Origin of the sequence: Shewanella sp. BF02_Schw, from assembly GCF_014596695.2 — a bacterium.
GTDB lineage: Bacteria > Pseudomonadota > Gammaproteobacteria > Enterobacterales > Shewanellaceae > Shewanella.
Genome location: NZ_JABKAW020000003.1, coordinates 115,344 through 230,686, shown reverse-complemented (window position 1 = coordinate 230,686; position 115,343 = coordinate 115,344). Strand labels below are relative to the sequence as shown.

Here is a 115,343-nt window from a genome sequence, read left to right as displayed (position 1 = left end):
CAGGGTTTAATCCGTTTGCGTCCTCACCAGTATTACTCATCCGTTTAGATGATGTGGCGGCGACAGGTATTATTCAACCTGGTAGCCGGGTGACGTATTTATACCAATTTACTGGCGATGCAGAGCAGCTAACGGCCTTTGAACTGCAAGCTAAACCTTTGCTCAATAACAGCCAGCGTTGGGTAGATGTGCAATCGGGAGATTCCCCGATCGCTTCAGCTGTGCAACGTGCGGAGCGCTTTTTGCTGCTAGCCAGTTTACTCGGTATTGCATTAGCGTGCGCCGCGATTGGTATTGCAGCGCAGCGTTACTGTCAACGCCACTATGATGTTGTGGCCATGCTGAAAACCTTTGGCGCTTCAGGCAAGCAAATTCGGGTGTTATTCGGACTGCATTTGTCGTTAGTGACCTTATTGGGTATTGCACTGGGTTTGCTGGGCGGGTTATTGCTCGACATTGGCATTACGGCATTTTTACCACCAGAGATAGCCGCTTATTCTCCACCGTATTTACGGCCTATTTTATTAGGTGTAAGCACGGGGCTAATCAGTGCATTTATGTTTTCTGCTTATCCGTTAATGCGGCTGTTAGCCATTCCGCCGTTAAGAGTATTGCAGCGCCAATTAGAAGGCCTGCAGCTGGGCATGTGGCTCCATTTACTATTAAGCTTGGCCGCGATGGCCTTGTTGGGGTATTTGTATTCAAGAAGTTTAGCATTGACGATGACAGTGGTACTTGCGGTGCTGTTGTTAGGTTTTTTACTCAGTGTGCTGGGCTTTGTGATGATCCGTTTCGGTCATGGCATTGGCATGAAAACCACCAATCCTTTCCAACTAGCATTAGCTGGGCTTCGCCGTCGTGCTCGTCAAAATGCTGTGCAATTGGTTGGATTTAGCAGTGCATTGGTATTATTGCTCACCATCTTGGCCTTGCGTCAAGATTTACTTAATGAATGGCAAAAGCAGTTACCTGAAAATGCACCTAACTACTTTCTAGTGAATATAGCCCCTGAGGATGCTAAGCCATTAAATGACTTTTTAAGCCTAAATCATATTAACGCTACCGATATTTATCCTGTGGTGCGTGGTCGACTCACTCATATTAACGACGAGGAGTTGATTTCGGGCAAACAAGCTGAAAACGGAGCTGAAGGGCGAGTGGGGATTTCTCGCGAATTAAACTTAACCTATCGAGATACTTTACCGCCAAATAATAAGCTGCTTGAGGGCAAGTTTAATCAAGCTGCGGATGATGTTTCGGTTGAGTCCGGTGTCGCAGATAGACTAGGCGTTATACTTGGCGACAAGCTCACTTATAGCATCGATAATCAATCCTTTTCGGTGAAGGTTGCCAGTATTAGACAGGTTCAGTGGGAAACCCTACAACCTAACTTTTTCATGATTTTTACCCCTGAAGCGTTGGCGCCATTTGCCTATACCTCGATGGCCAGTTTTCACCTTAATGATGCGCAATTAGCGGCGGATGGTAGCTTGCTGAGCGCCAATCAAGTGGTATTGCAACTGATCCAACAATTTCCAACGATATCGATTATTGATGTTGGGGCGATGGTTGAGCAGCTACGGCAAATAATCGATCAAGTGTCATTATCACTATCACTAGTGTTGGCATTAGTGTTGTTGGCCAGTGCCTTGGTGTTGATTGCGCAAACTGAGGCTGGCATGGCGACTCGACAACGAGAACTCGCAGTGTTGCGAACTTTTGGCGCATCCGGTTGGTTACTTCGTGCTTCTACTGGAATTGAGTTTGCTTTGCTTGGTGCAATTGCTGGTTTATTAGCGGTGATTGTGGCTGAGTTTGCTTTATATATGCTAAAAACCCAAGTGTTTGAGCTAGTGGTATACATGCATTGGCCATGGTGGGGCATCACTCCAATCGCAGGCGCGTTAATTGTGGCAATCTTAGGGGTTTGGCGTTGTCGTCAGTTACTCAATAAGTCGTGCAGTGACATGTTAAAAGAGGGCTAAAATACTTACAAATATTAAGGGAGATGCATTGTCATCTCCCTTTTTTATGTTGCCTTTTTACCTTAGTTGATCACTGATGTGATTACTTTTGACGCATTTTATATTGGGTTGGACAATACGCTCTATCAATACCTTCAGGTCGCAATTTAAGGTGCTTGGTTTTACGGCCACTAACACGGGCTCGCCAAGACTTAAAGCTATTGGGTTTGAGTGATGAGCGCATGAGTTTAATCACATTTGATTCGTTTAAGCCATAAAGGTGTTCAATAGCTTCAAATGGCGTGCGGTCTTCCCATGCCATTTCAATGATCCTTGAGGTATCGTGCGGTGATAGCATTGAGTTTGATAATGTTTATTGGGTTTGCGCTCTAATACGTTAGTTATCAGCGTTTAGATTAGTGTATTAAGGATTTGTGTTTAAGGCAGATGAATACGTTAAAATATAGAGACAAGCTTTATTGGCCTATATTTTTTTCATTAGTGGATGTTGAACAATTATCTGATCATCCTATTGGCGGACGGTTAAATGCTGGCACCACAGGGTGAGTGCTCATTACCGATGATGAGTGCGGTACATTTAATATTATTTCCCCCTGCCAAGTCGTGCTATAAAATTTATCAAGCCACCTTAGCTGTCGATTACGAGATTGGACAAGCATTTGTCTACTCTCTAAATCGTTTTAAGTTGGCTTGCTGTATAATTAAGCTATATTAAAAAGTGCTCGGTGCCGATCACGATAAATGTAGTGGTTAATGTTGTGATGAAAAGTGTTAGTTCTGAATAATTTATGATTTAGTCCACCAGGATACATAGTTATAGAGGCAAATATTGTCGATGGAGCATAAAACACCACTCTCATATCATTTTAAAGACAAACATATATGGTTTGACATGACCATGCTTGCAGCATTGTTTGTTGTTGCAGCCTACGTTCCTCTATTAAAAATTGTGCCTTTAGTTGCCTGTCTAGAGTTATTCAGCTTTTTTAGTTTTCACTTACTAGCAAAACGCAGTCGATTCCAGTTACAGGGCTTTCTGGGAGGATTTATTTCCAGTACGGCAGTTTTTTTACAAATATTAAATGATAAAAAATTTGCATCAACAAGTGAACGTGACTTGCTACTGACATTGTTGTTTGCTTTATGTTCTATGTTACTGGAATGTCTATTTATTATCTTTTTTTTGGCAGACCAATTAGCCTTTATTTTTTATATCCCCTTTGTCACGCAATTATTGTTTTTTATTACGGCGATAATATATGTGCAGATGCAATCCAATTTACTTTTTTTAAGTAACCAGTCAGGGCAACCAACAGTTGATATTGAGCTATTAATTGATCACCCGATAAATTGGAAAAATGTTGCTAAGCTATCTATTTTTATCCTCGGACTTGTATATGCCATGCATTTTATCGGCAGTGAACTTGGTTTATCGCGAGGGATCAGTACTTTGCTGGTATCATTTTTTGAAGCTCATGCCATTCTTGTATCGGTGATGAGCGAATGGTCTATGAATCCACAGGATATTGATTTAATAAATTTATTGTTGTTAATTTTACTCGGTAACACCATCAGTAAATCGTACTTGATGTTTAAAGGAAGCAATTTTTCTCACAAATGGATTTTTATTGCGATGATGTTTGTGGGGTTTGCATTAAGTGTCGGTGCTACGTTTTTTTGCTCTTTTTTGCTTGAGTAATGTGTTTGCTATTCTCTCTAATAATACAAACTGCACTTTACGTCTGTGGCATAATATCCCCCACCATTGACTGCATATCTGACGAGACAAAGCATAATATCCGCTTAAGTAGCCAATAATAAATGATTATCGCAAGTTAAGGTTATTTATGCGTCTTGATCGATTTGTTTGTAAAAGTACTGAATTATTAAAGTATGAGGTTATTCAACATATCCATAACGGGGCTGTGCTCGTTAATGGTGTAGTTGTCAGGGATGAAGCTGTTCAAGTTCATGAAAATAATGACATCAGCTTAAACGGTCAAAATCTTGCTGCTCGAGCGTTTCGTTATATGTTAATCAATAAACCTGCCAATACCCTTTGTTCGAATGTCGATGGTGTCTATCCGTCGCTATTCTCATTAATTGACGCCGAACGACCATCTGAGTTGCATATTGCCGGACGATTAGATGCCGACACAACCGGATTAGTGCTTATTACCGATGATGGTCGTTGGACATTTGCTATCACGTCCCCGTCTGGACAATGCCATAAAGTTTACCGGGTTAAATTAGCTAAGCCGATAGCAGCAGATGCCGGAGAGTCTTTTTTACAAGGCATTGCTTTGCAAGGGGAGCAAGAGCTGACATTACCGGCACAGTTGCAAATTATCACACCACAAGAAGTATTACTGACCTTAACTGAAGGTAAGTTCCATCAAGTTAAACGCATGTTTGCTGCCGTAGGTAATAAAGTGGTGTCGCTGCATCGAGAAAGTATTGGTGCGGTTAAACTGGATGTAGCAATAGGTGAATGGCGTTATTTAACCGATGTAGAAATTGGTTCATTTAGTCATATACTTTTAAATAAGCTTTAAATTCAGCGCCCCTTAGTATTTGTGTAAAAAGCGCTTTATTGATTATTTTATCATGACCTCACGCATGCGATATTCACCCGTTAATGTCCTTACTTCAGGGTATTTGGCTGAAATTTCATTAGACATTTTTTTATCAGCCTCGCTCCACTTTTTCATGAACGCTTCATACTTCTTTTTGTTAGGCTCCATGTCTGCGCCATTAGCCATAGTAACGACTAATAACATGTTAAAATCACCACTCACTGGTAAATCACTTGCATAGATTTTCCAGTCTTTGATATAACCAAGTTCCTTTTCAATTTTAACCGCTTTAACCCAGCTATTACTCAAACCTGCCAAATATATATCCGCCATATTAGGATCTACTTTAACGGTAGTCATTACCATTATTTCAGTACCGAGATCGTAATCTTGGTAAATCTCCAATCTATCTTTGGCAAATAATGCGGAGCTAAATACAACGCAAGCTAATGTAATTAATAATTTTTTCATTTTATTATCCTTTTTAATAATTAATTATTTTGTTCGTTTTTTGTACAATTTAATCATGGTAAGGAATCAGGTAGAGTCAAGTCACTCTACAATGCGGCATGTTAACCTGGCCGTTCTACGGGAGTGTATGAGGATGGCAAAAAGTAAATCGTATTAACCACGGGTTTGAGCTGGAATCACACCTTTCTGGTTATATTGTCCTTTTAGCTAACGTTAGTGGGTAAGGTTATTAAAAACACATAAAACAATAACTTTTTGTTATCATTGTGCCATTATCGGCGGTGACGTTAGTATCCCCATAATCGATGTCGTATAAGAGATGTTCATTGTCGATGCAATGAAGTGTTCAGTGCATAATAGAGGCGCAGCATGTTAAATCAACAATGGTTAACCACATTTATTAAACTTGTCGAAGTAGGGCATTTTACTCACACGGCAGAGCAGCTTTTTATGACGCAACCTGGCGTGAGTCAACACATTAAAAAGCTTGAGCTGCAAGTGGGCGTTGATTTACTGATTCGAATAGGAAAAAGCTTTGAGCTAACTGAAGCTGGAATTGTGTTATATCAACAAGCATTAGTTTGGCAGCAGCAACAGCAACAAGTTTTGTCGCAATTAGCGGTTGATGATGAGCATGTAGGCGTTTGTCGTTTAGCGTGTTCGGGATCGATGGCGTTGCTTTTATATCCTCACCTTATTGACTATCAGTTGCCATATAGTCAATTACAAATCCATCTGGAAGCGGCGCCTAATAAACGCATTATTGATAGTGTTATGGCCAATACCGTTGATGTGGGCATCATTACGCAGCCGATTAACATGGATGAGCTGGTGGTGACCCCATTAGCTGCACAGTCTCTGTGTCTGGTGTTACCGCAGTCGTACCCACATCAATCGGTTACATTTGAACAACTCATGGAACTTGGAATGGTGAGCCATCCAGATGCGATGCATTATTGGTCGCAAATAGTCGGCCAGTATTTTATTGAAAAACAGGTGTTAGCGTTGCAGGTGCCTATTCGCAGTTACGTTAACCAATTGAACCAAATTCTTGTTCCCGTGGCTAAAGGGCTGGCATTTGCTGTGCTACCACAATTTGCAGTTGATAATTTTGCCCAACAACAGCATATCCGCATAGCATCTTTTGCCACCGAGCAAGCCAACAATGTGGTGGTCAGTGAGCCCTTGTTTATCATTTACAAAAAACATCGGCCACTTGCACGTCGTTATGGACCGATAATCAATAAAATTAAACAGTTGGTGAAGTGATGCCCGTTAGCCCGGTGAATTTTCTCGGTGGTTTAGTGCTCTGAGTTAGCTCGCTGAGTTAGCTCTTAGAATTAATAATGTGTTGTAATGCACTGTTGATATCAGTGTATTGAAACTCAAAGCCAGCCGCTAAAGTCCTTGTGGGTAGTACAAATTGGCCGGTAGTGAGCAACTCTGACATTTCACCCATTGCCAGTCTTAGCGCTAATGGTGGCGTGGTTATTTTGGCCGGACGATTTAACGCACTGCCTAATGCTTTAGCAAATGTTGCATTGCTAACAGGCTGAGGTGCAGTAGCATTGTAAATACCTTGTAAGTTGGTGTTGTTCAGCAAATAGTTAATCAGTCCAATTAAATCATCAACATGGATCCAACTCATACCTTGCTCGCCACTGCCTATTGGGCCGCCTAAACCAAGTTTGAATGGAGGTAGCATTTTTGCTAATGCGCCGCCATTCTTCCCGAGCACAATACCTATTCGAGTAATACACACTCGGGTCTGTTGTGACTGGGCTTGAAGTGCGAGGTCTTCCCATTTCTGGCATATATCATGGCTAAATTCAGTATGAAATCCACTTGTCTCATCGACTGGACTCTGGTCTTGTCGACCATAGTAACCCACCGCTGAGGCGCTAATAAACGTATGTGGCGGCGTAGTACTTTTACTAATAAGCTGAGTTAATTCCGTGGTGATGTCCCAACGGCTGTCGCATATTAGTTTTTTTTGTTTGTTGCTCCAACGTTTACTGACTATCGGTTCGCCTGCAAGGTTAATTACGGCATCTATGTCGTTAAGGTGTGGTTTATCAGTAAGGGTTTGCCAGTATTGATGGTGACTGCCAAGATTATTTTTTGCGTTATTAATATTTCGCGTCAATATGATCAGTTGGTGTTCGCTAAGCGATTTAACTAAGCGTTTGCCAACAAACCCCGTTGCACCAGTGATTAATATTCTCATCTAAACTCCCTTCTACTCAGTAGAACAATATACGATGGTAACCTTAAGAAATGATCACAAATTCTGCACGCAACATACTTGTTATTACGGCTTTTGATAGCATAATTCCATCGACACAGAGTCTGCAAAGCGAAGTGCATGGGGTTTATCAATTTCGACACTGGCAAATTCAACCCAATCATGTTCACTGGCAATGGCGAGAGTTTGATTGGTTAGGTTTTCGAGTAATGAAAAACGATTATTTTCAATCAAAGCAATGATATTTTTAGTAATGGTGCGATAATTCAACGCATCAGTGACATTGTTGCTGTTTCGCGCTTTGTCGGCACAATAATGGATCACCACATTGACGATGACATCTTGTTGGTTATTGATTTCATCTTCTTTAATGCCGATATAGGTGCGTAAACGTAAGTTTTTAATGCGTATAATAGCGGTTTCTGGTTTCATATTGAGTGAGTGGATCCCTAAAAGTTGTTGTAAGCCAATATTGTCATCAACTTATATGTGAATCGACAAAAATATTTAACTTAGTTTGCAATATGTTACTGAGTTTAGCTTAGCATACAGAATCATTTTAATAAGCAATAATAAGGATTTTTAGTTCTATGAAAGGATTACAACAATCGCCTATGGCTGTCCGTAGTTTTGTGGTGATGGCCTGTGTGGTGATCATTCTAGCGGGAATCAAAACGGCCAGCCCAATTGTGGTGCCTTTTGTATTATCTGCATTTTTAGCGGTAATTTGCAATCCAGCCATTGTATTGATGACGCGCTATCGTATTCCTAAATGGTTATCGATCATCTTATTGATGGGATTTATTGTGTTAATGGGCTTGTGGCTGGCCAGTTTAGTGGGTAGTTCGGTAACTGAGTTTTCCAAAGAAATGCCCAAGTATCGGGAGCAATTGATTGAACAATTTGCGTGGATCCTTGAAAAACTGCAAGATTTTAATATCCAGATTTCTCAACAAAAAGTACTCGATTATTTTGACCCCGGCATGGCGTTATCCATGACCACCAATATGTTGTCTGGTGTTGGCAATGTGATGGCTAATTTATTCCTGATTATTTTGACTATCGTATTTATGTTATTTGAGGCGCAATCAATGCCTAGAAAGTTTCATTTAGCCCTCGATGCTCCAGATAAGCGTTTACAGCAAATCGATAAATTCTTGCAGTCGGTTAATCAATATATGGTGATTAAAACCCTTGTCAGTTTAGCGACAGCAGTGGTTGTTGGTATCGGTTTGACAATCATTGGCGTTGACTATGCTTTGTTATGGGCAGTCATCGCTTTTCTGTTTAATTATATTCCTAATATTGGTTCTATTATTGCCGCTATTCCGGCTGTGTTATTGGCTTTTATCCAAATGGGCCCAGGGGCTGCAGGTATTACCGGTTTATTGTATGTGGGTACCAATATGGTGATGGGTAATATGGTTGAACCGCGTTTTATGGGCCGAGGTTTAGGCTTGTCTACCTTAGTGGTTTTTTTATCATTGATTTTTTGGGGTTGGCTGCTTGGCTCTGTCGGCATGTTGCTGTCGGTACCCTTAACCATGATTGTTAAAATTGGTCTTGAATCGAGCGACTCGGGCAATTGGCTGGCAATTTTATTGTCGGATGATAATGATGACTCACCCAATGAATCTGCCAATAATGTTAAAGCAGATGCCGAAATTGCAGCTGAAGATTGCCACAGAGACGACGATGACGAACAGGTTAATAATGACGTTAATAGTGGAGTCAGTAGCGACGTAGATAATGATCATAGCGTGGGCAGTGACACTAAAGCTAAGTCATCAACCACAAATGCATAACCCTATTGATTGTATTTAGTTTATTGAGTTAAGAGAGTGTATGAAAGGTTTTTTACAAATAGTTCCAAATTTGACGTTCGGTGATGATGTTTGCCGTTTATTTCATGGCCGCGGCGGCTTATTCGCTGGCGATGAACACCTGTGTTTAGATTGGTATAAACCAGTATTATTGCTCACCAGTTTTAAGATGCTTGAAACCGAGCAACTCAATGAATTAGTGATTGCAGTAAAGGTACTTTGGCAGCAACAACGACCAACTGAAACACTTAATTTGGTTTACCAATACCGTCAAGGTGGCCAAACATTCAGTGAGTTATTGCATGGTGAAGTACCAGAACAGCATATTGTGATCGAAAATGGTGCGCGCTTTTTAGTCCATTTATTACGCGGACAAAACCACGGTTTATTTTTAGATATGGCCAACGGCCGAGCATGGGTGAAACAACACGCAAAACATAAAAAGGTACTTAATTTATTTGCTTATACTTGCGGCTTTTCGGTAGTGGCTTTGCAAGGCGGCGCAGATGAAGTGGTCAACATGGACATGAGTAAAGGTGCGTTAAGCATTGGTAAGCAAAACCATGTATTAAATGACTTACCCGCAGGAGCGCGTTATTTAGGCCACGATATTTTTAAATCATGGGGTAAATTAACCAAGCTTGGACCGTATGATTTGATTGTGGCCGATCCACCGAGTAATCAACGTGGCAGTTTTGTGGCCACTAAAGATTATGAGCGCTTATTGAAACGTCTGCCTGACTTACTTGCACCACAAGGTGAAGTGTTGCTGTGCTTAAATGCCCCAGAGCTTGGTTGTGATTTTTTGATGCAACAAGTGGCTAATACTGCGCCACAATTAACTTATGTTGAGCGAATTGCTAATCCGTCCGTTTTTGCCGATATAGATGAACAGAAATCATTAAAAGTATTACGTTACTGCATGAGCTAATTTATTAACGCGTTACAAATAAACCGACAGTCATGTGACTGTCGGTTTTTTTATGCCTGTAAAAAATGCCAAGACATACCTCACGATTAACCCCTTAATGACATCTTCGCCGCGCAAGTTGTTTTTAGTGGCTTATACTTAATGCTAACCAAGGAAATACCTGTTCAAATAATCGTTAAATAATCCTTCTTTTAATCGGTATTTATGACCGATAACCCTGATCTAGCTAATGATTTATTAAAATTGATGATCTAGATCATATTAACCTTGTTTTACCAATTTGTGAGTATATAGATTGTTACTGCATTAACGATAAAATTCACCGAGTCGTAATAAAGAAGCAATAAAGCGATGATGATTTATTGTTTTTATCCCCACTCTTGGAGGGTCCATGAGTAATGAAACCGAAAGCAAAAAGGGTTTAGAGCTAAAGATTTTTATTTTTTTGACCGTCTTTCTAGCCCCAATTTTATCTGTATTACTGGTTAGCGCACTAGGTTTTACTATCTGGTTTAGCCAAATTTTAACTGGGCCTCCAGGCGCGGGCTAATCCTAAAAATAATAAACAATGTGAGAACGATGTATGAGCAATGAACTTCACGTAACCAGCCTAATTGTCCAAGTACACCCTGAGCAAATGGCTGAAGTAAGACAAAAAATTATGGCCATCAAAAATGCTGAGTTGTCAGCTAATAATGACGTTAAGTTAGTTGTTGTCGTTGAAGGTCCGAGCCAACGATCGTTGATGGATGATATATCAACTATTAATGCCATTCCGGGTGTGTTGACTGCCACCATGGTGTATCACCAAAGTGAAGAGCTTGAAGAGGGTGAAGTATGAAAATGAATAGACGCGATTTTATGAAGGCCAATGCCGCTATCGCAGCGGCAAGTGTTGCAGGATTAGCACTACCTACAAGTGCAAGCAACCTGATCACTAGCTCAGAACAAACCAAATTAGAATGGAACAAAGCACCTTGTCGTTTTTGCGGAACAGGTTGTTCAGTGATGGTAGCCACCCGTGACGGTAAAGTTGTTGCGACTCATGGTGATGCCAACAGCGAAGTTAACCGTGGCTTAAACTGTATTAAAGGCTATTTCCTTTCTAAAATTATGTACGGTCGTGATCGTCTGCAAACGCCAATGTTGCGTATGACTGATGGCAAATATGACAAGCATGGCGAATTCACTCCTATTACATGGGAAAAAGCGTTCGACACTATGGCCGAGCGTTGGAAAGCGACCATTAAAGCCAAAGGTCCAACAGCCGTCGGTATGTTTGGTTCTGGTCAGTGGACCGTATGGGAAGGTTATGCAGCGGTTAAGTTAATGAAAGCTGGCTTTGGTTCAAATAATATCGATCCAAACGCTCGTCATTGTATGGCATCTGCGGTAGGTGGCTTTATGCGTACCTTCGGCATTGATGAGCCAATGGGTTGTTATGACGATATGGAAGCGGCTGACGCGTTTGTGCTTTGGGGCTCAAACATGGCAGAAATGCACCCTATTTTATGGACTCGTGTAACCGATCGCCGTTTAAGCGCGCCACACGTTAAAGTCGCCGTGTTGTCTACCTTTGAACATCGTTCATTCGACCTTGCTGATTTGCCCATTGTATTCACGCCACAAACCGATTTAGCAATGCTTAACTTTATTGCCAATTACATTATCCAAAATGGCAAAGTGAATAAAGATTTCATCAAAAAGCATGTTAATTTCCGCAAGGGAACCACAGACATTGGCTATGGTTTACGTCCAACGCATCCATTAGAAATGAAAGCCAAAAACGTTGCCACTGCAGGTGACTCTACCCCGATTGATTTTGACGAATTTGCTAAATTTGTGGCTGACTATGATGTTGAATCTGTCAGTAAGTTGTCTGGTGTACCAGAACATAAGCTTATTGAGTTGGCAGAGCTTTATGCAGATCCAGATCGTAAAGTGACTTCATTCTGGACCATGGGCTTTAACCAACATACTCGTGGTGTGTGGTGTAATAATCTGATTTATAACATTCACTTGTTAGTCGGTAAAATCTCTACTCCAGGTAACAGCCCATTCTCATTAACGGGTCAACCGTCTGCTTGTGGTACAGCACGTGAAGTGGGTACATTCTCACATCGTTTACCTGCGGACATGGTAGTGACTAACCCTGAACACAGAAAGCGCGCCGAAGAGATTTGGCATATTCCGAGTGGTATTATTCCACCAAAACCTGGTTACCATGCAGTAGAGCAAAACCGTCGCTTAAAAGATGGCGATTTAAATTGTTACTGGGTACAAGTGAACAACAATATCCAAGCAGGCGCCAATATTAACGAAGAAGGTTTACCGGGCTACCGTAATCCTGAAAACTTCATCGTAGTGTCTGATGCATATCCAACTGTTACCACCCAAGCAGCCGATTTAATTTTACCAACAGCAATGTGGGTCGAAAAAGAAGGTGCCTACGGTAATGCTGAACGTCGTACTCAATTTTGGCATCAAATGGTTAAAGCACCAGGAGAGTCACAGTCTGATTTATGGCAGTTAATGGAATTCTCTAAGCGTTTCACTACTGACGAAGTTTGGCCTGCAGAAGTGTTAGCTGCTAACCCTTCGTTTAAAGGTAAAACCTTATATGAAGTGCTTTATCTCAATGGCAATGTTGATAAATTTCCATTGGCAGATGCTGATCAAAAATACTTAAATGATGAAGCTAAGCATTTTGGTTTTTACGTTCAAAAAGGTTTATTTGAAGAATATGCCACCTTTGGACGTGGTCATGGTCATGATTTAGCTGACTTTGATGTATACCACAAAGAGCACGGTTTACGTTGGCCGGTGGTTAATGGCAAAGAAACCAAATGGCGTTTCCGTGAAGGGTCAGACCCATACGTTAAAGCGGGTACAGAATTTGAGTTTTACGGTAAGCCAGATGGCCGTGCAGTTATTTTCGCATTGCCTTACGAGCCTGCTGCAGAGTCACCAGATGAAGAGTTCGATATTTGGCTATCAACGGGTCGTGTGCTTGAACATTGGCATTCTGGTTCAATGACACAACGTGTACCTGAACTTTATAAAGCCTTCCCTGATGCAGTGTGTTTTATGCATCCTGAAGATGCTAAAAAGCGCGGTTTACGTCGTGGTGATGAAATTAGAATTGTTTCTCGTCGTGGTGAAATTAAAACCCGTGTTGAAACACGAGGACGTAATAAGCCGCCTGTTGGCTTAGTGTTTGTGCCTTGGTTTGATGCCAGCCAGCTCATTAATAAAGTGACGTTAGATGCGACAGATCCTTTGTCAAAACAAACTGACTATAAAAAATGTGCTGTAAAGATTGTTAAGGCTTAAGGAGACAGACCATGAAAACAGGTAAATTATTATCGATTATCGCGTTATTAGGTTTCTCTGTAAGTGTAATGGCTACCAGCATACCTGAAGACAAAATCGACACATTACGTTTAGCGCCAATTAATGTAGAACCGACACCGCCTGCGATGCAAGCTGTGATCAATACCGATGTTAAGCAGGTACGTAATTACCCAATGCAGCCACCGGTGATCCCGCACAAGATTGATGGTTATCAAATCGATCTTAAAGTGAACAAGTGTATTCAATGTCATGCCCGTACTAGTACTGGTCATTCACAGGCTCCAATGGTGAGCGTGACTCACTATATGGACCGTGATAATAATTTTTTGGCTGATTTATCACCACGTCGTTATTTTTGTACTCAGTGCCATGCACCGCAGTTAGATGCCAAGTTATTAGTTGAAAATGACTTTGTCGATATTGATCACTTAATGAAGGCGAAAGCCCCAGTTAAGCACTAGGAGTCACTATGATTGCAAAATTGTTTGAGCAACTAAAAATAGTGTGGAAAGTGCTGTGTCGTCCGAGTGTCCATTACAGTCTTGGCTTCTTAACCATTGGTGGATTTATCGCTGGGGTGATTTTCTGGGGCGGATTTAACACCGCCTTGGAACTGACTAACCGCGAGCAATTCTGTATTGGTTGCCATGAAATGGAAAACAATGTTTATCAGGAACTGCAAACGACTATTCACTTCACTAACCGAAGTGGTGTGCGTGCAACCTGTCCTGATTGTCATGTGCCACATAACTGGACCGATAAAATTGCTCGTAAAATGCAAGCTTCTAAGGAAGTGTGGGGCAAAATATTCGGTACTATTAGCACGCGAGAAAAGTTTGAAGGTAAACGTCGCGAGCTGGCGGAACATGAATGGGAACGCCTCAAAGCTAACGATTCGTTAGAGTGCCGTAACTGTCATAACTTCGACTATATGGATTTCACTCGTCAGTCTAAGCGTGCATCACAAATGCATTCAACATCACTGGCTAGCGGCGAAAAAACCTGTATCGATTGTCATAAAGGTATTGCACACCAATTACCTGATATGGCGGGTGTAGAAGGGTTCTAAACCGGTTAATATTGTAAGTGTATAGAAAAGGCCAGCAAATTTGCTGGCCTTTTGTTTTATGCATTTCGAACTAAAGTTGTTTACGTTAAATCAACCTGTTGTCCAATCACATCAATTAAATATTCAGTGAAATCATGGCCATGGTTTTGCAACATTTTCGGAAACATTGAAATAGGCGTTAACCCTGGGAAGGTATTGATTTCATTCAAGAGGATTTGATTATCATCAGTTAAAAAGAAATCAATGCGCGACAAGTGACGTAATTTCATCCCTTTAAAGGCTTTTATTGCGTAATCCCGGATCAGCTGACTGATCTCAGGGCTGAGGTTATCAGCAACAACGTCGGTACGGGCCTTACTATTTTTAGCGTACTTTTCATCAAATGAATAAAAGGTATTGCTGTCGCAAATAATTTCGCCCGGTAAGGTAGCTACCACTTCCCCTTGGTATTGGTATACGGCGACTTCTAATTCACGCGCATGGATGGTTTGCTCAACAACCACATATGGAGCATAACTAAACGCATCTTTAAGTACGTTAGCGATATTGGCTTTAACATCGACTTTATAGCATCCCACAGACGATCCTTGTGATGCCGCTTTTACAAAAACAGATCCCCAATGATCAAATGCCGTTTCAGTTTGCTTGATTGCATCATCATCTAGTTGGTGCAAAAAGATGTAAGGCGTGTTTGGTACGCCTAAAGCTGAAAACCACATTTTAGCGGTGATTTTATTAAAGCAATTGCTTGAGGCTTCAGATTCACAACCAAAGTAGGGCAGTTGGATTAAGTTAAAGTACGATTGAATATCACCGGTTTCACCCGGAAATCCATGAATACACGGGATCACATAATCAACTGACCATGCTGGCGTATTGTTATCTTCAAAACGAATTTCACGGCGATTAGTCAGGTCGCATAATTTACCGTCTTCAGTGTGATAATGACCGTGTTTATCGAGTACTAACTTAAGTACCGAAAATTTATCTGACTTTGCCAGTGATGACTCAAAAAAACGTGCAGACATTAACGAAATATCGTGTTCTGCACCGCCACCGCCGCACAATAACAGCAGATTAATCTTTGGCATGGTTGCTCCTGAAAGACCCAAAAAATGGGCTAGATTTGAATTAGATTAGCCCTAAAAAAGTAATGCTTATGATAAAGACCCACAGCCATACAGTGCAAGTAAGAGTTAATAATATTTCAGCTATTTATGTCTATTTCCGACGTTAATGCGATTAAATAACCTCAACGAGATAATAAACAGCTATCACATCTCCATTACCTCACGAAGCGATTGTATTAATTGGCAATGTCATAAGCGTTAGTGGCATCCGTCTTGGTTAGTCACATCCGTTCTAAGTGGCAATAATATGCTGGGTGGCGTCATACACTGTCGTTTTGTTGTCGACAATCTCAGCGTTATCTTTTCTGCATCAGCCGTAAAAAAGAAAAACCTCTTTTTATTTTCATAAAAAAGAGGTTTTTAATCAATCAATATAATGTCTGCTATCGTGGTCAACTACATTGATTATATTGATGTACTAACAAACGTATGACAGTAGAATACTTAAGCTTATTGCTTCAATCTTAGTCTCTGTGGTGTAATATTTTAATCTTACCTAGAAGCGATAAGTTAAGTTCACCGAACCATTCACAGGCGCGCCGTAATAACCGATAGTGGCCAAGCTGTTAATGTATTTTTCATCGGTGAGGTTATTAATGTTAGCTCTCAGATTTAGGTCTTCAGAAATATTCCAACTTGCGAAAGCGTTAACGACTAAATAGGCATCTTGTTCTACATTAGAATCAACATTTTTGGTTTCAGATTGCCATCTGCCGCCCAATCCAACGCTTACTTCTGGCAATTGTGGCAAGGTATAATCCATCGAAAAGTTAACAACGTTTCGGGCTGCCCATTCATTTGCCTCAGCGCCATCTTCATCTTCTACATCTAGCAGCGTATAAGCTAATACGGCATTGAGATTGTCTGTTATGTGTCCAGTGACTTCGACTTCAAAGCCTTTCGATTCGACATTGGCACCTTTATAATAGTAATTTCCGTTGGCATTAAGGCCGGCGTAGCTAGCGAGGTTATTTTGCTCAGCACTAAATAGTGCAAAGGTAGCCATTAAATCATTATCAAGCCATAGGGTTTTAAGCCCAAGTTCGTAATTGACGCCTTTAGTGGGGTCTAAAAAATACCCATCGTAATCATACTGCTCTTGCGGTTGGTAAATGTCTGAATAACTGAAGTAAGTGTTGATATCCTCTGTGATGCTGTAAACCACACCAGCATAAGGGCTAAACTCGCTTTCGTCGTTGTCGATATCAACGCCGCTATTAATACCTTCGCGGGTATATTTAATCGCATTAAAGCCTGCAACTACGAATAGGCTGTCATTAATATTGAACTTAGTCGAACCATAGGCGCGAAGTAAGCTTACATCAATGTCAGAGTACTCCACTTTATCGCCCCATTCAGGCTCAGGGATCGCATCGAGATCGTAAGGGAAAGCAGGCGTGGGACCATATTCTGGAGTCGCTGCAAAATCAAATGGGTGTTGGTACATGTATTTTTTACTTTGAGAACCGCTTAACCCTAAGGTCAGTTCGTGATCTTGACCAAATAATCCATAATGACCAATAGTGGTGATGTCCAAAATATCGGCTGAAAACTCAGTGTCGTAGCGACCAGGCCAACCATTTAATCCTAAGCCTGTGTCCTTATCAATGGTTCCAGAAGCATAAAATAACTTACTTTCATCTTCTAATCCTTGATGATTATAGGCAACTTTAAGGTCCCAGTCGTTAGGCATTATGTAAGTATACTCAACAAATGCGGTTGTATTGATGGTGTCCCACATAGTCCACTCTTGTGTGGTGCTAGCGCTGGTATCCCATTCAGCTTGGGTGCCGTCAGTATAGTTAAATACTAATCCGCCCCAGGTATTACCGTCTGTGTTGGCATCCTGGTATGAAAACCCTAATGTTAGCGTTGAGTTATCTGTTAATTGGCCATCAACGACAGCGTAAATATAACCACGATCGTTTTCTAGGCCATCTAAGTATGATCCTTTGTCTTCTACTACCGCAACAACTCTACCAGCCCAACTACCGCTTTCTGTTAACAGGGCAGAGTAATCAGCTTGTACGCGCTTAAAGTCATCTGAGCCATATGAGATGCCTACTTCACCTTCATTTTCGTTAGTCGGGCGTTTACGCACATAATTAATGGTACCAGCAGAATTACCTATTCCGGTTAGTAGCCCGTTAGCTCCACGAATAACTTCAATTTTTTCATAACCATAAGCTTCCATTGCACCAGTGACGATCCCCCAGTCATTGGGCAAACCGACGCCATCAATTTGGGTACTTTTAATTTCAAAGCCGCGAGAAGTATATTGTGTGCGGTTTGTTTCCCATTCTTCAACATTAATACCCGTCGCAAGACGAAGTACGTCGTTAAGATTATTGGCCCCAAAATTAGTTATCTGCTCGTTGGTAACCACACTGATTGACTGCGGTGTCTCATCAATCTCCATAGTTAACCCAGTCGCGCCTTGGCTAACGCGTTTATAACGAACACCCAAGATTTGAATTTTTTCTATGTTTTGATCATTGTTGTCAGCATTTTGTTGTTGTTCTGCTGCAAGGGCAATGGGCTGTACTAGAAAGCCCATTGCCAAAACTAATGATGAAAGTGCAAAGGTATGTTTAGGTTTCATGTTGTGCCTTATCTGTGTCTTTTTCTAATGATGAATATTATTAACGGCGAACCATAGCGCTTATCAGACGCTAATCTTATTGCTAATGATTATCATTAGCAACCACGACCGAGGCTAGATTGATTGAAATGTGAGCATTAACGCAAAATTTACAATTGATAATAATTATCACTCAATAGTTGTTGAGATTGGTTATCAATCGTATTAGCATGTGTGGAAAATTAATATCTATAAAGACAGCGGACAAATTTGGACATCAGATGGCAAAACGTAGTAATCGATTTTGGTTTAAGCTTCATGGCTGGTTTTCATTACCCGTATGGATAATTTTTTGTTTTGTGTGCCTAACGGGGACAATTTCAGTGATAAGCCATGAATTAACCTGGCTCACTAATCCTGACGCTCGTGCAAGTAACCCACAAGATCTGGCTGAAAAGCCGATGTCGGAACTTGTTAAAATTGTGCAACAAGCGCACCCAACAGCAAACATCACCACAGTGATGAGCTTTGAGTCTTATCTGGTTAATGCGGTTATTTTTAACGATAGCGATGCGCCTTTTGCCATTGCTTATGTCAATCAATACACCGGCCAAATACAAGCAATTAATCTTGGCATGACCTTCACTAATTTTATGCGCTCCTTACACGGTTGGTTACTGTTTCCATGGCATGTTAATTACAGTGTCGGCTATTACATTGTCTGTTTTATGGCCATCGTTATGTTGGGGGCGTTGATATCTGGACTGGTGATTTATAAAAAGTTTTGGCGTTCATTTATCCAGCCTAAATTACGTATCAATCAAGGTAAAAAAACGTTGCTTGCAGATCTACATCGATTGGCAGGTGTGTGGTCAATGTGGTTTTTAATGCTGATGAGCATTACCGGTTTATGGTATTTAACCCAAGCGATTTTGTGGCACAACCACATAGATTTGGAGCCACATGCACCTTTAATTGAGGCAAGCCAAGTGCCTACATCAGCAAATGATGCTCCTATTAGACCGTATACATTATCTAATGCGCTGCAAGTGGCCGAGCAAAAATTCCCAGGCTTTAAAAGTACCTACATTATGCTTCCTGAGCACCAACGAGATACTTACAAGGTGTATGGCCAGGGAGATCATATTTTCTATGACCAGTACGCTTATGGCGTGACAGTGAATCCATGGAGCGGCACCATTGAAAGTGAAAGATCGCCAGCGGCAATGACCACCTTACAAACGCTTTCGCATATTGCTGATCCACTGCATTACGGCACAATAGGCGGGCTGTGGACAAAAGTGATTTGGTTTATCTTCGGCATTTTTCTAACGGGGATGTCTATCACAGGATTTTTAATGTGGGGAAGTCGAACCGTAAAAGCCGCCAGAACCGACCTAGATGCTCCGTTGGCAACACACAACCCACAACTTGTCGAGCAGGAAGGTAACTAATGGCCCGCATTAAAAACACCATATGGAATCGTTACAAGTATAAAATAAATGGCTTAATGCTAGTGCTAGTTTGTTATTTTCTATATCAGTCTTTATTCCCGCAATTCCCTGATGCATGGGAAACTCAAGCGGTCGGAGCTTTTGAAATAACACCTATGCCGTATAATCTTGATCCGCCATATCTTCACGATGGTACCTACACTAAAGATTTTTTATTATTGTTTAGTCAGGGGCAGGTAAACAAGATCCGTCAAGCATATTTAAATATTGGCACAGAGCCCTTACCATTAGAAACACTGCAAATGGGCGATGCAGGTATCTTGCATGGCAGTCAGCATGGACAAGAAGTTCATGCTATTGCGCCAGAAGTATTAACCGCAGAACACAAGGCTTGGTTAACCATTGAAAATTGGCAGGGGCAACAGCAAGTCATTAGCTGGAAGTTACCTGATGCATTTTATCAGTCATCAAACTAAACGATTGTAGTCTTTGGGGCAGCTTGGTTTTATCGAGCAGTTTGTCGATGTTAAATGTAATTGCATTGCATTTAACATCGTATTCTTAGGCGGTTAAATACCAAAGGCTTCGCGTTCAGAAACACATTCGTATTCAGCCATTTCAAATTCACGGCAAATCAGTGGCCGAACTTCGTAAATCGAACACATCATAGTGTCTCGGTCTAGTGCTGCACACCAACCATCATCAAGTCGGCGCATGACTTCTCCGCCCCAATTATCTTTGGCTATATACACTTTAGGCACACCGGTTTCGGTTATTAACATCACTTCTAAACGGCAACAACAGGCTTGGCAATTTGAACAGGTCACAGCCGGTTGCTCTACAGAGTTTATTGTTGCGGGAGTCGATGATTTATCGGACGACTCAGGGAACATGGTAATGATATTGGTGGGCATTTAAGGGCTGCAGTTGAACATTTGGGCTAAGGATACCGTAATTTAGCGGTGTTGACGTTATCAAAGCACAAATATTCATGAGATTGGAATTTGCCAAGCTAACTCAATGAGCGCTTGGCTATTGAAAATTATAACGTAACCACTTTACCGGTTAGTGCTACGCCTGCAACAATATTGCCAGCACCGCACTGGAAAGTGTCATTGCTACTAGTAAGATTGTTTTTATAATTTGATTTGATTTCAACAACAGCATTACCGCCTTCTTTAATCGCTCGCTCTTTTAGCGCGATCATTGCCGATAGAAATACCCAATGGCAAGCTTCGATATCAGATTTATTAAAAGCATTAGTCTTTTTATTAGCACTGAATTCACCGATAATTTTTACTGGCTCAGAATAAGCTTGATCACCAAAATAAAAGGCTACATTGCTGCCAAGTTTATTTTTTGCGTGTTCTGTACTCAGCGCATCTGCTACCGAATAACTGCCGACATCGTCGCGGGCATAAGAAACAGAAGGGGCAATAGCGAGTGCCAGAGATAATGCGATGATTTTGTTTTTCGTACTATTGTTTTTCATACTAAGAAACATCCTTTTAATTGGTTTGGCTTTTACGGTGAAAATCCTTTGTGCGAAGCAAAATAACATTAACTCACTGATTTTACACCTATCAATGAGAAATATTCAATTTTTCGGCAGGTGATAAAGTTGGGTAGAAACCATAAGGTATTAGCAGATGCAATCAAGTGTGTTGATATATTTGGGGTAAAACAATGTCTATGCAGTGATAAACATTGCACAGACACAGACAGTGATGGGGTCATATTTGCTTGTTCATTAACATCGCAACTGCTAGAAAATGTGGTCAACATGTGAGTGAGTAAGCCTTAACTCATCACTTTGCCATGGAATTACGTTGAATCAGCTGCATTAAGGGTAACGCTTCACTTCCCTGTGATGGCGAGACAAAATAACATGGCTATTGCTTTGTTTATCTTATATAGAAGCGGGGAGAGCGGAGATAAATGAAGCCCATAAGTTCATCAGTACGATGGCCAATGTTAATGCTGATGTGCTGACGATAATGAATTTCCTTCGCTGTCATAAAATCCTGAAGCGCTGTGTTCAATAAAACCTAAGTTGATCATTTTTCTAAAAAACGGGTCAGATTCATTATCGCCAATATCAGCAAAGTCAGTAGATTGGTACTCAGAGAATGTATCTAACTGTTGTTGAATCATTTTGTTGTCGTATGTTACTTCGGCTAATTGCCAATTTACGGCTTTATCTGCAGATTCACCTTTATCTGACAATGCAGTACTAATGCGTTGTACTAGTTTTTTTGCTGGAAACCACCATATATCAACCGTTTTTGTATTTGTTTGTTGTTGATAATGTTCTAGTTTATCGCAACCTTGTCCAGTAGTTTCAATGAGTGTTGACTGCTTTTGAAATAATGGATGGAGTAATTGTGCATGATATTGCCATGCTTGATTAGATATCGTTTTGGTTGCTTCATATTCAATGGCGCGTTTGTCATCGATGAAGTATGAGGTTTTTTTCATGTGATTATGTGGCAGTGTGGTCCATTGTGTTGCGACTTGTTGATTGTTGATGTGAAATACAGAATTTTGGGCTCTTAATAATACCAGTTGGTTTTGTTTGTTTGATGCTGCATCGTGAGTCGTTTGTTCAATGTTATAGGTCGCCATGAAGGCAGTTGATTGGCAAGTGTCACTTGCTGATGCAAATAACGGGAAAGTGATAGCGGTTAGTAACAATAGAGTTTTCATGTGTTTTGTCTTATTGGCTGGTCAAGTATCAAGGCGCAAGCTAAAAGTTAAAGAATAGGGGCAAGCCCCTATTCTTTATTGATGACTTTTTACTTATTTATCTCACGTTCAGGTTATTTAGCTGACTTTACTGGGGGGTACCAGAAAGATTGCCAGCGTAATCCATCACATGGAATATTAAGCTTTGCTCGTTAGTTCCTGTAATTAAGTGAGCGCCAGGTCCTACAGCAAAAACACCAACGTCTTCACCTGCATGCGTTTCACTATCGAGTGGCACTAGCGACTCTTGGTGGAACCCTGCAGTTGATGTATCAATATCGGTTAAGTCAACGCGGCCTGTTACTGCAGCAGCTGCATAACTGGCATCAGCATCGGTTTGTGTGCCTAAATCTCTAAAGCCAAGGCCGTTGGTATAACCTACTGTGGTATAAGGCATGTCGTCTGAGGCTAAACTTGGCTCAGTCGCACCAATACCAACCACTTTACCTAAGATTGGGTTACCGCGTTTAGGGTAGCCTGCAATGGTAAATACATGGCTGTGATCAGCAGTAACAATAATTAAGGTGTCTTCTTGGCTTGTTGCATCAACCGCGACTTGCACAGCCTTAGCAAACTCAATCGCGTCATTTAGCGCGTTATAAGCATTGCCGGCATGGTGAGCATGGTCAATTCGACCAGATTCAACCGTTAAGAAGAAACCTTTGTCGTTATTATCAAGCACCTTAATGGCAGTGGCGGTCATTTCTGACAAGCTAGGTTCACCGGCAATATCATTTTTACGGTCAGCTTCGTATTGCATGTGCGATTCGTTAAATAAACCAAATACCCGCGGTGTTGTTTCAGTGTCTATAGCATTAAATGAAGTCTGGTCAAATACATAAGCACTTGTTGCGTATTGAGCTTGCCATTCGGCGGTCAAGTCACGGCCATCAGTACGGTCACCTTCAATGGTACTGACTGCGTCATTGCTGTTATATGCTACATCTTTAGGTAAAAAATGACGGCGACCACCACCCATAACCACTTCAATACCATCAACATCTACACCGGCATATCGAGCTTCTAAGTTGGCTTCAAAATTGACTAACTGTAATGCAATATCTTCACAATTAGCGCGTTCAGGGTTGTTGGCAATGTCCATATCTGAGATATCTTCCCAGTTACGATCTGCTGACTTTGCATAAGTTGCAGCAGGTGTCGCGTGGGTAATACGTGCGGTAGAGATAACACCCGTTGATTTACCTGCAATCTCAGCTAATTCTAAGGCATTGATCATCTCAATGCCTTTAGTGCTAGCACAATTGCCACGAACCACATCTTCGTCAACACCTAACACGCCAGCATCTGTTTTAACGCCCGACATCATCGCTGTCATTGTTCCTGCAGAATCTGGTGTTTGTGCATCAACGTTGTAGGTTTTTGCTAAACCAGAAAATGGAAACTTATCAAAGCTTAATTGGTTTTCTTCACCCATCATGCCTTTATTCTGACCATCTAAAATACGCGCTGCGGTTACCGTTGAAACACCCATACCGTCACCAACAAATAAAATCACATTTTTAGCTGAGCCTTTAAGTGCGGTTATTTCTGCTGCGGTAGATGCAGTTGCAATCGATACGTTGGCATTGTTTGCTAATTGGCTATCAATTTTATTCCAAACATCGTCTGCCGTTTCTATTTCGGCAGCGCCTTGTTTAAACCATGAGTTATTTAAACTGGTTAATAGTTCGGTATCGTTTACTGTGGTCGCAGCAGGTGAACATACATATTGAGTTGATGTTATTTCAGACGCATCTAAAACGGTATCAGCATTTGCATCGATACCCGAGTCGATTTGCACACCACCATTGAGACAATTTGCATTACCTACCGCTAAGGGGGTTTGGGTAATTAATGCGTTGGTTCCGTTAGTACCATTAGTACCATTAGTACCATTTGAGCCATCAGATCCATTGATGCCGTTAGTTCCATCGGTGCCATTGTCACCGTTATCGCCACAAGCTGATAATGCCAAAACCAAAGAAACTGTTAATGTTGATAATATAAATTTATTCATCATAAAAACCTTATAGGGTCTATTGACCAACTAAACCAAGAGCACGATTGATTAAATGGAATACAACGCTTTGTTCAACTGTACCTTGAACTAAGTGCGCACCTGGACCTGATGTATGAATAGCCACATCTTCTCCCGCGTGAGTTTCGCTATCTAATGGCACCGTCACTTCTTGGTGATAACCAGAGGTTGTTGTATCGATTGCGGTGATGTCTTGACGGCCTGCGACAGCTGCAGCAGCATAAGATGCGTCGCCATCTGTTTCAGCACCTAAGTCTCTGAAACCAAGTCCATTGCTATAACCTAATGTGGTGTAAGGATTACCGGCTGAATCTTCGCTAGGCTCAGTCGCACCAATACCAACCACCTTACCCAAAATAGGGTTACCACGTTTTGGGTAGCCAGCAATCGTAAACACATGGCTGTGATCGGCAGTGACAATGATTAGCGTTTCTTCATCATTTGTTGCATCTATTGCTGCTTGAACGGCATTTGAAAATTCAATGGCATCATTAAGCGCTGTGCTTGCACTGCCAGCATGATGACCATGGTCAATTCGGCCAGACTCAACCGTTAAGAAGTAACCTTTTGGATTGTTATCAAGAATTTTAATGGCTTTTTCTGTCATTTGAGACAGGCTGGGTTCGCCTGCAATATCATTGACTCGGTCGGCTTCGTATTGCATATGCGATTCATTGAATAAAGCAAAAACACGTTCAGTGGATTCTGTATCAATGGCATCAAATCCAGTTTGGTCAATAACGTATTGACCATTTGGATACATAGCACTCCATTCTGCGGTCAAATCGCGGCCATCGGTACGGTCACCTTCAATCGCGCTAACGGCATCGACACTATTAAATGCGGCATCTTTAGGTAAAAAATGACGACGACCACCGCCCATCACAACATCAATGCCGTCTACATCAACTCCGGTGTAACGTTGTTCTAGATTTTTTTCAAAGTTAACCAGTTGTGATGCGATATCTTCGCAATCTGCACGTTCAGCATTATTGTCAATATCCATGTCTGAGATATCTTCCCAGTTACGGTCTGCTGACTTTGCATAAGTGGCGGCTGGCGTAGCATGAGTAATACGTGCGGTCGATAACACACCCGTCGATAAGCCTTTTATTTCGGCTAACTCCAAGGCCGTGACCACTTCATTGCCTTTGACTGAGGCACAAGTACCACGAACGACGTCTTCATCAACACCCAGAACACCAGCGTCTGATTTTAAGCCGCTCATCATGGCTGTCATGGTGCCTGCTGAATCTGGTGTTTGTGCATCTACATTGTAGGTTTTAACTAAAGCTGAATAAGGAAATGTTTCAAAGCTTAAATAACCTTCTTCACCAGAATTACCGGCTAATTGCCCTTTTAAAATCCGAGCTGCGGTAAGTGTAGAAATCCCCATACCATCGCCAACAAACAAGATGACATTTTTTGCTCTTGTTGATCTTGATTGTTGTAATTTTTCAGTGATGGTTGCTTGGCCGTCTTTATACCAAGCATTATTGAGTTGTGTGTCAGTTGTTGTCGCTGCGGTTGCAGAACCTGCGTATGTTGCCGATGACAATATACTAGCGATAACCACTGATAAGCCTTGTTTGAGCATATTCATATTACCCTATGTTGTAGTTAAGTTATTTGAGAACCTGGCCATAACATAGAGGTTTACAATGAAGGTTAAGTAACACTTCGGTTACAATTTGATTACAAGAGCGTTTAGGTTTTATGTACATATAATCAAGCTGCTGATTTTATTGTTATTTAAAGGTGACTATAGTATTGGTGTTTTGCAGAGCAATAAGTTTGCTTGGCCGCTATGTTTCTGAGTGTTTTGTATGCAATTAACCCCCAAAACCATGATTAAATTAACTAATACATTAATAAACGAGCATAAAACCTATCGTAACCTGAGTTGAAAGAGGTTAGATTGACCTGGTCAACTGAATTCGGTCACCCTAGTTAAGTTCGTTAAGCGACTTCTTTTATCTGCTTATCCATACGCTCAAATTCATTAGGACTTTGGTAGTCAAGGTATGAATGCATTCGTTGGCTGTTGTACCACATGGTGATGTAATTCATGACATCTTGCTGGGCAGCATAACGCGTTCGATAGTTTCGCCAGTGAACCCGTTCCTGTTTCAAGCTGCCAAAAAAGCTTTCTGCTACTGCATTATCCCAACAACATCCTTTTTTACTCATACTGCCTACAAATCCATGTGTTCTCAGTATTCGTCTATATTGATGACTCGCATATTGAACACCTTGATCTGAATGTATTATCAAGCCCGCTTTAGGTTTTCTTTGCCAGATGGCCATTGTTAGCGCATCACAAACAAGTTGCGCTTTCATTCTGCTACCCATGCTCCAGCCGACCACTTTACGGGAATAGAGATCGATTACGACGGCTAAATACAGCCATCCCTCTGAAGTCCATATATACGTAATATCTTGCACCCACGCTTGATTGGCGTTCTGAAAATCAAAATTCTGTTTGAGTTCATTATCGTATATTGGCTTATTGTGTTCACTATTCGTCGTTGCTTTATACTTTTTCTTGTAGCGCACCCAAACGTTTGCCTCTTTCATCAATTGTGCTGTTTTCCTGCGCCCGACAGGATAATCAAGCGTATTTAATGCTTTTTGAATTCGCCTTTCGCCATAGGTATTATCGCTAAACTCAGCAATATTCTTTACCCACTGGAGCAACTCTTGATGCTCTGTATCAACAGACTTTTGTGGTTTTCGCTTTTGATAACTGTAGTAGTTATTGTTTTTTACACCCAACACGCGACACATTACTATCACAGGCCAGATCTTCTTATTTTGGGCAATAAAAGTGTATTTTACTTCGTTTCTTTGGCAAAGAAGACCGTCGCTTTTTTTAATATTTCACGCTCCATTTCTAGGCGTTTGACTTGTGCTTTTAGTTGACGAATTTCCTGCTGCTCAGGTGTTAGCTTGCCGTTTCCTCTGAATGCATGACCATCATCATTTTCGGATTCTTTTATCCAGCGACCGAGGAGCTGAGCACTCACTTCTAGATTTCTTGAAGCTTCAGCAATGCTATAATTTTGCTCTCTTACCAGCGCAATGGCATCAAGCTTAAACTCTTTTGAATAGGTTTTACGTTTAGTCATTTCAATCTCCAGTTAAATCAATTATGTCTTAACTGGGTTAGTCGTATCAATTAAACCACGTCAAGTTGATTAGCTAGAAAAGAGGGGATCATAGTTGAACTCCTACCTTGCTTATGTGTTTATTGACACAATCAATCGCAACTCTACCTTATGGCAGAATAGTTAAGTAAGATGTTATTAATTCCAACAATTAGATAAGGACTGTTTGTATGGGGGAAGTTATAAGTAATCAGATGAGGGAAGTTATGAGTGAAGTAAATAGTGACAAAATGAGTGAGTCTGCTTTAAACGCATTGAAAATCGCGTTTACTTACATGCCTAAATCAATTGAAGTGACGAAATATGAGTATGGCGACAGCTACCAAAAAATATTAGATCACATAGAAACCGTTAGGGAAATATTACTGATTAATGATGTTGATCCTGAAGAAGTTTATGGTGAAGTTAACCCTGAGAGTACGCCCAACTCAACCTATTGATTGAGTGCCATTAAATCATCATTATTATCAGTATTTTGTTCATTCAGCCTTAGAACACTAGGCCATAGGTTTAAACACCTAAAGTCGGCAGATAACGACAACGCATTTATTTTTTGACGATGTTTTTCGCTATAAAATGGTGTGCATGGTTGGTTTTTATCCAAAAATTGCTCGCTGGATTCTGCACAAGGTAAGATGCATTTTTTGTGGAATGATAAACTCGCGGATTCGAAATGAAGGCTTATTGACGGTTTTTAGGCGGTGTGGCGACAATAGTATGATGGTAGTTTTAGCTAATAGGTTTTGGTTCTTTACTGCTCCTAGCATTCAGACGTTACGATACAGGTATCTTGTTTGCTTAATCTCAATAAAAAGCTGTTCATTTCTTTGGTTAGTCATCAGAAGATAATGCATCTCCTGATGACTTAATACTGAACGGCTCACGTATCTTTAGTCAAGTTGTTAAGGCGTTTTCCGTCGATGGGCTCAAAAAATATGGCCTATCTGAACAGGTTCCAGATAATGGTATTGTCTGCACCTAGACTCCACAGCAGCACAACGGCGGCCAGTAAAACCTCTAGAACTAATACACCAATGGCTAGCGTTGTGCTTGATATAATAAAACCTTGTTGATTGCTGATGCCTAAAAAGCTTGGTGTACCGCTATAGAGTAAATAGCCGGTATAACAGATGCCCATAATACAGGCGAGTGTGCACAACCAAATCATAGGGTATATAGCAAACAAGCCACTTAAAAACATCGGTGTAGCCATGTAACCAGCAAAGACAATACATTCATTTCTGCTTGGGCAGTTAGGGTATTTACGTGCCAACCAATGGATCAAACTACCGACTATTGTCACTGCCGTTAAAATTAACGCATAAAATAAAATCCCCAGGCCTAAACCACTCTCCATTGAGACCTTGATTGTGTCTTCACCACCAAAAGTCCAACCAAATTGTGTGGTACCAATAAAGGTACTGACCACTGGAATCGCCGCCAACCACAGTACATGATTTTTGTACAAATGACTGACTGTTTCATGTTCATTACTTATGTCGCGCCATTCTTTATCAGGATGATGTACAAGTCCCCAAACGTGATTAATCATGCTTCCTCCTCGCTTATTCAAGCGACAGTTTTTTATAAAACCTAAGGTTACTGGCACACGACCGTGTGTCTTAGATATGAGTATAGGAGGTAAGCGGATATTTGCTTTATGCGGCGGTATTTTGCTATCCGGTAGTGAGTGGCAACTACAGTTAAGAGTGTACAGCTCAACTATCATAAAAATGGCTGGCTTGGTTTCTTTTCTCAACGCGGAGTAATATTTATTACCCGTTATATATTTAATCTAATAATTTAAAGACCAAACCAGTTATTGCGATGATCCCAATTACTGAGTCCTAAATAGTGATCGATTAGCGTTCGACTAACGTATTGACGCTGTTACTTTTTTATTAGAGATCTATTATGTGGTTTAGTTCAAAAATTAGTAGGAAAGCGCTGGCATTACAGCTAGTTACCACGCATCAGTCAGCTGCTGTTGTGGTCGATGCTCAGCAAAATATTATTGCCGTTAATGATGCTTTTAACCAATTAAGCCAGCGCTTAAAACAAGCTGGTCATAATCAAACCTTTAATTTGTTGTTTACTCGTTATGACAGTAGTAGCAAAACTATTCGCTGTGATGAAAACTTACACGTTAGTCAGCAAGTTATCTCACTCACTTATAAAAACTTAGAGTCTTGCTCTCTTTATACGTTTGATGCTGTATTAACACCGTTATTAAATGAAAGTGTGTGGCAAGAGTTATTAGCTTTCAGTGGCAAGGCCTATGTTGTATTTGATAACAATGAAAAGTTAGTAACAGCTAATCTGGATCCCGTAAACACTGATTTTATTTATTTAAATCAAGCAGATATTAATTTACAGAAAACGTTACAAAACGGGCTTAACAGTAAAGATCAACTACTTTGTTTATCTGAGCAAGATAAGGTCTATTTTCGTGTGGCGCGCCACAAAATTGATTCTGGTAATCAAAAACTCATAGTCTATGTATTATCCCATCAAGAGCAAAACCAGCATATAAAGCAATTCGAAATGTTATCAAAGGTGGTAAGTAATACTAGCACTAGTGTATTGATCACTGACAAATATGGTTTAGTCGAATATGTAAACCCGGGTTTTGAAAAACTGTCAGGCTTGACCCTTGCAGAGGTTAAGGGAAAAAAGCCCGGTATACTTTTGCAACGTGAACAAACCGACAAAGAGACGATTAAGCGCATATCTCAAAAGCTCAAAGCAAAACAAGCCTTCTATGAGGAGATATTGAATTTTGATAAACATGGGGTGCCATATTGGATTGTATTGGCAGTAAATCCGATTTTTAATGAAAAAGGTGAGCACACAGGCTTTGTTGGTGTGAGCTCTGATGTGCGTGAAATCAAACGTATTGTGTTAGAACAGATTAATCAAAGAGATGCAATAAGCAGTCATTCGGCTGTGTTAGAGTTTAACCAAAGTGGTCAGTTTATTTCAGCTAATGACTATACTAAAAAGCAGTTAAATTTACACGACGATGTAAAAATGCAAACTGTAGTGGGAAATTTAAAAGACCACTTAGACCATTCTCGTACGCAGATGATCCAACGAGGCGAACCGACAGCAGTCATGATGAAACTGATTCATCAAGGCACTGAAGTGATTTTAGATTGTGTTATTTCTTCAATTACGGATTTGAATGGAAATATTTCTAAGTATATTGTTTTTGGCAGTAATGTTTCTTCTCGTAATAAGTTAGTGACCGAAACGCACAATGCGATGTCTACTGTGTTGAGTAAAATTCAAAATACGGTAACGACTATTAATGCGGTCGCCGATCAAACAAACCTATTAGCCCTCAATGCAGCCATCGAAGCAGCAAGAGCGGGTGAAGCCGGACGTGGATTTGCCGTTGTTGCGGACGAAGTTCGTAATCTTGCGAAAACGTCAAATGACGCCGCGGTTCAAATTGGCCTACTCATCAATGAAACTCAATCTCATGTTGATGAGTTAGCTTCTTTTTTAAGTGAATAAGTTGAGCTCAACTCGCTCTAGTTGCCTATAATTTGTTCAAAAGACTTATAATAGAAGCCCACTTTAATGAGTGGGCTTGGAATGAGTTGGCTTATGCGTTTCTTGAATGAGCCGCTTGCCCCAATGGCCAATAAATAAGATAAGTGCACTGGCAGATTTTACTCGTTCCCGACTAATTTGTGGGAGGGCAGATTTACCTATTCCTTTATAAAAAACCAAGCGTTATTAGATGAAGCGGCAGGGTGGGCTTTATGGCTTATGTCGAGATCTATTCACTAACAGAAAGGCACATCCGGCTCAAGATGACTACCATAGTAGAAATATCTTATTACACCTGTATTTAACGCCGAATTAACTCAGCGATAAAAGGTAAACAACCAGCAGGCTTATTGGCTTGTGTCAGTAATGAACGTCAGGATATGCCTAAAGGATTGGTGCTCAGCGTTAACGATTATATTGTGCAGGTAGATAATACAGGGCGAATTATTCGAGAGGATAAGCGCAGTGCTATTAGCTCAGGTAGCCAAGACATTCTCAATAGACTTAATATTTCCGCTTAAAACGGGCTAAAAATCACCACTGAGTTTGGCTCATTATTTAAAGTTTTTTTCGAGGCATTACCAGCTTTAACAGAATATTTCGAACATCTAGAGCGAAAGCGAGCACAAGGATCATCGAACTGCCAACGCGGGTTGTGTGCTTAAGACTTAACCTTTAAAACTAGAGCTCAGACTGAAACAATAACCTCATTTTGTGCTTGATATCAACCAAGCCGCGAATGCTTTAACTCTACCGAATTGTGCATACTTTTCCATATGCCACTCAGTTTGTTGATGATTTTCGTTCAATTTTTACATTTGAATAGTCAGAAAGCTATCGCAATCAACGCTAAAAGCAGTTATGTTAATTGTCTTAAAAATGAGAGGCATAGTTTCTTGTTCAGCAAATATTGAAGAATCAATTATAAAATTCATCACAATTAAAGGATCAAATAGATGAGTGAAGTAGTAGAAAATGTTCCAACGACTAAGGAACAAGCCAAAATAGTTTACTTACTTTACATGGTAGGTTTACTGTTTGGTATTACAGGCATCATCGGTGTAGTAATGGCTTACATCAATAAAGGTGATGCCCCTGAGTGGTTAAAAACCCATTATCAGTTTCAAATTAGGACTTTTTGGATTGGTGCTATTTATATCTTCTTAGGCTCAATTTTATCCTTAGTTATCATTGGGTGGTTTGTACTCTTATTCTGGGCGGTTTGGCTAATAATTCGCTCACTCAAGGGCATGAAAGCACTTGAACTGGAAAAACCAATTGAGAACCCTACTGGTTGGTTATTTTAAAAGCCTAACAACCTAACAAATAGGGATCGGCTGCGTTAAGCTGCGTCCTTATCCCAAGTGTTGAACCAGCCTTAATACTTGGGATATTACTCTTTATCCACTAAATAACAGATCAAGAATGGAAGCAAAAAAAGCCACCCGATTATTTGCAATAAAAATGGGTGGCTTGATTGATTTTTGTCAAAAAACTGTTGAACTAAGCCGTTGCGCGGAGCCTTCAATTGAGTGTATATACCCATGATCAATGAAGATGCTTGATTTTTTTACCAATGAAGATCACCATACCCCTCATGAAAAACATCAAGTTGACCATCGAGCAAAAAATAGATCTTGAAGCCCTTCACGACGAGAGTCGAGATGGGCGTGTTCGTGATCGAATTAAAGCCGTTTTACTTCGCTCTGAAGGCTGGTCAACACCGATGATAGCTCAGGCCTTACGACTGCATGAAACAAGTATCGTTAGGCATATTGATGATTACGTCAGTAAAAATAAGTTAGCACCTGAAAATGGAGGTTCACGACCTTATTTGAGTGAAACACAAACTGATGAGGTTATGGCTCACCTGATGTTAAACACTTATCGCTGCTCGTATGAAATCATTGAGTACATATGGAGAAACCATGGGCTGCGCTTCTCTATTCCAGGTTTAAATAAATGGCTTCATCAGCATAACTTTAGCTACAAATACCCTAAAGGCGTCCCTCATAAGTTTGATGAAAAAAAGCAAGCCGATTTTATTGAGAAGTACACTAAGTTAAAGTCTGAAGTAGTTGATGAGCCTATATTGTTTATGGATGCTATGCATCCAACTCAAGCGACAAAAGTAAGTTGTGGCTGGATAAAAACAGGGCATGACAAAGCGATAGAAACAACGGGTAGCCGGACTCGATTAAATCTAGTTGGTGCAATTGATTTGAATGACTTAGCTGCCGCTCAAGTGAAGCGTTACGATAAAGTGAATGGTGAAACTATTCAGTATTTTTTCGAGGAGATAAGAGCGTATAACGGCAGTGATAAGCGAATTCATTTAATTTTAGATGGTGCAGGTTATCACCGAGCACAAGTCGTAAAGAATAAAGCAAAAGAGCTTAATATTGAGCTTCATTACCTCCCGCCTTACAGCCCCAATTTAAACCCAATAGAACGTTTGTGGAAGGTAATGAATGAGCATGTGAGAAATAACAAATATTTTGCAACGGCGAAAGAATTCAGGGATAAAATTGATGAATTTTTTAGTCAAACACTTCCCCAGATAGGTGATATTTTAGGAAGTAGAATTAATGACCATTTTCAGGTGTTAAAACATGCACCTTGAAGAATGATGGGTATAACCCTCATTGAACCAGCCAAGCTTAAAGATGTATGAAAATACGATGAAAAGGAATTTCAATGAAAAACTTATCTACTACTCGATATCAATTGACTCGAAACTGCTCTGTAGCCCAGAGTTAGCATCAAAAAAAGCAAATTCCTATAGCATGAAGCATGCCCATTAACTTGGACTAGTCATCGGCCAAGTCCAACAAGCGATTTATGTCTTGCAAACAGCGCAACGCATAAATACTAAAACGTTATATTTTAAGGAGCGTTCAGTGAAAAAAAGTAGAGTTGGATTGGCGACGATATTGATATTGTTAATCAGTGCATGTTCATCTATCAGCGAGCCTGAAGTCTGACGTGGTTTAATTGATACGACTAACCCAGTTAAGACATAATTGATTTAACTGGAGATTGAAATGACTAAACGTAAAACCTATTCAAAAGAGTTTAAGCTTGATGCCATTGCGCTGGTAAGAGAGCAAAATTATAGCATTGCTGAAGCTTCAAGAAATCTAGAAGTGAGTGCTCAGCTCCTCGGTCGCTGGATAAAAGAATCCGAAAATGATGATGGTCATGCATTCAGAGGAAACGGCAAGCTAACACCTGAGCAGCAGGAAATTCGTCAACTAAAAGCACAAGTCAAACGCCTAGAAATGGAGCGTGAAATATTAAAAAAAGCGACGGTCTTCTTTGCCAAAGAAACGAAGTAAAATACACTTTTATTGCCCAAAATAAGAAGATCTGGCCTGTGATAGTAATGTGTCGCGTGTTGGGTGTAAAAAACAATAACTACTACAGTTATCAAAAGCGAAAACCACAAAAGTCTGTTGATACAGAGCATCAAGAGTTGCTCCAGTGGGTAAAGAATATTGCTGAGTTTAGCGATAATACCTATGGCGAAAGGCGAATTCAAAAAGCATTAAATACGCTTGATTATCCTGTCGGGCGCAGGAAAACAGCACAATTGATGAAAGAGGCAAACGTTTGGGTGCGCTACAAGAAAAAGTATAAAGCAACGACGAATAGTGAACACAATAAGCCAATATACGATAATGAACTCAAACAGAATTTTGATTTTCAGAACGCCAATCAAGCGTGGGTGCAAGATATTACGTATATATGGACTTCAGAGGGATGGCTGTATTTAGCCGTCGTAATCGATCTCTATTCCCGTAAAGTGGTCGGCTGGAGCATGGGTAGCAGAATGAAAGCGCAACTTGTTTGTGATGCGCTAACAATGGCCATCTGGCAAAGAAAACCTAAAGCGGGCTTGATAATACATTCAGATCAAGGTGTTCAATATGCGAGTCATCAATATAGACGAATACTGAGAACACATGGATTTGTAGGCAGTATGAGTAAAAAAGGATGTTGTTGGGATAATGCAGTAGCAGAAAGCTTTTTTGGCAGCTTGAAACAGGAACGGGTTCACTGGCGAAACTATCGAACGCGTTATGCTGCCCAGCAAGATGTCATGAATTACATCACCATGTGGTACAACAGCCAACGAATGCATTCATACCTTGACTACCAAAGTCCTAATGAATTTGAGCGTATGGATAAGCAGATAAAAGAAGTCGCTTAACGAACTTAACTAGGGTGACCGAATTCAGTTGACCAGGTCAGTCAAAGAAGTGATGAAAGCTGAGCAAAGTAACCCTTTAAAGGTAAAAGATGCTTTAATTGCCACTTTTGTTAAAGCACCAAAACCTAAGGTTGGGACACAACAAGAAGATGTGAAAAGTTCTTTATTGTCTAATTCAGCTTTAGTTCTTCAACAAAATGAAAAACTTATTGTTGCACGGTTTTATACAAAAAATTCACAGCTGGAATCAATATATGAATATTGTGATTTAGAGTATCATTTTTCATCGTTAAAGTTTGTTCTTGGCCCATATGTTACTGGTGATTGTAGTTCAATCGTTATTAATGCAACTAAAGTAAATTAAAATATAACATATATGAGCCTCCCGCCATTCAATAGGCGAGCTTAGCTTATTTGGCTGCTTTTGCAGTCAAATTTAAATCAATCAACAAATCCATCTACTTCGTATGCTGGTTAGCAATCAATTCGTCGTGTATTTAGACATAAGAGTACTAAAGAATGGCCACTCATAATTGTTGGATCTAGCACTAAAACAATAATATTTTTTCCCGCTTAATATCAATTAAGCACAGTTAGTGCTGCGTTGGGTTTACCTCATTGCTCACCATTTCCCACTATCTCTCAGTTTGTTGATGATTTGCGTTCAATTTGTACATTTGAATAGTCAGAAAGCTATCGCAATCAACGCTAAAAGCAGTTATGTTAATTGTCATTAAAAATGAATGGCATAGATTTGCCTTGTTGCAAAAGGAAGATTCGAAATGAATGATGTTGCATTAGAAGAAAAACAACATTTTGTTAAAAAACTATTTTCCGGGAGTTTTAGATTAGTTGATGTCTTTTGGGCTGGATTCGTTTTAATAAGTGTAATTATTAGTTTAATTGTTTCAAAATTAACAACGGTAGAGTCGCTAATTATCGGAGATTGTTTAAAGTCCGTTTATTTTATCTTGATTAGTATTGCTGTCTGGAAGTCTGCGAGTACATATCAAGGGAAAAAAATATGGTCTGTTTTAGCTAAAATTTGTTCAATACTAACTATTTTTGGCAGTATTTTTGCTCTTGGATCTTGGGCTATGTATGTTTCTTCAAACTAGCAACATAATTTGGTGTTGAACTAAGCTGTTGCGTGGAGCAAAATGATACTTCAATAGATTGAACTACAGTTATTGAATTAACTAGACTTAGAAAAGATGTGTTGGAACACCACAATGGCAAGGGGATTTCAATGAAATAAGTACAAATCAAGCCTTGTAATCAATTCAAAATTGCTCTTCAGCCCAGAGCCGATATCAAAAAAGAAAACTCCTTTAGTATAAAACTTATCAATTAACCTTGACTCGGCATAGGGCAAGTCTACCAAGCTGTTTGCGGCATGCAAAGTGCGCATCGCACAAATGCTAAAACGTTATGTGCCAAAGAGAGGCTCAAGTTTTGCGTAATTATTACATCGTCTTATTCTTTATCGCTTCTTTATTTGGATGTGGACAAAAAGCTGAATTAACTTCGGAACAGGTTGAGAGAAATATTGTTCAAAGCTTGAAAGTTGGAGATGATAGCTAAAGCTATTGAGAATTATCTTAACGCCCAAAATATCCTTTTCACTTATGACAAATACACCAATAGATTTCAGGGCATAATTCGAGATGAAAGCTCAAGCTTACATGCTATTACTATTTCAATTGTATTGGATAATAAGCAGAGGTATATCAACGTTGAAGTTAATGATAGCTACACTAGCTTGTAAGGAGCATAACAAATTACCTAAGTTAGTCACAAAAAGCCAAATCGAAGATAATAAAATGATAGATGCCGATGAGTTAGCGAGTATCCAAAACATGGATGTTTTGGCTAAGCTCACATGGAAGCTGATTTTGAAAATCAACCGCCAGCGTCTCGCTTAATCAACGGCACTATGAGTTTCCCGTTTTCATCAATATTATGTCGTCATTATCTGTTTGTTATTGAGCACTTGCTTACCCTGAAATAGCGCTCATATTACTTCTCTCACAATCAGCCCCACAATCTCCAAGCTAGCCCCGATGCGCGCGATGTTGCTTGTTTGCTGGCTTTTTCAAATATCATGCTCGTGCCTAAACAATAAAAATGGTTTTTAGCGCGGGTGATGGCGGTGTAAAGCAGTTCTTTACTGAGTAATTGCCATTGGGCGGAGCTGGGTTTATGCGGCAATACAAAGCTGACTTTATCAAACTCGCTGCCTTGGCTTTTATGTACTGTCATGGCGTAGCAGGTGTCGTGGCTGGGTAAGCGTGCGGGTAATACTTTAAGCAGGCTGCCATCGGCCATAACAAAGTGGGCCATTAAGCGACCTGGCTTAGTGCTGTCTTGCAAGATTAAACCAATGTCGCCATTAAATAAGCCTAAGTTGTAATCGTTACTTTGAATAATGATTGGTCGACCTAAATAAAACTCATTTTGGGGATTAATCAGTTTGGCGTGTTTAAGGCTGTCGGTGATGGCGATGTTCATTCCCTCAACCCCAAATTCACCTGCTCGCATGGCACACAAGACTCGATATTGGTTGAAGCTGTCGATGATGGTTTGTTCAGAATGAGGCAATGTTATGGCACTGTCCTGTCGATCCGCTTGATCAATAATGGTCTGTTGATTTATCCTTTGCTGATTTTCTTGTACCAAACTCAGATACTCACCATAAGCCTGTACCGATAATGCCAATAACGCTTGTTTGCCAGTGTTATCTCCCTGGGCATTATGCTGATGTTCAAACCAATTCAATTCGGCATGATCATGTTGCCACACTTGACGAATCGCATGCACATTAGATTGATTAACCGCATTGGCTAATAGGCCAATACCGGCATCACCTTTAAAACGATGGCTGTGCATCAACATACACAAACTGTCACCAATTTTAGGCTGTTGATGAATAAACTGACTGACATCTTGTTGGGTTAATTGCTCAATGAGCTTTGCCTGTGCTGCGCTGTAACGCATTGACCATGGCGATGCCTCATGCTGATTAGCTTGTTTTAAGCCAACACAAATATCCGCCAGCACTGCGCCAGCTTCTACTGATGCGAGTTGATCTTGGTCACCTAACAATATCAAACGACCATGAGACGGCAGGGCACTGAGTAATTTGTACATCATGGGTAAGTCGACCATCGATGCTTCATCGACCACCAGTAAATCTAAGCGCAACGGATTATCCTGATGATGCCTGAATTGGTACGAGTTTGGGATAACCCCCAATAGTCGATGCAATGTTGAAGCTTCTTCAGGTATTTGTTTTAGCGAATCTGTTAATACTTTCGCCAATGCAGGGTCGCTCACTTGGGTTAGCTGTTGCAGTAAACGATGTTTAGACGCCTTGATAGACTCACTCAGCCTAGCTGCGGCTTTGCCTGTGGGCGCGACTAAACGGATTGTTAGTGGCGATTGGGTTAATAGTAACAATAATAGTTTAGTTACTGTGGTGGTTTTACCGGTTCCTGGGCCGCCAGTGATCACCGCTAATGCTTTTGCCAACGCTGTTGCCGTGGCTATTTTTTGCCAGTTAAACGGGCTGCTATTGCTGTCTTCTGCGGTAAATAAACATTCAATGAGTTGCGGCAGATTACTGTTAGCTAGGTCGATTTCAATCTGTTGATTGGCTAATTGGGTCAACTTAGCCGCCACTTGAGTTTCAAAGAAGTGGTACTTATTTAAATATAAGCGTCCATGTTCAAAAATCATCGGTTTATTGTCACCAGGCTGGCCGACGGCATCAAATAGCGCGATTTGTTCAATCAATTGTTGATGGTTAAGCTCAATCCGACAATTGATTTCAGCGTTGCCGCGGTTGTCTTCTGCCATGGGATTGGCTAAATCAATTTGCTCGATGACTAAACAACTGTGCTGATTCGACAATTGCTGGCTAAGCATGGCGCAAACAAGCAAGAACAGTTGCGGCTGTTGTTCGCTTATTACGGGATCGTTATTGATGGTTTCAATACTGGCCAGTTCTAAAGCAAAATGACGATCGAGTGCGGTAATGAGCCGCTGTTCTTGCCAAAGGTGCAATAACTCAGTGATTGGATGGGTGAGTATTAGCATGATGACGTCTCCGGCGCACGATTGTCTGTATTACCTGTAAATAAGCGGTCGAGTTGTTCGATTAACGCTTGCGGTGGTTTGTCATAAAACACCCCAGCGCCAGGATGAACAGGATGCATGCCGCGTAAAAACAGGTAATAGCAGCCGCCAATATGTTGCTGATAATTGTAGTTTGGTAATCTAAGCGATAAGTAACGATGCAATGCCAAGGTATACAAGATGTATTGCAAATTATAACGATGAGCATCAATGGCTTTAGCCATGGCTGAGCGAGTGTAGTCGCTATAGTTATCGCCCAAATGGTTAGACTTATAATCGGCAATATAAAATTGGCCCTGGTGCTCAAAGGTTAAATCGATAAAGCCTTTTAACATGCCTTTTAAGGTATCAAAGTCGAGTCCGGCGACATAACCGTGCTGCTGCAAAATATGATTTAATTGCGATGCTTGTAAGGTTGAAATAGGCAAGTAAAACTCCATTTCGACCATTTTTTGCTTCATGCCTAATTGGCTTAATATCAGTGATGTGTCCTCTGACGATGGCTTGATAAACAGCGGCGCGGCCAATATTTGCTGATACCAGTCCATTAACGGCTGCAGCCATAGGGCTTCGTCAAATCCATATTGTTTCATGGCTTTTGTTAGTGCTGGTGTCAGTTCAGTATCTGCTTGGGTAAAATCAAACAGTTCTAACACTAAATGCATAAAACTACCGGCATTGGCACCGCGCTCGAAGGTAAAACGATCAAGTACGGGTTCGCTGGTGAGTTCATCTTGTAACTGTAATTGGATTAACTCATCGGTGAAGTCTTCATCGTCGGCACCGGGTGCGACTCTCTCGTGAGGCAGATGTTTCACCAAGCCAGAATAACTGCCCACGCGCCACGCAAGGCTCTGAACGCGAGTGACTTTTTTGGCCGCTAGCGGGTCATTATTGTCGTGGATATCGGCGAGCACTGAATCGTCAATATCGTTGCCTAAGCATTCCACACTCATCGCTGGCAAGGTGGCAATTGCATTCACTTTGGCTTGAATAAGAGCAAAGTCAGTTTTCTTGTCGGTAATGCCCAACAGATAACCGATGCCTGTTTCATGTAATTGGCTGCTGATCCCTGCTTTTAATTGACGGCTTTGGTTGGCAATATACAAATAACACACGTAAACCGGTCGCGTTAACGCCACATACAATAAGCGTAAATCTTCAGCGAGGGTTTCTTGTTTAAGTTGTTCCCAGCCTTCGTCGGTGGCGTCGATATCCCAAATGAGCTGCTCATTTTTATGGTACATCATCGGCGCAGGGCGTTTTTTATTGCCGCGGGCTAAGCTGACAAACGGCACAAAACATACCGGATATTCTAAGCCCTTACTTTTATGAATAGTGACAATTTGCACCAAGTTCTGTTCGCTTTCTAAGCGCAATTGCTGCTCATCACCGCCATTGTTACCAATCAGTTGTTGTTCGTACCAATTGATAAGGGCGCTGCTACCATCTAGCTCAGTGGCCTTTTGCTGCAGTAATTCGGCTAAATGCCTAAAGTCGGTTAAGCGTCTTTCACCAGAGGCTTTAAGATCTGCTGCGTTGTCGTCATCAGCATCATTAAAGCTGTTGTCACTATTGTCACTATTGCTGCTATAAGTGCTATCACTATTGTTGTCACTATAACTGCTATCACTGTGAGCATTAGCGTTATGTTTATCAACACTATTGATGTCAGCCGTGACAGATTGCGACAGATAACGATGGATCAGTTTAGTTTCGCTGGCAAAGTTAAGCAGCGCAGGCATAACGCCGCGTTGTTGCCACAACTGATGCCAATGAGTGAATTGATCTAATACCTGTTGGCGTTGTTCTTCATCTTGGTTAAATTGATGGATCCGTTGGGCATTAAAACCAACAAGCTCAGTGGCCAGTGCGGCGCGGATAGCGCGTTCATTTTTAGGCGTGGCTAAGGCATACAATAAAATCGCCATTTCACGGGCTTCAATGGTGTTAAATACGCTGTCTCGGCTTAAAAATACCGCACCAATTTTACGTGCTGATAATTCCGCCTTCATTACAGCGGCTTCGTTACGGTCGCGCACCAATATGGCAATGTCTTTGGCAATGAGCGGTTTAGCTTCCTGTTCAAGGCTGTTATTAACTTTACATAATCCCTGTTGCGCCTCGGTGAGTAAGCGCTTTATTTCACTGGCAGCATCAGCGGCTAAGCGTTGTCTTGCAGTAGTTTTATTGAGGCCATTAACATCGTCTTCGGCTAATAAGCGGATCCGCAACGCTGCTGGATTGGTTGTCGCTTCACTCAGGTGTTTATTGGCTGCCGATGATGGGGTTTTAACAATATCATAGGGGATAGCTTGGCTAATAAACGGGTCTTGGTGTTGGCTGAAAAGCTGATTAATGCCATTGACTAATTGAGTTGATGAGCGGTAATTGGTGTCAAGATTATAATGGGCCTGTGTTTGTTGGCGCGCGGCAATATAAGTGTAAATATCGGCACCACGGAAAGCATAAATAGCCTGCTTAGGATCGCCAATCATTAATAAACTTAAGCGACTCTTGTTAGCGTCATCATCGTTGTTGTCATTACTAATGTCGTCATTACTTTTACTGTGATCATTTGGGCTGTGCACAGTGGTATCTGCGGCTAAGTCCAGCTGTGATGCTAACGGCTGTTGATACACCTGATTAAAAATGGTGAATTGTAATGGGTCGGTGTCTTGGAACTCATCAATTAATGCGACCGGAAAACGTTTAGCAATGGCATGGGCTAGGGTGATTGGGTTTTGGCTGAGCGCCATGGCTAAGCTGAGCAATAGGTCATCGGGTGTCATCAAATTGCGTTGCTGTTTTTGGCCAGCAAAGCGTTGGCGAATTCCCTCACGGGCGCGCACTAAAAATGACGGAATAAGCTGATTAATCAACTCCAATAAACGCTCAATATGGTCAAGTAGCGGCGCTTCAGCAGCACTGGGGATAACGCCACCTTTATTGAGTTTAAGCTCGGATAATGCCAATTGCTCCAGCGCTTTTATTGGCGGTAATCCTTGGCCAAATTTTACCCAGTTACTAATGCTATCAAACAGTTGGCTAAGTTTAGGGTAACCGTCGGCGCCTTTGCCAAAACGTTGACCGTTTAATGGTAGCGATTGCAATAATTCAAGGGTGCTGTCGTGCAGGCTTTGCCACAATAAAGTAAAGCGGCTGATACTTTGGCTTAGCTGTTGTTGTAGGGTTTCAAAGGCCAGAGGCTGCTTTGACAATACCGCTTGGCTTGCACCTAATAACGGTCGCAGCTTTTGCGCTAACACGTCAGGTTCGGCAAACACATCACTAATGGCTTGGGCTAAAAAGGGCGGTAATGGATAACACACTTCACGCCAGAAATCGCGCACTGCATGGTGTAAAAACTCACTGTCGTCGAGGGTAAATTCGGACTCAAATAGCAATGACGACTCAAATGCCATGTCTGACAACACGCGTTGGCAAAAGGCGTGAATAGTAAAAATGGCCGCTTCATCTAACGACTTTAACGCTAAGTCTAAGCGTCTTAACGCAATAGGACGTTCATCTTCCGAGGTGTCTTGGTAAAGCAGTTCAATAAACTCATCGTTTACGGCTAAACCTAAAAAGCGTTTAAACGCTAAGTTAATCCGTTTACGAATTCGGTCTCTGAGTTCTTCGGTGGCGGCGTTGGTGAAGGTTACCACCAAAATTTGCTCACAACTTAACGGCGCCTTACCACCGTGGCCTAACAATAAACGTAAATACAAACCGGAAATAGTATAGGTTTTCCCTGTACCAGCACTGGCTTCAATTAAGCTGGAACCGCTAAACGGTAAGGTGAGGGCATTAAGCGGTGTCACGGTAATAGCGTCCATTAATGCGCTCCTAGTTTAGCTGCGTTGGCAATGAGTTGCGCTTGAATATCGACCGCGGTGCCACTGACAAAGGTGTCTAATTCTGCCAGTTTATCTTTGTGATACTGGCTTAACATGGGTTGCAGCAAATGGATGGCTAATGCACCAAACCTAGCTTCGCTAAAGTCTTCTGGGAAATGGAATAAACGCTGGTTATGTGGGTCGTGTCCTTCGCCGAACTGGTTTTGGCCGTCATCCCATTTTTGCTGGGCTTTAAGCAGCTTTTCTTCATGGTCGCCATCGGTTTCAACATAGGCGAAAGCCGTTTTAGGCATAAAGCACAAGGGTTGAGTTTGCCCCTGAATAAAACCACTGATAAAGCGCATGAGTTGTGCCTGCGCTTGTTCAGCAGTGATAGGCGCAAAGGCATGAAAATGGCCGATGTCGAGTAAGTAACTGAATTGATTTTTACCCATGCCTGAGGTGGACGAATTGGCCATGGCGTTGATGCATAAATGACGTAAGTATACTCGAATAAAATCTCGTCCGTGGGCAGTGCCGGGGCGGTAATTGACTAAGCCTTTAGGCAGAATGTCGTCAATACGGCCGACAAGATTGACTCGCACGGTGGACGATTGGGTTGTATCTGCTTGTGCTGGTAAACCCTGCACAGATAGAGCATGCGCTGGAAAATTCTGGGTCGGTAGATCAAAGTTAAGATCCACATTCAGCGTGTGCATGGCTTGTTGGTCTTGTAAAAACTGCACCCGATTAATCAACGGCGATATATCGCGTAAATATTGGTTAATTAGCAAGTCGTCGAACGGCGCCATGGGCAATTCACCGCTGGTTTTGAGCTTACTGAGTAATTCGAGATCTGGGCTGTCGAGTTGATGTTCAATGGCATTGTCGAGCATGCGTGATTGCAATAAATAACGCTCGAGTGCATTTAAGCTAAACGGTTCGTCATTGTCATCGGCTTGAATATCCAGTGATAAATCGACTTTTAAACTGCGGTTGAAAAAGAATTGCGCTGGATTACGATAAAAACGGATTAATGCCGACAATTCGAGTTCGACCACTTTAATGCCTTCGCTATTAATATGAGTATGGGCAAACACTTCATCTGCCTGTTCAGCCGACAAAGGTAATGCTTGCTCAAAAAAGTGATTGTTAATGGTCGCATTGGCTGGTGGCGGGCACCATTGGGCATTAAAGCTATGTTGCAGCTTATTCACACTATGCGCAGATAGTGGCGTTTCTCGGAAAAGTTTAGCGTCAAACGACTGCAAAGGTTGTGCTTGAATAAGCTGTGCCAGTACGGTTTTATCGGCATCATCAAGGTTGATTTCGGCTTGTTGTTCAAGCTGTTGCTGTAAGGATTGCGGTAGGTAGCTGAGTTGGCAATATTCGACCAATTCAGACACTAGCATTGAGGCAATGCGCTCAGCATTATCGCGCTCACTGTGGCCAATATAACTGATGTAAAGTTGCTCTCTGGCCGACAGTAATGCTTCTAAGAATAAGTAGCGGTCGTCTAATCGGCGCGAGCGGTCACCTTTTTTAGGGCCAAAATGCGCCATTAAATCAAACCCGACAGGATGTTGTACTCGCGGATAGACGCCGTCATTCATTCCCAGTAAACACACCACTTTAAAGGGGATTGATCGCATTGGCATTAAGGTACAAAAATTCACGCTACCAGCAAGGTAACGCTGGCCGACCCGAGATTCGGTTAAGCGGTGATTAAACCACTGCTTTAGGACTTCAATATCGACTTGGCCTTGATGACCGGCGCTTTCAAGCTCAGTGTCTAGGGTGACTAATGCATCTCGAATGGCTTGAATTTGTTCACGCTCATCATCTGTGGTGTCGTAGCAATCGGCGAGTAGTTGTTGTAATTGTTCAAGGCGCTCTGCGGTGCTGTAATCATTGGCAAATAAGTTGAAATAGGTGTCGATGGTTTCTAAAAAGTTGAGCAACTTACCTAATGCCTGCGATGACTGACCTTCAATACCTTGCACCATTAAAGTATCGCGATAAATATCGGCATCGTCGTTAAATGCGTAGCCCAGTATTAAACGCTTAATACCAAATGCCCATGAGTTTTGCGTAAAAGGCTGCACGCCTAGTTGGCTGCGAGTTTGTTCACTGCGGCCCCAACGGACATTCGCATCGTCTAGCCAGCGGCGGATTAATGACAATTCGTCATCATCGAGTTGGAAGCGACGCAAAATAGCAGGCACTTCTAAAATACCAATAATATCAGTGAGGCCAAAGCGACTTTGATTGATATTTAACAGGCTTAAAAAGCTATTAATCAGCGGCGACTCTTGCGCTGCGCCCCTGTCTGCAATGGCGTAAGGTATGTAGTAATCGCCTTTTTGCGGATTTTTGTCGGCAAAATACTGACTGTTGGCTGTGCCAAATACCGCATCAATATACGGCGCATACGCTGCGACATCGGGCATCATGATCACGATGTCTTTAGGGCTTAAGTCGCTGTTGTTTGATAACAATTCTAAAAGGTGATCATGTAACGTTTCAACTTCGCGCAGGGCACTGTGGCAACTGCGTAAGGTAATTGAGTCATCACTTGGCAATAAGGTGCGGCGGGCATGAATGTCTTGATACAAACTGGCGTTTGGTCCTAATGGCTGGCCGAGTGTTTCCATTTGTAAGATATCGTATTGCACCCCGTGCAGCAGATTATTCGGCTCAGGCTCAACATAACAGTCGTAACCAAAATCGGTGTGTTCTGGCGGCAGAGACAGTAATAAATCCAGCAGTTCGCGGCCCATTTGACCATTATTGGCCAGTATAGGGTTACCCACTTCGAGCTTGTCTTCCCAGTCTTGGTCGAGTTGTTTTTTATTGGCATATTGCAGTGCCATGCGGGCGCGGGTTTTCGGCTCAATAATATCGCCCCAATAATGCTGGCAAGGGCTGAGAGATAACATAATGACATCAATTCGACTGGCTAAATGGTACAGCACATCGAGGGTTTGTGGCGGCATGGATGAAATACCAAACACGTATAACCGCGCGGGCAACATCGATAAATCGGTATCTGGATTAGCCAGGGTTGCAATTAAATCGGCATGTAAATTGGCGCGATGATAATGGCTGGCGTGCAAATGATGTTGGTTATAATCGATTAATGCTCGCCACAGGATCGGTTGCCATAGCTGGTTTTCATCTAACGCCAAGCGGTTGTCTAGGCTCGATAATGGCTGGTTTTGCTCCCACGCTAAAATCCACTCAGGGCGATAGACTAAGTATTGGTCAAAAATATCGGCAATGCGGCCACACAGTTGAAATAGTTTAATTGCGTCATGTGACTGATTGAGCTGCAATATGGCGTGGGTGTTTGCTGTATTAGTATTAGTATTAGTATCGGTATCAGTTTCAGTATTTGCGTTTACATCTGTATCAAGAACATCGGTATCAGCGATATCAGTTGTGGTATCAACTTGAGGCGATAAGTACTGTTTGAGTGGGCTAAAGTCAGGGTTATCTAACAGACTTGGTAATAAGTCCATTAATTTCCACGTCATCGCCGCTTTGGTAAAGGCGTTATCTTTGGGTACATCGGGCAGTAAATCATGGCATAACTGCCAGGTAAAACTCGAGGGTAACGGGAACGATAATGCGGCGGCGATACCATTGTGTTTAGCGATTTCTAAACGCAGCCAAGTCGACATCCCCGGGCTTTGAACTAACACATGCTCACTGGCTAATAAACTAACGTTATCTAAACGAATAGCCAACAGTTTGGCCAGTTGTTCAGATAACACTTCCATCTGATTAGATTGAATTAAAGTAAGCATGGGCGACCCGCTAATTTGAGATTAATTCATTCTATGGACTCTGCCTTAAATCATCAATCAAAACCGTTAATAATCAGGATGATTGCTGATGTTGTGCGCAAGATCAATTGCGTAACAGCCGTAAGCGTAATCGGCGATATAACTGCCTAAAGCGTTGCTGCTGTTGCTGGATTTGTAATTCCGACAGTGGTTGATATTTAAGTGCTACATAGGCACTGCTTAGGGCAGTAAAGTCCGCTGCCACTTGAGGGGTAAGGGCGCTTAAATGTGCGTTAACCGCTGCGGCGTAATCAGACGCTGCTTGACCTTGTTGACGGGCGATGCCTTTTTTAGCTAAGCGTTGGCAAATGAGTTGATAGCGTTTATTAAGCGGATCTTGGTGGCGATCAACATTGAACAAACCGGCGTAATAGGCAATAACCAGTGCGATAATGATAAAGCTAAAAATCATTAGTAAGGCGATTTTGGTGCTGCTAACATCACCCAATAATTTTGCTAACACTTGCTGTTTACGTTGCTCGTCAAAACCTAATACCCACACACTCCAGTAGTAATCGATACTGGCAAATTGTTGGCGCAATTCATTTAACCATGGGTATTGTTTCATGTGCAGCGTGCTAAAAGGGCTGTCTTGTAAGTAGCTGCTTTGGCTGTCAAAGGTGGCGTCAAATCCATCTAATACCCGCTGCGGTGCAATCATTGCGGTAGGGTCAAAACGCTGCCAACCTTGGCCTTCAAACCACACTTCGGTCCATGCATGGGCCATGTATTGATAAACACTGTAATAACCCGCTTTGGCATTATAATCGCCGCCCTGATAACCGGTCACCATACGAGTCGGAATGCCGCTAGCGCGTGCCATAAACACTAGCGCAGAGGCGTAATGAGCACAAAATCCTGCACGGTTTTCAAACAGGAAATCATCAATTTGTTGCTCGCCAACACTAGGCGGGCTCAAGGTGTAGTAATAGGCTTGTTCAGCAAAGTAATTCATCATCGCATTAATACGCGCTTGTGGATCTGGATAATCTTTGGCGAACTGCAAACCGAGTTTTCGGGTTTTTGGATTGCTATTGGCTGGCAACGCAAGGTTTAGCTGTTGGGTATTTGAGTCGAGTTTGAGACCCATGATCGTCTCAGGATATGAGGTCACTCTATAGCTCATTCGCTGATCGACAGGCCTTAACGAATACAAACGATAATCTGCTAATTCAACCACTTGATCATTGCTGCTAAACGCTTCATCTAAGCCATATAGCCATTTTTGATGACTGGGTTCGCTAATGACCACATAGTCGATTTTTTTACTGCTAGGATTAGGATTAGCATTAGCAACGTTATTAGGGGTTTGGCGCATGGGCTTGTTAAAGTATGCTTGTCGCTGAATTTGTTGAATACTGGGGTCTTGACGCCAGGTTTTGCCGTCATAATTTTCCATCACCAGAGTACGCCAATACAAATCCTGATTGGCAGGTCCTAGGGTGCTGCCATCTGGATTATCAAAACCCACTCTAAAGGCTAATTCTGCTGAGCGAGTGAGCTTACTAATGTCACCAAATGACACTTCATCAGATAAACCTGTCTTGGCCGTTTTCATATTAGGTACTAACCATAGCGGGCCTAATCTGGGAAACACCACAAACAGTAATATGGCTAACGGAAGACTTTGTAATATTATTTTAAGGCTAAAACTGAGGTTAGCGACTTTGTTCGATTTGTCTTGGTAAACACTGATTAATACGCCGGTATTGAGCACCGCTACCGCCAATAAGTGCAGGGTATTAAGCATGCTTTGTTGATCAAGCAAGGTCAGGCCGATAAGGAAATAGCCGACTAACACAATGGCTTTAACATCTCTCAGTTCGCGCATTTCAATATATTTTAATGCGTAACCTAAAATTAATAAATTCACCAACGCATTGAGCAAACCGATTTCACTCGACACTAAGGCGAGGGTGGTTGCGGCGCCAATGGCCAAAGTGGTTACCAATAGTTTAGGCGGAGCGGCTACTTTGCCGAGAAAAATCCCCACGCGCCAAACAAAACAAATGGCACAAATACCAATGCTCCACAGGGTCGCTTGTTGATGTAAAGGGCTCAGAATAGCGACATTGGTGATTAACAACCAAAACAAGGTATTGCGGCTAATGATGGTATCAAAGTTATCGGTCATGATGGTTCACCCACGGATGAGGTTGCCACATTACCTGGATTAAAATCGGGATTCATATGTGTGGGTGCATGATAAGTTGCAATGGCGGTATGACAAGCCACTCGATGGGCTTCGCCTGTTTGCTGATTGATAATATGCTCATCCAGAATTAAGCCAAATATTTGCTGCGATTGACTTAACTTATCGACTTGCCATGCGAGTTTGCTGAGCTTGTGTTCAATGTCATTGCCCGATGTGTTGGCCAAGGTTAACCAAACGGGTAATCCTTCTGGCTCAGCAAATTCTTTGGATAACATGCCTTTGCCCTGAGCCCATTTTTTCCACGCCACTTGTTTAAGTGATTCACCGGGAATATAGCTGCGTAAGCCTTTGTAGTCGTCAACACCTGGGCGCAATTTACCATGTTCATTGTGGTTATCATTGTCGCTAATGTGGCTTGCCAATTCGATATCACACATTTCTGGTTTAGCGAAAATAACATGGTGGATGTCTAAGTCGACATAGGACCATGCGCGGCATAATCCTAACGGAAAGTAGGATGAGACTTTGATTCGCCCAGGGTTTAATTTGCCACGTTTAGGCTGTTCAAACGGCACAATCGCAATGGTTTGCTCGTGCATTTGTTTAACCCGAACATGGCGCTGGTAACTAAATTGCAAACAAATTTGTTGGTGGGTGGTGTCGGGATTATTTTGGCGTGTATGGCCAGTTAACATGATAGGAAATGGCATGCTGTCTTCGGCATAACCTTGCGGTGGCGCGACGGCATTAAATGTTAACCCAGCGAGGTTTTTATAGCTGTATATAATGCAGGTATGGAATACACTGGCAAGTAATAAGCTTAAGCCTATCACTAAGTTATTTTGATAATTGGTGCCAAACAAATACAGTAAAACGATCAACCCAATCCACACTAATCCAAAACCACTGGGGAGAATAAAAATACCTTTGTGGCTGAGGGTAATCTGCTTTTGTGGTGGCAGGCGCTTACTTATCCACCTTGACCAGCGTTGGGTTAACGATGCTGGAATTAACCGACGTAACCTAGACGGCTTAATAGCGCCATTGGCATAGGTTGTTGAAGAGTGCTTGTTTGCTGTCGTCGATTTAGCCATGTGCTTGCGCCGTTAACGTATTGGGTTGACGCTGGCGAGAATAGTGTCAGACAACGCTTGGCCTTGAAATTGACTACTGCTGCGAATGCGGTGTTCGGCAACCGAGGCAAATACCGCTTGAATATCTTCGGGTACCACGTACTGGCGTTGATTGATAAAAGCCCATGCTTTGGCTGCTTGTAGCAAAGCAATACTGGCTCGTGGCGATAACCCGTTAGCGACATTGTGTTGCCGAGAAAAATCAACCAAGGCAATTAAATAATTCAGTACCGCATCAGATGCCGACACTTGCGCCACTTGTTGTTGCAGTAGCATTAGCTCTTGCGGCGTTAAGCATTGTGATAATGATACTGGTTTATTGGCTTGAGTGCGCGATTTTAACATGGCTAACTCGGCTTCTGCGCTGGGATAACCGATAGAAATACGCATCATAAATCGATCGAGTTGCGATTCTGGCAACGGGAAGGTACCAGCTTGATCAACCGGATTTTGGGTGGCAATAACAAAAAATGGTGAACTCAGCGGATGGGTGATGCCATCGATAGTAATTTGTTGTTCAGCCATGGCTTCGAGTAAAGCACTTTGGGTTTTGGGGCTGGCGCGGTTAATTTCATCTGCCAACAACATTTGATTAAATATCGGGCCTTTATGAAAGATAAATTGTTGTTGTTCTTTGCTGTAAATGGACACCCCAAGAATGTCCGCTGGTAGCATGTCGCTGGTAAATTGGATCCGCTGGTAACTCATGCCTAAACTGCTGGCAATACCTTGAGACAAACTGGTTTTGCCCATGCCGGGTAGATCTTCAATCAGTAAATGACCTTTGGCGAGGATACAAGCGACGGCAAGTTTTATCTGCTCAGGTTTACCGAGCAATACTTGGCTTAGTTGGTTAAGTAATGTTTGAATAGTTGATTGCGACACGAAAACTCCAACTGTTAGTAATAAACCGTTGTGGGTTTATTGTAAATGACGGTTTGTAGTGATGGTTTGTCGTTTTATTCTAAAGCCATTTCTCGCTATGATTTCTAGTTATGTTTTAGCGCTTCGGTTTCTAACTTTGATATATTGCCACGATTGCTCATTGCCTGATCCATATGGCCTATTGCATTTACCCACAAGTGGACTTCAATAATCAGCCAGTCTGTACCATATTTAAAGCATACGTTATCTTGCTGACGGGTGTGAAACAAAATACACCGCCACAGCGTGGCGGCTATTGCGAATAAAAACGAATAACAACTGCTAACAAAAACTAACTGCTAGCAACTAAAAAGGTAACTAACAATTAATCGTGCTTAATAAAGGTAGCTGAGTTCTTTTGAACTAAACATTCCTTCACTTAACGATTTTTGCTGTTGGAATATCATTCGATAACTCAACACCGCTTGAACATATTCGCGAGTTTCTGTGTAAGGAATCGTTTCAATAAAACTCATCACATCTAAGCTGCCATTAGACTGTCTTAACCAACGTCTCACGCTGGCAGGACCAGCATTATACGCTGCTGTTGCCAACACGCGGTTTTGGTCAAACTGTTTAAGTAACTCACTGTAATAGGCGCTGCCTAACATAATGTTCACTTTAGGGTCGTACAGGTCTTTTACGTTATTAAAAGGTATTTTGTTCTTTTTGGCCGTTTGTTTGGCGGTAGCAGGCATTAATTGCATTAAGCCTCTAGCCCCCACACCAGAGGTGGCATACAGATAAAACGCACTTTCTCGACGAGAAATAGCGCGGATTTCGTCAATGTCTACCGAGAACTTTTTACTGGCTTTGAGGAACTCATCGTTAGCTGCCTCAGGAAAACGCAGTACAAGTGAATTCCATAATTTTCCCTGAATACTGGATTCAACACTAAACGCATGCCAGCCATTGCTTAAGGCAAATAGACCATATTGGGCGGTCATTTCACTGTTGTGGCGGCGCATTAAATACAGCCATTCGTTGCGAGCATCGATTTGCTTATCTAAAGCCATTAATTCGACTACGCGCGCCAAACCAGGGTCTTGGTTTAATGTTGCTTGCAACGCTGGATTAGGGGCTAAATTGTCGTCGTTCATCGCCAGAGGTTTGCCTAACGCTTCAGCCGCATTAAAACCGTAAAAATTACGCTCACCACTTAAGGTTGACTGTAATTGGGTTGCGCGGTTTTTGTCATGGCGCGAGGTCATTTTAGCTTGCCAATATTGCCAGCGAGAATCGACCTTACCTTGATCGCTCAATAACGCTAAATACTTTTCTACTGTGCTGAAGTCTTGCTCACGAATAGCCCAACGTAGGCGCATTTCGTATAAATCGTCCGATTTCAGTAATGGCAGCATGGTATCAATATGCGCCACCAGTTTGGCGTCTTGCTTAATCAGCGCTCGGCGGACTAAATAGCGATTGAGCTGGCGCGCTTCAAGGTCGCTGAAGCGGTTGGCTTTTTGATATTTAACGTACAATTTAATCGCTTGATGTAAATCCTTTTGCGCTAGCTTACGTAAGCCGGCATCAACAATATCGCCCACTATGGGTTTAGAGCTGGAAAACTTGTTCATGTGACGTAAAATATTAGGGTCGCGATAAACCGACAATAGTAGTTTGGCTTCATTATCGTGTTGGGTGACTTTTTGCGATAAATAACTCAGCAAACTGGATTGACTAGCATTAAAGCTGAGCAACATCCGCGCCCAAATGAGCTCCTGGGTGCGATAGCCCGCTTTAGTCCATTGGTTTATCACCGCATCGCATTCATTGGGACGTGAATAGCCATGAACCCATAAACGTTCTATGCCTTTGTAAGCCATGGTTTCGTTACCAGCATCAAGTTGAGCCTGGTAGTAATAACACTGTAAGCGCACATCGTTAGGAGTGTCTGGCGCTATCACAAGAAAGTCTTGCCAACGCTGTTTTTTACCGGCATTGAGCAGGTAGCGATAACGCGCATTGTTATAAAGTGGCGTGGTATCAAATTGGTTGATGGCATTGAGCGCTTTGTCGCCAGGAGATTGCACTATGCTGTCGATTTTTGCGTGGTAATCAAGGTAAACCGTTAATGGATAGTCGCCGAGTTGGTTGCGAAGGGCTTGATACTTGTCGAGCTGTTTTTTATCCAGAGCTTGGCGAGCATCAAGATAGCGTTGCTGTTGTGAAGTCAGCGCATTAGCTTGGCTAATAAAGGCCAATGATGTACTAAGTAATAATGCGCCTGTAATTAAAGTGTTCGCCCAAGTTTTACGCATTTAAATGACAATCTCCGCCTCTGTATTTCGTTTGCTATCAGTATGTGTTTGATAAATGATTGCTAATAAGTGTTGCTGTAAATAAATATATTACGGCTTGAGTGACTATTAACCTTGTTGCTTAAATAAAGATTAATCATCACTCATTTTATCGATTAACTATTACTGGCGTGCTTTTCGACTGACTCATCAAGTGCACGGTTGAGCAATTGTTTATCTAACTGCTTACTGGTGTCTACGCCTAATTGCTGCATGTAATGCGCTTGTCTAATGACGTTACCTTTGCCCGAAGACAATTTTGCCATGGCACTTTGATAGCTTTTATCTGCCGTATCTAGGGCGCGCCCGAGTTTTTCCATATCTTCCAAATAGCCGCATAATTTGTCGTAAATACGACTTGCTTGTTTGGCGATATTTTGGGCATTTTGATTTTGGTACTCATAACGCCATATATTATTGATAGTACGCAAAGCCACTAATAAGTTAGTCGGACTCACCAGCATAATATTTTGCTCTAAAGCGAAATTGACTAAGCTTGGGTCGTATTCAATGGCCAGTAAAAATGCCGGCTCAATGGGAATGAACATTAGCACATAGTCCAAGCTTTTAAGGCCATGCAACTTATGATAATCTTTTTGACTAAGGCCTTTAATATGCTGCCTAATTGATAATGCATGTTCTTTTATGGCTTGGTCGCGAATAACTTTGTCTTCGCTATTAAAGTAACGTTCATAGCTAACTAACGACATTTTGGCATCGATTACTACGTCTTTTTGCTCGGGTAAATGCACAATCACATCGGGCTTAAAACGCTTGCCGTTATCGTCTTTTAAATCTTGTTGGGTTTGGTACTCATGACCTTCGCGTAAACCACTTTCTTGTAGTACGCGCTCTAAAATAACTTCGCCCCAATTACCTTGCTGCTTGTTGTCACCTTTAAGTGCTTTGGTGAGGTTAATGGCGTCTTGGCTCATTTTTAAGTTGAGATCGCGCAAATTATCTAATTGATGTTTCAATGCGCTACGTTCAGATTGCTCATGAGTATACGACTCTTGAATTTGACGTCTGAAACCTTCTAATTGTTGTTTCAGTGGCCCGAGAACACCGTCAATTTGCGAGACATTTTGTTGTTTAAAGCTTTCACTGCGTTCTTCAAAAATCCGATTAGCCAGGTTTTCAAATTGCAGTTTAAGGCGTTCTTCAGCAGACTCGAGAAGCACGATTTTATCTTGTAATGACTTTTGCTCAGTTTCTGCTTTGACCAAAATCGTTTGTTGCACCGCGTTTGACTTGGCTAAGTTGAGCTGCGATTCCATTAAACGATGTTGCGTGTCGACCATTTGTTGCTCGACGAGGTTAACCCTGTCTGCTTTGGTTTCTGCGCTGGAAAGTTGGCCAATCAAATCTTCTATCTTGCTTTGCAGATGATTGCTGTGATCGATTTTATCATCGAGATTATCTTGTAATCTCGACATTTCTATTTGAACTTCGTTGAGCTGTTGAAGTGTTTGTTGTTCATGTTGAAGTTTAAGCTGCTCCCATCGTTTACGAGTTAATCGTTGATTGATTAGGGCGCCAATTAAAAAGGCAACAAACGCGACAGCAATCACAGCTGCAATTTGAGGAGGAGTTAACGACACTGCAAAAGGCATAACAAAAACCGATAGAAAATAATGGTTAAGGGTCGCACGGCTAATAAGCAGCTGCAAGGGGTAAACTAAGGATTTAATGAAATATTGTTGTTAATGATTAAATTTAAATCTACTCGCAATATTGGTGCGTACAGACAACTATGATGACATGCTCAGTGTGCTATTTTGCGAATAGATAAAGGTTAGCGGTTTTTAGTTGTTTTTAACCATCAGCTGAAATAAAAATAGCTTTTTACCTGTCTATTGAGAGACGTAAGGCAGATTATAGTGACACTTGGCTGTCGACAAATATTTTAACGAGGTGATTTATGACCGGTAAAAAACGTTTTACTCAAGGCATACAAAAACGTGCTTCTTGGCATATTCCTGATAACCAAGTTACGCCTGAGTCGGTATTTAATGATCGTCGTAACATTATTAAAGCCTTAGGGTTAGGTGCATTAGGAGCGAGTTTACCTGGTCAGGTTCAAGCCGGTATTTTTGATTTGTTTGGCGAGCAAAAAGCACAAAATCCTTTTGTCACTCAAGGATTGCAATACGCCACACCTGCCAAATTTGTGTTACCTAATCCTAACACCCCTGAAGACAAGGTGACTCGTCACAATAATTTCTATGAGTTTGGTACCAACAAATCGGACCCAGTTGATAATGCCCAAGGGTTTAAGGTTGATCCATGGACGCTAACCATCGATGGTTTAGTCGATAAACCGATTACCCTAGATTTACATGAGCTGACAACCCGTTTTGCCCTAGAAGAACGCACTTATCGCTTACGCTGTGTTGAAGCTTGGTCGATGGTGGTTCCATGGGTCGGTTTTTCGTTAGCTAGCTTACTTAAACAAGCCGGCGTGCAAAGTAATGCGACTCACATTGCTTTTGAAACCCTGTTTGACCCGGACCAAATGCCTGGACAAAAGAGTCGCTTAATGGGTGGTGGGATCCATTACCCGTATGTTGAGGGTTTAACGGTTGCCGAGGCAATGAATGATTTATCGTTTTTAGCCGTAGGCTTATATGGTAAAACCTTGCCGCCACAAAATGGTGCCCCAATCCGCTTAGTCGTGCCTTGGAAATATGGCTTTAAAAGTATTAAGTCTATTGTGCGTATTCGGGTGATGGATAAACAGCCTCCGACAAGCTGGAACCAATTGGCCTCGAGTGAGTATGGTTTTTACGCCAATGTAAACCCAGAAGTTGACCATCCTCGCTGGTCGCAAGCATCTGAGCGCAGTATTGGTGAAGGCGGCTTATTTTCTGCTAAACGTATTCCTACGCAAATGTTCAATGGTTATGGCGATTCAGTGGCCGATTTATACAAAAATATCGATTTGAGGAAGTTTTACTAATGCGGATAAGCCCTCGAGGTCTGTTTTGGTTAAAGGTGTTGTTGCATATTAGCTTTTTATTGCCAGCCTTTTATCTCGTGGCGCTAGTGTTAACAGACAATGCGGGCGGCGATCCGGTGCAGTATATTATTCACTATACCGGCATGGGCGCGATCAATAGCCTGTTAGTGACGTTGCTTATTTCGCCCATCGCCAAGCGTTTTAAAATAGCAGCGCTGATACAAACTCGTCGATTAGTGGGCTTGTATGTGTGCGCCTATGCGCTGCTGCACATCAGTGCATTTATTAGCTTAGATTTGTTGTTTGCGTGGGGATTATTGTTTGAAGAGGTCATAAAGCGGCCTTATATTTTAGTTGGCGCGGCGACCTTGATTATCATTTTATTACTGGCGATAACCTCTCCGAACCGGATTAAACGCAGTATGGGTAAACGCTGGCAATCATTGCACAATTGGATTTATCTGGCTGCAATATTGGCACCTATCCACTTTTATTGGTCGGTAAAGTCTGAAATTATTGAACCTAGCATTTATATTGCGCTATTTGCGGTGCTATTGTTTTACCGCAAAGACAGTATTTATAAATGGTTGAAGCCGAAAAAATAACCCAAACTATGGCTAACGCCTCAATCTTTGATTGAGGCCGTTGGTTGAAAATGCCGCAAACACAGTAAATATCATCACTGATATCATGATAATGGCCAATCTTAACCAAGGCTGTTCGAGTGCAATGCGCATATCGATGAAATTGAACGTGGTTACCGCCCACACAAATACCACGCTGATCAGTAACCCCAGTTTGAGTAATGTGCGCACAAATGAGTGTCTAATGAACATCAGCAATGGTGAACAGATGGCGATAATAGCCATTATATGCTGATCGAATCGTAAGAAATGTGCGCCCAATAATAGGTAAGCCAAGCTAATAATGGTTACTCGCCACCACATACTAATTCTCCTCAATAACGTGCGATAACAAATGTCATCAGTAACGTAGTCAATAACATCATTGCCAGTATTACTAGCGTATTAATTGACCTTGACTGACGCAGCATAACGTTAAATGGGGGCCGAATCTTGATTGTGGTTCACATATTACTTAATTACATCTGCTTAGAATATTAACGACTATCAAACTGATCTTTGTTCCGCTAACGGCGTTGCGCCTTGTTAGCAAAACAAATGACCTTTATTTTGCAGCTTCTAAAGCGGCAATTTTAGCCCAAACCTGTTCTGATTCAGCCGTGAGTAATGAATAGGTTTTAATATCGCCTTTACGCTGGGCTTGCATGGCTTGTTCGAGTATTAAATCATAGCTTTTACGTAATTTTTTGACTGGGTCTGGCTTTAAAAATGAAAACATTGTGTAACCCTTAGTGATGATTATTTGCATATGGTACGAGTGCTGTGGGATTTCAGCCCAATATCATTCACGCTCTTTTCCACTATGTTCCTCGTTATGCACATCGTATTACTGAGGATACAGCGAGTTATTGCTCAAAGGATATTGTGGTTGGCCTTATGGATATTGATTCATTTTCACTATAAAAACAAATCATTACCGTGCTGGTAATGAACGGCATCGAAAGATTAGTGCTGCTAAATTATCGTTAGAGTTACTAACTCTGAGGTTAAAATAGAAATCGTTTCAGTGATAAATTATTATTAATTATCAATGTGATAGATTCTCTATCACTCACACTTTCAAAAACCTATTGCCGATAGGTTTTTAGTTTGACATACTATTGCGTACTTTGTTAAGAGAACTTTGTAATGCAATTAGGCGATCTAGAAAAGTTAGTACTTCAATTCCTTTGGTCTGAAAAAGAAGCCGATGCGAAGCGTGTTCATATTGCAGTTGGGATGAGTCGTGGTAACTCGTTAAACACGATTCAAACTACATTAGATCGATTATTTAAGAAGAGTCTGTTAAGCCGAACTAAGCAGGGGCATGCACATTTGTATACCGCTATAGTCGATCGTGAATCGCTCATCGCCACGTTAATTACAGATGTTACAGCCGATTTTATCGAAGATGGCGAGCATAGTCTTATTGCTGCTTTTGCTTCCTCGTCAGCCAATCTCGATGATGCTCAATTTGAAGCGTTGGAAAAACTTATCGAACAGCAACGCCAGTTACGTAGCAGGAAAATATAAGATGCTAGAGGGTAACGAGGCTATTTTGTTGAATTTAATGAGTGTTGCAATAACGGCTTTCGTTATCGTGACGATATTAATATCTGCCATTATCCCGTTGATTAAAAATAACCTCAATTCATTTGGTTTTATTGCTCGAAATCGAACGTTATGGCTATTAGCAACCGCGCCTTGGTGGATAGCTTTATGTTGCGTTGTCATATTTTTTCCACGTCAAGATACTAATAATGTAATCGCTTTGATGGAAAAAATTGCTCATTGGCACCATATTGATGTGTTCAAGTTTACAAGCTGGCATGGCTTAACGTTGGTTGTTGCAGCCCTCATATTGGCTGTGATGGTTAACCTTGCGTTTGTTCAAATTCGTCGACACTCAATCGCGATGCACAACCTTTTTAAATTTTCAGATGTGCAACCTATAAGTTGTGATAATAATCAGACTATTTTTTCTATTGCATCAAGCATTCCAGCAGCTTTTACAATTGGCTTGATCAAGCCTAGGGTTTATCTTACCACTGGATTACTTCAACAACTTGAACCATTGGCTCTGGATATCATTATCCAACATGAATTAGCACATGTACGTGCAAGAGATCCTCTATTTAAAAGTATTTACTCTTTTTTCTGTCTGCTTTATCCAAAGCCAATTCGGCGCATTTTACAACAGCATTTTACTTTGCTCACAGAACAACAAGCAGACTCCGCCGTAACGGGTTATCACGATAACCTTGATGTGGCACAAACATTAATTTCAGTCGCCAAGAAACAACGTCAGTTTCCTCATCGTTGTGAGGGGAGTGTGGTTAGTCATTTTAGTCATGATCAAATTACTTTGCGGGTACAAAAGCTTCTATCACCACGGAGCCAAATATCCGAACTTACTCTGGTATTTACGGGACTGTGTTTTCTAACTGCAATGCTGTTTACGGTATTAATGGTAGATGGTTTTCACCATCTAATTGAAACTTATTTCATCCATTAAATCAGACTATGAATCAATCAATTCGTTAGAACCGTAAAAGTAAAAAACCGATGACCAACTGATTTATTTGTTTTGCTTACCACACTCCACTATATCGAATGTTACATACCCATAAGGAAGTTATTTTGACTGAAACAGACACTTTGGAGCCATCCAATGCTAAGTAAATTATCAAGCTATTGCTTGTTCGCAATCCTCATTGGTTGTGCTTTTATCAGTATCGACGTATTTGCCCATGGGGTTGATGACAACACTCGAGCTTTTTTAGAACAAAATAGTGGCGTGCAGTTTGTACCTTTTCTCTACATTGGTGCTAAGCACATGATTACCGGCTATGACCACTTATTATTTCTGGTTGGTGTTATCTTTTTCTTATATAGAAGCCGGGATGTTTTCTTATATGTCACGATGTTCACTATTGGCCATAGCACTACCTTACTACTTGGTGTTTTAGGTGATATTCAAGTTAATGCCTACCTCGTTGATGCGATTATTGGTTTATCTGTCGTGTACAAAGGATTTGATAACTTAGGCGGCTTTAAGCGTTGCTTTAATTGGCAGCCTAATACCCAATGGGCAGTATTAATTTTCGGATTGTTTCATGGTTTAGGTTTAGCGACTAAGTTGCAGGAGTTTAATTTACCAAAAGAAGGCCTTTTTACCAATCTAGTGGCCTTTAATATTGGGGTAGAACTGGGTCAATTTGCTGCGCTAGTGGTTATTTTGATTGTCATTAATGTATGGCGAAAATGGCCTTCATTTCAGCGTTTTTCTACGCTTACAAACACACTACTAATGAGCGCGGGTGTCATGTTGATTGTGTATCAACTGACTGGCTACGTAATTAATAAATAAAAAAGAGATAAATATGCAACATACAGTCAGCAGCAGTACGTTAATTAAAGCCGCTCTATCGGCGATTGTCGTAGCAGGCATTGTTTTAGTTACGCTAATTTTACCCGCCGAATACAACATTGATCCGACTGGAATTGGACAAAAAATAGGTGTCACAGTATTAGCGCAAGCGGCAGAACCAGAAGTACAACAAAGCGCTCCTGCCGAAGGCTCTAATGAGTTTCAAACGATAGAAGTGATGGTACCTGCAGGGCGTGGAATAGAATATAAATTCGACATGCAACAATTTGAAAAAATGACCTATGAATGGATAACAGATGGGACGGCTTTATTTGTTGACCTCCATGGTGAGCCAAAGGGAGATACCTCAGGATATTACGAAAGTTATGTCATCGCGACGTCGGCTGATATGAAAGGTAGTTTTACGGCACCATTTGCTGGTTCCCACGGATGGTATTGGAAAAATAAGTCTAATCAACCGGTAGCAGTACAGTTATTGGTAAAAGGACAATACAAAGTCATCGGTTTAAAATAATCGGTTTAAAATGATCGGTTTAAAATAATCGGTTTAAAATGATCGGTTTAAAATAATAAGGAGAAATTTATGAGAACATTACTTTTTACAATGGTGCTTTTGAGCTGTTTAATCAGCAGTTATTCGCTGGCACATTCAAGCCATGGCCATATGAATGATAATGCTGCCATCAGTGTTGTCATCAAGTCTGCAAAACAAATGACATTTAAGGACTTCGGCTATGCGGTTGGTCAGCTTCCGGTATCATGGAAAAATATTACCGTTGCTGATGTAACGGTCTTTAGCGTTACAGGAGGCGTTTATATTGTGAGTGCCACTAATACAGAAGATAAAAAGACGTTATATTTTCAAATTGCTGACGATGGTGAAGTCATGGCAGTATCTGAAAGTAACACTTTTAAATAATTGATAAATAGTTTTGGACACAAACTTCGTGTGTCCAAAACTAACGTTGATTCAAAAACAAAACAAGCACTAGCTAAATTATTTTTCACGCCCAATATACTGATATAAAAACGATTTACTTGTTATCTTATTCGCACTTCATTTGACGTTGTAACATCATATTCTACAATCTGAAGATTAGAATTCTTGGTTCATTTTTTCAAAACTCTTGGTCAGAACATCTATCGAATTTTGATCTAAATGACGAGTAATATCTTCTGTCAGTTGTATATGCATGCGATTGTGGTGCTTATGGAGCGCAATGCCTTCGCTTGTTAATCCAACTAATATTGAACGTCTATCGTCTTCATGTGGAGAGCGAGTAATGAGTCCAAAATTTACCAGTTTCTCTACCTGAACCGTTAAGGTGCCAGTGGTAATTGCAAGCCTATCTGCTAGCTCTTTCATTCTCATGGAACCGTGAGAGCCTAACACCTCAATGGTGTGCACTTGTGCCAGTGAATAACCGGTATCTTTAACGACAGACTGCTCCCAAGAAGACAGTTTGTCGTAAAACTCTATGATTAAATTATTCAAAGAATGCATAAAGGGCCTCAGCAGTAATTCACTTCGATAGTTAAGTGGCTTAGCTTATCAAACTTATTCAATAAGTGTTTAAATGATTCAACGTTGGTATCTGTGGATGTGCAGATTGCGATAGAGGCAGAATAGTGGTCGGCACTAATTCTCCAAATATGAATATCGGTGACCTTGGTTTGTTCATCATTAATGGTGTTAACAATGTCTAATTGGTAATCTTCGTCGATATTTTCATCTAATAGAATAGGACTCGTTTGCTTCATTAAACCTAAAGCCCATTTAGTAATCACCACCGCACCAACGACTCCCATGATGGGATCTAACCAATACCATCCAAGGAATTTTCCTACCAAAAGTGCACAAATTGCTAACACAGATGTTAATGCGTCAGCGAGTACGTGGAAGTAAGCTGCCTTCAGATTGTGGTCGTTACCATTATGGTGCTCGTGGCTATGATGCTCGTGGCTATGATGCTCGTGGCTATGATGCTCGTGGCTATGATGCTCGTGGCCATCATGCTCGTGACTATGATGTTTGTGGTCATCATGTTCGTGGCTATGATGCTCGTGGTCATCATGCTCGTGGCTATGATGTTTGTGGTCATCATGCTCGTGACTATGATGTTTGTGGTCATCATGCTCGTGGCCATCATGTTCATGGCTATGACGCTCGTGGTCATCATGCTCGTGACTATGATGTTTGTGGTCATCATGCTCGTGGCTATGATGCTCGTGGTCATCATGTTCATGGCTATGAAGTTTGTGGTCATCATGCTTATGACTATGATGTTTATGGTCACCGTGGTCATGGCCGTGATGTTCATGACCCAATATAAACATACTGGCGATGTTGACGACTAGGCCTACGATAGCCACAAGAATTGATTGGTTAAATTGGATCTCAATAGGTGACCATAAACGGTGTAGAGATTCAACCAGCATAATAATAGCGACAATGGCTAATGCGATTGCACTTGTATATCCACCGAGAACGCCGACTTTTCCTACGCCAAAAGAGAATCGGTCACTATTAGCATGCTTTTTTGCATAGCTATAGGTGAATAGCGTAATACAAAAAGCGGCTGCGTGAGTCCCCATATGCCAGCCATCAGCGAGCAAGGCCATAGAGCCATATATCGTACCCGCTATCACTTCGATTGCCATGGTGATGACTGTGATAACAAGCACATACCAAGTACGTTTGACATTTTGCTCGTTAACGGAGGTGAAATTGTGTTGGTGGATATATTTTTCGGCAATTTTATTCATAAGAAAATAGTTTGATTATCAAGTAATTCTCGATGTTATATTGTTTGATAATCAAAGTAAATAAGTTAGTTATCAATTTTAAGCATTCAAAAAGCTGATTTGAGAGTCTTGTTTCGGATTATCTTTTTGATTAATAATAGCATTGCAGTTTTTTCAGGGGAGGGAGTAAGATTGCAAGAGATAAAGCTAGAAATGTTTTACTGTGAAACGTTAGCATTACGAGGATTTGTTGAAAAGTTATGGTTATAAACACAAGAATACTTTCTTTGGCATTTATATTGTCTATGATTTGCTCTTGCTCTACGACTCCACCAATTGTTGTTCATAACGAATACGGTGAGATGTCAGCTGACAACGAACTGTTTCGAAAAGAAGCGAGTGATTGTGCGTTAGAAGCTAGGCAAGGTGTTAGTAGTGCAACATTAAATGAAAACTCAGAAGAGCTTGAAGTCGCTTTTGCTAGTATTCAACTTTTATCTTTTTTTAGCGCAAACGCTTCATGTATAAAATCAAAAGGTTGGCGTATTAAAGAGTAATATTAATACGAGACTATGGCGTCAATAGTTAATTTAAGATTTTGGCGCTTCCCATAAAACACCATCTCTTAGCATCGAATTTAAGCTAATAACCATCTTTCTGATGTAGGCTACAATAACCACTTTGTTTGGTTTTTCTGCAGCAACTAATCGCTGATAAGTCCCTTTGGAAACGAGGTTAGATTGTATCGCTGACATCATGGCCATGTATAAAACGGTTCTAACGTGGTGTCGTCCTCCTTGAATTTTTCGATGGCCTTTAAAACCTATACTCAGGCATTAAAAGTAATAGAATGTGGCGATGTTGATTTTGTTGGATTAGCGCGTGCGTTAGTTATAGCCCCTGAACTTGCGAAAGACTGGTTAATTGGCACTGCAACTGACCCTAGTTTTCCTCGATTAAAGGCGTCACCTCAAGGTGGAATAACGGCTTGGTTTACCATGCTGTTAACCGCTATAGCTAATGATAGCGAGGAAAGTTTTGAGCTTGAATTATTACCTGCACTGCATCTTTATGAAGAGCTTGATGACGCTCGTTGTGATAAATGGATGCAAAAATTTGAGATTAAATAATAGTTAATTAATTTACATTATTGATATCGATACATTTTCATCACGTAATATAAATGACGCTTTTAATGGTTTGATAAGTCGCCGAGATAGGTGTTTCTCAGACGCTCAAACTACTTACCCTAACGGTTATCGACAATGTTATCGACAATGTTACCGACAATGTTATCGGTATTGAGCCCGGCAATTTGTTCGATAATTCGTTAGGGAGTTAGTTAGATAATTAGTTAGATTATTTGTTATAAAAATTCGTTAAAGAATAAATTCTAAAGCCTGATTATGCAGAACATTGTTCCAGTTGAGCCTTTTTCTTATTCATTTGCAGATAACTTAACAGCCACATCATTAAGCCGCCAGCAAATAACACTGCCGCTACATAACCTGTCTCGTTAGGCATTGCACCCTGTGCGATAAACATGCCACCCACCCAAGGGCCGATAGCATTGGCGGTGTTAAATGAACATTGTACTAATGCACCTATCATCGCATGACCATTTGGCGATACGTCCATCAGTAAGGTTTGAATCAGTGTCGCTAAACCCACACTGCAGCCAATAAAGAAAATTACTCCATACAATAGCCAAATATTATGGCTGGCACTGACGTAAGCAAGCGAAAATATAATCGTACAAACTAAAGCAATACCAGTGGTTTTTAAGGCGGCGCGATCGGCTGCTTTGCCTAGTACGTAATTGCCTAAGGTACAACCAATACCAAACATTACCATCGCGATTGAAATGGTGTATGCCGGCGTTTCAGTCACCACTAAAATGGTATCGGCAATGTAAGTGTAAATGCAAAATACACCACCAAAGCCAATAATCACAATGCCAAGAATTGACCAAACCAATTTATTCTTTAACACGCTAAACTCATTGATTAAATTTGACGGTTGGTTGTTTTCAATTTTAGGGATCACCACATATACGCACACTAATGCAATTAAGGCGAGGACAGATGCACCCGCTAAACAATAGCGCCAGCTTAAGTTTTGGCCGACTAAAGTGACTATGGGAACCCCTACAATAGTGGCTATGGTTAGGCCCATAAACACTTTAGACATATAGCTTGCACGTTTATTTTGAGGGGCAATATCGGCAGCCAATAAAATCGCGGCACCAAAATAAGCGCCGTGGGGTAGGCCACTTAAAAAGCGAAATACAATAAGCTGTTCAAGTGAGGTTGCCATGGCACTTAAGCCATTAGAGATAAACATTAAGGTCAGAAATATTGCCAAGGCATGGCGTTTTTTCATGTTGGCTGTGGTCAGCATTAAAATAGGGGCGCCGACAACAACACCTATCGCGTAAGCACTAATGGCATAACCACTTTGTGACGGTGTTGAGGAAAATGTTTCACTAATTAATGGCAGCATTGGCATCATCGAAAACTCTGATAATCCCAATATAAATGTGCCTAAGGCTAACACTAACAAAATGGCGGTAGTATTCAGTTGGCTTGGTAATGCTGCAGCCGGTGTCATAAAAAATCCTAGTGATGATATAAAATACGGTGAATTTAACAGTTGATGTCGGGCTAAACCACTGAGCTAAGCCCGTTTGTGCATGACAAAAACTAACGTGCCAATTACGGCATATTAGTCTTGCCAGCGCTGCTTAATGTATAAAATACTGGGTAAAGATTGCTGAAATAATGTCACTAATTGCGGGTCAAAATGTATGCCGCTTTGGTCATGTAAAAATGCCATGGCTTTGTCGACAGTCCATGCTTCTTTGTAAGGGCGTTTACTGGTGAGAGCATCAAATACGTCGGCTATTGCCACAATACGTCCCTCAATAGGAATATTTTCACCTTTAAGTCCATGAGGGTAGCCGCTACCATCCCACTTTTCGTGGTGAGTCATGGCGACGACTTTGGCTAAGGCGATCAAATCTGAATCTGATTCACCTAGAATTTCGGCGCCGATTTCAGGGTGCTTTTTCATGATGGCAAATTCTTCATCGGTGAGCTTACCCGGTTTAAGCATAATGCTGTCGGGAATACCAATTTTACCAATATCGTGCATTGGTGCTGCATGGAGTAAATTGTCGGCGGCCGATTTTGATAAACCATAGGCGAGGGCAATGATTTTAGAAAAATGGCTCATGCGCATCACATGCATACCGGTTTCGTTGTCTTTGTATTCTGATGCTCGGCCTAAGCGTTGAATGACTTGTAAACGAGTACGGCGCAAATCGTCTGCTTGCACTAAAGACAAATGAGTACGAACACGTGCTTTAACCACCGCTGGGGACACGGGTTTAGTGATGTAGTCTACCGAGCCAACATCAAAGCCTTTGGCTTCATCTACTTCGTCACTTAACGCCGTAACAAAAATGACCGGTACTGCTTTGGTGCGTTGCTCTGTTTTTAGTTGTTGGCAGACTTCAAAACCAGTCATACCTGGCATCATCACGTCGAGTAAAATCAAATCAGGCAGGTCGCGTTCAATTAAACGCAGAGCTTCTTCGCCACTTTTAGCAAATATCAGCCTGTACTGATCCTCAAGCATTTTCTTTAATACTCTGAGGTTAGCGGGCTCGTCGTCGACAACTAGAATTGTCGGCATACGGTCTTGGTTGTTATATATCATTCAATTCAGTCTTTTTACTGTGCAGTAACATCGGACTCAAGAGTATTGAGTTGTGTTATTGCTTGTTCAAATTCAAAGTTGTCTAGAGCATGTTGTATGTAGATACATTGCTGTCGGTATGCCGACGGAGTGGCTGCAATTAGTGTATCGACATCGTGTTCATTGTATTGATTTTCTTTTGCAGCTAAGCGAATAAGGTTAATGATTTGGATGAACTCACCGACGCTCATAGGATCTTTTTCTGCGGCTTTATCTGGGTGTTGACTGATATCTTGAGTGCTAAGATAGTCTGCGATGCGCGCAAAAGCCTGTTCAATCTTTGGCAGCAAGGTCAGTAATTCTGTGCTGGATTTTGTCATGGCTGAGCGTTCAGCATCGCTAAATAACCGTGTCAGTTGCATTAGAGCTAAATTGCCAGACAGCCCTTTGAGTCCATGCAGTTGTTGACTAATAGCTGGCCAGTCGGCAGTTTGTATTAATTGTTTAAGCTGTTGGTTGCTATCGTGTTGTTTAGTCATAAATAGGCTGATTTCTTTCACGAGAGTCATTTGATCTCCCCACATCGAAGCGCCTTTTTTCTCATTAACCACTTGCCTGTTGTCGATATCAACAGCGGGGTTATCGACGGCCACATTGCTTTGTTCAAGTTTCAATACTTGGGCAATTTCATGATTAAGCAGCATCATATCGATAGGTTTGTTGGCAAAACCATCCATGCCGGCATCCAAGGCTGCTTTTTTGTCTTCAGGCAATACGCTGGCCGTTAATGCAATAATTGGCATATGCGGTAACTGTTCATTTTGCTCTTGTTCACGACGAGTACGCGAGGCGGTTAATCCGTCCATGATAGGCATTTGCACGTCCATCAATACAATATCAATTTTGTCGCTGCGCATCCGCAGTAGGGCTTGTTTACCGTCGCGGGCAGTAATGATGCTATGACCTTGGCGCTTCATCATAATGGTAAGCAAATCAATATTTTGCTGAATGTCATCAACAATCAAAATGGCCAATGGTTTAATGTGACTGTTTGTTAACGGGGTCAACGTGCTGTTGATGTGTTTGGGCGCGGTTAATGGCAAGGCAAAACCAAAACAACTGCCTTGGCCAAATGTGCTTTTGGCGGTAATTTTCCCACCCATTAATTCAACCAATTGTTTGCTGATGGTCGTACCAAGACCGGTGCCACCAAAACGACGATTCATGCTGGCATCTGCTTGAGCGAAGGCATCAAACACTAAGGTTAATTGTTCTGGCGTCATGCCAATACCGGTATCGTTAATGGCAAATTCAATGCAACCGCTTGGTTTAACGCTCACATCGATACTGACACCCCCTTCGGCGGTAAATTTAATCGCATTGCCAATTAAATTAGTCAATACCTGACGAATTCGATCTGGAGCACCATGATAGGACATTGCCACATCTGCTGATACATTCACATTTAAAAACAGACCTTTAGAGCTAGCTTGTAACCATAATGTCGATACCACCGAATCAATTTCTTCAATAACAGAGAAATCGCGTAATTCGAGATCGAACTTGCCTTTATCTAACTTAGCACTATCGAGAACATCGTTTAATAGGTGCAATAAAGACTTAGCAGACTGATTAATGGTACGTAAATGCTTTTGCTGTTCAGCGGGTAGCGAATCGTCGAGTAAAATGTCGCTAAAGCCAATAATGGCGTTCATTGGGGTGCGGATTTCGTGGCTCATGTTCGCTAGGAATGCCGAACGAGCTGATGCTGCTTGTTCCGCTTTGTCTTTGGCAATTAATAAAGATTGTTCCATTTCTTTGCGATCGGTGATGTCCATAATAAAGCCGTCGAGCCATTTATCTTGTACATCTATCCCGTCAACATGAGCACCATAACCGAGCAACCAGCGAATATCGCCGTTGGCATTATAGATACGGTATTCCAGCTTAAACACTTGCTCTGTGACGACTTGATTACCTATTTGCTCAAGGTCATCTGGGTGTACGTGTTGGTAAAAATGACGTTTTGGTGTTGCGCCTATATAGTCGCTTGCTGGATAACCGGTGATCTTTTCAACCGCGTCGCTAATAAATACCATCGGCCAGTTTTCAATATTTAAACAGCGATAGGCGATACCGGGAATATTGGCGATAAGTGAGCGAAACTGGGCTTCGCTTTTAATTAGTGCACGTTGCATTTCAATACGATGACGTAAGTCGCTTATGTACATCACAAACAGGCTTTTACCTTCAATACATGCATGACCAATAGATACCCTAACCGGAATGACCGTACCGTTAACATGTAGCGCTTCTACATCGCGGCCAGTACTTTTTTGCTGCGCTATGTTGTGGTTAAAAAAACTGTCTAAACGGGCGTTAAATTCTTCGATAAATGGGCCTGGTATAAAGTCACGAATATTTTGGTGGCACACATCTTCAAGTCGCCAGCCCAGGAGTAATTCTACCGCTCGGTTGCCGCTTTCAATACGCCCTTTAGCGTTAAAGGTAATGATACCGTCAACGGCGGTACTAATGGTCGCGCGGTAGCGTGCTTCAGATAATTTGGCTTGGTGTAACGAGGTTTGGTATTTAATCAGCATGTTGACGGCTAACACCAATAAAATAATCACCACCGTAATCGTGGCAACGGCAATGCCTAAATACAGTGACATCTTTGTGGTTTGTTCAGAAAATTCAAATCCTGGTGGGCGGACAAAACGAGCTGCAGCCATACCGATGTAATGCATGCCGGAAATAGCGCAACCCATCACCATCGCCGCAATCGCATTTTTATGTAATTCACTTAAGGTAAAGCGACCTAGATGGTTCAAGCTAAAACGTATCCACAGTGCGACAATGGCCAAAATAATGGCAATAACTATTGATAAGCCAAAATAGAATAAGTCGTAACGTAGTAGAGGAGCCATTTCCATAGCCGCCATGCCGACGTAATGCATGGTACCAATACCTGCACCGGTCAATATACCGCCCACCACAAACTGGCTTAGTTTTGGTTTGGCTGTTGATATGACATTTAAGGCTACCCAAGATGCGGCAATACTCGGAATAAACGATAACGCGGTTAAGCCGAAATCGTAGCTCACTGGAGTGCATAAACTGAACGCTAACATGCCAATAAAATGCATCGACCACACACCGCCACCAAGTGCAATACTGCCGCAGCTGGTGAGTAAGTATCGTTTATATTTATTGAGCGTTAATACCGCTTGCGACGCGACTTGTAATGCCATAAACGAGGCGAAAACCGCGATAGCGATAGAGATGAAAACGACTATAGGTTGAAAGTCACCAACGACTAAAAGGCTTTCATCTGTAACGGAAAAGAGTGTGCGAATTGTCTCAAGCATAATAATTAGATGAATGTCACTTTTAGATAAGTATAAGGAAGCTATCGGCTTGGAATTAAAAAACATCAGTATTTGTTCGATTTTTAACTAAAGCTTGCGCTAGATCAACGTTTAAATGATTTAGTGCGGGTTGTGGTTAATAGTTTTGTGTTTTTCAATTCCATTCTGTAGTTAACTTACATGATGTTGTTGTAATAATGTTAATAGTCGGTGGTATTTAGGTATTTAGGTATTTAGGTATTTAGGTATTTAGGTGTTTAGGTATTTAGGTATTTAGTTTGGGCTATGATTAATTTTTCGATTTCGTCTATCGTTTCAATTATCGCTCCGGTTATCACTCCAGTTCGTCGTTCACTTTTGTTTATTGTTTTTAGGGGGCGTTAAAAAGTCGTTTTAATAAGGTTGTTTAGACATCATCATCAAACCGTTACTGACAAAAATGAATGCTTTACTGTCAATATTAGCCTTTGTTGTAAACATTACTCACCATGCCTCTTTAGTCTAATGTAGTGCTTTTTTACTTGTGAGTCAGGCCGTTAATTGGTTAGCTTGAGCATGACGAAGCACATGCAAGGAGGCTTTAATGGTCAATCAACATCAAGCACAACTACCGCTTACTCAAAGTGAATATCATGGTGTCACTTCAACGACGCTTACCGATAAAACCATTGGTCAATATTTTGATGATATTGCCAGTGCTTACCCAGACAATCTTGCGGTAGTCGTTCATCATCAACAAATCCGCTGGAATTACCGTGAGTTTCAAGCAAAGGTTGATGCGCTTGCCACCGGCTTATTAACGCTAGGTATTCAGCCCGGGGATAGAGTCGGCATTTGGTCTCCTAACAATATTGAGTGGTGTTTAACCCAATTTGCTACGGCTAAAATTGGTGCCATTATGGTGTGTATTAATCCGGCTTATCGGCCTGAAGAGCTGGAATACTCTTTAAGTAATGTGGGCTGTCGAGCAGTGATTTGTGCCGATAAATTTAAGTCCAGTGATTACTTACAGATGTTAAATGAGTTGCTGCCAGAGTTAAGCACCAGCACAGCAGGTAAGCTCACTACACTCGCACTGCCTGAACTCGAGTATGTTATTCGAATGGGCACCGACCGTACACCCGGCATGCTCAACTTTAATGATTTGCTGCTGGAGGTTAACGACGAAGCTCAACATGTGTTGGCCACCATTGCTGACGCTCTCGATACTCATGATGCGATTAATATTCAATTTACCTCAGGTACTACAGGTAGCCCTAAAGGCGCGACGTTATCGCATCACAATATTTTAAATAACGCTTATTTAGTGGCTGACGCCATGGGCTTTACCTCAACTGACAAGTTATGTATGCCGGTTCCTTTATATCATTGCTTCGGCATGGTGTTAGGCAGTTTAGCCTGTGTTATTCATGCTTCAGCAGCTGTGTATCCCGGTGAATCTTTTGATCCTCTTACCACGTTACAAGTAATCGCAAATGAGCGCTGCACAGCTCTACATGGCGTACCAACCATGTTTATTGCCGAATTAGAACATCCACAATTTAACCAGTTTGATCTTAGCTCATTGCGCACAGGCATTATGGCGGGCGCCACATGCCCCGAAGAAGTCATGCGCCGAGTACAAGAGTTAATGTATATGAAAGAAGTGCTAATTGGTTACGGACAAACCGAATGCAGCCCGTTAAATCACATTACTGAAATTGACTCCCCAATCGAAAAACAAGTGCTCACCGTTGGCAGAGCATTGCCGCATACCGAAGTGAAAATCATCAATGAGTTTGGCGACGTGGTTGCTATTGGTCAACCCGGTGAAGTGTGCAGTCGAGGTTACTGCATCATGCAAGGGTATTGGAATGATGCAGTCAAAACGGCTGCAACCATCGACAGCGCAGGCTGGTTACATTCGGGCGATATCGGCCAAATGGATGAATTAGGCTATGTGCAAATTGTTGGCCGTATAAAAGACATGATTATCCGCGGCGGTGAGAATATATATCCGCGTGAAATTGAAGAAAAACTTTATAGCCATAAGGACGTGCAGGATGCTGCCGTGTTTGGCGTGCAGAGTGACAAATACGGCGAGGAGGTATGCGCGTGGATTAAGGTCCGTGCCAATGCCGACATCACCGAAGACGATATTCGTCACTTTTTAACCGAAAAGTTTGCCTATTTTAAAGTACCGCGCTACATCAAGTTTGTTGACCAATACCCAATGACAGTGACGGGGAAAATTCAAAAATTTAAGATGCGTGAGTTGATGTATCAAGAGTTACATGAAGCCATAAATTGATATTTTGCGTGTAGTCATTAAAGCCCAGTGTTGAGTTATCGCACTGGGCTTTAACATTAATGGGCAATATATTTGCAAGTGAAATTGATATTACACGCACAGACAAGTAACGCATTAAATAGCTGTGTCATAAGCATTGGCATAATTGAAACAGCCTTACTTTCGATAAACAGTTTGAGTTTAGGTTTGAGTTTAGGTTTGAGTTTAGGTTTGAGTTAAACACAATTGTAAACAAATGATGTTTTCTCGATAGCATTTGGTGAGTGATACCATTGCCGGCTTATATTTTTATCGGCTGAGTTCGTCAGCTTTTCCGCTTTTTCAGCTGGATACAATCGACCCATTGTTGGAGTTATTTTGAATAATACTAAAGGTAGTCTTTTTATGGTTGCCGCGATGGCAGCATTTTCTATTGAAGACATGCTGATTAAATCGGCAGCCGAAACCACGTCTATTGGTCTGATTTTAGCGTTATTTGGATTGGGCGGAATGTTGATTTTTATGCTGCTGACTTGGCGTAAAGGGCAAACAATTTTACACCCAGCGATATTGTCTACGCCAATACTCATCCGTGCGGTGTGCGAAGTTATTGGTCGTTTCTGTTTTGCATTGGCTATCACGCTAACGCCTTTATCAAGTGCATCGGCCATTTTGCAGGCCACCCCGTTAATAGCAATGATAGGTGCAGCTTTATTGTTTGGTGAACAGGTTGGTTTTAAACGCTGGATTGCCGTATTGATTGGTTTTTGTGGCGTGTTGATGATTATTCGCCCTGGTCTTGATGGCTTTGAAGCAACGTCTTTATTTGCGGTTGTCGCGACCTTAGGTTTTGCGGGCCGCGATTTAGCAACTCGTGCTGCTTCGCCGGTGTTGTCTAATATGCAACTTGGGGTGTATGGTTTTTTTGTGCTAATTCCAGCAGGCATTGCCATACAATTATACCAAAACGAGCCATTACAACTTGGTTCCACTGCAGCAGCGCAAATTATCGGTGCAATTGTGTTTGGGGTGATGGCGTATAATGCCCTCACAATTGCTATGCGCGCGGGCGATGTATCGGTTATTTCTCCTTTTCGTTATACCCGTTTATTATTTGCCTTAGGTTTGGGGATATTTATATTTGGAGAATCGCCAGATTTAGCAACCTTACTTGGAAGCCTGCTGGTGGTATTAAGTGGCGGATATACCCTAATTCAAACCCGTAAAACAGTCTCAGCAAGTTTGATAAAAAATAGCGCATGAGCAGAGTGAATTGATTCACTCTGCGGTAAGGCATAACAAAGTTAAACACTATAAGATTAGAGATTACTAGGCTAGATATTATTAAGTTAGAGATTATTAGATTAGACATTACTAGGTTAGATATTAGCGATAGACATTAATGATAGATAAAATGTTTCGCATAAGCTTGATGACGGATAAAAAGCGACTAACGTTAAATTAACGGTGCAAGGTTCATTTTTGTAAATCGGAGGTTTTTGATCTAAAGCTCATACTCTGTAGCGTGAAATGTCATATTTTGTTGCGTGACAACGGTAGCAAATAAAAGTGGCTACTCACTAAATACTTTCATTTATTAAACGATAAAAATCAATAACAAAGACCTAAGCTTATTTTCCGTTATACTGCCTTACCCGCTACAGCCCCATATTTAAGAGGTATCAAAAATACCATGGATATCAAAGGAACCTGCATTTCATCTACAGCAGATGAGCACGGCCCCATTTATGTTTATCAAACAAGAAACAGCCGCATTCTCAGTTTTGATGGAAAAATCTATCAAAGTTGTATGAAAATCAATGATATTAATGGATTACATCTGGGCTATACCCAAGCCATGATGGCAGGTTTATTTTTTATTCCCGCAGTAACAACAGCCACAATCATGGGGCTGGGTGCAGGTTCAATGGCTAAGATATTGCTCAGTAGCTTCGCCGATTTGAAGGTACACGCGGTTGAATACCGTGAAGCCGTCGCGAAGGCTGCGAAAGAGTTTTTTTACTTACCTGAAACTGATCGTCTTGCTATTCATATTGACGATGCGGTGAATTACATTAAAAATACCGACATAAAAAGCGATATTATCTTTTCAGATCTATACAACTCACAAGGTATGGAGCCGAAACAAGTACAATCATCCTACTTACACGATTGTAAAAATGCACTCAATCAACAAGGGGTTTTGGTGCTCAATATCTGGCATACGTCAGCTGAATTACGCCAAGAGCTAGATGAATTACTCGCGCTCGAATTTGAAAATCGATTACTCAGTTTTGACGTCGAAAGCGGCAATACCATTGTGCTCGCATTCAAAAGCGACATTCCTGCGATAAAAAGACACGATCTACTGGCGAAAGGCAAAGCGTTACAAGAGCAAATGAGTATTCCAATGGAACGTTACGCCAACTTACTCAGCGATACACAAGGTTGATAGGCTATCGATTGTTATCTTAGATGACGTTTAACTTAGATGATTGTTATCTTAGATGATTTTTATTTTAGACGGTTGTTAGTTCATATTCTGAGGCGAAATATTTTAATGTTGTCGCCGCGAGTTTTGATGACTGGCTTATCAAGCCAGCCTTATACATTGGCCCCAAAAACAATTTCTTGTTTTGAGTCTAACCACATTGGGTTTTGTACCATCACCTTGCTGAACATTCGACTCTGTAAATAGTGATTAAGCCATTGTCGTAATTTGGGGTAGGGTGATCGTAAATACCATTGTCGCTCAACTCTGGCAAACTGACGAATAAACGGCATTAATGCTAAATCTGTCAAACTTGGTTGGTCAGACATTAAATATGAGTGCTGGCAAAGCCTTGATTCGAGATCAGCAAGATAACGCTCGCATTGTTGTCTATCTTCTATAAGCGACGGTTCATGGTAACGTTTAGAGCAGCGGTATTTCTCTAAATGTCCTTTGAATTCATTATCAAATATCGCAATAACCGCCAACATTTCAGTTAACGCGTTTGGCGTTGCTTTATTAACATAATCGTCAGGGTCTGTTTGTGAAAAAGCCCATAGCATGATGGATAAACTTTCATCGATGACCTGATTATCTGTGGTGACTAAAACTGGCACTGTACCTTTGGGCGACACCGTAAGCATTTCTGCAGGTTTGTTGCTTAACACTAGGTCGCGCAGGTTTACTTGCTGTTTGGATGCATAAATAGCCAGTCTGGCGCGCATTGCGTAAGGACAATTTCTCAACGAATAGAGTACAGGTAATACCATGATGTTGTTTATTATCTCTCAGTCAGGTAATGCAGTTAGCAAAATGATCCTGTTCATTTTATCACTAATACCTAACCCTTTAAATATTGATTACGGGAGTCTTTTTTGAAGATTCAAATGTATTGTTTGAAGCTCATTTTTCTAGGTTAAGTGTTAAATGATTAACTTCAGAACAAGAGTATTAAACGATTAAAAATCAGTTTTTATAGAGTATTAATTACCTTGATATAGGTAGCGAATAACGCTACGAGATATAAGACACTGCGCCTTGTTATCCAACACTTATGGCGCGATTTTTCGTTTAAGGTTAGGTCTTGAACCACAAACCTCTGGCGTAAAAGACAGCTGTATTACATACTTTAACGACTGTTCAATTATGCGGTAGTTCATTCATGCAGGGTTCCTCTATTGAGAAAACACTTGAATACAAAGGTCATGTTGTTTTTAAAAAACTTACTATTCCAGCTTTTAAGCGTTTTGCTCGAGAATTTGCGTCTAACGAAGCATGTTTTGCTTTTTTTACCGAAGGTGAGTACCAGGTGCGTACTTCAACAGGAGTATTGACGGTAAACCGTGATATTGGCTTACTTGCCAAATGCGTCAATTATTTCTATGAAACCGTAAGTGGCCAGTTAGAGCAAGGCCGTGGTGAGGTGATTGGTGTTTTTTTGTTTCCCGATATTTTTCAACGTTTATTCCATTTCGATTTCACCCAATCGGACTATCAAGTCGATTACGACTTAAAGCAAGTAGAAGTGGACCAATTGTTGACACATTTTCGGGACAGTATTTCTATATTGCTCGACACACCTGATTTGGTAACGCCCTTGATGATAGAAACCAAGTTACGTGAATTTGTGTTGTTGATGACCCAAAAGGTGTCAGCCCCATCAGAATTAGATTTTTTAGCATCGATGTTTAAGCCTAATTTTGTCAAATTCGAACAAGTTATCCAACATCACTTATTCAGTGATGTAAGCATCGATGAATTGGCCGCGTTGTGCCATATGAGTGTGTCAAGCTTCAAACGAAAATTCAACGAGGTTTATGGACAGTCCCCTAAAAAACATATCAGCCAATTAAAAATTGATAAAGCCATTAGTTTGCTAGACGAACCAAGCTCTCGGGTTTCCGACATTGTTTTTCAAACAGGCTTTGAATCTATATCAACCTTTAATCGTGTGTTTAAAAAACATATCGGTTGCTCGCCGTCTGAGTATCGCCAACGGCAATCCCCTTAATATGTAGCAACGGCAATTCCTTAAGAGATCGCGTTAATTCGTTTTGGACTAAAGTGACCATCAACTGAGCTTTTCTGATAAGTACCTATACAAGTTGTTGCGTAGACTAGCCTCATTAAATGTAACTAACACTTTGCAAACGAAGCAATGAGCATGGGCAACAATTTTAAAAAACGATATGGTGACAGGGCATTGTGTAGATAAGGTTTTCGTCAAAGTGTTAATCTGTCGCCACTATGTTTGAATACTGTAGAACTTAACGATTAATAAAAGAGAGAATGTCATGATTAAAGTCAGTGTATTGTACCCAAATAGTGAAAGTGCTACTTTCGATATGGATTACTACTGTAAAACCCATTTACCACTTGTTGCAGATTTAGTCGGGGAAGCACTTATTTCAGCCAGTGCAGACCTTGGCCTTGCTAGTGTTGTACCCGGTGAGCCTCCAATGTACATCGCAATGGGTCATCTTACATTTGAATCTGTAGAAACATTTAAACAATCATTTGGCCCACATCAAGCTGTGATAGCGGCAGATATAGTTAATTTCACAAATACCCATCCCGTGATACAAATTAGTAACATAGCTCAATAATATTATGCCTGTCTGATGCACGTTACCCTAGCATTGCCATTTTAGCGTCTTAAATGAATAAAATCATTTAGGACGCATTGGTATTAACCTTACCGTCTAATTCGCGATGCGACTGTTGACTATAAATGCGTATCACCGCAGCTTTATTCCAAGCCCATCTATTGGTGAAGTTACTATCGATACTTGCATCGGAGTGACAGTTCCAAAACGGTGGTTTTTATTCAATCTGCAACTTGTACTCCACTTATAATTTTTGTTATCTAAAGTGTGTATTTGACCATTAACAATGCGCACCAAACTTAAAATGATTTAGTATCACTTTGTAGGTATTTATTGTTATAAGTTATAAAAACAAATAATTATTTAGTATGATCTATTCGTTAAAATCACCCTGTTTTCGCTTCAATATAACCTTTTGGTAGTATCTAAAACGTGGTTTTTGTCTCCATAATATCATCGCCTGATTCATTTCGATGTTACTAGCCAATACAGCCTATTTTGTCCGATCTCGCTATTTTTATTTAGGTGTCATTCAAAAGAATTACGAAGCTAACCTATTGAGTAGTAAAGATGAAAATATGACTTTTTATTGATCTGACCCCGTATTATTTTAATAGATTGATGTTGAAGGATTTCCCCCGCCAAAAACGCGTTTAGCGTTACTTTTATGATTTTTTGCCTCTTGAATTTAAGCATGATTTTTCTATGGTTAATAGCAGGCGCATAAGTAAATATCTCGAGTGCTGTAAAAGTGAGACATAGCATTATGTAGCCGTAAAAATAACCTACTACTTATTACTTACTTGTCATTCATTTCATCATCGAATGACGACCTGTTTGTTAATTTGCAGTGCGTGTAGGTGTTGACACTGAGCTGACGTGTTTTGGTTAAAAATAAATCCAGGAGGTCGTTATGTCTAACTAGTTTAACCCCAACAATAATTACAGGAGGTTGTTATGTTATTTGTTAAATACTTTAATAAAAGGCCGATTGCCCTTGCTATCTCTTTAGCATTGCTGGCCTCAATAGGAAGTGCGGTGGCTTATGAATCGCCAGTGCATGTGTTTTCTGTTAATGACGTACTGGGAGGGTTGAATGGAGTGACCTTCGCAGACGACCAAACGATCATTTGTGGCCTTGGCCCAGTGAGTTGTCCTGATGATAATCCAGCGCTTATCGACAAGTCGGGGGTGATGTTATATCCAGTGGATAGCGAGTTTGGCTTTTATGTGGTTGATTTTCTGGGCGCGCAGCCCAAAGCGCGCAATGGTGATTACCTCGAAGGATTCGTTGGTAATATTGACGAAGGCGGAGGGGTGATTGGTATTCAAGTTGCCAATGCCGCCACCGAAAAATACAAGGTAAAACCACCATTAGGAACATGGTGTCAAGGGCTCGGTGGCACCTCGGTAAAATGTGAAACAGAGCATTATACTGTTATGGAACATGCGCTTAGTTGTTATGAGACCATTCCATACTTTTTTGCCAGCCCGGACGGTACCCAAGCCATTATATCAACCCCAGACGGCACTCTGTCGTATGACTGCGCTGGCGCGCCACTAGATGATAATGTTCAAGTGTTAGTGGGTGGACAACAAGCCTATCGCTTAACCAATGCGATACCCTGTGAAACAGATGGCCAACCTGAAGGGTGCCAGATGTTTCCTAACGACAAGACCAACATGCTCGATAACATCGCCTTAAGCAGTGATTATTCCGTGCAGCTTAAAGATGATGGTAAGCCACTTTATGGTTGGGGCGGAATACATAAACGGCCGAACGATATCCGCATGTATGCCCAGTTGGCGCTTCCTGAAGAATGGAAAACATCCACAGAAAACTTTGTCGTTACTCGAGCAGAGCTTGTGGTTAATCACTGGATCACCAATAACCCTAATGACCAACTTCGTCCAGAAGACTTGGAAAATGAAGCTGCAACAGGGCGTAAGCCTTCCTATAGAATTGAAGGTGATGGTGACGCAGCCGTATGGAAAAGTACTGTTCCGTGTTATGAAGGCGACAGCGATATAATCGATACTGAAAGTGGCGCTTTCGATCCATCCTTTATCGGTGTCGGTACAATATTAAAGAATACCCCTAAAGCACTGGACCCTTTGGCTACACCAGGTGAAAGCGCTGCAGAGCACCCTTATGCATTCTCATCAGATCTCGCTGGTGGCTATTCTAATGCTTACTATACCACCATCAATCGTGACCCATTTGAATGGTCTTATGATGCCAATCCTGACCCAAAAATTCAGGATTTCATCGGTAGTGCACTGCCAAATGCGTCGCTCGGTGAGCTTGTTTCAGGCCCTCGCTGGAGACTTAAACCTAATAAGTTTGGTCAAGACTTGCCAGGACTTGAGATCCCGTTGATTGAATGTAGCGCGCCGCCTTTTGCCAAAGAAAACATTAAGTATGAGGTCGGTACGCCAACGACCACAGTGATCAATTTACTGGATTGGGAAGAGGGAGAAATATCTCCGCTGGCAACCAGTAGAGGTTGGGTTGATGTGACAGCAAATGAGTATGTCACTATTGTCACTGAGGACGGCGAACCGGCGGTTACCAGCAATGGTTTACCGATGACGTCAGATTTTGACCTTGCGGTTTACATTAAGGGCGATAGTAAATCAACAGCCTTATATAACGCACAGCTCATTATCGAATATGAAGGCGAAGTTCCTGTGGTGAATACTGATGTCGATGTTGCACTGACTGCTTTTGCAGCATCAGCTACAGTGTCCTTTAATCAAACGGTGGCAATGGTTGTCGATGTGAGCAATCTTAAACCCAGTAGTGTCAGTGGTGAGGTAACCATTACTGGAGTCACTAACCAAGGCGTGGTTATTGAACTGCCGCCGATGGCTTTCAGCGATTTGGATGAAGGAGATACGATTTCATTAAATGCAAGTTGGACAGCCAACATCATCAGAACGTCCGCTGTTAGCTGGACGGCGACGGTGACAGCAGAAGGCGATCTTAATAGTGATAACGATACTGCCACCGCAACAACAAAAATCCGTAGATGATAATTAAGGATTAGCAGGTGAATCAAAGGGGAGAACTTTTGTTTCTCTCCTTTTAACCTTATTGATATTGTTATTAACGGTCTTTACAGACTTAGAAGATAGGAATAGCAAATGCGCATCATACGAATAATCTTTGTCTCGGCCATTATTTTATCCTCGGTGATTACCTCGTTATTCGCTGAAGAAAACAGCGATCCAATCCAACCGGCAACTACCATTCTACCGGCTACTGCAACCACGCCGGTGCTAGTCACACCAGCTATCAAAACTCCGGCAGTAACGTCGGCAGTAACTTCGACAGAGCCAGTCACGCCAGTTATAGCAAACCCTGCAGTAACCCCGCCAGCGCCTAAACAAAGTGCGAAAAAACCGGCAATGGGTCACGATTACCAAAAAAATATGCCCAAGCTTGGCAAAGGTGATCCCAATTATCGTGGCGGGAAGGAGGTTGTATCTGATGCTCAACCCATAATCAACAACCAAGAGAGTCAATCAAAAGCGCCATCAATCATAGATAACCAGCGCAAAAGTGGTGCAGATGTAGGTTTTCCTGGCTACCGCGGCGAGGGAGACTCGGCTTACCCACAACATCAGCAATATCAAAATCCGCCACGCTTTCCGGCTGAATCAATAGAGACTACTCCAGCTGATACGTCTCCAGTACAGACTAAACCAACCGAACAAAATAGTGATGTACAGACAAATAAACCATCGGTTGATGCTTCAGCAAATAAGGTCAAAACACGTGCGATGATTAACCAACAGCGCAAAGGAATACTTCATGCAGCCGCATTTGGCGACGAGCCAGCGGTAAAAGCATTACTCAAGCAAGGATCAAGCCCAAATGCCAGAGCAAAAGACAGAATAGGGCGAACAGCATTAATGCTAGCGGCATTGAGTGGTCATGAAAACGTGGTTAATACACTGCTTAAACAAGGTGCCAGTGTGGATTTAAAAGATAGAACCGGCCATACCGCACTTAACTGGGCGGCAAATCGATCGCACCTAAACATAGTCACGTTATTACTCAACCATGGCGCTGATATAAATATCAAAGATAATGGCGGCACCTCTCCTTTGTTATATGCGGTTGCCACTAGCAATGTGGCAATGGTCAGTTTATTGCTTTCACATGGCGCTGAAACTGAGTTACAAAGCGCTGAAAGTAAGATGACGCCACTATTACTGGCCATTGAGCATAACGATATTGAATCTATTAGTCTTTTACTAGATAACGGAGCTGATGTTAATGGCACAAACAGTGATGATTTTTCACCATTAATGGCTGCGGCAGAAAAAGCTCAGCTCAATATAGTGCAAACACTCCTCTCCCATGGTGCTGAGGTTAATCGATATGATAATAAGCATTTTACGCCATTGCTCTACGCTGCCGACAAGCAACACATCGGCATCATGCAGTTGCTATTATCCCAAGGTGCAGATGTCAATTTTCGCGATAATAAAGGCCGAACCGTTTTAATGCGCGCCAAGCAGCAAGGGCATGCAAACGTTGTAGCGTTATTATGCACAAAGGGATCTAAATATAACGCCGATGGATGTTGAGATTAAAAAGGATATCGAGTTTAGTTTTTGAATCTCTTTCCCCCATGGCAGTGCTATAATTTAATTTTGGAGATTGAAAATGAATAATAAAAACCAACCAGTCAGCCTTAGTGAAATAGGTAAAAAGCTTGGAATCGAAGGTGGTGTATCTATGTTGGCAGTTGCAGAAAAAATCGGTTATACCATAAAACCTATTGAGCTATCTGAATTAGATAAGGCAGTTGATAAATATCTAAATAATGAGGTACATTCAGCCTGACAGGCAAATCAACAGCGGTTTTTTTCGCTTCGTTCAATTATAGCCCACAATTTGTAGCCTGTTATTCAGGCGTCGAACTAAGCCGCTTCGCGGAGCCAAATGCTGATTCAATCGAGTGTATTAACCTCATTGAATCAGCTAGACTTAAAAAAGATGTGATGGAACACCACAATGACAAGGGAATTTCAATGAAAGATGTACAAACCAAGCCATATTATCAGTTCAAAATAGCTCTACAGCCCAGAGCTCGCATCAAAAAAAACAAATTCCTTTAGCATGAAGCGTACCCATTAAACTGGACTCGGCATTGGCCAAGTCCAAGACGCTTTTTTGTGCCATGCAATTTTCGCAACGCACAAATACTAAAATGTTAATGCTATCAGTGTCAAAATGGAGTTTGTATGTTTAAAACGGTTATCGAAATAGATGAAATAAACAAGTGTCAGTCATTACTACTCGAAAATTTAAAAAATAACCTTTACCTTTCTGGGAAATTTAATATTGGTTTTCCAGGTGGAAGTTGGAATGAAACTATCCAATATAATGAGGACATTTGGTTCTTACATCATCAAATTGGTGGTGAAGAAAAATCACCACGTTTCTGGAATGGCTTTGGTTTAGCACAAGAACTTAGTAGTAATAAATCAAACAACATTGTTGTTGAGATTAATATCCCTACTAATGGGATTAATAGAAAAGTTGCAGGTTTTTATGCAAAAAATGAAAGTGGTGAAATTGGGCTGTTTCACCGTGGTGGCTTAGGTGGTGGGCGGAAAGGTATAGGTAAGCAAGCATTTCTCAGCTGGTCTTCCTATGAATTAACTTCAGTATCAACCAATAGTGCAAAAGAAAGCGCCATACTAGTTGGCTTAATTGAAAGTGATGACTTTACCGTTAAGTTACATGACTTTTTAATTAATATTGCAAACTTTAAGCAATTAGCTACAACTGGAGAAATAAATGAAGCTACATTTATTTCTGATGATGAACTTTGGGAGCGTATTTGTACTGAAAACCCTAAACGAAAATCCCCAAAGAAAACGACAACAGAAACAGTAGGATATGAAAGAAGTGAATTTGTAAAAGAGTATGCATTAAGGCATGCAAATGGAAAATGCCAGCTTTGTAATAATGCCGGTCCTTTTGCGACAAAATCAGGTAGAAATTTTTTGGAGGTTCATCATATAGATTGGCTTTCTAAAGGAGGTCTCGATATGCCCGAGAATGTTGTTGGATTATGTCCTAATTGTCATAGAAAAATGCATAACATAAATGACGCTAAAGATATTAAAAAATTAAAATCCGCAGCAGTTATCTTAAAATCGCACTAACACATGTGAGCCTCCCGCCAGTCAATATGCGAGCCTAACTTATTTGACTGCTTTTGCAGTCAAATTAAAATCAATCAACAAATTCATCTACTTCGTCTGTCATTTAACTGTTAAATCATCGTGCTTTTAGCGAAACATGGTCAGTCACAATTATTTTCAAAAAAGACATTTTAAAAACCAGAAAATTGCCCACGATGATTAGCTACGAACAGAAAATGGCTACTTGATGTAGCCATTTTTATGGGCGTTTCACTGTGGTTTTTATCGTAAACGGGCGTGTTTATCTGCCAATTTTACTAATGTCGTAATCTGTTGGTTTGCTGCCTCACTATTTTGCCGCCTTCCAATGTAAACAACATGCGCTGCCGCTCAAACTGGTGTTGAGTGCGGCAGCTTTGGCACCCGTAAACCCCATGACTAGAAACATAAAACCATCTTTGGTCAGTTGGTAACACTTCAAATCACGTTGACTCGTGCCAACCTGTTGATTTTGCACGTCAGCGCAAAAATGCGCTGATGTAAATTCACTTGGAGCATCGATTAGAATGCGGTCAATTTTACTTATGAGTTATCAGTTAAGTGAGTTATCGATAACCATTCAGCCATTTTATAAAGCTAACATTGTGTAATCTAGAACCTTTGATCACACGGTTTTCTGCTGCCTAAAGTAAAGCGTATGCGTTTTAATGGCCAAGCAAAAATAATGGCAATATTAAGCTGCTATTTAAGAGTCTCTATTTTAGACCGAGGATAACTCTATCTAATTGAATAAAAATAATTTTATTGATAAATCATTTACATAACGAGCCATGTTATTCGTGGTTATCTACATTCTCGCTTCATCCAGACTAAAGAGTGATTGATTCGCGAGATTTAAGCTGATAAGTTACTAAAATTATTAATAATTAAAGTGGTATAGATGCTGGGTTTTGGTTGACTTCTCAAGATGTTTATCGAAATTATAGCTAATACGCTGTTAAGCATCAGTAGAGTTTAGGCAATGTTCTATCAATCAAATTATAATAAAAACCTATTAATTGCCCCTATATGGAAATGGCTAATTATTGTCTTCTGGGTTTTATTGGTTGCAGTAATGTTTTTTCCGGCCACTGAGCAAGGAAGTATCATCTGGTATCTCGGGCTTTCAGCATCCATTTTTTTAGTGGCTGCTTGTATATTGTTGGTTACTTTTGCACTTGTTGTCATTTTCATTAAACGGAAGAAACTGGGTGTTGTGAGTTCCATGCTAGCTTCGTTATTTGTGATCATATTTAATGTACCTGGAAGCATGGTTTTATATGCGTACTTAAAGAATCAGAGAGTTATTGGGTAATGCTTAGCAAAGCAAGTCAATCTGACAGCTTACTCTCCACTTACGTATGTGCGGTAAAATATTAGTGCATGCACAAGTTCCGTTACAGCTGCAGTTGCTTGCAGCGTTGAACTAAGCCGCAACGCAGAGCTAAATGCAGACTCAATCGAGTGTATTAACCTCATTGAATCAGCTAGACCTAAAAGAGATGTGATGGAACACCACAATGACAAGGGAATTTCAATGAAACACGTACAAGTCAAGTCACATAATCAATTCGAAATTGTTTTCAGCCCAGAGCTAGCATCAAAAAAAGCAAATTCCTTTAGCATAAAGCTTACCCATTAACCTGGACTCGGCATCGGCCACGTCCAACAAGCGGTTTGTGCCATGCAAACAGCGCAACGCATAAATACTAAAACGTTATACATAAGGAGTTTGTAAATGCCTTTTTCCGCCAAAATGACTTTAATGTTGCTTTACTTGAGTTCAGGAATCAGCATTACTCTTGCTGCATGGATGATGTTCGTCGTAGAGGCTAGGCCATCAACTGCAGTTTCACAGTTAATTGCTGGAGCAGCCTTTTTTTGGGTTGCTTCTGCTTTGAAAAAGCGAGATGAAAAATCTTTGATTATTGGTTTAATAGGGACTTGTGGATTACCTCTTTTTTGGCTTTGGAAGGCTTATGACCAGTATTTTTACGATCTTTCTCTGTTTGAGGCATTTAGAGTTTATCCGATATTGGGAATATATATCATCCCCTTATTTGCAATGATTTTTTTGCTATTACCAGCCTCAAAACACTACTTTAGACCTAAAGCTGAAAGTTGCGTATAACAAGCCTTTAAATTCAGACTCACCAAGGCTGTCATGCCATTTACTGAGCAAATCGCCCGCCAGCACTTGGTTCACTTATTAGAGGGGCGTTAGGCAATCAATAAGGAAACCATTATGAAGTTAATCTCCACTATTATTTTAATAGCAGCTGTAATGAGCCCGCATACATTAGCAAGCACAGTCTCTGCAACGCAGCAGTTAGGTGTCTGTTTAACAGATTCAATGAATGGAAAAGAAAGGAAGAATTTAGCTAAATGGATCTACTTTGGTATGTCCCAGCATAGCACTATAAAACCTTATTCAAATGTCTCAGATGCTAACTTAGATCAAATGAATAAATATGTTGGAGAGCTTATTACTAGATTAATAACTAAAGATTGCAAAGAAATATCCAAGAAGGCTATTGAAGAAAATTCAACAGCATTTGAGTCTGCATTCAGTATTGTAGGGAAAGTGGCAATGCAAGAGTTAATGACAGAATCATCTGTCTCTCAAAGTTTGGGTGCATTTGAGAAGTACTTAGATACCGAAAAAATCGAAGCTGCTCTTAAATAGCGGCCTAACAAAAAGTTGGTGTTCGCACCTGCGGTGCTGGGACGGTTAAACTTCGTTGGTTACAATCGATTTAAGGCAGGTTTAAACGTTATTCAATTGATATATTTTGATTTATCTCAAACCAAGTGACATCACTCAGTTTGAGAAATATACGATATTGCCTGTCTCAAACCACCCGTTTTCATTTCTCAAACCTCGCGACCCGCTACATTTAGACATTAAAAAAAGTTATGACAGAAATAACGTAAGTTGTAATTGTAGAGTAGAAGGTTTGACCGGAGTTTGACCGGATTAATAAAATTCACGTATTATCTTTAAACACAAAAAAGCCTGTAAGCATTTTATGCGTACAGGCTTTTTTATTTTTAATTTGGTCGGTATGAGAGGATTCGAACCTCCGACCCCTGACACCCCATGACAGTGCGCTACCGGGCTGCGCTACATACCGAAATTACTTCGTTTGACTTCAGAGATAATGAAAATATCATCATAAATGCCAATCACTTAGCATGGCTGTGAGCCTTGGGGGTTACTAAGTGGATAATTACTGTATCAATTGCGATTTGTTTACGCAAGTAGTTAGTTATCAGTCGGTTATCGATTGATTATAAACTATCCACTCAATAAAATGCTCGGCCTTATCTATGCATAAGCAATCATAAGCAATCATAAGCATGCATGATAGCGCTTAATGAAGAGTTCGCTCGTTTACAATCTTTTAAGCTAAATATCTTATTAATTATAAAATACCTTATTGATTATACAGTCTACGACCTTCACGCATGACTTGGATCAATTCTGGTGCGCTCATTTTCTTATCTAAACGTTTTTTATAGTCTAAATCGTAAATGCGGTATTTACCGAAACGATCTAGTACCGTTATTTCAGCTTTTTGGTAAATGGCAAAGCGGCGGCTGTCGCCTATGTAGACCCAGGTTTCATTATTAGGTTCTAACAAACTGCGGCCTGAACTGTAATCTGTACTTGGATTGGTGCAACCTAACACATGGCTTAGCAAGGTTGGCGCTATGCCGTAATGGCTGGTGCGGTAATTCACTTTATTACCATGGCTGTCGGGCCAATGGATGATCAGCGGCACTTTAACATTACCTGGCGATAAATCGCTGCGGGCGTCGCTGGTATTACTGGTAAAGACCTGGCCGTAAGTGCCAGTGATGAGCACAATGGTATCATCACTCACGTTATTGAGTAGGCTTGCCAGTTGTTGGTCGATAAAGTTAAGTGATTGACGATATTGATTAAACAGCACCTTTTGCGCAGGCTTTAATGGCATGTGCGGTTTGATGGTTTGTACGCCTAAAAATCCGACTGGGGTGTCGTAATCTTTTGGTGCGGTAAGATTCACTAAGGCAAACCACGGTTGTGTTTGCTTTGGCTGCCAAGCATTCACCGCATTAATGGTGTTGATATCGGCATCTGCGCTGCCATTATCGCCTTCGCTGATATGAATGTTTATACCGCTGAACATTGCGCTATTAGCAGCGTATTGATCATTTTCAGGCGCAAACATGGCTAATTGATAGCCTTGCTGTGACAACGTGTTGGTTAATATTGGGCTGGTGCTATCAAACTCTTTGCGATCGCTGTAGTTGCCTTGTAAGCCATACATGAGGGTAAACATGCTGGTTTCAAAGTCGGTGCCACCGCTATAGTGATTCATAAAGCGCTGATTTTGAATACGATACTGGCTTAAGAACGGCATAGTGACACTGTCGACCATGTCTGCTCGTAGGCTGTCTATGCTGATAACCATAATATTGGGTTGGCTGTCTGCAATACATTGCATCGGACTGATGGGATAGCTCAGCTTACGTGATTTAGTGTTGCGAGACTCTGTTGATTGCATGCTGCTGTCAATGCCGTGATTTTCCATGAACGAGCGTGCTGTCGCAGGGTATGACACTGGATAGGCGTCGTCAAAACGGGTGACTTCAGTCATATTGGTCGCGTCGGCCCAAATATGAAATAAATGGCTGCTGACAAAACAGATACCGACAAACAGCACCACTTTGTTGCCCCATTGTTTTTTCTGAATTTTGTCGATGCGTTTCCACAAATAATTGGCCGCAGTAAGCTCAACAATCACAATGACGATAGGCGTCACTATGTATGAGGTGCTGTGTAATAGCGCGTTGAGATCTTGCCAGGCTAAGTCGAACGCAAAAGGACTTAAATGGATACCGTAGTCGTCATAAATAATGGTGTCATACAGTAGGGCATATAAACCAAGTGAGGCGATAAATGCAGCAAAACCACGTAAAATTTTGGAGTAAGGTAATAATAAGGTAATCGGGAAAATAAAAATTAAGTAACCGATAAAGGCTAAAAAGGTAAAATGACCTATGGTGCTGATTGACAGGTAAGCCCAACCAATAATGGTTTCTGGGTAGCCGACACTGCCAATATATCGAGCGCCAATTAACATCGCTAATATGCCATTAAAGAAGGCAAACCAGTGACCCCAATTAACTAAGCGTGACACTTTATCACGCGTCATTTGCTGCTTTTTGCGCTCGATCATGTTAACTCGTATTCCTACGTTATTATCACAGACTGTTTTCAGTGTAACTGATTGTTAGCATTAGTGATAAATTTTATTTAGTCGATTACTTAACCGACTGTGTTAAGGCTTTGGCAAATTGCTCAGCAACTTTTTGGCGTGATTCACCAGGGACTTTTTTGTCGAGTAAATGGGTCACGCAATTGCCTAAAACCATTAGGCTTAAATCGGTTGGTGCTTGATGCTTAGCTAGTACTGCAAGCAGCTCGCTGATAAGTGCTTCAACTTGAGTGTTTGTGTATTTAGATTGAATTGCCATAGTCAGAAAACTTCAATAAATAATGAATTAGCTGCACATAATAACGGATTTAGCCGTCGCTCGCCTCAAGTTTTATTCGCTGTATGTGAGGAATATTGTAAACCCTTGTTCGATTTATACGGTTGGTCTGATATCATTCTTTTTTAAATTATCATCTGCGACAGACTAGGATTAACAAGGTTTATGAGCATTAGTATTGAGCAAGCAATTATTCACGAAATTTCTCAAGACAGTCAGGGGCAAATGCGTTGTCGTTTACGCCCGCAACCGTTGTTGAATACTCACGCCGTTGAAACCATGTTAGAAGAGTTACATCAAACCTATTCGGGTAAAGCGGGTAAGGGGTTTGGCTTTTTTGGAACCCATGGTGATGATGGCGAAGCCAACAGTGAATTTTCTGATGCACTAACCGGTTATCGCAAAGGCGATTTAGGTTTTGTTGAGTTTAGTGGTCAAGCGAGCCAGCTGTTGCAACAAGAACTGGCCAAGTACGATTTTAGCCAAGGTGGTTTTTTGTTGATGTCTTGCTATACCAGCATGACGAGCGACTATTTATTTGTGGCGTTATTAAGCGCTAAGTCGTCGATGACAGTATTAGATGACATGGAATTGTCGCAAAACAACCATTTAGATTTAAACAATATTCAATTAGCTGCGCGCATTGATTTAACTGAATGGCAGGCCGATAAAAGCTCGCGTAAGTATATTTCGTTTATTCGTGGTCGTGCTGGCCGTAAAGTTGCCGATTTCTTTTTAGACTTTATGGGCTGTGTTGAAGGCGTTAACATTAAAGCGCAAAACAAAACTCTGATCCATGCAGTTGAAGATTTTGTCGCAGGTAGTGAGCTTACCAAAGATGAACGCCAAGATTGTCGCAACAAGGTATTTGATTATTGTTCTGAACGCGCAGGTTCCGGTGATGTGATTGAAGTTAAAGATTTAGCCGATGAGTTAGCTGATTCTGGTATGGATTCATTTTATGATTTTGCGTGTGGCGGTAGTTATGAGTTAGACGATGAGTTTCCGGCCGATAAAGCCAGTCTACGCAGCTTGAAGAAGTTTTCAGGCACAGGCGGCGGAGTTACCTTGAGCTTTGATGGCGGCCATTTAGGTGAACGGGTTATTTATGATCCGATATCTGACACTATTTTGATTAAAGGCGTGCCAGCCAATTTGAAAGACCAATTAGACCGTCGCTTAAAAGGCGAATAACTTAAGCTTAATTGGTGTTGTTACAACAGCGTCCTATTTGGGCGCTTTTTTATGAGCGAAGATAATAACGAGTCTAGGTTTAACGCGTGCTATGCTTTGGTGAGTTAGCGAGTAAAGCGAGCTAACATGTTGTTGGATCTAGTGTTGCGTGTGAACTTTGGGTTCAATAGCGTGCAGAGTGACATTAATTTACGCAGATTTTTATATCAATTTACTGATGCTTAAATCGTGTCAATGGCGGTGAACTTTGCAACGTTTTATTTGGATTTATATAACGGCTTAGCTCATGGCTTATTTAGCAAATTACCGATCAAATTATCTAACTGGTACGATTTTTGGCGCAGTTGAATATTTTACTTTTCATTCATTTGTAGTTGAGTAAACTAGCGCCACTTTTTGAGTGTTTTTGTTTGTTATGCTTGTAATAGCCTAACGGACTTTGGGGGAGCGATGATCACTGCATACGCCTATCAAAATAGAGAATTAATCACCACCGAATTGAGTGTGGGCGATAAAGTGCCTGAGTCGACATTGTGGTTAGATTTATTAAAACCCGACGACGAAGAGCGTCAATGGTTGAGGCTATTCTCTGCTGAAGAAGTACCTGACGAAGAAGATATTAAAGAAATTGAGGCTTCGGCGCGTTTTTACCAAAACCAAGACGGTTTACACATTAACTCGTTGTTTCCACAGCGGGTGAGTTCAGATGTACGCGCAGTGAACGTGTCGTTTAACTTGCGAGAACGTTTTTTGCTAACAATACGTGAAGAAGATGTCGGCCTTATTCGTTTACTGCGTAATTACCTACGTTTAGGGCGCTTGGATATTACCACTCCACAAGGCTTATTGTTAGAGCTCTTTACTTTGAAAGTTGATTATCTATCTGACTTAATTGAAGATATTTATAGTATTTTAGAAAATGTTGGCGAGCAAGTATTTAATGACGAAGAGCTTGACGGTGTTTTTAAACTGATTACCTTGCAAGAAGATTCGAACGGTAAAATTCGATTGAGTTTGTTGGATACTCAGCGTTCATTACGTTATATGCAACGTTATTATCGTGACCGATTGTCAGATGAAAACTTGAAAGACATTCGTGAGATGCTATCTGACATTGAATCATTGATGCCACACAGCCAGTTTATTTTCGACAAGTTACAATTCTTACTGGATGCAGCGATGGGATTCAGTGGCTTGCAACAAAACAAAATCATTAAGATATTTTCGGTGTCGGCGGTAGTATTTTTACCCCCTACGTTAATTGCCAGCAGTTATGGGATGAACTTTCATATTATGCCAGAACTCGACTGGCGGTTTGGCTACCCAATGGCAGTGGCATTAATGCTAGCCAGTGCAGCAGGAACCTACTTTTTCTTTAAACGGAAAGGTTGGTTATAACGCAATTTATTTTAGACAAAATAATGCCATCAATTGTTGCCGATTGATGGCTTTTTTTATGTCTCAAATACTTGAGTTGGCTAGGGTAAATAAACTGAAATGGTGTTGTGTAAGTCACTCATTAAAGAGATGAAATAGTCTATGTTATCTGCAGCACACTAGTTTTGGCCAATACCTAAGCTGATTTGTTCTCTAGGATTGAGGTATTTATGGATTTTTTCTGGCAATGCTGCGGCAGGTAGACTGCGAACAATAGTTAAGCCTTCATCTTGTAAACTGATGATGGGGGCTAAATCTTTGGGTACCAGTTGGTCGTAAACCACAATGTTAGGGCACAATAGCTTTTGCAAGTTTACCGACATAACCATGGCAAATTGGCCACTGGATAATTCAATAATGCTGCCAGGCGGATAAATACCTAACATTTTGATTAACATGCTAATATATTCAGTATTGAGTTTGTTTTTATAGTTTTTATACAGTAACCCCAAGGCGATACTTGGCGGTTTTCCTTTGGTTTGGTTGGTGCCATTACTCAAATTGTCGTATTCGTTAACCACGGCGATTAACTGCGACAGCTTGTCTAATTTGTCGGCTTTGAGCCCTTGTGGGTAGCCACTGCCATCTAAAAATTCGTGATGATTAGCAATTAACGGTTTGGCTTCGTCTGGAAAGCTGTCAGCGAGTTTAAGAAAATTAATGCTCATTAATGGGTGTTGTTTAATGAAATTTTCTTCTGGTGTGGTAAGAGGCACTCGCTTATTGATAATGTTACTCGGAACTTTGAGTTTACCTATATCGTGAAATAACCCACCAATACCAATCGTTTCAACTTCTTCGCGGCTCCAACCTAGCTCTTTTGCCATTAACATACACAACATGGCGACGTTGAGTGAATGGTGATAAATATGCTCATCATTTTTGGCATCGCCCATTAAATGTAAGGCTAAATTATCGCTATTGAGTAGCATGGTGGTCATGTTGCTGATGAGGTCTTTCGCTTCACTGACCGCATTGAGTGGTCGGCTACTGATTTTAGAGACCATTGAACGCATCATCGACACTGAGCGATTAAATTGTTGTTCGGTTTTCTTTAAATCTCGTTTGAGCTTTTGTTGCTCATCTATTTTGGCCGACTTCTGGTTAATCATTTGCTCTTTTAGTGCGTTGAGGGCCTGCTCGTCGGGTTTAGAGGTGTTGGCATTCTCGGACGTTACAGGCTCAATATCGCTTTTTTCGGGATCAAAAAAAACATCTTTTAGCCCTAAGCCTTTGATAAGTTCAATTTGTGCAGCGTCTTTAATTTTAAAACTGCTAAACAGGAAAGGGTGGTCTTTCCAGGAAATTGGCAAGCGGATAAAGGTACCCACTTCTAATTGTTCTACAGCGATTTTTTGGTTTTTTTTCATATTCAATCGATAGTTACTTTGAAGAACAATGAGCTATGTTATGTATTGCCCTTTACAGGCACTTTAATTGCGTGGCAGCATACTACTATAAATAAATTAACAATAGTCACTCCCTATGGATTTTATTGAAGTATATCCCAACGCGATAAGTAATGATTTATGTGATCGCTTAATTGCGGCATTTGAAACGCACCCGAGTGTAGGGCCAGGCCATACAGGTTTTGGCGTAGATACCGAGAAAAAGCGCAGTCGTGATTTAATGTTAGATGCTTTTGATGATTTAGCTGAATTAAAAAATGAACTTTTAGCGGCGACATTTACCCATATTAGCGATTATTTTACCCAATACTCGTTAACCTTAATGGGAGCGGTTTCTGTACAAGTAGCAGATGAAAATGGTCAACCGCAAACGTTAACGCCTGATAATTTTGATTCGTTAGGTAGGCCAAGAGCAGCGGCATTAACTAAATATTTGTATCGCAGTGGTACGATTAATGTGCAGCATTATCAGCAAGGTGTTGGTGGATATCCGCATTGGCATTCAGAACAGTATCCACAGAATGGCCATAATGAGGCGCTTCATCGGGTGGTGTTATACATGTTTTACCTGAATGATGTTGAAGAGGGCGGCGAAACAGAATTTTATTATCAACAACGTAAAATAAGCCCCAAAAAAGGCACTATGGTGATTGCTCCAGCCGGTTTTACACACAGCCATCGTGGCAATGTACCTATTAGTAACGATAAGTATATTGCGACTTCTTGGGCGATGTTTAATCGTGCCGAGCAACTTTATGCGCCATTAAGTTAGTGATTACTGTTGAGTAAAACCAGTTGTGGCTTTATATGCTTATTTGATTGCTGATTTTGTTGCTGCGTGCTTATGCCGTTGCGGGGAGCTGAATGACAAAAGCTGCGCCGCCAAGCTCGCTAGTACCAATGGTCATTGTGCCGCCATAACTGCTAACGAGCTCATGGCATACTGCTAGACCAATTCCTTGTCCCGATGATTGAGTGTCGGCTCTCATACCGCGTTGGATTATTTTTTGTTTAATGGCGTGGTCTACGCCGGGGCCGTCATCTTCAACACTGAGTTGGATGATATTGTTATCGAGGCTCGCGGCGCTGATCATGACGTTATTGCCACATAAGCGAAATGCATTTTCCAGTAAATTACCCAATAGCTCCATTACATCGCCTTTGCTGAGTGGTAGTTGCAATGATGCTGATATGTTTAGGGTGAATATGACATGTTTGTCTCGATATATTTTATCGAGCATTTGCGCAAGTTGTTGAGCAATCGGTGCGATAGCGGTTTGTTGTTGACGTAAGCCTTGTTGGCCTAACATGGCACGCTTGAGTTGATACTGTACTAAATGATCCATGTCATTTATTTGTTCAAGTATTTTTTGGTGCTGTTGCTGACGATCTAATGAGTCATCGTCAATGATGGCAATACTGGCGGCGAGACGCGTTTTTAAACTGTGAGCAAGGTCGTTCATGGCATTTTGATAGCGCATTTGACGTTGATCTGTTTGGTCCATAAGTTGATTTAATGCCGTGGTGATGCCTTGTAATTCAACGGGGTAATCTTGTGATAGGCTTTTTTTATGTCCTTGTTGCAGCTGTATCAACTCTTGTTTCAGCTTCGTTAATGGCCGCATTCCCCAGTAGGCTGCACTTACTAGCAGTAACAGTGCAATAGCCATTACCATTGCCAATCTAAAATAAGTGAGTCGATTAAATTGACTGAGTTCAGTTTTCAATGCGGTGGCGTCTTTTAAAATCAATAGATGATACATTTCGGTTTCAACGTCAATGCTGAGCAAGTAAGCAAAGTAACTTTGTTGGTCATTAAAATTGAGGTAGAACGGTGGGAAATCATCTTTTATATCAAGATATTGTTCACAAATGTTATTCAAGTTTAAGCTGATAGCGAAGTCAGAACGCCATAAGGTGTTATAGCTGCTATTGCAGGTAGCCATAATGTATTGCGTGTCGACGTCGTCACCTTCACGGGCCTGGGTGATAGGGATTAGATTGTTTTCGCGAAACTCAGCGGCAATGATGGGTAGTTGAGCTATTAAGGCGCTGGTGGTTTGGTTATAGCGATTTTGGGCATGGAGCAAGGTAATTAACCAGGCCAGACCAAATCCTACTAACGCGATAATACCCAAGGAGGTTAAGAACATCCTGGTAAGCAGACGTTTTTTAGGTCGTAAAATTAGTCGCATGGGTGGTTAAATTTATATCCTTGGCCGCGAAGGGTAATGATGGACTGTTCTATTCCACCTTGAGCAAGTTTCTTTCTTAATCGGCTGACCATCACTTCAATAGTGTTGGGATCGCCTTCTTTGTCGGCATAGACCACATCCAGTAAACGCTGTTTAGCGACAACCTCATGGCAATGGCGCATCAAGTATTCCAGAATAAGGTATTCAAAGGCAGTGATGTCTAATGGTGTTTGGTTTAGCGTTACATGTTTTGCCGCGACATCTATTTGCAGAGCACCGCTGGTGATGGTTGAGCGAACAAAACCACTGCTGCGGCGCACTATGGCATCAAGTCTGGCGATGAGTTCTTCTTTTTGAAATGGTTTAACTAAGTAGTCGTCTGCACCAGCATTGAGCCCTTCGACTTTATCTTGCCACGTTAGTCGAGCGGTTAAAATTAGAATCGGCGCTTTAACATCTGCATTACGCAGCATTTTGATTAGGCTTATTCCATCTTGATCGGGTAAGCCTAAATCAATAATAGCAGCATCAATAGGATAATTAGTGGCTTGATAAAATCCTTCTTTTGCGGTTAATGCCACTTGCACTTGATTACCTTGATCTGATAACTGCACCTGTAAATGGTGTGACAACAGAGGGTCGTCTTCAATAACCAATATGCGCATAATCCATCCTTGTTAAGCCGTCACTTTATGTGAAATGTGCTTGGCCAATATTACCCTACAAGTTGGTGAGGTTAAATATTAAACAGACTTTTATGATAACCATATTCAAACTGAATACCATCATGGTGCTAGTGATAATTATTTTGCTAACATTTTTGCCCTGAAAGGGCTTAGTCGATGTAATCAAGTATCAGGTAAGTTAGAATAGCGTCATTGACAGACTAACTTTTAAGATTGAGATGAAACTAACACATTTATTATCGGCTAGCTTTTTAAGTTTATTTTCGACATTTGCATTAAGTGCAACGTTTACCTTTACGGCTATCCCTGATGAAGATGAAAGTCAGCTTCGGACTCGCTTTGATAAAGTGGCTGATTATTTAACCGAGCAGTTGGGCGTGGAAGTGAAATATATTCCGGTAAAGTCATATTCTGCAGCGGTAACAGCATTTCGTAATAACCAAGTACAACTTGCTTGGTTTGGTGGTTTATCTGGTGTGCAAGCGCGTCGTTTAGTGCCAGGTTCTGAGGCTATTGCCCAAGGTTTTGAAGATCAGTTTTTCAAGAGTTATTTGATTGCTCATAAATCTACTAATATGGCTGCTTCAACTAATTTTCCTTCATTGAATGATTATACCTTTACCTTTGGTTCTAAAGACTCAACTTCAGGCCGTTTGATGCCACAGTATTTTATTGAAAAAAATACCGGTAAGCCAATTGAACAAATTTTTAAACGCATTGGTTTTTCTGGCGACCATAGCCGCACTATCAGCCAAGTTGAAGCAGGTGTTTATCAAGTCGGTGCGGTTAATTACAAAGTGTGGGACACCGCCGTTGAGAAAGGTGACGTTGATACCAGCAAAGTGAAAGTCATTTGGGAAAGCCCTACTTACCCAGATTATCAATGGACGGTGCATTCGGGTGTTGATGAAACGTTTGGTGCGGGCTTTAAAGAAAAGCTGACTAAAACGTTAATTGGTATGACGGATAAAGATTTGTTAGCCAGCTTCCCACGTGAGTCATTTGTACCGGCTAAAAATAGCGATTATGAACCGATTGAGCGCGTGGCAAAAACAATTGGAATGCTCGATTAATGTTGTCGTTGGTTGATGTTGATTTAGGTTATAACCAGCAAATTATATTACCTAAAGTGAATTTGTCATTTAAGGCAAATGAGCATGTGGCTATTTTAGGCCCTTCAGGCGTGGGTAAAACCACGCTGTTGCATCACCTTTATCAACAATTGGCCGAGCAGACCTGTTTGTGCTCTCAAGCACAGGGGTTAGTTGATAACCTGTCGATATATCACAATGTGTTTATTGGTGGGTTAGCGCGTTATTCCCGTTGGTATAATTTGGCTAATTTGTTGTTGCCGTTTAATAAGCCGCAACAACAAATCGGCGCTATTTGCCAGCAACTAGAACTAACCGTGCCTTTGCAACAGAAAGTCAGTGAGTTGTCTGGTGGTCAGCGCCAACGTGTGGCCTTAGCCAGAGCGTTATTTCAACAACAATCAGTGTTTATGGGCGACGAGCCCTTTTCTGCATTAGATCCGCTAATGGGCTTACGATTACTAAACTTGATTAAGCAAACGCATCAGAGTGTTATTTGTGTGTTACATGATGCCGAGCTAGCGTTAGCAAACTTTGAGCGTATTATTGTCATTAGTGATGGCAAAGTAGTACTAGATGACAAAGCGAGCCAATTATCTCTGGCTCATTTATCACAGCATTATGCATTAGCCGATTTACCAAACCATTCAGTGGCATAAATATGAACATGTTGATGCTGCTAAGCGATTTATCTTCATTCTATCCCCGTTTTTATAATGCCTAAAATGATTACTCACAGTCGCTACTCTTTTGTAGGGCATTGGCAGAAAATCACTCTGTTGCTTTTACTCATGGTCTCCGTGTGTTGGTTTTTTGCTGATACCGAGGTGATTGCACTCGATCCTTGGTCTGAGCTTGGTCGCATGTGGCAAGGCTTTGTGCACCCTGACTTTTTCGCGACAGAGTATTTACTTGATGCGCTGTGGCAAACCATTAGTTTTGCGCTGCTTGGGATTACGATTGGGTTGCTATTGGGATTTCCATTAGCATTGTGGTATCAACATCCTGTAGTGGCGGCAATGTGTGCATTTATCCGTGCTATCCATGAGATATTTTGGGCATTGATATTCTTACAGATATTTGGTCTTTCAGCCATTACCGGTATTTTAGCCATAGCGCTTCCTTATGCTGCTACTTTTGCCCGTGTGTTTGCTGATATTTTACAGCAGGCACCAATGCATACCTTATTTTCACTGCCTAAGGGCACCGATAAACTGTCGGCATTTATATATGGTCGATGGATGCACATGTATCCGCAGATTGTCGATTATATTCGTTACCGTTTTGAATGCGCGCTTCGTAGTAGTGCTGTGTTGGGCTTTATTGGTATGCCGACATTAGGGTTTTATTTAGAATCCGCTTTTCGTCAGGGGCATTATCAACAAGGCGGTGCACTATTAATCTTATTTGTGTTGTTAATTGGTAGCATACGTTTTTGGGCTAAACCGATAATGCTTTGGCTGTATTTACCGCTTGCTGTGTACTTCTTACCTCCCATTCCTGTTATCGACTCGCAACTTATTTGGCGTTTTATCAGTGTTGATGTTTTACCACCGATGCTTCAAGGACAACCCTTCTTGAGCTGGTTTGACACAGATAACCTGTCGAAGCTCGTTAACTGGAGTTATACATTAATCAGCCAGCAAGTGTTTCCCGGGATGGTTGCTACCTTGGTACTGGCTTTTTGTGCTTTGGGGTTAACTCATGTGTTGACGTTGGTATTATTGCCTTTTAATACCCACTTGATGATGCCAAAAGTGGTTATTTTAATCATGAGGGCGGTGAATTTAATATTACGTTCATTGCCTGAATATTTATTGGCTTTTGTGTTTATGATGCTACTAGGGCCCTCGATGTTGCCAGCGATTATCGCGTTAGCGCTGCACAATAGCGGCCTGATGGTCTTTTTAATGTCACGTCAAGCTGACAGCATTAGTGTGCCGTTGACATACAAGCCTAGGATTGATCAGTACAGTTATCTAGTGCTACCTACCATATACCCACATTTTATGGGACTGCTGTTTTATCGATTTGAAGTGATTATCCGTGAAACGGCTATCTTGGGCATGCTTGGGGTGATGACGTTGGGTTTTTATGTCGACAGTAATTTTTCTGAAATTCGCTTTAGTGGGGCATTGTTGCTGTTGTTTTTCACTGCGGGTTTGAATGTGGTGGTGGATTATTTAGCTCGTCGATTATTGCATTATCCTCGCAGCCGTTTACAGGCTTGCTAAAGTCTCTTGGTTTAGAGCGATAGAAGGTTAGCGTCATTGCTCAAACAGATAACTGTGTGAGCAAAATAGTTAGTTTACTCATCTTTTTATTTACTCGAATTCAATCATGTTTATCACTGAGAGATAATTTGATGAATTATATTATTAGCAATCGTGACAGCAACGGCAATAAAAATAACCCCAACGAGTAGATCTATAATGGTATTGGCCGCGAGCAATTTTTGCTGTACTCGAGGTTTTGATAGGATCAGTGCGAGTAAGCTAAACCACGCCAATGACAACACAAATAATAATACTGTGGCGGCAATTTTTGTTTGGTAATTGACTTGAGGTGTAATTAATACAGAAAATAAAGTAATAAAAAATATCAACGCTTTAGGATTCAGTAGGTTGGTATATAGTCCAATTTTAAAGCCCTTTAATGACGATATCAGCGCCGCTTTTGCCACATTTTGTTGTATTGATGGCGTGTCTGAATTACGGCGTTTGCTGATAATACTGGTGATAGCTGATTTTAGCGCCCCATATCCCATCCATGCTAAATAGCTACTGCCAATCAGTTGCACGGCCATAAAGGCAATATGAGACTGTTGGATCATCACACTGATGCCCATTAACGACAAAAAAGTGTGAATTAAGATAGCGACAGCAATGCCTAAGGCACAATAAAGCGCGGTTAAGCGTGTTTGCTGTGTGGCCATTTTAATGATAATGGCAAAGTCAGGTCCTGGGCTCATTAATGCCACCATGTGAATAACCGCTAAACCAGCCAATAATGTCATGTCCATATATATTCCGTTTTTTATAAATTCAAGCTGGTGAAATTTTAGTTAATATCTATTTTTTCATATCATTTATTGATATCTATGAAAGCTTATTTCAATGTAAGTTGATGATAATGGCACATTTATGCAAGAAAAAGATAATAAAAAAGCGCTAAATTAGCGCTTTTTTATATAAGAGAAGCTTAATTGTTATTTTTTGGCATTAAGCACTTGTTCTTCAAAACTTTTGGCGGCTTTACCTGCTTGCGAATCGTTGAATACTTCTTCATTAAATTCGCCTTCAGATTTGGCAATGATCACCGTCGCTACAGCATCACCAGTGACGTTCACCGCGGTGCGGATCATGTCTAGCATTCTGTCTACACCAATAATCAAGGCAATACCTTCAACGGGTAAACCTACTTGGTTTAATACCATTGCCAGCATAATAAGGCCTACACCCGGCACACCCGCAGTACCGATAGATGCCAGCGTGGCCGTTACTACAACAGTAGCGTAATCCATGATGCTCAGTTCAATACCAAATACTTGGGCAATAAATACCGTAGCAACACCCTGCATAATGGCGGTGCCATCCATGTTGAGTGTGGCACCCAGTGGTAAAGTGAATGACGCGATTTTGTTGTCAACGCCCATTCTGTGCTCAGCCGTTTCAATGGTAACCGGCAATGTTGCATTAGAACTTGCGGTACTAAAAGCAAACAGCTGTACGTCGCGGATTTTACGTAAAAACATTAACGGGCTGAGACCCGAAAATAGTTTTAATAAAGTCGGGTAAACCACTAAGCCTTGGATAAATAACACTGCAACCACGAGGAAGAAGTATTTGACAACGCTTCCGAAGGTTTCTAAGCCTAATGTTAAGCTGAGTGTCGCCATCAATGCAAACACACCATAAGGTGCTAGCTGCATAATTAACGTGACCACTCGCATGATTACATCATTTAAATCGTTAAAAAATGAGGCAACTCGAGTACCCCGTTCACCAATATGTGAGATGGCAAAGCCAAAAACAACTGCAAATAGGATAATCTGCAACATATTGCCTTCGCTCATGGCTTGCATAGGGTTTGTCGGTACAATATTAATAATGACTTCAGATAGGCTAGGAGCATCTTTTGCTGAGTATTCTAATACGTTACCGGCTAGGCTAGCATTACCTGGATGGATCAACACTGCAGCTAGAATCGCAATAGTGAGTGCAATAGCGGTAGTGAATAAATAGAACGAGATGGTTTTACCACCAAGACGGCCCAGTTTAGATGGATCGCTAAGGGAGCAAGTACCGCACACTAATGAGATAAATACCAAAGGTACGACAAGCATTTTTAAGCTTGAGATGAAGATAGTGCCAATGACATGTAAAAATCCGTCGGTAATGTACTCTTGAATAAATTGGCTACCAGGGAAAAAGTTTCTCAGTGCCAAGCCAAATACTATACCTAATACCATGCCTAATAAAATTTTGCTCGTGAGTCCGAGCTTGTATTGTTTACTCACAGAGTATTCCTTTTCATTATAATATTTTTAGATCTGTATTGAATGGGCTAAAGACTAGCAGGAATCGCCCTTTTAGGAAATGGCCAAAAAGTGAAAGTTTTAACGGATAAATGACACAGAAAACAATAGAGTTATGGTAAAGTTACAAGATATTTGCGTATTGTTAATCTATAAGTAACTATAATAATTATTTAGTTTAATCTTAATGTAACAGGGAGCCTGACAATGAGGTCAGCATATAAAGTAGGTTTTGCACTTTTATGTTCATTTTTTCTCTTCGCTTGTGGCGGTGGGGGAAGTATTACAGATGATGGGACAAGCACAGGGGGTGGCGATGGAACGACTACAACAGAGGTTATAACAATCTCTCTTGAAACGTCCTCAAATGACATATCAGCGAGCTTACCTGCTACATTAAAGGCCACCGTATCAAGTTCTTTAACGGGTGCAATTGCGAATGAAGTCGTTACGTTTTCATTATCAGATGAATCCTTAGGGGCTTTTACTCCATCTTCAGGTACAGCTAAAACCAATTCTGAAGGTATTGCAGAAGTCATTCTCAGTACTGCAACAACCCAAGGCGCTGTGACTGTAACAGCATCTTTAGATTCCGGTGAATCAGCTACTACAGGTATCGCAATGGCTGGCGATGGCGCTGTGTCTGGTGAAAATTTAATAAAACTCGCACTTAAAGATGCCGCTGGAAATTCGATCAGCAATATTAGCTTTTTGACACCAGGCTACATTCATGTTGATTACCAAGATCCTACCGGAACTCCAATAGCCCATCGATTAGTTACCTTTACTCTTAATGATACTGCTTTAGCGACTTTTGTTCCTAACAGTGGGACTGCGTTGACGGATACTGATGGCAAGGCTGTTATCAAGGTTACTTCAGCAAATAAGGAAGGAGCAGGTACGGTTAATGTTGAGATTGATGAACAAGAGATTGTTAATATTAATTTTTACTCTAAAGGTGATGCTGGAGTATCCGGTTCATCATCTTTGACTGCAAAATTAACCAATACTTCTGGTACTTCAATCACTGAAATATCGGATTCTCAACCTGGATTTATTGAAGTTCTTCTTGCTGATTCATCAGGTGTAGGTATTGCTAATGAAGTTGTTTCATTTGCCTTAAATAATAGTTCTTACGGCACATTTGAACCTTCCAGTGGAACTGCATTGACGAATGCTACAGGCGTAGCAAAAATTAAACTCCGTACTGCGAATGTAGAAACTGCTGCTACAGTAAATGTAAGTTCTCTGACAGGACTGACTACTTCCATAAGTTTTTATATTCTGGGAGATGGTGTGGCTACTGGGACTAATCGTTTAAGCATTAAATTAGTAGACTCTTTAGGTGGACAATTAAGCATAATAAGTAAAGACACTCCTGCATTTATAGAGGCGACTTATTTAGACGTTAATGGTGCTCCTCTAGTTGGTGAAATTGCTAACTTTTCGACGTCTTTAGGTTATTTAACACCAGGAACTGGCACAGCAATAACTAACTCGAGCGGTATTGCAAGTCTTTCAATTAATGCCGGAAGTATAGCAGGCGCAGCTGAGGCTTCAGTTAGTATCGCATCATCGACAGCGAGTATTGCTTTTGAGACGTTAGGTGATGAGTTGACTAGTAATACTATTTTACTGGCTCTTAAGGATGTTAATGGCGTAAGTATTACAAATATCAGCGAGGGCAACTCTGGCTATGTTCATGTTGCTTATACTGATGTTCAAAGTAATCCTATTGCGAATAAAGTGGTATCGTTTTCCTTCGATGATCCAGCATTAGCGACTTTTGTGCCTAATAGTGGCACAGCGTTAACTGATGCGATGGGTAACGCAATTATTAAAGTTGTCGCTGGCGATAAAGAAGGTGCTGGTAATATCACGATTGCGATTGATGGAGAACCGTCTAAAACGATTGGATTTTATTCAACGGGTGACGGTGTTGTGACCTCTTCGCTTTCCGCCAAATTAGTGAACGCTACAGGTGCAGTTATTAGTACGGTTTCTGCCATACAACCTGGATTTATCGAAGTTTTATTTACCGATACAAATGGTACAGGTATCGCAAATGAATCAGTAACGTTTACTTTAAACGATAATGCAGTCGGTGTTTTTGAGCCCTCTACAGGTACAGCATTGACTGATGTTAATGGTATAGCAAAGGTTAAGTTGTTAAGTGCCAATATTGAAACCTCAGCAACGGTAAGTATTTCGACAGAGTCTGGTTTTACGACTTCGATAAGTTTCTACATGCTTGGTGATGGGGTCGCAGTTGGTACAAACCGTTTATCACTCAAGTTATTTGATAATAGTGGTAACCCTGTTTCAGTTGTGAGTAATGCGACTCCAGCAGTAATAGAGGCGACTTATTTAGATTTAAATGGTGCACCGTTAGCCGGTAAGTTAGCTACGTTTACGACTACGTTAGGTAATCTGTCGCCAACAACAGGCACAGCAATGACTAATAATAGTGGTATAGCGACACTTAATTTAAGTGCTGGTTATGTTGCAGGCGCAGCAGAGTTGTCAGTTAGTATAGCGTCATCGACAGCGAGTATTGCTTTTGAGACATTAGGTGATGAGATAATAGTACGTCCGATTGATTCTTATATATTAAACCTAACTGTTCTTGATTCATCAAATAATGAACTTCGTAATATTAATAAAAGTTTACCAGGCTCTGTACGCGCAACGTTATTGAAAGATGGTGTTGCAGTACCTAATGCATTGATCAGTTTTTCTATTATTGGTGAAGGTGCTATAAACCCTACATCGGGTAATGCGTTAACTGACGCGAGCGGCCTTGCTAAAGTGACCCTATTAACTGGTAATGTCGAGGGAGCAGGAACGATCCAAGCAACCTTTAATTTAGCGAGTGAATTATTGGTAGAAACCTTTAATTATAGTGTTGCCGGTGATGCTCCAGGTGGTGATGGTGAGAATAACTCGTTAACTATAAACTTATTGGATAGCTTAGGTAATCAAGTATCTTCTATTAGCCAATCATCACCAGGCTATGTTCAAGTTTATCTATTAGACCGTAATAACCTGCCGCTAAAGGGGAAAGTAGTTTCATTCTCTAGTACTTTAGGAGAATTTCTTCCTTCAATAGGTACAGCTCTTACCGATAATGCAGGTAAAGCTGATTTAATTATAACTGCAGGTACAGTTGAGGGAGCGGCAACCGTTACGGCGAGTTATGGCTCAACGGCTTCAACGGTGAGTTTTACTACTGCTGGTGATGATATCGATCCAGTTGCTGCGGATCCTTCAATCACATTTGAGATTTATGATTGTAATGGTATTGCAGCATTCAATAAAACCTTGAAAAAATTTGAAGTTTGCCCTGTCACCGATAACATTACGAATCAACGTCCTGGTATTTTAGGGGCAATAGTTAAACTTGATGGTTCTAATCAACCTTTAAAGCAAGTGCTTGTTACTGCTGGTACGACATTGGGTGCAATTAGCCCTAATTCTGCCACCGCAATAACAAATGCAGATGGTAAAGCAGTATTAGACCTTTATTCAAATGGTGATGTTGGAGCCGGTGAAGTTTCATTAAAAGTGAAGCAGGTTACTTCTACTAAAGCGTTTGAGATTGGTCGTGTCGATATTGATTTAGAGATTTCAACCTACATTGGTGCGAATACTCTCCCTGCTGGCGGTTCTACTGTTATTGAAGTGACCGTTAAAGCTCCCGATGGAAGCATTGAGACAAGCCAACCCTTTACATTAGAGTTTTCTTCTCAATGTATGTCTGCAGGTAATGCCGTTGTTGATTCACCTGTGATAACCAATGCGGGCAAAGGCTTTGCAACTTATAGAAGTATTAATTGCCAAGGTACAGATACTGTTACTGTTTCTGCTATTACTGGGGCATCAAGCGTAAGTGCTACAGCAGATATTACTATTAGTCCTATCTCTGTTGGGTCAATCCAATTTATAAGTGCTTCTCCTACAGAGCTTGCATTAAAAGTATCTGGTGGCTTAGATGGCGCAGGTGCTCGCTCAGAAACATCGAGTGTCGCCTTTAAACTGCTTAATGAAGTTGGACAACCGGCAAGCTCTCAACGAGTCTGTTTTGAGCTTTCGACAGATGTAGGTGATATGGTTATTACTCCAGCCCCATTAGTATCTGACTTTGTTAATTGCCCTAACTTCCCTAAAGTTGGTGATAGCGAATACCCAGCTGACATCGATACACCTAACAAGTATGCTGTTGCCTATACTGATGCTAGTGGTAACGTTTCTGTTACTGTACGTTCGGGTACAGTGCCAACGCCTGTTAAAGTGTTTGCTGTGTGGCAAGATGCGACTGATCCTACAAGTCCAATCGTTGCCAATGTGTCTGATAGTCTAACGGTCACGACTGGATTAGCTGATTATAATAGCTTCTCGTTATCTGCGACGATTCTTAATCCTGAAGCATGGGATCATGACGGTGCATCTTCCACTATCACAATTCGTTCAGCAGACCATTTCAATAACCCAGTACCCGACGGAACCGTTATTAACTTCAGAACAGAAGGGGGGTCTATCGGTGCAAGTTGTCAGACAATAGGTTCAACGGGTGCATGTTCTGTAGAGTGGACAAGTCAAAATCCTCGTCCTTTTGAAGGAACATCGGTTGTTTGTCCTGTTACTTTTTATGGAATTAGTTTTCCTCCTTGTACGGGTACACTATTATCTAGCTTCACTGATAATTCTCTCATTCTAGAGCCACGTCCAGGTCGTTCTACAATAACTGCTTTTGCGATTGGCGAAGAGAGTTTTGTAGATTTAAATGGTAATGGTCTGTTTGATACTGGTGAAGATTTCATTGATTTAACTGAAGCCTTTACCGATCACAACGAAGATGGTAATTACCGAGGTTCACCAGTACCTGCTGGCGCTGTAACTGAGGAATACATTGATTTTAATGCCAATGGAAGCTTCGATAGTGTAGATGGATTCTATACTGGATTACTGTGTGCATCTTCTTCTGCCGCAAGCTGTACTCAAACAGGTGTAGATAACACTCAAGCACAACTTAATGTGTTTAGGAATATCCCTATTGTTATGTCAGGCTCTGTACCTTATGGCCGTTTAGTTGATATTGATGTTAGTGGAAATATAACCCCTATTGCAACGATAGATCTAACCACAGGAACAGGAGGTGTTTCTGATAAGACTATTTATATGTTTATATCTGATTTAAATAATAATACGTTACCTATAGGCACTACGATAACGACGTCTTTAGATAATGGTTTATTATCTTCTTCAGGTAGTTTTACGATTGGTAATAATGCATCAAATAGACCGTTATTATATGGATTTACAGTTACTCGTGAAGCGAGTCCTAACCAGAAATCTTCTGGAGTGCTTATTATTACAGTGAAGACCCCACTTGGTGAAGCTGTAAGTTATAGTGTAAGTGTTCGTGATGATGGTTAATACTTCGTCGCTTTTTCACTGCTAAATGAGTAATGTAGTGTAAAATCGGCCACATCTGTGGCCGATTTTTTTGTTTAATATTTTTAGTTATTGGCATAAAAAAATGCCGTTGATTTTGTCAACGGCATGTCTTGAGTTTGAATTTTTTAAAACGTTATCGTTGGAACTGATACACGCTACCTAATTTTAATATTTGTGTGAGTTCATCTAATGCGGTGCGTGATTCGATAATTAATTGCGGATCAGCTAGATCGCTTACGGTAAGCTGGTCGCGGTAGTGCTTATCAACCCAGGTATTTAAGCGCGTAAATAAACCGTCATTCATTAATGTGTTTTGATTAACTGCAGCGACTTCTTGTTCGTTCATAGCGACTCGTAAACGTAAACACGCTGGACCGCCGCCGTTTTGCATGCTTTGTTTCACATCATAATAGTGTACTTTTTTGATTGGTGTACCTAAGGTAACGAGTTCATTTAAGTAAGCATATACTGCAGGGTTTTCTTGGCAATTTGTTGGCGCAATAATGGCCATCTCACCTGACGGCAAGGTAATTATTTGGGTGTTGAACAAATAACTTCGGACGGCATCATCGATAGAAACTTGGCTGGTTGCTACTTTGACAAAATGCATTTCAGTGTTCATTTTACGGCAAATTTCATCGAATTTTGCTTCAGTATTCAAAAACGCTTGTTCGTGATAAAAAAGCACATTTTGGTTACCAACAGAAATGACATCATTGTGAAATACACCTTGGTCAATTACATCAGGATTTTGCTGCATAAACACGCAACTTTCATCTTCAAGTTGGTGAAGACGTGCAACAGCTTGTGATGCTTCTAATGTTTGACGGGCAGGATACTTTTTAGGTTTAGGTGCGTTAGGATTGGTTGCTGTTTGACCATAAACAAATAATTCAACTCCGGTATGGCCGTATTCAGCACATAGGCGAGTATGATTTGCTGCACCTTCATCCCCAAAACTGGCATGCTCTGGTAAATGTTGATGATGTTTAAAATGGCGATCATTATTAAACGTAGCCTGTAAAATATGACCTGTGGTAACAGGTTCGATACTGCGGTGTAATTTATCAACAAGATTAGCCGGGGTGAAATGAACCTTACCGTCACGTGTATCGGCACTAGGTGATACGGTAGCCGCGTTTGCTGTCCACATACTTGATGCACTGCAGCAAGCATTAAGTAGCGCAGGAGCCTGCTGAACAGCTTTTTGTAAAACCTCAGCGTCAGACCCAGAAAAACCAATTCGACGCAATGTGTAAAGGTCTGGGCGCTCTTGTGGGGCTAATACCCCTTGCACCATACCTAAATCTGCTAATGACTTGGCTTTTTGCAAACCTTGCTTAGCTGCCGCTTTAGGATTTGATGTTTGGGCCGCATTACTAAATGAGGCCACATTACCAAATGATAATCCGGCATAGTTATGGGTTGGTCCAACCAAGCCATCAAAGTTCGCTTCAAAATGCTTCATTCGTGATCCTTGAAAATTTTAGTGAATAATTATTATTGTTGTTGCACTTATTTGTGTTACTTATAAAAAAGGAACGTGATTGCTCATGTCAGTTAACGCTAATTTAATCCCAGTATACTGAAGCTATAAGGGTTAACAAGGTGTGGTTAATTTGTACAAATGTGTATAAATGACTAAAAATGCACTGAAGGTGCTCGCAAGTATCATTAAGTGAAAAATTACGTTTAAAAAACGCATATTATTTTTTACATTTTTTATTATTGAATAAATTTTGCTTAAAAAATGACTTACCAGCCGTATAAAAGAGGGATTAACTTGAAACTATTGTCTCAACCCTCTATATATGGAATCAATTTTCTTTTTTTCGAGACTTTTTGGCGCAAATAAAACTATGGGTAAATCGCTAGTTATTGTCGAATCGCCGGCCAAAGCCAAGACAATTAATAAATATCTTGGTAAAGACTTCATTGTGAAGTCGAGTGTAGGTCATATACGTGACTTACCAACTTCGTCTACTTCTGACGGTACAACTGTGACTAAAACCGCAGCAGAAGTTAAGAAATTATCTCCTGAAGAAAAAGCTAAATACAAGCTAATCAGAGACAAGCAAGCGCTTGTGGCGCGAATGGGTGTTAACCCAGATAAAGGCTGGGCGGCTAAGTATCAAATCCTGCCTGGTAAAGAAAAAGTTGTTAAAGAACTCAAAGCGTTAGCTGAAGATGCTGACCAAATATATCTCGCAACGGATTTGGACCGTGAAGGGGAAGCCATTGCCTGGCATTTACAGGAAATTATTGGTGGTGATCCTTCACGGTATCAGCGAGTTGTGTTTAACGAAATTACTAAAACCGCGATTCAAGAGGCGTTTAGTAAACCGTCTGTGCTTGACACTAATATGGTTAATGCCCAGCAAGCACGTCGATTTTTAGACCGCGTTGTTGGCTTTATGGTGTCACCATTATTATGGAAAAAAGTCGCTCGTGGTTTATCAGCTGGGCGCGTACAGTCGGTTGCGGTTCGCTTAGTTGTAGAGCGTGAAAGTGAAATTAAAGCGTTTGTTCCAGAAGAGTTTTGGGATATCCATGCTGAATTAAATACACCTACCGCCGCTAGCTTAAAAATGCAGGTGATGAAATATCAATCTGCTGCATTTGAACCGATTAATGAAGCGCAAGCTAAAGTTGCTGTCGATGCGTTGCGTGATGCAAAGTATGTTGTCACTGCGCGTGAAGATAAAGCAACCTCAAGCAAACCTTCTGCCCCTTACATTACGTCGACATTACAGCAAGCTGCCAGTACTCGTCTTAGTTTTGGTGTTAAGAAAACCATGATGATGGCGCAGCGTTTGTATGAAGCGGGCCACATTACGTATATGCGTACCGATTCAACCAATTTGAGTAAAGAAGCGGTTGAAAATTTACGTGAAATGATTAGTTCTGAATTTGGTGATAAGTATTTACCAGCTGAACCTATTCGTTATGGCAGTAAAGAAGGTGCTCAAGAGGCGCATGAGGCGATTAGACCGTCAAACGTAGCAGTGCAGTCTGCATCATTAACCGATATGGAAAGAGACGCTCAGCGCTTGTATGAGCTTATCTGGCGTCAATTTGTATCGTGTCAAATGACACCTGCTCAATATGATGCAACACGTTTAACGGTAACCGCGGCTGATTACGAATTAAAAGCCAGTGGCCGTACCTTACGTTTTGATGGTTGGACTCGTGTTCAGCCACAAGTGAGTAAGAAAAACGAAGAAGATAAGACACTGCCAGTCGTTGCAAAAGGTGACAAGTTAGTGCTTGAAACCTTGTCGCCAAAACAACACTTTACTAAGCCGGCACCACGTTACAGCGAAGCCTCTTTGGTTAAAGAGCTTGAGAAGCGCGGTATTGGTCGTCCTTCAACGTATGCGACGATTATTTCGACCATTCAGGATCGTGGTTATGTCAGAGTTGATAACCGTCGTTTCTTTGCTGAAAAAATGGGTGAGATTGTCAGCGAGCGTTTAGTAGGCAGTTTTAAAGAGTTAATGAGCTATGACTTTACTGCTAGCATGGAGCAAACATTAGATGATGTTGCTCAAGGTAAGCTGGACTGGAAAAAAGTACTCGATGGTTTTTATGGTGACTTTACCAAGCAATTATTGTTGGCCGAGTTAGATCCAGATGAAGGCGGTATGCGCCCCAATGAAATGGTACTCACAGACGATATTAAGTGTCCAACCTGTGGCCGTGCAATGGGTATTCGCACTGGTTCAACAGGGGTATTCTTAGGGTGTTCTGGTTATGCGTTACCCCCTAAAGAACGTTGTAAGACCACGCTTAACTTAACCCCAGGTGAAGAAGCGGTAAGCGACAATGAAGATGGCGAAACGGAAGCGTTACGTGCTAAACATCGTTGTGGTAAGTGTGGTACCGCGATGGACAGTTATCTTATTGACGAAACACGTAAATTGCATGTTTGTGGTAATAACCCGTCATGTGATGGTTACGAAGTTGAAGCCGGACAATTTAAGATTAAAGGTTATGAAGGTCCAATTATTGAGTGCGATCGTTGCGGCAATAATATGGAACTTAAAAATGGTCGATTTGGTAAGTATTTTGGTTGCACCAATAGCGAGTGTAAAAACACCCGTAAGTTGCTGAGAAGCGGTGAAGCGGCGCCTCCAAAAGAAGACCCCATTTTTCTACCTGAATTAAAATGTACTAAATCGGATGCGCATTTTGTGCTTCGTGATGGTGCTGCTGGGATATTTTTAGCAGCCAGTACTTTCCCTAAATCGCGTGAAACACGTGCACCGTTAGTGGAAGAGTTAGTTCAGTATCGTGATTTGTTATGGCCTAAATATGCGTATCTTGCTGATGCGCCAGTCGAAGATGATGAAGGCAATAAAGCCTCGGTTAAATTTAGCCGTAAGACTAAAGAGCAGTACGTTGCTACTGAAGTTGACGGCAAAGCCACCGGTTGGTCTTCTAAATTTATCGGCGGTAAATGGGTAAGTGAATCAACCAAGAAAAAAGCGAAGAAATAACTTTAGTATTGATTGATGCATAATGCTCGTTATAAACGCTACCCAATTGGGTAGCGTTTTTGTTTGTGCAACAAATGGTTTATTTATTTTTATATAATGAACCGCTTAGGGACATGCTTTCGCAAACAAGCAAACAAGCAAACAAGCAAACAAGCAAACAAGCGAGCAAACTAAGATATTAGACACAAAAAAGCACCGATAGATATCAGTGCTTTTTAATGGTCATTTATTATAAATTAACAACAGCATTACACAGAAATACCTGAGGTTATTTTTTCTCACTATTCTGTGCTGCTTGAATCGCCGTTAATGCAATCGTGTAGACAATATCATCAACTAGAGCGCCGCGTGATAAATCGTTAACCGGTTTACGCATACCTTGAAGCATTGGCCCGATACTGATTAAATCAGCACTACGCTGTACCGCTTTATACGTTGTGTTACCCGTGTTTAAATCTGGGAACACAAATACGGTTGCTTTACCTGCGACAGGGCTGTCAGGTGCTTTAGAGAGCGCAACGTTTGGCATCACAGCCGCATCGTATTGCAATGGACCATCGATGATCAAGTCAGGACGTTTTTCTTTGGCGATTCGTGTGGCTTCGCGTACTTTATCCACATCAGAACCGGTGCCAGAGGTGCCTGTTGAGTAACTGATCATCGCAACGCGAGGCTCAATACCAAAGGCTTTAGCTGACTCAGCAGACTGAATTGCAATATCGGCTAGCTGATCAGGTGTGGGATCAGGATTAATGGCGCAATCGCCATACACTAGTACTTGATCTGGCATCAGCATGAAGAAAATCGACGACACTAAGCTAGAACCCGGTGCCGTTTTGATCAATTGCAATGGTGGGCGAATAGTATGTGCAGTAGTATGAATAGCACCTGATACAATTCCATCTACTTCATCTTGTGCCAGCATCATGGTACCAAGCACCATGTTGTCTTCAAGTTGCTCACGGGCAACGACTTCAGTTAGCCCTTTGCTGCGGCGTAATTCGAGCATAGGCTCAACGTACTTTTCACGCACGCTTTCTGGCTCAATGATTTCGATGCCGTCACCTAAAATAACATCTTGTTGTGATGCTACACGGAGGATTTCTTCACGGTTACCGAGCAACACACAACGAGCAATCCCACGTTCAGCGCAAATAGATGCAGCTTTAACCGTTCTAGGCTCTTCACCCTCAGGAAGCACGATAGTTTTACGTGCCGCGCGCGCGAGTTCAGTTAACTTGTAACGGAATGCCGGTGGTGATAATCGGTGTTCACGTGGCGAATCTTGAGTGACGCTTTCAATCCATGTTTGGTCAATATGGCTAGCAACGTATTCTTGCACTTTTTCAACGCGCACCGCATCATCCACAGGCACTTCATGATCAAAGCGTTGGATGTTGAGTGAGGTCTGCCATGTATTTGAATCAATTAAAAATACTGGCAAGCCTGTTTCAAAAGCTTGCTCACATAACTTCATTATTTCAGGTTCAGGTGGATAGCCCCCAGTAAGCAACAACGCGCCAATTTTAACACCGTTCATCGCGGCTAAACAGGCTGATACAATGACGTCTGAGCGATCGCCTGAGGTCACTAATAATGAATTTGTTTTAATGTGAGTAACCATGTTAGGGAGGCTACGAGCACAAAATGTTACACGGCGCATACGACGAGTATGCATTTCACCGGCATTAATTATTTTAGCATTTAAGTGCTTGGCTAAATCAGATGCGCGCGGGGCAATTAGCTCTAAATTGTATGGCACACTCCCTAATATACGCAGCGGACTTTTACCCGGAAGTTGGAACATTCCTGAGCTATCTACGGCGTTCATATTCTTATCATCAAATACTTCAGATAAATCAGGACGTGTACGACCTTCGTTGTCAACGGGGGCACCAATTTTATTGATGATAGCACCAATTAAACGTTTATTTTTCTGTCCACCCCAGGAGTTAAAGGCGATTTCTAATCGATTCATTAATCCATTAGGCGTATCGTTACCAGGGGTTGCGATGAAAATAACATCGGCGTCTAATGCTTTGGCAATTTCATAGTTAATGTCATCAGCAAATGGGTGGCTACGTGTTGGTACTAAGCCTTCAACCACTAGGATTTCAGTATTACTGGCACATTCTGCTGCGCGGGCAATAATCTGTTCCAGTAGGACATCAGTTTGCTCTGAACGGATTAACGCTTCAGCATGATCCATTGAATATGGTTCCAACGGATTAACGGTTGGAGAAGTGCTTAAAATAGTGGTTGAACGTTCTGGACCGGTATCACCTAATCGAATTTGCGCAATAGGTTTAAAAAATTGCACTTTAACGCCTTTGCGTTCTAGTGCGCGAACCATACCTAAGCTAAGTGATGTTAATCCCACTCCAATACCGATTGGAATAAGCATAATATTACGAGACATGACGACCTCTTGTGTGCGTATTGTTCATGTTAATTAACCGAATATAAGACCGAATAGGCTGCTTATTTAGCTGTGATAAGCTTAATAGCATCTTCGGCAATAACCCACTCTTCATTTGTCGGGATGACCATAGCAATAGGGCTATCTGTTTGGGTAATAATACCTTGCTGACCAAAACGAGCCGCTTTATTTAAGTTGTCGTCAACTTTAAAGTTAAAGATTGCTAATAAATTAAGGACTTTCTCGCGAATAAGGTCTGAGTTTTCGCCAATGCCGCCAGTAAAGATAATGGCATCTAGACGTCCTAATGGCACAGTGTAAGAGGCGATATATTTGGCTAAACGATAGCAGAAAATATCTAAAGCTAATGTAGCCCCTTTATGACCGTCTTGATAACCTTCTTCAATACCACGACAATCATTGGTGAGCTCTGAAATACCCAGTAAACCACTTTGCTTATTTAGTAGGTTATTGACCTCATCAAGGGTATAGCCAAGTTGTTTAACTAAATGGAAAATAATTGATGGGTCTAAATCGCCGCAACGGGTACCCATGACTAAACCTTCAAGTGGGGTTAAGCCCATTGAAGTGTCAACGCTTTTGCCGCCTTTAATGGCCGTTACCGACGCGCCATTACCCAAGTGAGCACAAATAATATTGGTGTCTTTAATCTCTTTACCTAGTACTTTGGCGGCTTCACGACAGATATATAAATTACTCGTACCATGCATGCCATAACGGCGAATACTATGTTCACGATACAATTTGTAAGGAAGGGCATAGATGTATGCTTTTTCAGGCATGGTTTGATGAAATGCAGTATCAAACACAGTCA

91 protein-coding genes, 1 tRNA gene and 1 pseudogene (2 of these 93 cut by a window edge) are annotated in these 115,343 nt (G+C 41.2%); 50 read left to right on the top strand and 43 right to left on the bottom strand.

Annotation, left to right across the window (positions count from 1 at the left end):
- Window positions 1–1,985: the 3' portion of an FtsX-like permease family protein gene (locus HNW13_RS13660; RefSeq protein ID WP_192115992.1), read on the top strand. The gene continues 499 nt to the left of window position 1, outside the view; the window shows 1,985 of its 2,484 coding nt (coding positions 500–2,484); its start codon lies off the left edge, out of view; it ends in the stop codon at window positions 1,983–1,985.
- Window positions 1,986–2,067: 82 nt separating this feature from the next.
- On the opposite strand, the gene HNW13_RS13655 is transcribed toward HNW13_RS13660, so the two are convergent.
- Window positions 2,068–2,322, bottom strand: a complete 255-nt coding sequence (locus HNW13_RS13655; protein WP_101087889.1) for a TIGR03643 family protein — start codon at window positions 2,320–2,322, stop codon at window positions 2,068–2,070.
- Window positions 2,323–2,820: 498 nt separating this feature from the next.
- Between HNW13_RS13655 and HNW13_RS13650 the strand changes: the two genes are divergently transcribed.
- Together HNW13_RS13650 and HNW13_RS13645 are read left to right on the top strand one after the other, a co-directional pair.
- Window positions 2,821–3,684 (top strand): DUF4010 domain-containing protein, encoded by an 864-nt coding sequence (locus tag HNW13_RS13650; protein WP_162022736.1) that lies wholly within the window; start codon window positions 2,821–2,823, stop codon window positions 3,682–3,684.
- Window positions 3,685–3,832: 148 nt separating this feature from the next.
- The gene (locus tag HNW13_RS13645; protein WP_162022737.1) at window positions 3,833–4,540 is read left to right on the top strand and encodes a pseudouridine synthase; all 708 of its coding nucleotides are present in this window, start codon (window positions 3,833–3,835) and stop codon (window positions 4,538–4,540) included.
- A 42-nt stretch (window positions 4,541–4,582) separates the two neighbouring features.
- Here the strand turns inward: HNW13_RS13645 and HNW13_RS13640 are convergent, their stop codons facing one another.
- The gene (locus HNW13_RS13640) at window positions 4,583–5,032 is read right to left on the bottom strand and encodes a hypothetical protein (RefSeq protein WP_101087898.1); all 450 of its coding nucleotides are present in this window, start codon (window positions 5,030–5,032) and stop codon (window positions 4,583–4,585) included.
- A 369-nt stretch (window positions 5,033–5,401) separates the two neighbouring features.
- On the opposite strand from HNW13_RS13640, the gene HNW13_RS13635 reads away from it, so the two are divergent.
- Window positions 5,402–6,301, top strand: a complete 900-nt coding sequence (locus tag HNW13_RS13635; RefSeq protein ID WP_101087901.1) for a LysR family transcriptional regulator — start codon at window positions 5,402–5,404, stop codon at window positions 6,299–6,301.
- A 58-nt stretch (window positions 6,302–6,359) separates the two neighbouring features.
- Here the strand turns inward: HNW13_RS13635 and HNW13_RS13630 are convergent, their stop codons facing one another.
- Both HNW13_RS13630 and folX read right to left on the bottom strand, forming a co-directional pair.
- Complete coding sequence (locus tag HNW13_RS13630; protein WP_101087904.1) at window positions 6,360–7,259, bottom strand: TIGR01777 family oxidoreductase; 900 nt, start codon at window positions 7,257–7,259, stop codon at window positions 6,360–6,362.
- Window positions 7,260–7,343: 84 nt separating this feature from the next.
- Window positions 7,344–7,709 (bottom strand): dihydroneopterin triphosphate 2'-epimerase, encoded by a 366-nt coding sequence (gene folX, locus HNW13_RS13625; protein ID WP_101087907.1) that lies wholly within the window; start codon window positions 7,707–7,709, stop codon window positions 7,344–7,346.
- A gap of 158 nt (window positions 7,710–7,867) precedes the next feature.
- Between folX and HNW13_RS13620 the strand changes: the two genes are divergently transcribed.
- The 7 genes from HNW13_RS13620 to HNW13_RS13590 all read left to right on the top strand — a co-directional run bounded on the left by HNW13_RS13620 (window position 7,868) and on the right by HNW13_RS13590 (window position 14,454).
- Window positions 7,868–9,082 (top strand): AI-2E family transporter, encoded by a 1,215-nt coding sequence (locus tag HNW13_RS13620; RefSeq protein ID WP_101087909.1) that lies wholly within the window; start codon window positions 7,868–7,870, stop codon window positions 9,080–9,082.
- Window positions 9,083–9,122: 40 nt separating this feature from the next.
- The gene (locus HNW13_RS13615; protein WP_101087912.1) at window positions 9,123–10,031 is read left to right on the top strand and encodes a class I SAM-dependent methyltransferase; all 909 of its coding nucleotides are present in this window, start codon (window positions 9,123–9,125) and stop codon (window positions 10,029–10,031) included.
- A 391-nt stretch (window positions 10,032–10,422) separates the two neighbouring features.
- A complete protein-coding gene (locus HNW13_RS13610; protein WP_011638006.1) occupies window positions 10,423–10,581 on the top strand; it encodes a periplasmic nitrate reductase, NapE protein in 159 nt (52 codons plus the stop codon).
- A gap of 33 nt (window positions 10,582–10,614) precedes the next feature.
- On the top strand, window positions 10,615–10,872 hold the full coding sequence (locus tag HNW13_RS13605; RefSeq protein ID WP_011638005.1) for a chaperone NapD: 258 nt from the start codon (window positions 10,615–10,617) through the stop codon (window positions 10,870–10,872).
- 2 nt (window positions 10,873–10,874) lie between these two features.
- Window positions 10,875–13,364 (top strand): nitrate reductase catalytic subunit NapA, encoded by a 2,490-nt coding sequence (gene napA, locus HNW13_RS13600; RefSeq protein WP_101088208.1) that lies wholly within the window; start codon window positions 10,875–10,877, stop codon window positions 13,362–13,364.
- Between the two features lie 11 nt (window positions 13,365–13,375).
- Window positions 13,376–13,846 (top strand): nitrate reductase cytochrome c-type subunit, encoded by a 471-nt coding sequence (locus tag HNW13_RS13595; protein WP_101087915.1) that lies wholly within the window; start codon window positions 13,376–13,378, stop codon window positions 13,844–13,846.
- 20 nt (window positions 13,847–13,866) lie between these two features.
- On the top strand, window positions 13,867–14,454 hold the full coding sequence (locus tag HNW13_RS13590) for a cytochrome c3 family protein (RefSeq protein WP_197708467.1): 588 nt from the start codon (window positions 13,867–13,869) through the stop codon (window positions 14,452–14,454).
- Window positions 14,455–14,534: 80 nt separating this feature from the next.
- Here HNW13_RS13590 and HNW13_RS13585 read toward each other — a convergent pair whose 3' ends face one another.
- Together HNW13_RS13585 and HNW13_RS13580 are read right to left on the bottom strand one after the other, a co-directional pair.
- Window positions 14,535–15,545 carry a D-alanine--D-alanine ligase gene (locus HNW13_RS13585; RefSeq protein WP_101087920.1) on the bottom strand — a complete coding sequence of 337 codons (1,011 nt, stop codon included), beginning with the start codon at window positions 15,543–15,545 and terminating at the stop codon, window positions 14,535–14,537.
- Window positions 15,546–16,080: 535 nt separating this feature from the next.
- Complete coding sequence (locus HNW13_RS13580) at window positions 16,081–18,186, bottom strand: TonB-dependent siderophore receptor (RefSeq protein ID WP_192115991.1); 2,106 nt, start codon at window positions 18,184–18,186, stop codon at window positions 16,081–16,083.
- A gap of 260 nt (window positions 18,187–18,446) precedes the next feature.
- Between HNW13_RS13580 and HNW13_RS13575 the strand changes: the two genes are divergently transcribed.
- Together HNW13_RS13575 and HNW13_RS13570 are read left to right on the top strand one after the other, a co-directional pair.
- The gene (locus HNW13_RS13575; protein WP_101087926.1) at window positions 18,447–19,619 is read left to right on the top strand and encodes a PepSY-associated TM helix domain-containing protein; all 1,173 of its coding nucleotides are present in this window, start codon (window positions 18,447–18,449) and stop codon (window positions 19,617–19,619) included.
- Window positions 19,619–20,095, top strand: a complete 477-nt coding sequence (locus HNW13_RS13570) for a hypothetical protein (RefSeq protein WP_101087930.1) — start codon at window positions 19,619–19,621, stop codon at window positions 20,093–20,095. Before HNW13_RS13575 ends, HNW13_RS13570 begins: the two co-directional genes overlap by 1 nt.
- Before the next feature lie 93 nt (window positions 20,096–20,188).
- On the opposite strand, the gene HNW13_RS13565 is transcribed toward HNW13_RS13570, so the two are convergent.
- The 6 genes from HNW13_RS13565 to HNW13_RS13540 form a co-directional block, all read right to left on the bottom strand.
- Window positions 20,189–20,512 carry a YkgJ family cysteine cluster protein gene (locus tag HNW13_RS13565; RefSeq protein ID WP_101088210.1) on the bottom strand — a complete coding sequence of 108 codons (324 nt, stop codon included), beginning with the start codon at window positions 20,510–20,512 and terminating at the stop codon, window positions 20,189–20,191.
- Between the two features lie 149 nt (window positions 20,513–20,661).
- Window positions 20,662–21,111, bottom strand: coding sequence for an excinuclease (locus HNW13_RS13560; RefSeq protein WP_192115990.1), 450 nt, complete (start codon window positions 21,109–21,111; stop codon window positions 20,662–20,664).
- A gap of 482 nt (window positions 21,112–21,593) precedes the next feature.
- Window positions 21,594–22,325, bottom strand: coding sequence for a hypothetical protein (locus HNW13_RS13555; protein WP_192115989.1), 732 nt, complete (start codon window positions 22,323–22,325; stop codon window positions 21,594–21,596).
- A 127-nt stretch (window positions 22,326–22,452) separates the two neighbouring features.
- Window positions 22,453–24,384 (bottom strand): alkaline phosphatase, encoded by a 1,932-nt coding sequence (locus tag HNW13_RS13550; protein ID WP_192115988.1) that lies wholly within the window; start codon window positions 24,382–24,384, stop codon window positions 22,453–22,455.
- A gap of 16 nt (window positions 24,385–24,400) precedes the next feature.
- On the bottom strand, window positions 24,401–26,005 hold the full coding sequence (locus HNW13_RS13545; protein ID WP_192115987.1) for an alkaline phosphatase: 1,605 nt from the start codon (window positions 26,003–26,005) through the stop codon (window positions 24,401–24,403).
- Window positions 26,006–26,361: 356 nt separating this feature from the next.
- Window positions 26,362–27,530, bottom strand: a protein-coding gene (locus HNW13_RS13540) for an IS3 family transposase (RefSeq protein WP_192115983.1) whose coding sequence is annotated in 2 segments (ribosomal slippage) — window positions 26,362–27,284 and window positions 27,284–27,530 — 1,170 coding nt in all. Because the reading frame shifts where the segments join, the coding sequence is not laid out codon by codon here.
- Window positions 27,531–27,775: 245 nt separating this feature from the next.
- Here HNW13_RS13540 and HNW13_RS13535 point away from each other — a divergent pair.
- A complete protein-coding gene (locus HNW13_RS13535; protein WP_192115986.1) occupies window positions 27,776–28,009 on the top strand; it encodes a penicillin-binding protein in 234 nt (77 codons plus the stop codon).
- 500 nt (window positions 28,010–28,509) lie between these two features.
- Here the strand turns inward: HNW13_RS13535 and HNW13_RS13530 are convergent, their stop codons facing one another.
- Window positions 28,510–29,121, bottom strand: coding sequence for a Yip1 family protein (locus tag HNW13_RS13530; protein WP_192115985.1), 612 nt, complete (start codon window positions 29,119–29,121; stop codon window positions 28,510–28,512).
- Between the two features lie 362 nt (window positions 29,122–29,483).
- Here HNW13_RS13530 and HNW13_RS13525 point away from each other — a divergent pair, with 362 nt between their 5' ends.
- From HNW13_RS13525 to HNW13_RS13490, 8 genes are all read left to right on the top strand, one after another.
- Entirely contained in the window at window positions 29,484–31,088 is a 1,605-nt protein-coding gene (locus tag HNW13_RS13525) for a methyl-accepting chemotaxis protein (RefSeq protein ID WP_192115984.1), read from the top strand.
- Window positions 31,089–31,477: 389 nt separating this feature from the next.
- Entirely contained in the window at window positions 31,478–31,648 is a 171-nt protein-coding gene (locus tag HNW13_RS23520) for a hypothetical protein (protein ID WP_243756283.1), read from the top strand.
- Between the two features lie 435 nt (window positions 31,649–32,083).
- The gene (locus tag HNW13_RS13515) at window positions 32,084–32,434 is read left to right on the top strand and encodes a hypothetical protein (RefSeq protein ID WP_162022753.1); all 351 of its coding nucleotides are present in this window, start codon (window positions 32,084–32,086) and stop codon (window positions 32,432–32,434) included.
- Between the two features lie 269 nt (window positions 32,435–32,703).
- A complete protein-coding gene (locus HNW13_RS13510; protein ID WP_208062902.1) occupies window positions 32,704–33,750 on the top strand; it encodes an IS630 family transposase in 1,047 nt (348 codons plus the stop codon).
- A gap of 421 nt (window positions 33,751–34,171) precedes the next feature.
- Window positions 34,172–35,340 (top strand): IS3 family transposase gene (locus tag HNW13_RS13505; protein WP_192115983.1). Its coding sequence is split into 2 segments (ribosomal slippage): window positions 34,172–34,418 and window positions 34,418–35,340, totalling 1,170 coding nucleotides; the frame shifts between segments, so codons are not numbered across the junction.
- A 52-nt stretch (window positions 35,341–35,392) separates the two neighbouring features.
- The gene (locus HNW13_RS13500; protein ID WP_192115982.1) at window positions 35,393–35,704 is read left to right on the top strand and encodes a hypothetical protein; all 312 of its coding nucleotides are present in this window, start codon (window positions 35,393–35,395) and stop codon (window positions 35,702–35,704) included.
- Window positions 35,705–36,122: 418 nt separating this feature from the next.
- Window positions 36,123–36,458 carry a hypothetical protein gene (locus HNW13_RS13495; RefSeq protein WP_192115981.1) on the top strand — a complete coding sequence of 112 codons (336 nt, stop codon included), beginning with the start codon at window positions 36,123–36,125 and terminating at the stop codon, window positions 36,456–36,458.
- 549 nt (window positions 36,459–37,007) lie between these two features.
- Window positions 37,008–37,265, top strand: a complete 258-nt coding sequence (locus HNW13_RS13490; protein WP_192115980.1) for a hypothetical protein — start codon at window positions 37,008–37,010, stop codon at window positions 37,263–37,265.
- A gap of 109 nt (window positions 37,266–37,374) precedes the next feature.
- Here the strand turns inward: HNW13_RS13490 and recD are convergent, their stop codons facing one another.
- The 8 genes from recD to rmuC form a co-directional block, all read right to left on the bottom strand.
- On the bottom strand, window positions 37,375–39,438 hold the full coding sequence (gene recD / locus HNW13_RS13485) for an exodeoxyribonuclease V subunit alpha (protein ID WP_192115979.1): 2,064 nt from the start codon (window positions 39,436–39,438) through the stop codon (window positions 37,375–37,377).
- Complete coding sequence (locus HNW13_RS13480; RefSeq protein WP_192115978.1) at window positions 39,432–43,316, bottom strand: UvrD-helicase domain-containing protein; 3,885 nt, start codon at window positions 43,314–43,316, stop codon at window positions 39,432–39,434. The genes recD and HNW13_RS13480 overlap by 7 nt, the downstream gene beginning before the upstream one ends.
- On the bottom strand, window positions 43,316–47,125 hold the full coding sequence (gene recC, locus HNW13_RS13475; RefSeq protein WP_192115977.1) for an exodeoxyribonuclease V subunit gamma: 3,810 nt from the start codon (window positions 47,123–47,125) through the stop codon (window positions 43,316–43,318). Before recC ends, HNW13_RS13480 begins: the two co-directional genes overlap by 1 nt.
- Before the next feature lie 103 nt (window positions 47,126–47,228).
- On the bottom strand, window positions 47,229–49,298 hold the full coding sequence (locus HNW13_RS13470; protein WP_192115976.1) for a DUF3488 and transglutaminase-like domain-containing protein: 2,070 nt from the start codon (window positions 49,296–49,298) through the stop codon (window positions 47,229–47,231).
- A complete protein-coding gene (locus HNW13_RS13465) occupies window positions 49,295–50,413 on the bottom strand; it encodes a DUF58 domain-containing protein (protein ID WP_192115975.1) in 1,119 nt (372 codons plus the stop codon). Before HNW13_RS13465 ends, HNW13_RS13470 begins: the two co-directional genes overlap by 4 nt.
- 12 nt (window positions 50,414–50,425) lie before the next feature.
- On the bottom strand, window positions 50,426–51,337 hold the full coding sequence (locus tag HNW13_RS13460) for a MoxR family ATPase (RefSeq protein WP_192115974.1): 912 nt from the start codon (window positions 51,335–51,337) through the stop codon (window positions 50,426–50,428).
- 374 nt (window positions 51,338–51,711) lie between these two features.
- Complete coding sequence (locus HNW13_RS13455) at window positions 51,712–53,640, bottom strand: transglycosylase SLT domain-containing protein (RefSeq protein ID WP_192115973.1); 1,929 nt, start codon at window positions 53,638–53,640, stop codon at window positions 51,712–51,714.
- 155 nt (window positions 53,641–53,795) lie between these two features.
- Window positions 53,796–55,292: a DNA recombination protein RmuC gene (rmuC, locus tag HNW13_RS13450; RefSeq protein ID WP_101087970.1), complete on the bottom strand. Its 1,497-nt coding sequence runs from the start codon at window positions 55,290–55,292 to the stop codon at window positions 53,796–53,798.
- A gap of 308 nt (window positions 55,293–55,600) precedes the next feature.
- Here rmuC and msrP point away from each other — a divergent pair, with 308 nt between their 5' ends.
- Both msrP and msrQ read left to right on the top strand, forming a co-directional pair.
- Window positions 55,601–56,638, top strand: coding sequence for a protein-methionine-sulfoxide reductase catalytic subunit MsrP (msrP, locus tag HNW13_RS13445; RefSeq protein WP_192115972.1), 1,038 nt, complete (start codon window positions 55,601–55,603; stop codon window positions 56,636–56,638).
- Window positions 56,638–57,243: a protein-methionine-sulfoxide reductase heme-binding subunit MsrQ gene (gene msrQ / locus HNW13_RS13440; RefSeq protein ID WP_101087974.1), complete on the top strand. Its 606-nt coding sequence runs from the start codon at window positions 56,638–56,640 to the stop codon at window positions 57,241–57,243. The genes msrP and msrQ overlap by 1 nt, the downstream gene beginning before the upstream one ends.
- 12 nt (window positions 57,244–57,255) lie before the next feature.
- Here the strand turns inward: msrQ and HNW13_RS13435 are convergent, their stop codons facing one another.
- Window positions 57,256–57,585, bottom strand: a complete 330-nt coding sequence (locus HNW13_RS13435; RefSeq protein WP_101087976.1) for a hypothetical protein — start codon at window positions 57,583–57,585, stop codon at window positions 57,256–57,258.
- Between the two features lie 241 nt (window positions 57,586–57,826).
- On the bottom strand, window positions 57,827–58,000 hold the full coding sequence (locus HNW13_RS13430) for a DUF6435 family protein (RefSeq protein WP_157822828.1): 174 nt from the start codon (window positions 57,998–58,000) through the stop codon (window positions 57,827–57,829).
- 410 nt (window positions 58,001–58,410) lie between these two features.
- On the opposite strand from HNW13_RS13430, the gene HNW13_RS13425 reads away from it, so the two are divergent.
- From HNW13_RS13425 to HNW13_RS13405, 5 genes are all read left to right on the top strand, one after another.
- The gene (locus tag HNW13_RS13425; RefSeq protein WP_101087978.1) at window positions 58,411–58,794 is read left to right on the top strand and encodes a BlaI/MecI/CopY family transcriptional regulator; all 384 of its coding nucleotides are present in this window, start codon (window positions 58,411–58,413) and stop codon (window positions 58,792–58,794) included.
- Window position 58,795: 1 nt separating this feature from the next.
- Window positions 58,796–59,776, top strand: a complete 981-nt coding sequence (locus tag HNW13_RS13420) for a M56 family metallopeptidase (RefSeq protein WP_192115971.1) — start codon at window positions 58,796–58,798, stop codon at window positions 59,774–59,776.
- A gap of 156 nt (window positions 59,777–59,932) precedes the next feature.
- On the top strand, window positions 59,933–60,631 hold the full coding sequence (locus tag HNW13_RS13415) for a HupE/UreJ family protein (RefSeq protein WP_101087982.1): 699 nt from the start codon (window positions 59,933–59,935) through the stop codon (window positions 60,629–60,631).
- Window positions 60,632–60,644: 13 nt separating this feature from the next.
- Window positions 60,645–61,166: a hypothetical protein gene (locus HNW13_RS13410; RefSeq protein WP_011637972.1), complete on the top strand. Its 522-nt coding sequence runs from the start codon at window positions 60,645–60,647 to the stop codon at window positions 61,164–61,166.
- 69 nt (window positions 61,167–61,235) lie between these two features.
- Window positions 61,236–61,571 carry a DUF6488 family protein gene (locus HNW13_RS13405; protein WP_101087984.1) on the top strand — a complete coding sequence of 112 codons (336 nt, stop codon included), beginning with the start codon at window positions 61,236–61,238 and terminating at the stop codon, window positions 61,569–61,571.
- A 177-nt stretch (window positions 61,572–61,748) separates the two neighbouring features.
- Here HNW13_RS13405 and HNW13_RS13400 read toward each other — a convergent pair whose 3' ends face one another.
- Window positions 61,749–62,156 (bottom strand): MarR family transcriptional regulator, encoded by a 408-nt coding sequence (locus HNW13_RS13400; RefSeq protein WP_101087986.1) that lies wholly within the window; start codon window positions 62,154–62,156, stop codon window positions 61,749–61,751.
- An 8-nt stretch (window positions 62,157–62,164) separates the two neighbouring features.
- Window positions 62,165–63,418, bottom strand: a complete 1,254-nt coding sequence (locus HNW13_RS13395) for a cation diffusion facilitator family transporter (RefSeq protein ID WP_192115970.1) — start codon at window positions 63,416–63,418, stop codon at window positions 62,165–62,167.
- A 239-nt stretch (window positions 63,419–63,657) separates the two neighbouring features.
- Here HNW13_RS13395 and HNW13_RS13390 point away from each other — a divergent pair, with 239 nt between their 5' ends.
- Window positions 63,658–63,954, top strand: coding sequence for a hypothetical protein (locus HNW13_RS13390; RefSeq protein WP_157822829.1), 297 nt, complete (start codon window positions 63,658–63,660; stop codon window positions 63,952–63,954).
- 33 nt (window positions 63,955–63,987) lie between these two features.
- Here HNW13_RS13390 and HNW13_RS13385 read toward each other — a convergent pair.
- Window positions 63,988–64,218 (bottom strand): annotated as a pseudogene (locus HNW13_RS13385) (IS110 family transposase); the annotation flags it as partial.
- On the opposite strand from HNW13_RS13385, the gene HNW13_RS13380 reads away from it, so the two are divergent.
- A complete protein-coding gene (locus HNW13_RS13380; protein WP_208062876.1) occupies window positions 64,207–64,527 on the top strand; it encodes a hypothetical protein in 321 nt (106 codons plus the stop codon). The pseudogene HNW13_RS13385 and the gene HNW13_RS13380 sit on opposite strands and share 12 nt — an antisense overlap.
- Window positions 64,528–64,801: 274 nt before the next feature.
- On the opposite strand, the gene HNW13_RS13375 is transcribed toward HNW13_RS13380, so the two are convergent.
- From HNW13_RS13375 to HNW13_RS13365, 3 genes are all read right to left on the bottom strand, one after another.
- Complete coding sequence (locus tag HNW13_RS13375) at window positions 64,802–66,007, bottom strand: MFS transporter (RefSeq protein WP_101087993.1); 1,206 nt, start codon at window positions 66,005–66,007, stop codon at window positions 64,802–64,804.
- Window positions 66,008–66,121: 114 nt separating this feature from the next.
- The gene (locus HNW13_RS13370; protein ID WP_192115968.1) at window positions 66,122–67,117 is read right to left on the bottom strand and encodes a two-component system response regulator; all 996 of its coding nucleotides are present in this window, start codon (window positions 67,115–67,117) and stop codon (window positions 66,122–66,124) included.
- A gap of 14 nt (window positions 67,118–67,131) precedes the next feature.
- Complete coding sequence (locus HNW13_RS13365; protein ID WP_192115967.1) at window positions 67,132–70,467, bottom strand: MHYT domain-containing protein; 3,336 nt, start codon at window positions 70,465–70,467, stop codon at window positions 67,132–67,134.
- A gap of 583 nt (window positions 70,468–71,050) precedes the next feature.
- Between HNW13_RS13365 and HNW13_RS13360 the strand changes: the two genes are divergently transcribed.
- The 3 genes from HNW13_RS13360 to HNW13_RS13350 all read left to right on the top strand — a co-directional run bounded on the left by HNW13_RS13360 (window position 71,051) and on the right by HNW13_RS13350 (window position 75,188).
- Window positions 71,051–72,757 carry an AMP-binding protein gene (locus tag HNW13_RS13360; RefSeq protein WP_101087995.1) on the top strand — a complete coding sequence of 569 codons (1,707 nt, stop codon included), beginning with the start codon at window positions 71,051–71,053 and terminating at the stop codon, window positions 72,755–72,757.
- 357 nt (window positions 72,758–73,114) lie between these two features.
- Complete coding sequence (locus HNW13_RS13355; protein WP_242445193.1) at window positions 73,115–73,999, top strand: DMT family transporter; 885 nt, start codon at window positions 73,115–73,117, stop codon at window positions 73,997–73,999.
- Between the two features lie 430 nt (window positions 74,000–74,429).
- On the top strand, window positions 74,430–75,188 hold the full coding sequence (locus HNW13_RS13350) for an ATP-binding protein (RefSeq protein ID WP_101087999.1): 759 nt from the start codon (window positions 74,430–74,432) through the stop codon (window positions 75,186–75,188).
- A 152-nt stretch (window positions 75,189–75,340) separates the two neighbouring features.
- On the opposite strand, the gene HNW13_RS13345 is transcribed toward HNW13_RS13350, so the two are convergent.
- Window positions 75,341–75,997, bottom strand: coding sequence for a glutathione S-transferase (locus HNW13_RS13345; protein ID WP_101088001.1), 657 nt, complete (start codon window positions 75,995–75,997; stop codon window positions 75,341–75,343).
- A gap of 392 nt (window positions 75,998–76,389) precedes the next feature.
- Between HNW13_RS13345 and HNW13_RS13340 the strand changes: the two genes are divergently transcribed.
- The 6 genes from HNW13_RS13340 (at window position 76,390) to HNW13_RS13315 (ending at window position 84,022) form a co-directional block, all read left to right on the top strand.
- Window positions 76,390–77,238 carry an AraC family transcriptional regulator gene (locus HNW13_RS13340; RefSeq protein ID WP_192115966.1) on the top strand — a complete coding sequence of 283 codons (849 nt, stop codon included), beginning with the start codon at window positions 76,390–76,392 and terminating at the stop codon, window positions 77,236–77,238.
- Window positions 77,239–77,521: 283 nt separating this feature from the next.
- Complete coding sequence (locus HNW13_RS13335; RefSeq protein WP_182745289.1) at window positions 77,522–77,833, top strand: EthD family reductase; 312 nt, start codon at window positions 77,522–77,524, stop codon at window positions 77,831–77,833.
- 957 nt (window positions 77,834–78,790) lie between these two features.
- Window positions 78,791–80,869, top strand: coding sequence for a hypothetical protein (locus tag HNW13_RS13330; RefSeq protein ID WP_192115965.1), 2,079 nt, complete (start codon window positions 78,791–78,793; stop codon window positions 80,867–80,869).
- Between the two features lie 111 nt (window positions 80,870–80,980).
- Entirely contained in the window at window positions 80,981–82,432 is a 1,452-nt protein-coding gene (locus HNW13_RS13325) for an ankyrin repeat domain-containing protein (protein ID WP_192115964.1), read from the top strand.
- A gap of 79 nt (window positions 82,433–82,511) precedes the next feature.
- Window positions 82,512–82,691, top strand: a complete 180-nt coding sequence (locus HNW13_RS13320; protein WP_192115963.1) for a hypothetical protein — start codon at window positions 82,512–82,514, stop codon at window positions 82,689–82,691.
- Between the two features lie 401 nt (window positions 82,692–83,092).
- Window positions 83,093–84,022: an HNH endonuclease gene (locus HNW13_RS13315; RefSeq protein WP_192115962.1), complete on the top strand. Its 930-nt coding sequence runs from the start codon at window positions 83,093–83,095 to the stop codon at window positions 84,020–84,022.
- Window positions 84,023–84,350: 328 nt separating this feature from the next.
- Here the strand turns inward: HNW13_RS13315 and HNW13_RS23515 are convergent, their stop codons facing one another.
- On the bottom strand, window positions 84,351–84,563 hold the full coding sequence (locus tag HNW13_RS23515; RefSeq protein WP_347813091.1) for a Rha family transcriptional regulator: 213 nt from the start codon (window positions 84,561–84,563) through the stop codon (window positions 84,351–84,353).
- A 476-nt stretch (window positions 84,564–85,039) separates the two neighbouring features.
- Window positions 85,040–85,267, bottom strand: a complete 228-nt coding sequence (locus HNW13_RS13305; protein ID WP_192115961.1) for a hypothetical protein — start codon at window positions 85,265–85,267, stop codon at window positions 85,040–85,042.
- A gap of 511 nt (window positions 85,268–85,778) precedes the next feature.
- Here HNW13_RS13305 and HNW13_RS13300 point away from each other — a divergent pair.
- Window positions 85,779–86,171 carry a hypothetical protein gene (locus HNW13_RS13300; RefSeq protein ID WP_192115960.1) on the top strand — a complete coding sequence of 131 codons (393 nt, stop codon included), beginning with the start codon at window positions 85,779–85,781 and terminating at the stop codon, window positions 86,169–86,171.
- A gap of 114 nt (window positions 86,172–86,285) precedes the next feature.
- Complete coding sequence (locus HNW13_RS13295) at window positions 86,286–86,726, top strand: hypothetical protein (RefSeq protein WP_192115959.1); 441 nt, start codon at window positions 86,286–86,288, stop codon at window positions 86,724–86,726.
- 371 nt (window positions 86,727–87,097) lie between these two features.
- Here HNW13_RS13295 and HNW13_RS13290 read toward each other — a convergent pair.
- The 3 genes from HNW13_RS13290 to HNW13_RS13280 all read right to left on the bottom strand — a co-directional run bounded on the left by HNW13_RS13290 (window position 87,098) and on the right by HNW13_RS13280 (window position 89,566).
- Window positions 87,098–87,174 (bottom strand) — tRNA-Pro (locus HNW13_RS13290).
- Between the two features lie 303 nt (window positions 87,175–87,477).
- Window positions 87,478–89,268 carry a DUF3413 domain-containing protein gene (locus HNW13_RS13285; RefSeq protein ID WP_192115958.1) on the bottom strand — a complete coding sequence of 597 codons (1,791 nt, stop codon included), beginning with the start codon at window positions 89,266–89,268 and terminating at the stop codon, window positions 87,478–87,480.
- An 85-nt stretch (window positions 89,269–89,353) separates the two neighbouring features.
- Window positions 89,354–89,566, bottom strand: coding sequence for a YejL family protein (locus HNW13_RS13280; RefSeq protein ID WP_011637946.1), 213 nt, complete (start codon window positions 89,564–89,566; stop codon window positions 89,354–89,356).
- 183 nt (window positions 89,567–89,749) lie between these two features.
- Between HNW13_RS13280 and yejK the strand changes: the two genes are divergently transcribed.
- Window positions 89,750–90,778, top strand: coding sequence for a nucleoid-associated protein YejK (yejK, locus tag HNW13_RS13275; protein WP_101088015.1), 1,029 nt, complete (start codon window positions 89,750–89,752; stop codon window positions 90,776–90,778).
- A gap of 450 nt (window positions 90,779–91,228) precedes the next feature.
- Window positions 91,229–92,176, top strand: a complete 948-nt coding sequence (corA, locus tag HNW13_RS13270) for a magnesium/cobalt transporter CorA (RefSeq protein ID WP_101088017.1) — start codon at window positions 91,229–91,231, stop codon at window positions 92,174–92,176.
- Window positions 92,177–92,334: 158 nt separating this feature from the next.
- Here the strand turns inward: corA and HNW13_RS13265 are convergent, their stop codons facing one another.
- On the bottom strand, window positions 92,335–93,585 hold the full coding sequence (locus tag HNW13_RS13265; protein ID WP_101088019.1) for a DUF3391 domain-containing protein: 1,251 nt from the start codon (window positions 93,583–93,585) through the stop codon (window positions 92,335–92,337).
- Window positions 93,586–93,700: 115 nt separating this feature from the next.
- On the opposite strand from HNW13_RS13265, the gene HNW13_RS13260 reads away from it, so the two are divergent.
- Window positions 93,701–94,396, top strand: coding sequence for a 2OG-Fe(II) oxygenase (locus HNW13_RS13260; RefSeq protein WP_192115957.1), 696 nt, complete (start codon window positions 93,701–93,703; stop codon window positions 94,394–94,396).
- Window positions 94,397–94,466: 70 nt separating this feature from the next.
- Here HNW13_RS13260 and HNW13_RS13255 read toward each other — a convergent pair whose 3' ends face one another.
- Complete coding sequence (locus HNW13_RS13255) at window positions 94,467–95,819, bottom strand: ATP-binding protein (protein ID WP_192115956.1); 1,353 nt, start codon at window positions 95,817–95,819, stop codon at window positions 94,467–94,469.
- Window positions 95,810–96,484, bottom strand: a complete 675-nt coding sequence (locus HNW13_RS13250; protein ID WP_101088025.1) for a response regulator — start codon at window positions 96,482–96,484, stop codon at window positions 95,810–95,812. The genes HNW13_RS13255 and HNW13_RS13250 overlap by 10 nt, the downstream gene beginning before the upstream one ends.
- A gap of 239 nt (window positions 96,485–96,723) precedes the next feature.
- Here HNW13_RS13250 and HNW13_RS13245 point away from each other — a divergent pair, with 239 nt between their 5' ends.
- From HNW13_RS13245 to HNW13_RS13235, 3 genes are read left to right on the top strand one after another with little or no spacing between them, the layout of a single operon-like run.
- A complete protein-coding gene (locus HNW13_RS13245) occupies window positions 96,724–97,578 on the top strand; it encodes a putative selenate ABC transporter substrate-binding protein (protein ID WP_192115955.1) in 855 nt (284 codons plus the stop codon).
- Window positions 97,578–98,255 (top strand): ATP-binding cassette domain-containing protein, encoded by a 678-nt coding sequence (locus HNW13_RS13240; RefSeq protein WP_192115954.1) that lies wholly within the window; start codon window positions 97,578–97,580, stop codon window positions 98,253–98,255. The genes HNW13_RS13245 and HNW13_RS13240 overlap by 1 nt, the downstream gene beginning before the upstream one ends.
- Before the next feature lie 57 nt (window positions 98,256–98,312).
- Window positions 98,313–99,830, top strand: coding sequence for an ABC transporter permease (locus HNW13_RS13235; RefSeq protein WP_192115953.1), 1,518 nt, complete (start codon window positions 98,313–98,315; stop codon window positions 99,828–99,830).
- 113 nt (window positions 99,831–99,943) lie between these two features.
- On the opposite strand, the gene HNW13_RS13230 is transcribed toward HNW13_RS13235, so the two are convergent.
- Together HNW13_RS13230 and HNW13_RS13225 are read right to left on the bottom strand one after the other, a co-directional pair.
- Entirely contained in the window at window positions 99,944–100,618 is a 675-nt protein-coding gene (locus HNW13_RS13230; RefSeq protein ID WP_192115952.1) for a LysE family translocator, read from the bottom strand.
- A 186-nt stretch (window positions 100,619–100,804) separates the two neighbouring features.
- Window positions 100,805–102,115: a dicarboxylate/amino acid:cation symporter gene (locus HNW13_RS13225; RefSeq protein ID WP_124730402.1), complete on the bottom strand. Its 1,311-nt coding sequence runs from the start codon at window positions 102,113–102,115 to the stop codon at window positions 100,805–100,807.
- 225 nt (window positions 102,116–102,340) lie between these two features.
- On the opposite strand from HNW13_RS13225, the gene HNW13_RS13220 reads away from it, so the two are divergent.
- Complete coding sequence (locus HNW13_RS13220) at window positions 102,341–107,569, top strand: invasin (protein WP_192115951.1); 5,229 nt, start codon at window positions 102,341–102,343, stop codon at window positions 107,567–107,569.
- Window positions 107,570–107,723: 154 nt separating this feature from the next.
- On the opposite strand, the gene astB is transcribed toward HNW13_RS13220, so the two are convergent.
- Complete coding sequence (gene astB / locus HNW13_RS13215) at window positions 107,724–109,058, bottom strand: N-succinylarginine dihydrolase (protein ID WP_124730404.1); 1,335 nt, start codon at window positions 109,056–109,058, stop codon at window positions 107,724–107,726.
- A gap of 391 nt (window positions 109,059–109,449) precedes the next feature.
- On the opposite strand from astB, the gene topA reads away from it, so the two are divergent.
- Window positions 109,450–112,089, top strand: a complete 2,640-nt coding sequence (gene topA, locus HNW13_RS13210) for a type I DNA topoisomerase (RefSeq protein ID WP_192115950.1) — start codon at window positions 109,450–109,452, stop codon at window positions 112,087–112,089.
- A gap of 268 nt (window positions 112,090–112,357) precedes the next feature.
- Here the strand turns inward: topA and pta are convergent, their stop codons facing one another.
- Together pta and ackA are read right to left on the bottom strand one after the other, a co-directional pair.
- Window positions 112,358–114,508, bottom strand: coding sequence for a phosphate acetyltransferase (pta, locus tag HNW13_RS13205; protein ID WP_124730406.1), 2,151 nt, complete (start codon window positions 114,506–114,508; stop codon window positions 112,358–112,360).
- A 62-nt stretch (window positions 114,509–114,570) separates the two neighbouring features.
- Window positions 114,571–115,343: the 3' portion of an acetate kinase gene (ackA, locus tag HNW13_RS13200; protein ID WP_192115949.1), read on the bottom strand. The gene runs 430 nt beyond the window's last position; only the last 773 of its 1,203 coding nucleotides appear in the window; its start codon lies beyond the right edge, outside the window; it ends in the stop codon at window positions 114,571–114,573.

Coding starts and splice junctions, on each gene's coding strand:
- HNW13_RS13480 (WP_192115978.1), bottom strand. CDS start 43,316: ATGGACGCTATTACCGTGACACCGCTTAATGCCCTCACCTTACCGTTT.
- HNW13_RS13620 (WP_101087909.1), top strand. CDS start 7,868: ATGAAAGGATTACAACAATCGCCTATGGCTGTCCGTAGTTTTGTGGTG.
- HNW13_RS13610 (WP_011638006.1), top strand. CDS start 10,423: ATGAGTAATGAAACCGAAAGCAAAAAGGGTTTAGAGCTAAAGATTTTT.
- HNW13_RS13575 (WP_101087926.1), top strand. CDS start 18,447: ATGGCAAAACGTAGTAATCGATTTTGGTTTAAGCTTCATGGCTGGTTT.
- HNW13_RS13560 (WP_192115990.1), bottom strand. CDS start 21,111: ATGAAAAACAATAGTACGAAAAACAAAATCATCGCATTATCTCTGGCA.
- HNW13_RS13585 (WP_101087920.1), bottom strand. CDS start 15,545: ATGCCAAAGATTAATCTGCTGTTATTGTGCGGCGGTGGCGGTGCAGAA.
- HNW13_RS13535 (WP_192115986.1), top strand. CDS start 27,776: ATGAGTGAAGTAAATAGTGACAAAATGAGTGAGTCTGCTTTAAACGCA.
- HNW13_RS13605 (WP_011638005.1), top strand. CDS start 10,615: ATGAGCAATGAACTTCACGTAACCAGCCTAATTGTCCAAGTACACCCT.
- HNW13_RS13280 (WP_011637946.1), bottom strand. CDS start 89,566: ATGGCAATTCAATCTAAATACACAAACACTCAAGTTGAAGCACTTATC.
- HNW13_RS13570 (WP_101087930.1), top strand. CDS start 19,619: ATGGCCCGCATTAAAAACACCATATGGAATCGTTACAAGTATAAAATA.
- recC (WP_192115977.1), bottom strand. CDS start 47,125: ATGCTTACTTTAATTCAATCTAATCAGATGGAAGTGTTATCTGAACAA.
- HNW13_RS13635 (WP_101087901.1), top strand. CDS start 5,402: ATGTTAAATCAACAATGGTTAACCACATTTATTAAACTTGTCGAAGTA.
- HNW13_RS13645 (WP_162022737.1), top strand. CDS start 3,833: ATGCGTCTTGATCGATTTGTTTGTAAAAGTACTGAATTATTAAAGTAT.
- HNW13_RS13550 (WP_192115988.1), bottom strand. CDS start 24,384: ATGATGAATAAATTTATATTATCAACATTAACAGTTTCTTTGGTTTTG.
- HNW13_RS13500 (WP_192115982.1), top strand. CDS start 35,393: ATGAAAGCTGAGCAAAGTAACCCTTTAAAGGTAAAAGATGCTTTAATT.
- HNW13_RS13365 (WP_192115967.1), bottom strand. CDS start 70,467: ATGCTTGAGACAATTCGCACACTCTTTTCCGTTACAGATGAAAGCCTT.
- HNW13_RS13650 (WP_162022736.1), top strand. CDS start 2,821: ATGGAGCATAAAACACCACTCTCATATCATTTTAAAGACAAACATATA.
- HNW13_RS13495 (WP_192115981.1), top strand. CDS start 36,123: ATGAATGATGTTGCATTAGAAGAAAAACAACATTTTGTTAAAAAACTA.
- HNW13_RS13640 (WP_101087898.1), bottom strand. CDS start 5,032: ATGAAAAAATTATTAATTACATTAGCTTGCGTTGTATTTAGCTCCGCA.
- HNW13_RS13375 (WP_101087993.1), bottom strand. CDS start 66,007: ATGACACCGGCTGCAGCATTACCAAGCCAACTGAATACTACCGCCATT.
- msrQ (WP_101087974.1), top strand. CDS start 56,638: ATGCGGATAAGCCCTCGAGGTCTGTTTTGGTTAAAGGTGTTGTTGCAT.
- HNW13_RS13630 (WP_101087904.1), bottom strand. CDS start 7,259: ATGAGAATATTAATCACTGGTGCAACGGGGTTTGTTGGCAAACGCTTA.
- HNW13_RS13595 (WP_101087915.1), top strand. CDS start 13,376: ATGAAAACAGGTAAATTATTATCGATTATCGCGTTATTAGGTTTCTCT.
- HNW13_RS13235 (WP_192115953.1), top strand. CDS start 98,313: ATGCCTAAAATGATTACTCACAGTCGCTACTCTTTTGTAGGGCATTGG.
- folX (WP_101087907.1), bottom strand. CDS start 7,709: ATGAAACCAGAAACCGCTATTATACGCATTAAAAACTTACGTTTACGC.
- HNW13_RS13260 (WP_192115957.1), top strand. CDS start 93,701: ATGGATTTTATTGAAGTATATCCCAACGCGATAAGTAATGATTTATGT.
- HNW13_RS13510 (WP_208062902.1), top strand. CDS start 32,704: ATGAAGATCACCATACCCCTCATGAAAAACATCAAGTTGACCATCGAG.
- HNW13_RS13315 (WP_192115962.1), top strand. CDS start 83,093: ATGTTTAAAACGGTTATCGAAATAGATGAAATAAACAAGTGTCAGTCA.
- HNW13_RS13425 (WP_101087978.1), top strand. CDS start 58,411: ATGCAATTAGGCGATCTAGAAAAGTTAGTACTTCAATTCCTTTGGTCT.
- HNW13_RS13330 (WP_192115965.1), top strand. CDS start 78,791: ATGTTATTTGTTAAATACTTTAATAAAAGGCCGATTGCCCTTGCTATC.
- topA (WP_192115950.1), top strand. CDS start 109,450: ATGGGTAAATCGCTAGTTATTGTCGAATCGCCGGCCAAAGCCAAGACA.
- HNW13_RS13345 (WP_101088001.1), bottom strand. CDS start 75,997: ATGGTATTACCTGTACTCTATTCGTTGAGAAATTGTCCTTACGCAATG.
- HNW13_RS13655 (WP_101087889.1), bottom strand. CDS start 2,322: ATGCTATCACCGCACGATACCTCAAGGATCATTGAAATGGCATGGGAA.
- HNW13_RS13545 (WP_192115987.1), bottom strand. CDS start 26,005: ATGAATATGCTCAAACAAGGCTTATCAGTGGTTATCGCTAGTATATTG.
- HNW13_RS13240 (WP_192115954.1), top strand. CDS start 97,578: ATGTTGTCGTTGGTTGATGTTGATTTAGGTTATAACCAGCAAATTATA.
- HNW13_RS13400 (WP_101087986.1), bottom strand. CDS start 62,156: ATGCATTCTTTGAATAATTTAATCATAGAGTTTTACGACAAACTGTCT.
- HNW13_RS13255 (WP_192115956.1), bottom strand. CDS start 95,819: ATGCGACTAATTTTACGACCTAAAAAACGTCTGCTTACCAGGATGTTC.
- HNW13_RS13360 (WP_101087995.1), top strand. CDS start 71,051: ATGGTCAATCAACATCAAGCACAACTACCGCTTACTCAAAGTGAATAT.
- HNW13_RS13320 (WP_192115963.1), top strand. CDS start 82,512: ATGAATAATAAAAACCAACCAGTCAGCCTTAGTGAAATAGGTAAAAAG.
- HNW13_RS13435 (WP_101087976.1), bottom strand. CDS start 57,585: ATGTGGTGGCGAGTAACCATTATTAGCTTGGCTTACCTATTATTGGGC.
- pta (WP_124730406.1), bottom strand. CDS start 114,508: ATGTCTCGTAATATTATGCTTATTCCAATCGGTATTGGAGTGGGATTA.
- HNW13_RS13525 (WP_192115984.1), top strand. CDS start 29,484: ATGTGGTTTAGTTCAAAAATTAGTAGGAAAGCGCTGGCATTACAGCTA.
- HNW13_RS13390 (WP_157822829.1), top strand. CDS start 63,658: ATGGTTATAAACACAAGAATACTTTCTTTGGCATTTATATTGTCTATG.
- HNW13_RS13220 (WP_192115951.1), top strand. CDS start 102,341: ATGAGGTCAGCATATAAAGTAGGTTTTGCACTTTTATGTTCATTTTTT.
- HNW13_RS13430 (WP_157822828.1), bottom strand. CDS start 58,000: ATGTTTTCATTTTTAAAGCCAGACCCAGTCAAAAAATTACGTAAAAGC.
- astB (WP_124730404.1), bottom strand. CDS start 109,058: ATGAAGCATTTTGAAGCGAACTTTGATGGCTTGGTTGGACCAACCCAT.
- HNW13_RS13285 (WP_192115958.1), bottom strand. CDS start 89,268: ATGATCGAGCGCAAAAAGCAGCAAATGACGCGTGATAAAGTGTCACGC.
- HNW13_RS13300 (WP_192115960.1), top strand. CDS start 85,779: ATGCCTTTTTCCGCCAAAATGACTTTAATGTTGCTTTACTTGAGTTCA.
- corA (WP_101088017.1), top strand. CDS start 91,229: ATGATCACTGCATACGCCTATCAAAATAGAGAATTAATCACCACCGAA.
- HNW13_RS13295 (WP_192115959.1), top strand. CDS start 86,286: ATGAAGTTAATCTCCACTATTATTTTAATAGCAGCTGTAATGAGCCCG.
- HNW13_RS13465 (WP_192115975.1), bottom strand. CDS start 50,413: ATGGCTAAATCGACGACAGCAAACAAGCACTCTTCAACAACCTATGCC.
- HNW13_RS13615 (WP_101087912.1), top strand. CDS start 9,123: ATGAAAGGTTTTTTACAAATAGTTCCAAATTTGACGTTCGGTGATGAT.
- HNW13_RS13265 (WP_101088019.1), bottom strand. CDS start 93,585: ATGAAAAAAAACCAAAAAATCGCTGTAGAACAATTAGAAGTGGGTACC.
- HNW13_RS13410 (WP_011637972.1), top strand. CDS start 60,645: ATGCAACATACAGTCAGCAGCAGTACGTTAATTAAAGCCGCTCTATCG.
- HNW13_RS13420 (WP_192115971.1), top strand. CDS start 58,796: ATGCTAGAGGGTAACGAGGCTATTTTGTTGAATTTAATGAGTGTTGCA.
- HNW13_RS13405 (WP_101087984.1), top strand. CDS start 61,236: ATGAGAACATTACTTTTTACAATGGTGCTTTTGAGCTGTTTAATCAGC.
- HNW13_RS13250 (WP_101088025.1), bottom strand. CDS start 96,484: ATGCGCATATTGGTTATTGAAGACGACCCTCTGTTGTCACACCATTTA.
- HNW13_RS13395 (WP_192115970.1), bottom strand. CDS start 63,418: ATGAATAAAATTGCCGAAAAATATATCCACCAACACAATTTCACCTCC.
- yejK (WP_101088015.1), top strand. CDS start 89,750: ATGAGCATTAGTATTGAGCAAGCAATTATTCACGAAATTTCTCAAGAC.
- HNW13_RS13555 (WP_192115989.1), bottom strand. CDS start 22,325: ATGAAAACTCTATTGTTACTAACCGCTATCACTTTCCCGTTATTTGCA.
- HNW13_RS13340 (WP_192115966.1), top strand. CDS start 76,390: ATGCAGGGTTCCTCTATTGAGAAAACACTTGAATACAAAGGTCATGTT.
- HNW13_RS13490 (WP_192115980.1), top strand. CDS start 37,008: ATGAAAGCTCAAGCTTACATGCTATTACTATTTCAATTGTATTGGATA.
- HNW13_RS13335 (WP_182745289.1), top strand. CDS start 77,522: ATGATTAAAGTCAGTGTATTGTACCCAAATAGTGAAAGTGCTACTTTC.
- HNW13_RS13470 (WP_192115976.1), bottom strand. CDS start 49,298: ATGACCGATAACTTTGATACCATCATTAGCCGCAATACCTTGTTTTGG.
- HNW13_RS13325 (WP_192115964.1), top strand. CDS start 80,981: ATGCGCATCATACGAATAATCTTTGTCTCGGCCATTATTTTATCCTCG.
- HNW13_RS13530 (WP_192115985.1), bottom strand. CDS start 29,121: ATGATTAATCACGTTTGGGGACTTGTACATCATCCTGATAAAGAATGG.
- HNW13_RS13230 (WP_192115952.1), bottom strand. CDS start 100,618: ATGGACATGACATTATTGGCTGGTTTAGCGGTTATTCACATGGTGGCA.
- HNW13_RS13245 (WP_192115955.1), top strand. CDS start 96,724: ATGAAACTAACACATTTATTATCGGCTAGCTTTTTAAGTTTATTTTCG.
- HNW13_RS13380 (WP_208062876.1), top strand. CDS start 64,207: ATGGCCTTTAAAACCTATACTCAGGCATTAAAAGTAATAGAATGTGGC.
- msrP (WP_192115972.1), top strand. CDS start 55,601: ATGACCGGTAAAAAACGTTTTACTCAAGGCATACAAAAACGTGCTTCT.
- HNW13_RS13370 (WP_192115968.1), bottom strand. CDS start 67,117: ATGATATATAACAACCAAGACCGTATGCCGACAATTCTAGTTGTCGAC.
- HNW13_RS13350 (WP_101087999.1), top strand. CDS start 74,430: ATGGATATCAAAGGAACCTGCATTTCATCTACAGCAGATGAGCACGGC.
- rmuC (WP_101087970.1), bottom strand. CDS start 55,292: ATGCCTTTTGCAGTGTCGTTAACTCCTCCTCAAATTGCAGCTGTGATT.
- recD (WP_192115979.1), bottom strand. CDS start 39,438: ATGCTAATACTCACCCATCCAATCACTGAGTTATTGCACCTTTGGCAA.
- HNW13_RS13515 (WP_162022753.1), top strand. CDS start 32,084: ATGAGTGAAGTAGTAGAAAATGTTCCAACGACTAAGGAACAAGCCAAA.
- HNW13_RS13305 (WP_192115961.1), bottom strand. CDS start 85,267: ATGGAACTCACAACACCCAGTTTCTTCCGTTTAATGAAAATGACAACA.
- napA (WP_101088208.1), top strand. CDS start 10,875: ATGAATAGACGCGATTTTATGAAGGCCAATGCCGCTATCGCAGCGGCA.
- HNW13_RS13415 (WP_101087982.1), top strand. CDS start 59,933: ATGCTAAGTAAATTATCAAGCTATTGCTTGTTCGCAATCCTCATTGGT.
- HNW13_RS13565 (WP_101088210.1), bottom strand. CDS start 20,512: ATGTTCCCTGAGTCGTCCGATAAATCATCGACTCCCGCAACAATAAAC.
- HNW13_RS13580 (WP_192115991.1), bottom strand. CDS start 18,186: ATGAAACCTAAACATACCTTTGCACTTTCATCATTAGTTTTGGCAATG.
- HNW13_RS13455 (WP_192115973.1), bottom strand. CDS start 53,640: ATGCGTAAAACTTGGGCGAACACTTTAATTACAGGCGCATTATTACTT.